The organism is Streptomyces lacrimifluminis (assembly GCF_014646095.1).
GTDB lineage: Bacteria > Actinomycetota > Actinomycetes > Streptomycetales > Streptomycetaceae > Streptomyces > Streptomyces lacrimifluminis.
In genome coordinates, this window is sequence record NZ_BMMU01000015.1 from 56,282 (window position 1) to 171,624 (window position 115,343).

At 70.7% G+C, this 115,343-nt stretch carries 84 protein-coding genes and 8 pseudogenes (1 of these 92 cut by a window edge); 40 read left to right on the forward strand and 52 right to left on the reverse strand.

Features of this window, described 5'->3' with window-relative positions:
- Nucleotides 1–65: 65 nt before the first annotated feature.
- The 5 genes from IEY89_RS22405 to IEY89_RS22425 form a co-directional block, all read right to left on the reverse strand.
- Nucleotides 66–1,397 (reverse strand): ABC transporter substrate-binding protein, encoded by a 1,332-nt coding sequence (locus IEY89_RS22405; protein ID WP_189149261.1) that lies wholly within the window; start codon nt 1,395–1,397, stop codon nt 66–68.
- Between the two features lie 129 nt (nt 1,398–1,526).
- The gene (locus tag IEY89_RS22410) at nt 1,527–1,826 is read right to left on the reverse strand and encodes a DUF6295 family protein (protein WP_189149262.1); all 300 of its coding nucleotides are present in this window, start codon (nt 1,824–1,826) and stop codon (nt 1,527–1,529) included.
- 24 nt (nt 1,827–1,850) lie between these two features.
- On the reverse strand, nt 1,851–2,606 hold the full coding sequence (locus IEY89_RS22415) for a dienelactone hydrolase family protein (protein ID WP_229695365.1): 756 nt from the start codon (nt 2,604–2,606) through the stop codon (nt 1,851–1,853).
- Nucleotides 2,607–2,637: 31 nt separating this feature from the next.
- The gene (locus tag IEY89_RS22420) at nt 2,638–3,096 is read right to left on the reverse strand and encodes a VOC family protein (RefSeq protein WP_189149263.1); all 459 of its coding nucleotides are present in this window, start codon (nt 3,094–3,096) and stop codon (nt 2,638–2,640) included.
- A 41-nt stretch (nt 3,097–3,137) separates the two neighbouring features.
- Nucleotides 3,138–4,793 (reverse strand): FAD-dependent monooxygenase, encoded by a 1,656-nt coding sequence (locus IEY89_RS22425; RefSeq protein WP_189149264.1) that lies wholly within the window; start codon nt 4,791–4,793, stop codon nt 3,138–3,140.
- A gap of 637 nt (nt 4,794–5,430) precedes the next feature.
- On the opposite strand from IEY89_RS22425, the gene IEY89_RS22430 reads away from it, so the two are divergent.
- The 5 genes from IEY89_RS22430 (at nt 5,431) to IEY89_RS22450 (ending at nt 11,453) form a co-directional block, all read left to right on the forward strand.
- Nucleotides 5,431–6,378 carry a helix-turn-helix domain-containing protein gene (locus tag IEY89_RS22430; RefSeq protein WP_189149265.1) on the forward strand — a complete coding sequence of 316 codons (948 nt, stop codon included), beginning with the start codon at nt 5,431–5,433 and terminating at the stop codon, nt 6,376–6,378.
- Nucleotides 6,379–6,506: 128 nt separating this feature from the next.
- Nucleotides 6,507–8,300, forward strand: coding sequence for an FAD-dependent oxidoreductase (locus IEY89_RS22435; protein WP_189149266.1), 1,794 nt, complete (start codon nt 6,507–6,509; stop codon nt 8,298–8,300).
- 5 nt (nt 8,301–8,305) lie between these two features.
- A complete protein-coding gene (locus IEY89_RS22440) occupies nt 8,306–9,361 on the forward strand; it encodes a maleylacetate reductase (RefSeq protein WP_189149267.1) in 1,056 nt (351 codons plus the stop codon).
- A complete protein-coding gene (locus IEY89_RS22445; RefSeq protein WP_189149268.1) occupies nt 9,358–10,245 on the forward strand; it encodes a hydroxyquinol 1,2-dioxygenase in 888 nt (295 codons plus the stop codon). The genes IEY89_RS22440 and IEY89_RS22445 overlap by 4 nt, the downstream gene beginning before the upstream one ends.
- A gap of 416 nt (nt 10,246–10,661) precedes the next feature.
- Nucleotides 10,662–11,453, forward strand: coding sequence for an MHYT domain-containing protein (locus IEY89_RS22450; RefSeq protein WP_189149269.1), 792 nt, complete (start codon nt 10,662–10,664; stop codon nt 11,451–11,453).
- Between the two features lie 426 nt (nt 11,454–11,879).
- Here IEY89_RS22450 and IEY89_RS22455 read toward each other — a convergent pair.
- The 3 genes and pseudogenes from IEY89_RS22455 to IEY89_RS22465 form a co-directional block, all read right to left on the reverse strand.
- Nucleotides 11,880–17,765: pseudogene (locus IEY89_RS22455) on the reverse strand (type I polyketide synthase); the annotation flags it as partial.
- Entirely contained in the window at nt 17,710–26,331 is an 8,622-nt protein-coding gene (locus tag IEY89_RS22460) for a type I polyketide synthase (protein ID WP_189149271.1), read from the reverse strand. The gene IEY89_RS22460 and the pseudogene IEY89_RS22455, both read right to left, overlap by 56 nt.
- A gap of 126 nt (nt 26,332–26,457) precedes the next feature.
- On the reverse strand, nt 26,458–33,087 hold the full coding sequence (locus IEY89_RS22465) for a type I polyketide synthase (protein ID WP_189149272.1): 6,630 nt from the start codon (nt 33,085–33,087) through the stop codon (nt 26,458–26,460).
- A 247-nt stretch (nt 33,088–33,334) separates the two neighbouring features.
- Here IEY89_RS22465 and IEY89_RS22470 point away from each other — a divergent pair, with 247 nt between their 5' ends.
- Nucleotides 33,335–34,108, forward strand: coding sequence for a thioesterase II family protein (locus tag IEY89_RS22470; RefSeq protein ID WP_308437460.1), 774 nt, complete (start codon nt 33,335–33,337; stop codon nt 34,106–34,108).
- Nucleotides 34,109–34,231: 123 nt separating this feature from the next.
- A pseudogene (locus IEY89_RS22475) lies at nt 34,232–34,377 on the forward strand (metallophosphoesterase); the annotation flags it as partial.
- 475 nt (nt 34,378–34,852) lie between these two features.
- On the opposite strand, the gene IEY89_RS22480 reads toward IEY89_RS22475, so the two are convergent.
- Entirely contained in the window at nt 34,853–35,833 is a 981-nt protein-coding gene (locus IEY89_RS22480) for a threonine ammonia-lyase (protein WP_189149273.1), read from the reverse strand.
- Between the two features lie 461 nt (nt 35,834–36,294).
- Here IEY89_RS22480 and IEY89_RS22485 point away from each other — a divergent pair, with 461 nt between their 5' ends.
- The 4 genes and pseudogenes from IEY89_RS22485 to IEY89_RS40835 form a co-directional block, all read left to right on the forward strand.
- Complete coding sequence (locus tag IEY89_RS22485) at nt 36,295–38,013, forward strand: SpoIIE family protein phosphatase (RefSeq protein WP_189149274.1); 1,719 nt, start codon at nt 36,295–36,297, stop codon at nt 38,011–38,013.
- 250 nt (nt 38,014–38,263) lie between these two features.
- Nucleotides 38,264–38,446, forward strand: coding sequence for a hypothetical protein (locus IEY89_RS22490; RefSeq protein WP_189149275.1), 183 nt, complete (start codon nt 38,264–38,266; stop codon nt 38,444–38,446).
- A gap of 275 nt (nt 38,447–38,721) precedes the next feature.
- The gene (locus IEY89_RS22495) at nt 38,722–39,378 is read left to right on the forward strand and encodes a hypothetical protein (protein ID WP_189149276.1); all 657 of its coding nucleotides are present in this window, start codon (nt 38,722–38,724) and stop codon (nt 39,376–39,378) included.
- Nucleotides 39,379–39,902: 524 nt separating this feature from the next.
- A pseudogene (locus IEY89_RS40835) lies at nt 39,903–40,073 on the forward strand (DUF899 domain-containing protein); the annotation flags it as partial.
- A 131-nt stretch (nt 40,074–40,204) separates the two neighbouring features.
- Here IEY89_RS40835 and IEY89_RS22500 read toward each other — a convergent pair.
- Complete coding sequence (locus IEY89_RS22500) at nt 40,205–40,891, reverse strand: type III effector protein (protein WP_189149277.1); 687 nt, start codon at nt 40,889–40,891, stop codon at nt 40,205–40,207.
- 130 nt (nt 40,892–41,021) lie between these two features.
- Between IEY89_RS22500 and IEY89_RS22505 the strand changes: the two genes are divergently transcribed.
- The 3 genes from IEY89_RS22505 (at nt 41,022) to IEY89_RS22515 (ending at nt 42,490) form a co-directional block, all read left to right on the forward strand.
- Complete coding sequence (locus IEY89_RS22505) at nt 41,022–41,456, forward strand: Hsp20/alpha crystallin family protein (RefSeq protein ID WP_189149278.1); 435 nt, start codon at nt 41,022–41,024, stop codon at nt 41,454–41,456.
- 91 nt (nt 41,457–41,547) lie between these two features.
- Nucleotides 41,548–41,943, forward strand: coding sequence for a DUF2267 domain-containing protein (locus IEY89_RS22510; RefSeq protein WP_189149279.1), 396 nt, complete (start codon nt 41,548–41,550; stop codon nt 41,941–41,943).
- Between the two features lie 112 nt (nt 41,944–42,055).
- A complete protein-coding gene (locus tag IEY89_RS22515; protein WP_189149280.1) occupies nt 42,056–42,490 on the forward strand; it encodes a DUF2267 domain-containing protein in 435 nt (144 codons plus the stop codon).
- Between the two features lie 216 nt (nt 42,491–42,706).
- On the opposite strand, the gene IEY89_RS22520 is transcribed toward IEY89_RS22515, so the two are convergent.
- A complete protein-coding gene (locus IEY89_RS22520; RefSeq protein WP_189149281.1) occupies nt 42,707–44,884 on the reverse strand; it encodes a TerD family protein in 2,178 nt (725 codons plus the stop codon).
- A 192-nt stretch (nt 44,885–45,076) separates the two neighbouring features.
- On the opposite strand from IEY89_RS22520, the gene IEY89_RS22525 reads away from it, so the two are divergent.
- Both IEY89_RS22525 and IEY89_RS22530 read left to right on the forward strand, forming a co-directional pair.
- On the forward strand, nt 45,077–45,517 hold the full coding sequence (locus tag IEY89_RS22525) for a hypothetical protein (protein WP_189149282.1): 441 nt from the start codon (nt 45,077–45,079) through the stop codon (nt 45,515–45,517).
- A gap of 596 nt (nt 45,518–46,113) precedes the next feature.
- On the forward strand, nt 46,114–49,323 hold the full coding sequence (locus IEY89_RS22530) for a family 78 glycoside hydrolase catalytic domain (RefSeq protein WP_189149283.1): 3,210 nt from the start codon (nt 46,114–46,116) through the stop codon (nt 49,321–49,323).
- 181 nt (nt 49,324–49,504) lie between these two features.
- Here IEY89_RS22530 and IEY89_RS22535 read toward each other — a convergent pair whose 3' ends face one another.
- Nucleotides 49,505–52,198, reverse strand: coding sequence for an RICIN domain-containing protein (locus tag IEY89_RS22535; protein WP_189149284.1), 2,694 nt, complete (start codon nt 52,196–52,198; stop codon nt 49,505–49,507).
- A gap of 308 nt (nt 52,199–52,506) precedes the next feature.
- Complete coding sequence (locus IEY89_RS22540) at nt 52,507–52,665, reverse strand: hypothetical protein (protein ID WP_189149285.1); 159 nt, start codon at nt 52,663–52,665, stop codon at nt 52,507–52,509.
- Between the two features lie 24 nt (nt 52,666–52,689).
- Here IEY89_RS22540 and IEY89_RS22545 point away from each other — a divergent pair.
- Nucleotides 52,690–52,824 (forward strand): annotated as a pseudogene (locus tag IEY89_RS22545) (IS481 family transposase); the annotation flags it as partial.
- A gap of 113 nt (nt 52,825–52,937) precedes the next feature.
- Here the strand turns inward: IEY89_RS22545 and IEY89_RS22550 are convergent.
- Together IEY89_RS22550 and IEY89_RS22555 are read right to left on the reverse strand one after the other, a co-directional pair.
- Nucleotides 52,938–53,251 (reverse strand): annotated as a pseudogene (locus tag IEY89_RS22550) (alpha-xylosidase); the annotation flags it as partial.
- A gap of 197 nt (nt 53,252–53,448) precedes the next feature.
- Nucleotides 53,449–54,315, reverse strand: a complete 867-nt coding sequence (locus tag IEY89_RS22555; RefSeq protein WP_229695367.1) for a fibronectin type III-like domain-contianing protein — start codon at nt 54,313–54,315, stop codon at nt 53,449–53,451.
- A gap of 406 nt (nt 54,316–54,721) precedes the next feature.
- On the opposite strand from IEY89_RS22555, the gene IEY89_RS22560 reads away from it, so the two are divergent.
- Complete coding sequence (locus IEY89_RS22560) at nt 54,722–56,230, forward strand: glycoside hydrolase family 43 protein (RefSeq protein ID WP_189149286.1); 1,509 nt, start codon at nt 54,722–54,724, stop codon at nt 56,228–56,230.
- A gap of 128 nt (nt 56,231–56,358) precedes the next feature.
- Nucleotides 56,359–58,119, forward strand: coding sequence for a cellulase family glycosylhydrolase (locus tag IEY89_RS22565; RefSeq protein ID WP_189149287.1), 1,761 nt, complete (start codon nt 56,359–56,361; stop codon nt 58,117–58,119).
- A 57-nt stretch (nt 58,120–58,176) separates the two neighbouring features.
- Here IEY89_RS22565 and IEY89_RS22570 read toward each other — a convergent pair whose 3' ends face one another.
- Nucleotides 58,177–59,232 carry a LacI family DNA-binding transcriptional regulator gene (locus tag IEY89_RS22570; protein ID WP_189149288.1) on the reverse strand — a complete coding sequence of 352 codons (1,056 nt, stop codon included), beginning with the start codon at nt 59,230–59,232 and terminating at the stop codon, nt 58,177–58,179.
- A 266-nt stretch (nt 59,233–59,498) separates the two neighbouring features.
- Between IEY89_RS22570 and IEY89_RS22575 the strand changes: the two genes are divergently transcribed.
- Nucleotides 59,499–60,230: a DUF6250 domain-containing protein gene (locus IEY89_RS22575; RefSeq protein ID WP_189149289.1), complete on the forward strand. Its 732-nt coding sequence runs from the start codon at nt 59,499–59,501 to the stop codon at nt 60,228–60,230.
- 85 nt (nt 60,231–60,315) lie between these two features.
- Here IEY89_RS22575 and IEY89_RS22580 read toward each other — a convergent pair whose 3' ends face one another.
- The 7 genes from IEY89_RS22580 to IEY89_RS22610 all read right to left on the reverse strand — a co-directional run bounded on the left by IEY89_RS22580 (nt 60,316) and on the right by IEY89_RS22610 (nt 69,734).
- Nucleotides 60,316–62,538, reverse strand: a complete 2,223-nt coding sequence (locus IEY89_RS22580) for a prolyl oligopeptidase family serine peptidase (RefSeq protein WP_189149290.1) — start codon at nt 62,536–62,538, stop codon at nt 60,316–60,318.
- Complete coding sequence (locus IEY89_RS22585; RefSeq protein WP_189149291.1) at nt 62,511–64,295, reverse strand: N-acetylglutaminylglutamine amidotransferase; 1,785 nt, start codon at nt 64,293–64,295, stop codon at nt 62,511–62,513. Before IEY89_RS22585 ends, IEY89_RS22580 begins: the two co-directional genes overlap by 28 nt.
- A 127-nt stretch (nt 64,296–64,422) precedes the next feature.
- A complete protein-coding gene (locus IEY89_RS22590; protein ID WP_189149362.1) occupies nt 64,423–65,610 on the reverse strand; it encodes a carboxylate-amine ligase in 1,188 nt (395 codons plus the stop codon).
- A gap of 201 nt (nt 65,611–65,811) precedes the next feature.
- Nucleotides 65,812–66,966, reverse strand: a complete 1,155-nt coding sequence (locus tag IEY89_RS22595; RefSeq protein ID WP_229695368.1) for a zinc-dependent alcohol dehydrogenase — start codon at nt 66,964–66,966, stop codon at nt 65,812–65,814.
- 20 nt (nt 66,967–66,986) lie between these two features.
- Nucleotides 66,987–67,451 (reverse strand): hypothetical protein, encoded by a 465-nt coding sequence (locus IEY89_RS22600; RefSeq protein WP_189149293.1) that lies wholly within the window; start codon nt 67,449–67,451, stop codon nt 66,987–66,989.
- 5 nt (nt 67,452–67,456) lie between these two features.
- Nucleotides 67,457–67,909, reverse strand: a complete 453-nt coding sequence (locus tag IEY89_RS22605) for a DUF4383 domain-containing protein (RefSeq protein WP_189149294.1) — start codon at nt 67,907–67,909, stop codon at nt 67,457–67,459.
- 166 nt (nt 67,910–68,075) lie between these two features.
- The gene (locus IEY89_RS22610) at nt 68,076–69,734 is read right to left on the reverse strand and encodes a catalase (RefSeq protein WP_189149295.1); all 1,659 of its coding nucleotides are present in this window, start codon (nt 69,732–69,734) and stop codon (nt 68,076–68,078) included.
- 332 nt (nt 69,735–70,066) lie between these two features.
- On the opposite strand from IEY89_RS22610, the gene IEY89_RS22615 reads away from it, so the two are divergent.
- The 3 genes from IEY89_RS22615 to IEY89_RS22625 are packed head-to-tail and all read left to right on the forward strand — an operon-like array spanning nt 70,067 to nt 71,848.
- Nucleotides 70,067–70,789 carry a hypothetical protein gene (locus IEY89_RS22615; RefSeq protein WP_189149296.1) on the forward strand — a complete coding sequence of 241 codons (723 nt, stop codon included), beginning with the start codon at nt 70,067–70,069 and terminating at the stop codon, nt 70,787–70,789.
- Between the two features lies 1 nt (nt 70,790).
- The gene (locus tag IEY89_RS22620; protein WP_189149297.1) at nt 70,791–71,204 is read left to right on the forward strand and encodes a phage holin family protein; all 414 of its coding nucleotides are present in this window, start codon (nt 70,791–70,793) and stop codon (nt 71,202–71,204) included.
- Complete coding sequence (locus tag IEY89_RS22625; protein WP_189149298.1) at nt 71,180–71,848, forward strand: DUF3618 domain-containing protein; 669 nt, start codon at nt 71,180–71,182, stop codon at nt 71,846–71,848. The genes IEY89_RS22620 and IEY89_RS22625 overlap by 25 nt, the downstream gene beginning before the upstream one ends.
- Before the next feature lie 237 nt (nt 71,849–72,085).
- On the opposite strand, the gene IEY89_RS22630 is transcribed toward IEY89_RS22625, so the two are convergent.
- The 5 genes from IEY89_RS22630 to IEY89_RS22650 all read right to left on the reverse strand — a co-directional run bounded on the left by IEY89_RS22630 (nt 72,086) and on the right by IEY89_RS22650 (nt 75,580).
- On the reverse strand, nt 72,086–73,231 hold the full coding sequence (locus tag IEY89_RS22630; RefSeq protein ID WP_189149363.1) for an RNA polymerase sigma factor: 1,146 nt from the start codon (nt 73,229–73,231) through the stop codon (nt 72,086–72,088).
- 8 nt (nt 73,232–73,239) lie between these two features.
- Nucleotides 73,240–73,647: a YciI family protein gene (locus tag IEY89_RS22635; protein ID WP_189149364.1), complete on the reverse strand. Its 408-nt coding sequence runs from the start codon at nt 73,645–73,647 to the stop codon at nt 73,240–73,242.
- Nucleotides 73,648–73,801: 154 nt separating this feature from the next.
- On the reverse strand, nt 73,802–74,656 hold the full coding sequence (locus IEY89_RS22640; protein WP_229695369.1) for a DUF3592 domain-containing protein: 855 nt from the start codon (nt 74,654–74,656) through the stop codon (nt 73,802–73,804).
- The gene (locus IEY89_RS22645; protein ID WP_189149299.1) at nt 74,657–75,118 is read right to left on the reverse strand and encodes a hypothetical protein; all 462 of its coding nucleotides are present in this window, start codon (nt 75,116–75,118) and stop codon (nt 74,657–74,659) included.
- A 39-nt stretch (nt 75,119–75,157) separates the two neighbouring features.
- Nucleotides 75,158–75,580, reverse strand: a complete 423-nt coding sequence (locus tag IEY89_RS22650; RefSeq protein ID WP_189149300.1) for a hypothetical protein — start codon at nt 75,578–75,580, stop codon at nt 75,158–75,160.
- 128 nt (nt 75,581–75,708) lie between these two features.
- Here IEY89_RS22650 and IEY89_RS22655 point away from each other — a divergent pair, with 128 nt between their 5' ends.
- Genes IEY89_RS22655 through IEY89_RS22665 form a run of 3 tightly spaced genes read left to right on the forward strand, consistent with a single transcriptional unit; the run spans nt 75,709 to nt 81,332 of the window.
- Nucleotides 75,709–77,082 (forward strand): hypothetical protein, encoded by a 1,374-nt coding sequence (locus IEY89_RS22655; protein WP_189149301.1) that lies wholly within the window; start codon nt 75,709–75,711, stop codon nt 77,080–77,082.
- Nucleotides 77,082–78,377, forward strand: coding sequence for a hypothetical protein (locus IEY89_RS22660; RefSeq protein ID WP_189149302.1), 1,296 nt, complete (start codon nt 77,082–77,084; stop codon nt 78,375–78,377). The genes IEY89_RS22655 and IEY89_RS22660 overlap by 1 nt, the downstream gene beginning before the upstream one ends.
- A 3-nt stretch (nt 78,378–78,380) precedes the next feature.
- On the forward strand, nt 78,381–81,332 hold the full coding sequence (locus IEY89_RS22665; RefSeq protein ID WP_189149303.1) for a CHAT domain-containing protein: 2,952 nt from the start codon (nt 78,381–78,383) through the stop codon (nt 81,330–81,332).
- A gap of 81 nt (nt 81,333–81,413) precedes the next feature.
- On the opposite strand, the gene IEY89_RS22670 is transcribed toward IEY89_RS22665, so the two are convergent.
- Nucleotides 81,414–82,439 (reverse strand): LacI family DNA-binding transcriptional regulator, encoded by a 1,026-nt coding sequence (locus tag IEY89_RS22670; RefSeq protein WP_189149304.1) that lies wholly within the window; start codon nt 82,437–82,439, stop codon nt 81,414–81,416.
- 202 nt (nt 82,440–82,641) lie between these two features.
- Between IEY89_RS22670 and IEY89_RS22675 the strand changes: the two genes are divergently transcribed.
- The 3 genes from IEY89_RS22675 to IEY89_RS22685 all read left to right on the forward strand — a co-directional run bounded on the left by IEY89_RS22675 (nt 82,642) and on the right by IEY89_RS22685 (nt 86,780).
- Nucleotides 82,642–85,341 carry a carbohydrate-binding protein gene (locus tag IEY89_RS22675; protein WP_189149305.1) on the forward strand — a complete coding sequence of 900 codons (2,700 nt, stop codon included), beginning with the start codon at nt 82,642–82,644 and terminating at the stop codon, nt 85,339–85,341.
- Between the two features lie 178 nt (nt 85,342–85,519).
- Entirely contained in the window at nt 85,520–86,176 is a 657-nt protein-coding gene (locus IEY89_RS22680; RefSeq protein ID WP_189149306.1) for an ATP-dependent Clp protease proteolytic subunit, read from the forward strand.
- A 1-nt stretch (nt 86,177) separates the two neighbouring features.
- On the forward strand, nt 86,178–86,780 hold the full coding sequence (locus tag IEY89_RS22685) for a ClpP family protease (RefSeq protein WP_189149307.1): 603 nt from the start codon (nt 86,178–86,180) through the stop codon (nt 86,778–86,780).
- 38 nt (nt 86,781–86,818) lie between these two features.
- Here IEY89_RS22685 and IEY89_RS22690 read toward each other — a convergent pair whose 3' ends face one another.
- The gene (locus IEY89_RS22690) at nt 86,819–87,226 is read right to left on the reverse strand and encodes a helix-turn-helix domain-containing protein (RefSeq protein ID WP_189149308.1); all 408 of its coding nucleotides are present in this window, start codon (nt 87,224–87,226) and stop codon (nt 86,819–86,821) included.
- A gap of 96 nt (nt 87,227–87,322) precedes the next feature.
- Here IEY89_RS22690 and IEY89_RS22695 point away from each other — a divergent pair, with 96 nt between their 5' ends.
- Nucleotides 87,323–88,099, forward strand: a complete 777-nt coding sequence (locus IEY89_RS22695) for a class I SAM-dependent methyltransferase (protein ID WP_189149309.1) — start codon at nt 87,323–87,325, stop codon at nt 88,097–88,099.
- Nucleotides 88,100–88,400: 301 nt separating this feature from the next.
- Nucleotides 88,401–89,288, forward strand: coding sequence for an RNA polymerase sigma factor SigF (locus IEY89_RS22700; RefSeq protein WP_189149310.1), 888 nt, complete (start codon nt 88,401–88,403; stop codon nt 89,286–89,288).
- A 111-nt stretch (nt 89,289–89,399) separates the two neighbouring features.
- Here IEY89_RS22700 and IEY89_RS22705 read toward each other — a convergent pair whose 3' ends face one another.
- Together IEY89_RS22705 and IEY89_RS22710 are read right to left on the reverse strand one after the other, a co-directional pair.
- Entirely contained in the window at nt 89,400–89,858 is a 459-nt protein-coding gene (locus tag IEY89_RS22705) for an ATP-binding protein (RefSeq protein WP_189149311.1), read from the reverse strand.
- A 104-nt stretch (nt 89,859–89,962) separates the two neighbouring features.
- Nucleotides 89,963–91,267 (reverse strand): DUF6777 domain-containing protein, encoded by a 1,305-nt coding sequence (locus IEY89_RS22710; RefSeq protein WP_229695370.1) that lies wholly within the window; start codon nt 91,265–91,267, stop codon nt 89,963–89,965.
- 161 nt (nt 91,268–91,428) lie between these two features.
- Here IEY89_RS22710 and IEY89_RS22715 point away from each other — a divergent pair, with 161 nt between their 5' ends.
- Nucleotides 91,429–92,718: a streptophobe family protein gene (locus IEY89_RS22715; RefSeq protein WP_189149313.1), complete on the forward strand. Its 1,290-nt coding sequence runs from the start codon at nt 91,429–91,431 to the stop codon at nt 92,716–92,718.
- Between the two features lie 90 nt (nt 92,719–92,808).
- On the opposite strand, the gene IEY89_RS22720 is transcribed toward IEY89_RS22715, so the two are convergent.
- From IEY89_RS22720 to IEY89_RS22740, 5 genes are all read right to left on the reverse strand, one after another.
- Nucleotides 92,809–93,051, reverse strand: coding sequence for a hypothetical protein (locus IEY89_RS22720; RefSeq protein ID WP_189149314.1), 243 nt, complete (start codon nt 93,049–93,051; stop codon nt 92,809–92,811).
- A gap of 71 nt (nt 93,052–93,122) precedes the next feature.
- Nucleotides 93,123–94,139 (reverse strand): serine/threonine-protein kinase, encoded by a 1,017-nt coding sequence (locus IEY89_RS22725; RefSeq protein WP_189149315.1) that lies wholly within the window; start codon nt 94,137–94,139, stop codon nt 93,123–93,125.
- Nucleotides 94,139–94,735 (reverse strand): SH3 domain-containing protein, encoded by a 597-nt coding sequence (locus tag IEY89_RS22730; protein ID WP_189149316.1) that lies wholly within the window; start codon nt 94,733–94,735, stop codon nt 94,139–94,141. Before IEY89_RS22730 ends, IEY89_RS22725 begins: the two co-directional genes overlap by 1 nt.
- Before the next feature lie 14 nt (nt 94,736–94,749).
- On the reverse strand, nt 94,750–97,092 hold the full coding sequence (locus tag IEY89_RS22735; protein ID WP_189149317.1) for an ABC transporter ATP-binding protein/permease: 2,343 nt from the start codon (nt 97,090–97,092) through the stop codon (nt 94,750–94,752).
- Nucleotides 97,093–97,161: 69 nt separating this feature from the next.
- The gene (locus tag IEY89_RS22740; RefSeq protein ID WP_189149318.1) at nt 97,162–97,572 is read right to left on the reverse strand and encodes a hypothetical protein; all 411 of its coding nucleotides are present in this window, start codon (nt 97,570–97,572) and stop codon (nt 97,162–97,164) included.
- 332 nt (nt 97,573–97,904) lie between these two features.
- Here IEY89_RS22740 and IEY89_RS22745 point away from each other — a divergent pair, with 332 nt between their 5' ends.
- Nucleotides 97,905–98,201, forward strand: coding sequence for a DUF1905 domain-containing protein (locus IEY89_RS22745; protein ID WP_189149319.1), 297 nt, complete (start codon nt 97,905–97,907; stop codon nt 98,199–98,201).
- A 26-nt stretch (nt 98,202–98,227) separates the two neighbouring features.
- On the opposite strand, the gene mgrA is transcribed toward IEY89_RS22745, so the two are convergent.
- Entirely contained in the window at nt 98,228–99,220 is a 993-nt protein-coding gene (mgrA, locus tag IEY89_RS22750) for an L-glyceraldehyde 3-phosphate reductase (protein ID WP_189149320.1), read from the reverse strand.
- A gap of 118 nt (nt 99,221–99,338) precedes the next feature.
- On the opposite strand from mgrA, the gene IEY89_RS22755 reads away from it, so the two are divergent.
- Together IEY89_RS22755 and IEY89_RS22760 are read left to right on the forward strand one after the other, a co-directional pair.
- Nucleotides 99,339–100,226: a LysR family transcriptional regulator gene (locus tag IEY89_RS22755; RefSeq protein ID WP_189149321.1), complete on the forward strand. Its 888-nt coding sequence runs from the start codon at nt 99,339–99,341 to the stop codon at nt 100,224–100,226.
- 54 nt (nt 100,227–100,280) lie between these two features.
- Nucleotides 100,281–100,796 (forward strand): mycothiol transferase, encoded by a 516-nt coding sequence (locus IEY89_RS22760; protein WP_189149322.1) that lies wholly within the window; start codon nt 100,281–100,283, stop codon nt 100,794–100,796.
- Here the strand turns inward: IEY89_RS22760 and IEY89_RS22765 are convergent.
- Both IEY89_RS22765 and IEY89_RS22770 read right to left on the reverse strand, forming a co-directional pair.
- Complete coding sequence (locus tag IEY89_RS22765; protein WP_189149323.1) at nt 100,778–101,848, reverse strand: adenosine deaminase; 1,071 nt, start codon at nt 101,846–101,848, stop codon at nt 100,778–100,780. The two genes, IEY89_RS22760 and IEY89_RS22765, sit on opposite strands and share 19 nt — an antisense overlap.
- A 40-nt stretch (nt 101,849–101,888) precedes the next feature.
- Nucleotides 101,889–102,284 carry a VOC family protein gene (locus tag IEY89_RS22770; RefSeq protein ID WP_189149324.1) on the reverse strand — a complete coding sequence of 132 codons (396 nt, stop codon included), beginning with the start codon at nt 102,282–102,284 and terminating at the stop codon, nt 101,889–101,891.
- Nucleotides 102,285–102,470: 186 nt separating this feature from the next.
- Between IEY89_RS22770 and IEY89_RS22775 the strand changes: the two genes are divergently transcribed.
- Nucleotides 102,471–103,355, forward strand: a complete 885-nt coding sequence (locus IEY89_RS22775) for a phosphatase PAP2 family protein (protein ID WP_189149325.1) — start codon at nt 102,471–102,473, stop codon at nt 103,353–103,355.
- Nucleotides 103,291–103,998 carry a dienelactone hydrolase family protein gene (locus IEY89_RS22780; protein ID WP_189149326.1) on the forward strand — a complete coding sequence of 236 codons (708 nt, stop codon included), beginning with the start codon at nt 103,291–103,293 and terminating at the stop codon, nt 103,996–103,998. The genes IEY89_RS22775 and IEY89_RS22780 overlap by 65 nt, the downstream gene beginning before the upstream one ends.
- A 211-nt stretch (nt 103,999–104,209) precedes the next feature.
- On the opposite strand, the gene IEY89_RS22785 is transcribed toward IEY89_RS22780, so the two are convergent.
- The 7 genes from IEY89_RS22785 to IEY89_RS22810 all read right to left on the reverse strand — a co-directional run bounded on the left by IEY89_RS22785 (nt 104,210) and on the right by IEY89_RS22810 (nt 109,282).
- Nucleotides 104,210–105,580 carry a PI-PLC domain-containing protein gene (locus tag IEY89_RS22785; protein ID WP_189149327.1) on the reverse strand — a complete coding sequence of 457 codons (1,371 nt, stop codon included), beginning with the start codon at nt 105,578–105,580 and terminating at the stop codon, nt 104,210–104,212.
- 420 nt (nt 105,581–106,000) lie between these two features.
- The gene (locus IEY89_RS22790; RefSeq protein WP_189149328.1) at nt 106,001–106,312 is read right to left on the reverse strand and encodes a DUF1330 domain-containing protein; all 312 of its coding nucleotides are present in this window, start codon (nt 106,310–106,312) and stop codon (nt 106,001–106,003) included.
- 35 nt (nt 106,313–106,347) lie between these two features.
- A complete protein-coding gene (locus IEY89_RS41525) occupies nt 106,348–106,473 on the reverse strand; it encodes a hypothetical protein (RefSeq protein WP_268240753.1) in 126 nt (41 codons plus the stop codon).
- A gap of 41 nt (nt 106,474–106,514) precedes the next feature.
- A complete protein-coding gene (locus IEY89_RS22795) occupies nt 106,515–107,075 on the reverse strand; it encodes a DoxX family protein (protein WP_229695371.1) in 561 nt (186 codons plus the stop codon).
- Nucleotides 107,076–107,524: 449 nt separating this feature from the next.
- Complete coding sequence (locus IEY89_RS22800) at nt 107,525–107,713, reverse strand: hypothetical protein (protein ID WP_189149329.1); 189 nt, start codon at nt 107,711–107,713, stop codon at nt 107,525–107,527.
- A complete protein-coding gene (locus IEY89_RS22805) occupies nt 107,710–107,868 on the reverse strand; it encodes a hypothetical protein (protein WP_189149330.1) in 159 nt (52 codons plus the stop codon). The genes IEY89_RS22800 and IEY89_RS22805 overlap by 4 nt, the downstream gene beginning before the upstream one ends.
- Nucleotides 107,869–107,956: 88 nt before the next feature.
- A complete protein-coding gene (locus IEY89_RS22810) occupies nt 107,957–109,282 on the reverse strand; it encodes an aldehyde dehydrogenase family protein (protein WP_189149331.1) in 1,326 nt (441 codons plus the stop codon).
- Between the two features lie 305 nt (nt 109,283–109,587).
- On the opposite strand from IEY89_RS22810, the gene IEY89_RS22815 reads away from it, so the two are divergent.
- Nucleotides 109,588–110,637 (forward strand): acyl-CoA dehydrogenase family protein, encoded by a 1,050-nt coding sequence (locus IEY89_RS22815; protein ID WP_189149332.1) that lies wholly within the window; start codon nt 109,588–109,590, stop codon nt 110,635–110,637.
- Here the strand turns inward: IEY89_RS22815 and IEY89_RS22820 are convergent.
- Nucleotides 110,634–111,473 (reverse strand): helix-turn-helix transcriptional regulator, encoded by an 840-nt coding sequence (locus IEY89_RS22820; RefSeq protein ID WP_189149333.1) that lies wholly within the window; start codon nt 111,471–111,473, stop codon nt 110,634–110,636. The genes IEY89_RS22815 and IEY89_RS22820 overlap by 4 nt on opposite strands.
- A 149-nt stretch (nt 111,474–111,622) precedes the next feature.
- Here IEY89_RS22820 and IEY89_RS40840 point away from each other — a divergent pair.
- Nucleotides 111,623–111,904: pseudogene (locus IEY89_RS40840) on the forward strand (SDR family oxidoreductase); the annotation flags it as partial.
- On the opposite strand, the pseudogene IEY89_RS22830 reads toward IEY89_RS40840, so the two are convergent.
- The 4 genes and pseudogenes from IEY89_RS22830 to IEY89_RS41955 all read right to left on the reverse strand — a co-directional run.
- A pseudogene (locus IEY89_RS22830) lies at nt 111,905–112,739 on the reverse strand (acyl-CoA dehydrogenase family protein); the annotation flags it as partial. It lies immediately after the preceding pseudogene.
- 5 nt (nt 112,740–112,744) lie between these two features.
- The gene (ssuE, locus tag IEY89_RS22835; RefSeq protein ID WP_189149334.1) at nt 112,745–113,299 is read right to left on the reverse strand and encodes an NADPH-dependent FMN reductase; all 555 of its coding nucleotides are present in this window, start codon (nt 113,297–113,299) and stop codon (nt 112,745–112,747) included.
- A gap of 159 nt (nt 113,300–113,458) precedes the next feature.
- Nucleotides 113,459–114,580 (reverse strand): dimethylsulfone monooxygenase SfnG, encoded by a 1,122-nt coding sequence (sfnG, locus tag IEY89_RS22840; RefSeq protein WP_189149335.1) that lies wholly within the window; start codon nt 114,578–114,580, stop codon nt 113,459–113,461.
- A gap of 117 nt (nt 114,581–114,697) precedes the next feature.
- Nucleotides 114,698–114,781, reverse strand: coding sequence for a putative leader peptide (locus IEY89_RS41955; RefSeq protein WP_373287277.1), 84 nt, complete (start codon nt 114,779–114,781; stop codon nt 114,698–114,700).
- A 137-nt stretch (nt 114,782–114,918) separates the two neighbouring features.
- On the opposite strand from IEY89_RS41955, the pseudogene IEY89_RS22845 reads away from it, so the two are divergent.
- Nucleotides 114,919–115,343, forward strand: a pseudogene (locus tag IEY89_RS22845) (LysR family transcriptional regulator); its annotated part runs 112 nt beyond the window's last position; the annotation flags it as partial.

Sequence of the window (115,343 nt, forward strand, 5' to 3'; positions counted from 1 at the left end):
TTGATCGTGAGGTTGTGGCTGGTCTGTACGACGTGCCGTCAGGCGTTGCTACGTGTCTTCGGCCGTCAGAGCCCGGACGGGGTGATCCAGTCGGTGACCGCGGAGAAGGTGTTGCCGCCGGTGTGCTCGAAGACCCGGCTCTGGGCGCCGCAGAGTCCCGGCCGGCCGCTGTAGGCACCGCACTTCACCGTCTCGCTGCCCAGGAGCATCGGGCCCGAGAACGATGTGGCGGCCTTCGCCACGGTCTTCGTGGTCGCGTCCGCGCCACCGGCCGCGTTGAGGAACTTCGTCGCTGTCATGACCAGGCTCCAGGCGAGCGTCGCGTCGGAGTCGGTCTGGGCGTCCGCCGTCAGCGAAGCGGCCTCCGACTGCTCGCGGTAGGCCCGCACATCGGTGAGGGAGGTGTCGGCGACGTTGGTCTGCGTCGACAGTTGCAGCCACTTCGGCGCCTCACCACCCAGTCCCTGGGCGACCGCGCCGGAGAAGCAGAAGGAGCCGGTGGACACGATCGGAGCCTTGACCGCCAGGGAGTCCAGCGCCTTCGCGGCCGAGACGCAGTTCGGCGGCGACGACACCAGCGGTACCACCGCGTCGGCCGTCTGGACGCCGGCGGCGACCGCGGCTGCGGTGAGATTGGTCGTCGACGGGTCGAACCCGACCGCCTTGAGCTTGATGCCGAGCTTCTCCAGGTCCTCCCGGAGCACTTCCACCCCGCCGATGCTCTGTGCGTCCTGCGGGTAGAAGGCGGCCACGCTCTTGGCCTTGACCTCGTCGTCGAGGTAGGTCGCCAGTCCTCCGAAGATCGAGTCGGGGTTGCCGTTGAAGATGAAGACGTTCTTTCCCTGGGCGTCCGGCGTGCTGATCGAGTTCGACATCATGATGGGCTTGCTGCCCTGGACGACTGCCTGCATGGACTGTCCGCCGTTGATCAGCGTGCCGACGAGGACTGCCTCGATGTCGTTGTCGTTGGCCATCTTCAGTCCGCAGGAGTTGCCCTCCTGCTCGCTGTCCACCACGTAACAGGTGCTCAGCTGAAGCGGATGACCGTCGATCCCGCCGAGTTTCTCGTTGATGTACTTCACCGCCGCCTGAGCACCGAGTGTGGCGCTCGGGTACTCCAGCGACCCGCCCTGTTGATTGACCCATCCGATCTTGACGGGCGAGAGGCTGGTGTCGGCCGCCCCCGACGTGCCACCGGTGTAGTCGACCAGATCCGTCACCGCCCAGGGGTCGGCGGAGCTGGAACTTCGGGGAGAGGTGCTCCCAGCGGTGGTGGCTGTGGTGGTGTCCGCGTCGGCGCACCCTCCGGCGACCAGACCGAGCACCACGCTCAGTCCGGCGACAGCGGTCCTGGCGCGCCGGCCGGCCGGGATGTCTGCAATCACGTTCTTGGACATATGCGACTCCTTGCTTCCCGCACATCCGTCCGGGGGCGGCCGTCGGACCCTCAAAGGGTCCAGTGCGGAATTTGATTCCGCTAGATGGAATGCGGGGAACGTAACAGCGTGACCGGCACCACACAAGGGTTACGACACGGTTTCGTGTTCCGGCCCCGGGAGGACGTGCCGTTCGGCCGCGAGGTCCGCCTGTGCCTCCGGGCTTTCCAGGGCTGCCGTGATGGCTCGCACCAGTTCCCACGCCGAGGCGGCGCTGAGTTCGATCCCGACCCGAGCGCCCACGCCGGCGTCGGGGTTGACGAAATCGATGATCAACGCGTGGTCGAACGGAGCACTGACGGGGTGGTCGTAGAAGACGTTGGCCCGCGTCACCTTCAGCCAGTCCGGCACCCCCCGCGCCGCTCCGGCAATGCCGATCTGCTCGGTCATCCATGTGCACATGCCGTCCCCCTTTCAGCGCAGGTGCTCGTTGTAGAACTCGAAGACCCGCTCCCACCCGTCCACAGCCTGCTCCTGCCGGTAGTTGGGCTTGTCCGAGGCGAAGAACGCGTGGCCGGCACCGTCGTAGCGGAAGAACTCGAACGACTTCCCGTGCTTCGTCAGCACACGTTCGATCTCGTCGACCTGCTCCGGGGCGGGGTTGAGATCGTCGTTGCCGAAGATCCCCAGCAGTGGCATCGCCATGTCCGGCGCCCGGTGGATGACGCCCTTCGGCGCCGGACCCGGGCGGCCTGGATCGGGCGGTTGCGGAAGAACGCTCCCGCCCCAGCAGTCCACCGCCGCATCGAGTGAGGGCACGTCGCAGGCCGCCAGGAACGCCTGCCGGCCGCCGGAGCAGAAGCCGATCACCCCGACCCTGCCGTTGGCGCCCGGTTGCGCCCGCACGTACGCCGCGGCGCCGGCGATGTCACCCATCACCTGGTCGTTCGGCATCGCCTTGGCGAGCCCTTCCGCACGTGCCGCGGCGGCGACGTCCGCCCAGTGCCCGGGACCGCGCCGGTGATAGAGGTGCGGAGCGACCGCCGTGTAGCCCCGGGACGCGAAGCGCCGCACCACCTCCTTGCACCACGGGTCGAGTCCCGGTGCGTGGTGGAGCACCACGACTCCTGGCGTGGGTCCGGCGGTCACGGGCCGGGCGAGATAGCCCTCGATGACGGTGTCCTCGTAGCCCTCGAAACCGACGACCTCGACGATCATGCCTTCTTTCAAGGCTGTACTCCTCCCGGGAGGCCCCGCCCGGTCACGCCGACGCCTTCATGTCGTCCAGCACGCCGAGGAGTTCCGCTTCGGTCAGGAACAGGTCGATCGGCTGACTGAAGGGCTGCGGCCAGTCGATGCCCGTGTGCCAGTAGACCTCGACCCGGTTGTCCTCGGGGTCGCGGAAGTAGCAGCCGATCGCGTTGCCGTGGTTGTTGACGTGGTCGATCGAGTACTTCCGCTCGACGATCTGCGCGTAGAACTCCCGCAGGTCCGACAGCGACTCGACGACGAAGGAAAGCTGTTGCGGGTCGGTGTGCCGCTCCTCGTTCTTCGCCAGGAGCAACTCGTGGTGCTCCTCGCCGGGACGCGAGCTCAGGAAGACGCGCCGCTCGTCACGGTCGGTCACGGTCATACCGAGGAAGCCCGAGTAGAACTCGAGCATGACCTCGGGATCGGTGACGAACAGACCGACGTGGCCGAGACGGGTGACCTTGGGCATGGTGAGACTCCTTCGTGTGGTGGGGCGCCGAGTGGCACGGTTCACGGGGTGACGGTCGTCGGCCAGGCCGACGACCCGGTGACGACGTCGAACAGACGGTTGACGTCGTCGAGCGCATGGCCTCGCCAGGCGACGTGGTGGTCCGAGCGGAGCAACGCCGCGGGTGCCAGGTAGAGGTCGTGCAGGGCGGCCCGGTCGGGCTCGCCGGGCGTGACCACGTCGAGCGGTATGCCGCGCGCGGCGGCTGCCCGGCGCAGCGGCGCGGTGTCGATCTCGTCCAGTACCAGGAGGGTGAACCCCTGTCCGACGTGGTCGTAGAGCGAAGAACCGTCCTTGAGCCAGTGGTGGGGAGCCCGGTTGCCGGGCGCGGCCGAGGGGACGTAGTCCTCGAAGTCGGCCGGCGGCTCCTCCACGCCGTCGCGCAGGATGATCGGTGAGCTGGAGTACCGGTAGCCCAGTTGGCCACCCATGCGCTTGAACTGCCGCGCCTTCTGCACCTGGATGTCCTCGGCGACCTGGGCACGTACGGCATCGCCCTGCGGACCCGGTTCCTCTATGCCGTCGCGCACCAACTGCGACGCACCCACGGCCTGGTTGCGCTCGCAGCCGTCGAGGATGAACCGGGCCGCTTCGCCCCGCTCGATGCTGTAGCTCGCCAGGAGGAGGGGGCCGCCCCATCCCTGGACGAGTGCCGCGAGCTTCCATCCGAGGTCGGCGGCGTCCCCGATGCCGATGTTCATACCGAACCCGCCCATCGGGGAGACCAGGTGGGCGGCGTCTCCCGCCAGCAGCACCCGGCCGAAGTCGTAGCGCGGTGCCTGCATCGAGTGGGTGATGAACGTCCCGCCCTCCAGCGGCTCGACCTCGAACTCGGCGCCGACCGCCCGGAAGAGCATGTCGCGGCACGCCTCCCAGTCGTCACCGTCGATGTGGTCGGGAACCGGCGAGCAGAAGTACGCCCACTGGTCCTCACCGGACTGCGGGACCAGGCTGTCGCAGTGGCGGTCCTCGTTGTAGAAGAGCGTCATGGACACCATGGGCGAGGCTTTCCAGTGCTCGGCGAGCCCGGGGGCACGCAGATGCCAGAGGAAGCTCCGCGCCAGGTTGGCCCTGCCTTCCAGGCGCACATTGAGAATCCGGCTGCGCAGCCTCGAACGGCTGCCGTCCGCGGCCACGAGGTAGCCGCTGCGGAACGCCCGCGGCCCGTCGGGCCCGGTCACGTGCACGGTGACGCCGTCGTCGTCCTGCTCGAACGACCCGACTTCGTGCCCGAAGCGCACGTCGATCAGCGGGAGTTGCGCAGCCCGGGCCCGCAGGGTCTTCTCGATCGCCTCGTTGGGCGCCCACTCGGCGACCTCCGACGCGATCGACAGCCGCTCGGACCACTCGTAGGCCCGGGGGAAGTGCTGGATCAGATGCCCGTTCAGCCGGGTCACGAAGGCCACGTCCCGCTGGATCCGCGGGCTCACGGGGTCGTTCTCCCGCAGCGCGTCGGCGATCCCCCAACGACGGAAGTGCTCCATCGAGCGGACGTTCGTCATGTTGGTGCGCGCCGAGAAGCGGTCTCCCTCGGCACGGCTCTCGAAGACCACGCTGGCCACGCCACGCTGCGCCAGGTCGATGGCGAGCGCCATCCCGACAGGCCCGCCTCCGGCGATCGCCACCGAGGTCGGCTCCTCAATAGGTGCCGTGCTCACACTTGACCTCCATTCCGTCAGGTGAAATCTAATTCCAAAGTAAACCTCAGGTCGTGTCGTGTCGAGCGTCCGGCAGACAGTTCTTTCGTCCACGTCTCGCGCTGGTTACGTCGCCGGGCGGACCGCGTGGACACCCGTGAGGACCGGTGACTCCGGGTTGGCGACCACCCGTCCGCCTGGCCGGTGGACGACTCACCACGAGCGAGGCGGCGGTGCGGTCGGGCGGCATGCCTACGCGTTCACCGACCTCGCCCCTGTCACCCACCCGCGGGGCGGTACCGGATCAGGAAACGCGGGGCCGTGGAAAGCCGCCGGCCTGCCGACCGACCACGGGGTCAGCCCTCACAGGCACGCGTTCGAGCCATGGGCCGTTGCGTCCCCGCAGGCGGGCGCCTCTCCCGTGCCCCGCGCCCGCTCGTGGACGAACGGTCCTCAGCCTTCTGGGCGCAGAGCCTTCGGCGTCGTTCCGGGACGGGAGTCCGGAGCAGCCCGCACTCCCCGGTCTGTCGCAGCCCCTCCCACGCCCGCAACGCACCCGGACCCGGACCCGGACCCGGAGTACCGTTTCGACCCTTGGCCTACACGTGTCCTGGACGCACACTGTGGTGGTATCGGTATGGAGCAGGCAGGTGCAAGCATGACCGGCGCCGTCAGGATTCCCAGAGCGCGTCGCTTCGCCACCGCGCAGATCGAGCCGGATCGTCAGGTGGAGCTCTGGGAGCGGCACAACGCGGAGTCCTTGATCGCCCTCGACTGCCGGCCGCCGGTGGCCCGGTCGTTCGCGGCGGTGGAGGTGAACCTCCAGCTCGACCGTGTCCATCTCGCCCGGGTACGGGGGACCCGACACGTGGTCGAGCGCTCTGCCGAGCTGGTCGAGGCCAGGCCCACCGAGGCGATCGCCGTCTATCTGGCCCTTTCGGGAGAGGCGGTCTTCGAGCAGGGCGGATACCGTCGGGTGCTCCGGCCCGGGCAGCTCCTCGTCTGCGATGCCGACCGTCCCTTCCTCCGTGGGTTCGGCCGGGGACTGGAGGAACTGGCCGTCAAGGTTCCCCGTGCGGAGTTCTCCGCGCTCACCGGCCTGGCGACCGTGCCCGCGCCCGTCGTCGTCGACGTCGGCCCCGGCGAGAACCCGCACGGCCGGGCGCTGGCCCGGCTCGCGGGACGGGCGGTCCGCCGGGACCGCCCCGTGCCGGCGGACGAGCAGGCTGTCGTCGAACTCGTATCGGTGCTCGCCGCCTCCGGCCACGTCGGCCTGCCGGTGGCACACAGAGCGGCGGCCCGGACGTTCATCGAGGAGCACTTCACCGATCCGAAGCTCCGCGCGGCCGACATCGCGTCCGCCACGGGCATCAGCGAGCGACATCTGTCGCGTCTGTTCGCGACCGCCGGAACCAGCGTGCCCGGACACATCCTCTCGCGCCGGCTGGACGCGGCGTACAGCATGCTGACCTCCGCTGCGGCCAGAGGCCTGCGCACATCGGACGTGGCGGCACGCTGCGGCTTCACGTCGGTCGCCTACTTCTCCCGCACCTTCCGCGAGCGGTTCGGCGTCACCGCCGGCGAGGTTCGAGCCGGGTCCGCCTGACCGGTCGCGTCCCGCGATCCTCATTTCCGCCATGTCGGTCCGGATCGATGGGCCGGACCGGGTGTGATCACCGACACTCGTACGCACCAGCCCGGTGCCCCTGCCCGGGACGAGGAAAGGTGTGGCACATGCCCGTGTTCGACGATGGTCAGCCCGAGACCCGTACGCCCGCGTCGTCGGTGGTCGAGACCGACGTCCTCATCGTCGGCTCCGGACCGGCCGGCGCGTCGGCGGCGTTGTTCCTGTCGACGCTGGGCGTCGACAACATGGTGATCACCAAGTACCGGTGGACGGCGAACACACCCAGGGCCCACATCACCAACCAGCGGGCGATGGAGATCTTCCGGGACATGGGCATCGAGGACCAGGTCCTCGCCGATGCCACGCCGCACCACCTGGTCGGCGACACGGTCTTCTGTACGTCGATCGCCGGTGAGGAGATCGGGCGCATCCACACCTGGGGGACCCATCCGGCGCGTGAAGCCGACTACCAACTGGCGTCGCCGTGCCTCGTGGTGGACATCCCTCAGACCTATCTCGAACCGATTTTGGTCAAGAACGCGACCGTGCGGGGCACGCAGACGCGGTTCTCCACGGAGTACGTCTCGCACGTGCAGGACGCGGACGGCGTCGACGTCCTGGCCCGGGACCGGCTGACCGGGGCGGAGTACACCATCCGGGCCAAGTACCTGATCGGCGCCGACGGTGCCCGGTCCAAGGTCGCCGCGGACATCGGCCTGCCGTACGAAGGCGCGATGGACATCGCCGGGTCGATGAACATCACGTTCAAGGCCGACATCGAGGCCTACGTCGGTCACCGGCCCTCGGTCCTCTACTGGGTGATCCAGCCGGGGGCGAACGTCGGAGGCATCGGGGCGGGCCTGGTGCGCATGGTGCGTCCGTGGAACGAGTGGCTGATCGTCTGGGGCTACGACATCAACGACGAGCCCCCTGCCGTCGACGAGGCGTCCGCGACCCAGATCGTGCGCGACCTCCTCGGCATGCCCGACATCGACGTCGAGATCACCGGCACCAGCCTGTGGGGCAACAACGAGATGTACGCCACGCACCTCCAGAAGGGCCGCGTCTTCTGTGCCGGGGACGCGATCCACCGGCATCCGCCGAGCAACGGGCTGGGCTCCAACACCTCGATCCAGGACTCCTACAACCTGGCCTGGAAGCTCGCCCTCGTGCTGCGCGGTCAGGCCGACCGGAGTCTGCTCGACACCTACTCGGCCGAGCGGGCGCCGGTCGCCGAGCGCATCGTCCGGCGGGCGAACCGGTCCAGCCGTGAGTTCGTGCAGTTCTTCGAGGTGCTCGGACTGCTCGACGCCACGACGGAGGAGGAGATGGTCGCGGCGATCGAGGAGCGGAAGGCCAACACGCCCGAGGGCGCGGCCAAGCGGGCCGCCCTGGTCGCCGCGATGGACCTGAAGAACTACGAGTTCAACGCCCACGGAGTGGACCTCGGGCAGTACTACCGGTCGGCCGCGGTCGTCTCCGACGGATCTTCCCTGCCTGCGCCCGGCCGCGATCCCGACCTGTACTACGAGATGTCCACCGTGCCCGGCTCGCATCTGCCGCACGCCTGGGTCGGCGACACCATGCGCAGGAAGGCGATGATGGACCTCGCCCCCTACGACCGTTTCACCCTCGTCACCGGCATCGCCGGCGAGGAGTGGGCCCCGGTGGCCGACAAGGTCGCGCACGAGTTCGGGATTCCGCTCGGAACCGTCGTCATCGGGCCGGGCCAGGAGGTGACCGACCTGTACTACGACTGGGCGAAGCTGCGCGAGGTCGACGAGGGCGGCGCCGTACTGGTGCGACCCGACAAGCACGTCGCCTGGCGCTCGATGACCCTGCCCGACGACCCGGAATGCGCTCTGCGTACGGCGATGCGCCAGATCCTGGGGAAGGCGTGAACCCCATGCGCTTCGACCACGACACTCTCGCGCAGCGCGTACGGTTCGCCTCGGCCTCGGCAGCGCAGAACCTGGTGGCCGAGATCAAGGAACTCGGCGCGGGGCGGGTCATGGTGATCGCCGGGGAGGCCGAGCGCGAACTCTCCCACCGGGTCGCCGCCCAACTCCCCGTGGTGCACTGGCATCACGAGGTGGCCATGCATGTGCCGGTCGAGGTCGCCGAGCGGGCCAGAGAACAGGCCGCGGCCCATCGCGTCGACGCGCTCGTCTGCATCGGCGGCGGCTCGACGACCGGCCTGGCCAAGGCCGTGGCGCTCACCACCGGTCTGCCCATCGTCGCGGTGCCGACCACCTACGCGGGCTCGGAGGCCACCAACGTCTGGGGACTCACCGAGCACGCCCGGAAGACCACCGGCACCGACCCCCGGGTCCTCCCGCGCGCGATCGTGTACGACGCGACACTCATGCTCACCCTGCCGGTCGACCTGAGCGTGGCGTCCGGCCTCAACGCCCTGGCACACTGTGTCGATTCGATGTGGGCCCCACGGGCCGACCCGATCGACCGGGCACTGGCCGGCGAGGGCATCCGGGCCCTGCGCATCGGACTGCCGCTGGTCGCCGCCGAGCCGGGCGGCCTCGACGGGCGTGAACACGCCCTGTACGGCGCCTACCTCTCCGCGGTCGTGTTCGCCTCGGCGGGATCGGGGCTCCACCACAAGGTCTGTCACGTCCTCGGCGGCATGTTCGACCTCCCGCACGCCCAGACCCATGCCGTCGTCCTTCCTCACGTGCTCGCCTTCAACGCACCGGCGGCGCCGGACGCCGAGCGACGTATCGCCGCCGCCCTCGACGCCGACTCCGCGACCGGCGGGCTCGCCCGACTGCGCACGGAACTCGACGCGCCCCGGGCTCTTCGCGACCACGGCATGCCGGAGTCCGGCATCGTGCCCGCCGCGGAAGCGATCCTCGCCGTCGTGCCGCCGGGCAATCCGGCTCCCGTGACCCTCGACAACATCACCGGGCTGCTGCACGCGGCCTGGGAAGGAGCAGAGCCCCGATGACCGACACCGTCTCCGCCGAACAGGAGCGTCGCGAGGCGGACCTGGTCGAGCGCGTCACCCGTTCGTTCGACGACTGCTCCGACCCGCGGCTCAAGCAGTTGATGACCTCGCTCGTGCACCATCTGCACGCCTTCGCCCGCGAGGTCCGCCTGACCGAGGACGAGTGGGCCAAGGGCATCGAGTTCCTCACCGCCGCCGGGCACATCACGGACGACAGACGCCAGGAGTTCATTCTGCTCTCGGACGTACTCGGCCTCTCCATGCAGACCATCGGCATCAACAACGAGGCCTACGGCGACGCGACCGAGGCGACCGTCTTCGGTCCGTTCTTCGTCGAGAACAGCCCCGAGATCCCCCTCGGCGGCTCCATCTCCGGCGGCGCGGCCGGCGAACCGTGCTGGGTCGAGGGCACCGTCTCCGACAGCGACGGACACCCGGTCGCCGGTGCTCGCGTCGAGGTCTGGGAGGCCGACGCGGAAGGCCTCTACGACGTCCAGCACGACGACGGCCGCACCGCCGCCCGTGGCCATCTGTTCACCGATACCGAGGGACGCTACTCGTTCTGGGGCATCACACCGACGCCGTACCCCATCCCCCACGACGGTCCCGTGGGCAAGATGCTGGCAGCCGTGGGCCGATCCCCCATGCGGGCCTCGCATCTGCACTTCATGGTGAGCGCAGCGGGACAGCGCACGCTGGTCACCCACATCTTCGTCCGCGGCGACGAACTGATCGACGCGGACACGGTGTTCGGGGTCAAGGCGTCCCTGGTGAAGGGGTTCGAACGCCAGGCCCCCGGCTCCTCGACGCCGGACGGTCACACGGTGGACGGTTCATGGTCACGGGTCTCCTTCGACATCGTCCTGGCCCCGGCCGGTACCTGACCGTTCGGCGCGGTCCCCACCGGCCGACCCACGTGCGCGGGAGGCTGGTGGGGCGGCCGAATGGGCTTGGCCACCAGACCAAGTGGCGGGCGGGCCCGGCCCCCTGGACACCGCTCCCCTCCACCACGACGAGTACCGGGCCCCGGAACGAGCGCGGCCGGGTTCGCGACCTGCGGCGTCCGGCCATCGCGGACCTGCCCGCTGGGCCGAGCCAACACACATGCGGCACAGGCGGGAACCGACACACCCCGCAGCGGCATGATCGCCTGCACCCCTGTCCCCGACTCCAGCGGGACGCAGCCGGCCGCTCCCCCGGGCGCAAGCCCGTCGACGTCCAGCCGGGTGAGTGCGCCGTACCACCGCATCGGCACGCCGCGCCCCGGCGCGGCCCGCCGTCCCGAACGAAGGGAACCTCGATGAACGCCACGCTCTCGAACTTCAGCTACGGCGCCGTGACCCCGATCGCCGCCTACCTGATGGCCACCACCGGAGCTGCACTCGGCTTGCGATGTACGACACGGTCGCTGCGACGCCCGCACCGAAGAGCCAGATGGCTGGCGCTGGGCTCCGTATCGTTCGGCTGCGGCATATGGGCCATGCACTTCATCGCCATGATCGGCTTCGACATCGATGGAGCGGCGATCTCCTACGATCGCGACCAGACACTCCTCAGCCTCGCGGTCGTCATCGCCTGCGTCGCCGCCGGCATGTTCCTCGTCGGCTACCGGGGCCGCTCCCCGTTGACTCTCGTCACGGCCGGGATCATCACCGGGAACGGGGTGGTGACCATGCACGGCCTCGGTATGAACGCCATCCAGGTCGACGGCAGCCTCGACTACGACGGTCGCACCGTCATCTTCTCCTTCGCCTTCGCCATCGTGATCGCCACGGCGGCCCTGTGGGCGGCGGTCTCCATCCACGCCCTGTGGGCCAGCATGGGCGCGAGCCTGATCATGGGTGTGGCGACGACCGGCATGCACTACATCGGCATGACCGCCCTCTCCGTCCAACTCAACGGCCAGGCGGCGGCCGGGGAGGCGACCAGCAATCTGGGGTTCCTCATCGTCATGCTCGCCGGCCCGCTCGGCGTCCTCCTGATCGCCACCGCCATCGTCATGTTCGACCCCGACATGCTGATCGGTGACGGCGACCGGGACCGGACGGCACTCGCACCGCGCGGGACCGACTCCGCCTACCCCGTGCGGTAGGCGGAGTCGGTCGCCGATCGGACGGTTCCACCCATTCTTCGGAGATGGACGTACGGCGTTCGCAGCAGCCTTCGAGCGGTGCGGGGCTGTCGGGGCTCATGAACCACATCCGTGAGCCGACTGCGGGCGGCGGACCTGGCCGCCACGGGACACCGCAGGGAGCAGGATGTGCAGGACCGTGTTGGCGTGGGAGTGGCTGGTGATCAGGCCGGCGTCGCGCAGTACGGCGGTGTGATCGCTCGCCGCCGTAGGTGTCGCACCGCCCCGGCGGGCGGCCTCGGTGGTGGTGGAGCCGGTCGTTCTGCCTGCTCATGACCGGACAGCCGGACGGCCGGATGCGGGGCGGCGGGCCCCGGAGTGCCGGGGCCCGCCGATGCGTGCTGTTCGCCGCCGTGGGGCCGAACCCAGGGCGGGTGTCTCAGTTCATCAGGCACGCCCTGTCCGGTTCTTGAGCCAGTCGTGCAGGGTTCGCGCGGTTGTCTCGCCGTGTTGTTCGATCATGGAGTGGTGGTCGCCTGGGACGTCCACCACGTCCAGCGGTACCGGCCACACGGTCTGCCAGTCGTCGGGGACGGTGCGCGGACGGCCCGAGTCGGCAGGGATCAGTTCGGAGGCGCGGAGGAGGAGTACGGGGGTGTCGACAGGCCGTGGACGCCAGGGCTCGAAGAGGGCGAAGTACGAGGCCATCGCGGTGAGTCGCATGCCGGTCATGCGTCCGAACTCTGCCTCTCGTTCGAGGGAACGCTCCTCCATGACGTGGACGATGTAGTCGGTCTGCGGGGTGCCGGCCAGGTAGGTGTCCAGCATGACCACTCCGGTGGCGGGGGTTCCGAGTTCCTCCAGGCGGCTGGCGACCGCGTAGGCGAGCGACCCTCCGGAGGACCGGCCGGCCAGAGCGAACGGGGCACCGTCCAGGTCCCGGAGGATCGTGCGGGCCGCGTGCTCGACGACCGCTTCGACGCTGCCCGCGACGAGTTCGTCGGCGGTGAATCCCGGCATCATCAGGGAGTAGGTGCTGCGCAGGCCGCGCAACGGCCGGGCGAGGCTGACGAACTCCTGGTCGCTTGCCCACACGGAGGTCGACGGCAGGCCGACGAGGGCCGGGTACTGGTCCCCGTCGCCGAGTTTGACCAGCCCCGGGGCGTTGCCGACCTGGTCGGCCGAGGTGAACGCGGGGCGCAGGCCCGCCGAGTTCATCAGGACCCTGCCCGCCTGGTCGTAGCGGCCGACGGTGAGGGCATGCCGGTAGAGGGCCTCGACGGCGCCCGCGACGGCGGTGGCCGGGTCGGTCGGGGCCGTGGCGCGCGCGGGCTCGTCGGCGGGGGCGGTGAACTGCCGGTTGAGGGCCGTGACCAGGGCCGTGGGGGTCGGATGGTCGAAGACCAGGGTGGGCTGGAGCCGCAGTCCGGTGGCGGCGGCGAGCCGGTTGCGGAGTTCGACCGAGGTGAGGGAGTCGAAGCCCAGCTCGCCGAAGGCCCGGTCGGCGTCGATGCCGTCGGGGCCGCTGTGCCCCAGCACCCGGGCGGCCTCGGCGCGCACGAGCTCCAGCAGTGCCACCTCTCGAGTGGCGGAGTCGAGACCGGAGAGTCCCGTGGCACTCGTCCGGTCAGCCCTGGGGTTGCCGTCGCGGACGGAGGCCCTGCGGGGGGCGGCGGCGCGGGCAAGGCCGCGCAGGACGGCCGGAATCCGTTCCGCGGGCATCGCTTCGGCGGACCTGAGCGCGAGGCGGAGAGGAACGAGCAGCGGCTCGTCCGGTTCCGCCATGGCCCGGTCGAGGATTTCAAGTCCGTACTCGGCGGTGAAGGGCAGCAGTCCGCTGCCGCCGAGCCGGACGCGCGCGGACGCGTCGAGTGCGTCGGCCATGCCGCCGGTGCCCTGCCAGGGGCCCCAGGCGAGGGAGAGCGCGGGCAGCCCCGCGGCCCGGCGGTGCTGGGCCAGGGCGTCGAGGAAGGCGTTGGCCGCCGCGTAGTTGGCCTGGCCCGGGCTGCCCAGCACTCCCGCGGCGGAGGAGAACAGCACGAAGGCGGTCAGTGCGTGTCCGGCGGTGGCGTCGTGCAGGTGCCAGGCCGCGTCGGCCTTGGGACGCAGGACGCTGTCGAGTCGGGCGGGAGTCAGGTCGGTGACGAGACCGTCGTCCACCACTCCGGCGAGATGGACGACTCCGGTGAGGGGATGACCGGCGGGGATCCCGGCGAGCAGCCGGTCGAGCGCCTCGCGGTCGGCGACGTCGCACGCGGCAAACGTGACCTGGGCGCCGGCGTCGGTGAGTTCGGTGGTCAGGGTGTCGGCTCCGGGCGCGTCCGACCCGCGCCTGCCGGCCAGCAGCAGGTGCCGTACACCGTGCCGGGTGACGAGGTGCCGGGCCACGAGGGCGCCGAGGCCTCCGGTCGCGCCGGTGATCAGGACGGTGCCGTGCTCGTCGAACCGTGTCGGCTGCCCGCCCGGGGGGACGGCCGTCTCCGTGGGCTTCGCGGGCAGTCGGGTCAGCCGCGGCAGGTGCGCGGTGCCGGCGCGCAGGGCCAGTTGCGGTTCGCCCGTCGCGAGTGCGCCCGGCAGGGCGGCGAGCGAGGTGTCGTCCTCGTCCAGGTCGACGAGCACGAGCCGGCCCGGATGCTCGGCCTGGGCCGCTCGGGCCAGGCCCCACACGGCGGCGGAGGACGGCCGTGGCCCCCGGTCGTGCGGGCCGACGGCGACGGCGCCGTGGGTGACGAGCACCAGGCGGACGCCGGCCAGCCGGTCGTCGGCCAGCCACGCGCCAAGGGTGTCGAGCGCCTCGCGGGTGGCGGCGCGGGCTGCGGTGGCCGCGTCGTCGTTCTCCGGCGCGTCGCAGAAGACGACGACGGCGGTGGGGGTCGGCGCACCGCCGTCGAGCGATTCGGTGAGGGACTGACGGTCGAGGTAGGGAACGACGTCCAGGCCGGTGGCGGCGGCCAGTCGAGGCCGCAGTTCCCGCGGATCGAGTCCGAGCATGCCCCACGCACCGGACGCCTGCCCGGACCCGGGGGCGGGGAGCGCGGTCGGCCACTCCAGCCGGTACAGCGGCTCGTTCTCCCGGGCGGTGGCGCGTTCCGGGACGGCCGAGGGGGTGCGCAGGGTCAGGGAATCGACGGTCAGGACCGGCCGGCCGTCGGGGGTGGTCAGGTGGACGCGGACCGCGCCGTCCCCGGTGGGTGAGAGCCGGACGTACAGCTCGTCCGCGCCGGTCGCGTACAGCCGTACGCCCGACCAGGCGAAGGGCAGTCCCGCGGGGACCGCGGTGCCCTCGGGGCCGTCCGCGCCCAGGATGCCGAGAGCCAGGGGCTGGAGTGCCGCGTCCAGGAGCGCCGGGTGGACGCCGTACCCGACGGCGGTGTCCGTGCCGTCGTCGGGATCCGTACGGGAGGCGGACTCGGCATCGTCGGGCAGGACCACCCGGGCGTGGAGTGCGCCCGCCGTCTGCCAGAGATCGGTGAGGCCGTGGAAGGCCGGGCCGTATGCGAGGCCCGCTTCCGCCGTCCTGTCGTAGAAGTCGTCCAGCGGCACCCGGCGGGCGTCGGCCGGCGGGTGTGCGGCGGCGCCCGTGTCCGGGGCGCCTGTCAGGTCGTCCTGTGCGAGGAGGCCGGTGGCGTGCCTGGTCCACGGCAGGTCGGGGGTCTCCTCCGGCCTGGCGTGGACGGTGAAGGGCCGTCGGCCGCTGTCGTCCGCGGCCTCGACCGTCAGTTGGAGGGCGATTCCGGCGCGTTCGGCCGACGGAAGCGGCAGGGGCGCGTGGATGACGAGTTCGTCGAGCCGGTCGCAGCCCACGTGTTCGCCGGCGTGCAGGGCCAGTTCGACGAAGGCCGTGCCGGGCAGCAGCGGGGTACCGGCCAGCGCGTGGTCGGCCAGCCAGGGGTGGCCGGCGAGGTCGAGCCGTCCGGTGAGCAGCACTCCACCGGACGCGGGCAGCGCGGTGACGGCACCGAGCATCGGGTGGTCCGCCACGGCCATGCCGACGGCCGACGCGTCCCGGCCGACGCCACCGCCGCCCAGGACGCGCAGCCAGAACCGACGGTGCTGGAAGGCGTACGTCGGCAGCGGGACCGTACGGGCGCCCGTGCCCGCGAAGTACGCGTCCCAGTCGACCGGCGTGCCCTCGACAGCGAGCCGTGCGACCGCCGTGACCAGGGCGTCTGCCTCCCCGAGGTCACCTCCGCGCAGGGCGGCCAGGCAGGTCACGGCGGCTGGGGTGTGGTCGGCTGCGGTCTCCTCGGTCATCGCGGTCAGGGCGCCGCCCGGGCCCACCTCCAGGAAGGTGCGCACCCCTCGGTCGAGCAGAGTGTGCAGCCCGCCGACGAAGCGGACCGTGTCGCGCACATGCCTGACCCAGTAGCCGGGTGCGCACAGCTCGGCCGCGGATGCCGCGGTTCCGGTGATGTTGGAGATGACGGTCAGTTCGGGCTCGTGGAAGGTGACCTGCGCCAGTTCCGCGGCGAAGTCCGCGAGCATGGGTTCCATGAGCGAGGAGTGGAAGGCATGGCTCACCGCGAGCGTCTTGGTCCGGTAGCCACGCCCGACGAACTCGGCCGCGACTCCCAGGATCTCGCTCTGCGGGCCGGAGACGACCACCGACGAGGGGCCGTTGACCGCGGCGATGCCGACACTGCGGTCCGAGTGGGAGGCCAGCACCCCGACCACCTCGGTCTCGGGTGCCTGGACGGCCAGCATGACTCCACCGGGCGGCAGCGCCTGCATCAGCCGGCCGCGCGCCGCGACCACACGGCAGGCGTCGGCGAGCGACCAGACTCCGGCGACATGCGCCGCGGCGAGTTCTCCGACGGAGTGGCCGATCAGCACGTCGGGGCGGATGCCCCAGCTCTCCAGGAGCCGGTACAGCGCCACTTCCACGGCGAAGAGGGCGGGCTGGGTGAACTCGGTCCGGTCCAGTTCCCCGGTCCGTCCGGGGTCGGTGGCGAGGACGACGTCGCGCAGCGGGCGGGGCAGCAGCCCGTCGAACCCCGCGCAGATCGCGTCGAAGGCCGCGGCGAAGACGGGGTGACGCTCGTACAACTCACGTCCCATGCCAGCCCGTTGGGATCCCTGACCGGGGAAGACCACGGCGAGCGGGGTCTCGCGCACGACGCCCCGGATCACCTCGGCGGTGGCGTCCGGCGTGCCGACGGCGAGCGATTCCAGCCCCGCGACCAGCGCGGGGAGGTCGTCGGCGACGACGGCGGCCCGGTGGGCGAGAGCGCTGCGCGTGGTGGCGAGCGAGCAGGCGATGTCCAGGGGGGTGACGCCGGGGCGTGCCCTCAGATCGGCGAGGAGACGTGCTGCCTGATCGCGCAGGGCTGCTTCGGTGTGGCCCGAGACGAGCCAGGGCAGGACGCCCGCGGGGCGAGTCGCTTCCGGCGTCGCTGCCGGCCCTGTCTCCTGTCCCTCCCCGTGTTCCGGCCCCTGTTCCTGCCCGTGTTCCTGCACGGGTGTATGTTCCTGTTCCTGCTCAGGTGCCTGTTCGAGGACGAGATGGGCGTTGGTGCCGCTGATACCGAACGACGACACGGCGGCCCGGCGCGGTCGCCCGGTCTCCGGCCATGGCTGTTGTTCCGTCAGCAGCCGTACCGTACCGGCCGACCAGTCCACCTGCCGCGTCGGCTCGTCCACATGCAGCGTGCGCGGCAGCACACCCTCCCGCAACGCCAGCACCGTCTTGATGACCCCGGCGACACCCGCGGCGTACTGGGTGTGGCCGATGTTGGACTTGATGGAGCCGAGCCACAGCGGCCGGTCCTCGGGGCGATCGCGGCCGTAGGTCGCCAGCAGGGCCTGCGCCTCGATCGGGTCTCCCAGCCGGGTCCCCGTGCCGTGCGCCTCGACGACGTCGACGTCCGTCGCGGCGAGCCCGGCGCCGGCCAGGGCCGCCCTGATCACCCGTTGCTGGGAGGGCCCGTTGGGCGCGGTCAGCCCGTTCGACGCGCCGTCCTGGTTCACCGCCGAACCGCGCATCACCGCCAGCACCGGGTGGCCGTTGCGGCGCGCGTCCGAGAGCCGCTCCACCACCAGCATCCCCACGCCCTCGCCCCACCCGGTGCCGTCGGCCGTGTCCGAGAACGCCTTGCACCGACCGTCGGAGGAAAGCCCGCCCTGGTTGGCGAACTCGGCGAAGGCCCCGGGCGTCGCCATGACGGTGACGCCGCCGGCGAGCGCGAGGTCGCACTCCCCCGCCCGCAACGCCTGCCCCGCCAGATGCAACGCCACCAACGACGACGAACACGCCGTGTCCACCGTCACCGCCGGACCCTCAAGACCCAGCACATACGACACCCGACCGGACATGACGCTGCCGGACGAGCTGGTCAGCGACGGCGAGGGGGTCGTCGTCCACGGTCAGGTGGGCGGGCGGCAGCGCGGGGCTCGCCGCTTCCGCGCCGCCGAGCAGTTCCTGGTGCAGGAGGCCGACGAGGGCGTTGGGAGTGGGATGGTCGAAGACGAGGGTGGCGGGCAGCCGCAGACCGGTCGCGGCGTTGAGGCGGTTGCGCAGCTCGGTCGCCGTCAGCGAGTCGAACCCCAAGTCCTTGAACGGCCGTCCGGCCGCGATATCCGCCACGCCGGAGTGGCCCAGTACCGCCGCCGCCCGGGTACGCACCAGATCAAGCAGCGCCGCACGCCGCTCCGGCTCGGCGAGTCCTGCGAGGCGGTCGCGCAGTCGGCCGGCGGCGGTGTCGTCGTCGGCGGAGGCCCGGTCGGCGCCGGACTCGCCGCGCAGCGCGCGTGCCGCCTCGGGGATCTCCTCGATCAGCGGGCGGCGTCGGGCCAGGGCGTAGACGGGGGCGAAGCGCGCCCAGTCCATGTCGCTGACCGTCAGCGCGGTCTCGGCGTGTTCGACCGCCTCCCGCATCACCTCGATCGCCGACTCGGGCCGCATCTGCCGTACGCCCATGCGGTCCAGCTGGCCGGCGAGCGCTCCGAAGCCTTCCAGCATGCCTCCGCCGGCCCAGCCGCCCCACGCGAGCGAGGTAGCCGTCAGTCCGCGTGCCCGTCGCTCGTACGCGAGCCCGTCGAGGTAGGCGTTGGCGGCGGCGTAGGTCGCGTTGCCCGCGCTGCCCCAGACCGCGGCGCCGGACGAGAAGAGCACGAACGCGTCGAGGTCGAGCCCGGAGGTGAGTTCGTCCAGGTGACGGGCGCCCTCCGCCTTGGCGGCCATGCCGTCCGTCAGGTCCTGCGGTTCGACGGCGAGGGCCGGACCGTAGCTCGTGGAACTGGCGGCGTGGATGACGGCACTCAGGGGCCATGCCTGCGGTATGTCGTCCGCCAGTACGGTCGCGAGAGCGTCCCGGTCGGCCACGTCGCAGGCCGCGAACGTCACCTCGGCCCCGAGGGCCCGCAGTTCCTGGGCGAGTTCATCGGCCCCTGGCGCCGTGTCGCCCCGGCGACTGAGGAGCAGCAGGTGTTCCGCGCCCTCGGCGGCCAGCCAGCGGGCCAGGTGGGCGGCGATGCCGCCGGTCCCGCCCGTGATCAGTACCGTGCCGCGCGGTTTCCACGGCCGTACCGGCCCGCGGTCGGCCAGCGGCGCCCGGACCAGCCGCCGCGCGTAGGCGGCGGGGCCGCGGATCGCCAGCTGGTCCTCACCCGCGGCGGCGCCCGACAGCAGGGCCGGCAGGAGGGTGGCGACGCTCTCGCTCCAGTCGCGCGGCAGGTCGAGGAGACCACCCCACCAGTCGGGATGCTCAAGGCCCAGCACCTGGCCGAGCCCCCACAGCCGGGTCGCCTCCGACCGTACGGCGTCGCTGGTGGCCACGGCCGCGGCCCCCCGGGTCAGCCACCACAGCGGGGCGTTCACGTCCGCCGCGCGCAGGGCGCGGGTCAGGGCGAGGGCGTCGCCGGCCGTCTCCAGAAGGGAGACGACACCGGCGTAGGGAGCGGCATGGCCCGCGATGTCCGTACCGAGGGTCGCGTGGGTGGAGACGTCCAGGTCGGCGCCTGCCGCACGCAGTGCTTCCGCGACCTCTCCCCCGGCGCTGCCCTGGGGGACGACCAGCAGCCAGCGCCCCGACAGCGGCGCACCCTCCGCGGCACGGGTCGAGGTGCTGATGCGCCGCCAGACCACGCGATAGCGCCAGTCGTCGATCGCCCGGCCGGCCGCGGCGCGTGCTCCGGGGCCGTCCGGCATCTCCATCCAGAAGCGGCGGTGCTGGAACGCGTAGGTGGGCAGGTCGACCGGCCTGGCGCCACTCCCCGCGAACCACTCCTGCCAGAGCACGCCCGCACCCCGGACGTACGCCTCGCCCAACGACAGCAGCAGCCGCTCAGAACCACCCTCGCCGCGGCGGAGCGTTCCGGTGACGGCCACGTCCCGCCCGGCCGATTCGGCCGTCTCCTGCACAGCGGCCGTGAGTACGGGGTGAGGGCTCGCCTCGACGAATACATCGTGTCCCTGCTCCAGGAGCAGCCGCGTCACCCGCTCGAACTCCACCGGCTGCCGCAGGTTCCGGAACCAGTACTCACCGTCCAGGGTCTCCGTGTCGACCCGCTCTCCGGTCACCGCCGAGTAGAAGGCCACCTGCGAGGACACCGGCGTCACATCGGCCAGCAGTTGCGCCAACTCGGCCCGCAGGCCGTCCACTTGGAAGGAGTGCGAGGCGTAGTCGACGGCGATCCGGCGTGCCCGTACGCCCTGTTCCTTCGCCCACGCGAGCAGTTCGTCCAGTGCCCCGGTCTCGCCCGCGACCACGACCGAGGCCGGGCCGTTGACCGCCGCCAGATCGATCCGGCCGTCCCAACGGGCCAGTTCCTCCCGTACGTTGTCGGCGGGAAGCTGAACGGAGACCATCCCGCCCTGGCCCGACAGCGCGAGGATCGCCTGCGAGCGCAGCGCCACCACCCGGGCACCGTCCTCCAACGACAACGCACCCGCCACCACAGCCGCAGCGATCTCACCCTGCGAATGACCCACGACGGCCGCCGGCTCCACCCCGTTTGCCCGCCACACCTCCGCCAGGCTGACCATCACCGCCCACAACACCGGCTGAATGACGTCCACCCGGCCCAACTCGGCCTCATCCGACAGCACATCCGTCAGCGACCAGTCGACAAACTCCGAAAGTGCCTGCTCGCACTCCCCCATCCGCGCCGCGAACACCGGTGAGGAGCCCAGCAGTTCCACCGCCATCCCCACCCACTGCGCCCCCTGGCCCGGAAACACGAACACCGTCTTGGCCTTGGTGCCCGTTCCCGTGACCAGGCCCGGTGTCTCCGTGTCCTCTGCCAGGGCGCGCAGCCTGTTCAGGAAGCCGTCCCGGTCGTCGGCGATGAGTACCGCCCGGTGTTCGAGGGCGGCACGGGTGGTGACGAGGGAGTGTCCGACGTCGATGGTGGTGAGGTCCGGGTGCTCGTTCAGGTGATCGAGCAGGCGGCTCGCCTGCGCACGCAGTCCCGCCTCGGTGGCCGCGGAGACCGTCCAGGGGACAGGGCCACTGATGGGCCGTCCTCCCTCATCCCTCGGCTCAGCCTCGGGCTCTCCGGCCTCTTCGACCTCTGCGGTTTCTTCGGGTTCTGCGGCTTCTTCGAGGATCACGTGCGCGTTCGTCCCACTGATCCCGAACGACGACACACCCGCACGCCGCGGACGCCCCGTCACCGGCCACACCCGCTCCTCCCGCAACACCTCCACCGCACCCGACGACCAGTCCACCTCCGACGACACCTCACCCACATGCAACGTCCGAGCCAACACCCCCGCCCGCAACGCCATCACCGTCTTCACCACACCAGCCACACCAGACACCGCCTGCGTATGACCAATATTCGACTTCAACGACCCCACGAACAAAGGCCGCTCACGCCCACCCCCAAACACCCCCAACAACGCCTGCGCCTCAATCGGATCCCCCAACCGCGTCCCCGTCCCATGCGCCTCCACCACATCCACATCCGACGCCGACAACCCCCCACTCACCAACGCCTGCCGAATCACCCGCTGCTGCGCCCGACCACTCGGCGCACTCAACCCGTTCGACGCACCATCCTGATTCACCGCCGAACCCCGCACCACCGCCAACACCCGCCGCCCATGACGCCGCGCATCCGACAACCGCTCCAGCAGGACGACAGCGGCACCCTCGCCCCAGCCGATGCCGTCGGCGGCGTCCGAGAACGCCTTGCACCGCCCGTCGACCGCCAGCCCGCGCTGCCGGGCGAAGACGACGAAACCAGCCGGAGTCGCGAGGATGCCCGCACCCCCCGCCAGCGCCAGGGAACAGTCACCCTGCCGCAATGACTGGGCGGCGAGGTGCAGCGAGACGAGCGACGACGAGCAGGCGGTGTCGACAGTGACCGCCGGGCCCTGGAGCCCGAGGGCGTACGAGATGCGGCCGGACATGACACTGCCCGTGCCACCGGTCAGCGCGTACCCCTGGTCCTCGGCGGAATCGAGGAGCATGGCCCCGTATCCGGTCGGCAGACCTCCGATGAAGACTCCGGTGCGGCTGCCGCGCAACGACAACGTCAGCAGCTCACCGCGCAGGAGGCCGGCGAGGGCGGTGGGAGTGGGATGGTCGAAGACGAGGGTTGCGGGCAGCCGCAGACCGGTCGCGGCGTTGAGGCGGTTGCGCAGCTCGGTCGCCGTCAGCGAGTCGAACCCCAAATCCTTGAACGGCCGGTCCGGGGTGAGAGTGTCCGGCGTCGCGTGCCCGAGAACCGCGGCGGCGTGCTCCCGTACGAGGTCCACCAAGGCGTCCTGTCGTTCGACGTCGGTGAGCCGGCCGAGGCTGTCCCTCAGCCGTGTGACGGTCGCGTCGGCCTCCGCCCCGTCCACGGCCCGGTCCTGGCTGCCGTCCCGTAGGGCGCCGGCGACCTCGGGGATCTCCTCGATCAGCGGGCGGCGCCGGGCCAGGGCGTAGACGGGCGCGAACCGCTGCCAGTCCATGTCGGTGACGGCGAGGGTGGTCTCGTCGTGCCCGACCGCGTCCCGCATGACCTCGATGGCCAGCTCGGGCTGCATCTGGCGTACCCCCATCCGCTCCAGCCGGCCCGCGACGGCGTCGGAACCCTCCAGCATGCCTCCGCCTGCCCAGCCGCCCCAGGCGAGCGAGGTGGCGGGCAGTCCGCGGGCGCGGCGCTGGTGGGCCAAGGCGTCGAGGTAGGCGTTGGCGGCGGCGTAGGTGCCGTTGCCCGCGCTGCCCCAGACCGCGGCGCCGGACGAGAAGAGCACGAACGCGTCGAGGTCGAGCCCGGAGGTGAGTTCGTCCAGGTGACGGGCGCCGTCCACCTTCCCCGTGGTGCCGCCCGTGAGTTCCTCCGGCTCGATGGACAGTACGTCGGAGAAGGTCGCGAGCCCGGCGGCGTGGACGACTGCGGTCAGCGGGGTCTCCTCCGGTATGTCCGCCAGTACGGCGGCCAGCGCGTCCCGGTCCGCGACGTCGCAGGCCGCCAACGTCACGCGCGCCCCCAACGCCTCCAGTTCCCGGCCCAGTTCGGCGGCGCCCGGAGCAGTGGCGCCGCGACGGCCGGCCAGCACCAGATGCTGCGCCCCTTCGGCGGCAAGCCACCGGGCGACATGCGCACCGACACCACCGGTCCCACCCGTCACCAGAACCGTCCCCCGGGGCTGCCACGCACGGACCGGTTCACGTCCCGTCGGCACGGCTCGCACCAACCGTCGTACGAAGACGCCCGACTCACGCACGGCGACCTGGTCCTCACCACCGGCCGCGGCCCCGAGAACCGTGGCGAGCAACTCGCCAGTACCGTGGCTCCATTCGGCGGGCAGATCGACGAGGCCGCCCCACCAGTTCGGCTCCTCAAGGCCCACCACCTGCCCGAGCGCCCACAGCTGCGCGGCTTCCGCGCGTACCGCGTCGTCAGGGGTCACCGCGGCGGCGCCCCGGGTCAGCCACCACAGGGGTGCCTTCACGTCGGCCTCGTGCAGATCCTTCAGGAGGGCGACGGCCTCGTCGAGGGAGGCGGGAGCGGCGATCACACCCGCGTAGTCGCCGGGAACGGCTCCTGCGGCGACCTCGGTCTCCGCCCCGGCATTGCGCAGGGCCACGGCGACCTTGTCCGGGGTGGAGATCAGCAACCAGCGTCCGGACAAAGGCTGGTTGTCGGCAAGGGCACTCCGGCGCCAGACGACGCGATAGCGCCAGCTGTCCGAGGCCCGTCCTGCGGTGCCTGCGGCCACGGTGAACTCGGGCCAGTAGCGCTGGTGTTGGAAGGCGTAGGTCGGCAAGTCGACCCGCCTGGCACCACTCCCAGCGAACCACTCCACCCAGTCCACCCGCGCTCCATGCACATACGCCTCACCCAACGACAGCAACAGCCGCTCCAGACCACCCTCACCACGCCGCAACGTCCCCGTGACCGCAACCTCCCCACCCACCGCCTCCGCCGTCTCCTGCACCGCCCCCGTCAACACCGGATGAGGACTGATCTCGACAAACAACCGATGCCCCCCCTCCACAAGACCGGTGACGGTGTCTTCGAGACGAACGGTCGAACGGAGGTTGCGAAACCAGTACTCGGCGTCCAGACCAGCCGTGTCGAGACGTTCGCCAACGACCGTCGAATAGAACGGCACATGACCGGAAACGGGCGACAACCCGCCCAGCACGCCGTGGAGTTCCTCACGGACACCCTCCACCTGCACGGAATGCGACGCATAGTCCACATCAACCCGCCTGGCACCAACACCCCGGCCCGTCGCCTCCGCGATCACCTCATCCAGATCCCGCGGCGCGCCGGCCACCACCACCGACGAAGGACCATTCACCGCAGCCACCTCGACCCGGCCGTCCAGCACCGCCGCCAGACCTCGCACCTCATCGACGGGAAGCTGAACCGAAACCATCCCGCCCCTGCCCGACAACGCGAGAATCGCCCGAGAACGCAGCGCCACCACCCGCGCACCATCCTCCAACGACAACCCACCCGCCACCACAGCCGCAGCGATCTCACCCTGCGAATGACCCACCACAGCCACCGGCACCACACCGAACGACCGCCACACCTCCGCCAGAGACACCATCACTGCCCACAACACCGGCTGAACCACATCCACCCGGCCCAACGCCACCTCATCGCCCAGCACATCCGTCAACGACCAGTCCACAAACCCCGCAAGCGCCCGCTCGCACTCCCCCATCCGCCCCGCGAACACCGGTGAAGAGCCCAGCAGCTCCACCGCCATCCCCACCCACTGCGACCCCTGCCCCGGAAACACGAACACAGGACCACCCTCACCCGCACGACCCCGCACCACACCCGCGTCCGGCCGACCCTCCGCCAACGCCGACACACCCCGCAACAACTCCTCACGCCCACCCCCCACCACCACCGCCCGATACCCCAACACCGCCCGCGACGACGCCAAGGAATAGCCGATGTCGGTCAGCGAGACATCCGGGTGCTGGGTGAGATGAGTGAGGAGCTTCGCCGCCTGGGCGGGCAGGGCTGTCGCGTCGCGTGCCGAGAGCACCCAGGGAGCCGGGCCCTCGTCCTCGCCTCCGGTCGGGGAGTCGTAGTCACCCTGCTCCAGAATGATGTGGGCGTTCGTTCCGCTGATCCCGAACGACGACACACCCGCACGCCGCGGACGCCCCGTCACCGGCCATGCCCGCTCCTCGGTCAACAGCTCCACCGCACCCGCGGTCCAGTCGACCTGCCGTGTCGGCTCGTCCACGTGCAGTGTCCGCGGCAGGACGCCGTGCCGTAGGGCCATGACCGTCTTGATCACACCGCCCACGCCCGCCGCGGCGACCGTATGGCCGATGTTGGACTTGATGGAGCCGACCCACAACGGCCGCCCCGGCGGCCTCCCTTGGCCATACGTCGCCAGCAGTGCCTGCGCCTCGATCGGGTCGCCCAGCCGGGTCCCCGTGCCGTGTGCCTCCACCGCGTCCACATCAGCGGCGGTCAGCCCCGCACTCGCCAGCGCCGCCCGGATCACCCGCTGTTGGGAGGGCCCGTTGGGGGCCGTCATACCGTTGGAAGCGCCGTCCTGGTTCACGGCGGAGGCGCGGACGACGGCCAGGACGGGATGTCCGTTGCGGCGCGCGTCCGAGAGCCGCTCCACCATCAGCACACCGACGCCCTCACCCCAGCCGGTGCCGTCGGCAGTGTCCGCGAACGCCTTGCACCGCCCGTCCGAGGCCAGTCCGCCCTGCCGGGCGAACTCGGGGAAGATGCCCGGCGTCGACATCACCGTCACACCTCCCGCCAGCGCGAGGTCGCACTCTCCGGCCCGCAGCGCCTGCACGGCGAGATGGAGGGTGACGAGAGAGGAGGAGCAGGCAGTGTCGACCGTCAGCGCCGGGCCCTCCAGACCGAGGGTGTACGCCACTCGGCCGGACATGACACTGCTGGTCATGCCGGTGAGCGACGGGCTCTCCTCGGAGTCGTGGCCCATGGCGAGGAGTCCGACGAAATCCTCCGATCCGCCGCCGAAGTAGACACCGGTGCGGCTGCCGCGCAACGACAACGGATCCACACCCGCCCGCTCCACCGCCTCCCACGACACCTCAAGCAGTAGCCGCTGCTGCGGATCCATCGCCAACGCCTCACGCGGCGAAATACCGAAGAACTCCGCGTCGAACCCGGCGGCGTCACGGAGGAACCCGCCTTCCAGCGTGGCCGAGGAGGCGATGCCTCCGGCCTCCTCGTACAGTTCCTCGATGGGCCAGCCCCGGTCCTCGGGGAATCCGGAGATCGCGTCCGCCCCGTCGGCCACCATGCGCCACAGATCTTCGGGTGACTCGACCCCACCGGGAAAACGGCACGCCATGCCGGTGATGGCGATCGGCTCGCGAGCCCGCTCCTCCGTCTCCCGCAACCGCTCACGCAGATCGCGGGCGTCGGCGACGGCGCGCCTGAGGTAGTCGCGGAGTTTGCTCTCCATGGCCGAACCGGACGTGGCGGATGAGCTCGACATGCGTGCGTCACTTCCTCGGGGGGTCGTACCGGCTCTCCGGCCGGCTCGGCAGGGCCGGGACACGAGAGCCGGTCAGGAAGGCCGGGGTGGAAAGAAAAGAGAAGAAAAGACAGGGATCTGGAGGGATCAGGAGGGGCGGAATCCGTCGTCGACCATGGCGAAGAGGTCGTCGTCACTGGCCCGCGCGAGATCGTCGACGGCACCCTCGTACTGCGGCGTGCGCCAGGCGTCCAGCAGCGACCGCAGCCGGTCGTCGAGGTGGCGGCGGTCGGGATCGTCCGCCGGGACGTCGGCGAGCGAGCGGGCCAGTCCGTCGACGATGGCCAGCGCCTCCTGGGCCGGCGATGCCTCGGGCGGGGCGAGCTCCGCGCGCAGCAGCGCCGCCACCGCCTGGGGTGTGGGGTGGTCGAAGACGAGGGTGGCGGGCAGCCGCAGACCGGTGACGGCGCCGAGGGCATTGCGCAGTTCCACGGCGGTGAGGGAGTCGAAGCCCAGTTCGCGGAAGGTGCGTTGGGCGCCGAGGGAGTCCGGTGAGCCATGCCCGAGGACGGTCGCGGTGTGGCTGTGCACAAGGTCCAGCAGCAGGCGGTCGCGCTCCGTGCCGGTGAGGGCGGCCAGCCGTTCGGCGAGTCCGGGGGCGCCGGCGGTGCCCGGGGTGGCCGGAGCGGCGCGCCGCAGGACGGGCGCCTGCACCAAGCCCCGGAAGACGGGCGGCAGGGTGCCCGCCTCGGCCTGTTCGCGCAGTACACCGGTGTCCAGGGCGATGGGTGCCACGGCGTGGGTGTCCGCACCGATGGCGCTGTCGAACAGGGCGAGTCCCTGTTCCGGGCTCAGGGCGAGCAGTCCGGAGCGGGCCATCCGGCGCTGGTCGGTGTCACTGAGTCCGGCCGTCATGCCGGCGGACTGCTCCCACGCTCCCCAGAGCAGTGAGGTGCCCGCCAGTCCGGACGCCCTGCGGTGGGCGGCGAGTGCGTCCAAGTAGGTGTTGGCGGCGGCGTAGTTGGCCTGGCCGGGGTTTCCGGTGAAGCCGGAGGCGGAGGAGAAGAGGACGAACAGGGCCGGGTCGTGGCCGAGTTCGCGGGTGAGCGCGTCCAGGTGGGCGGCGCTGTCGGTCTTGGGCCGCAGCACGCGGTGCAGTTGCTCGTCGGTGAGGCGTGCGGCCAGCCCGTCGTCGAGGACTCCCGCAGCGTGCACGATCACGGTCGGCGGCCGGTCGAGCCCGTCGAGTACGGCGCGCAGGGCAGCACGGTCCGCGGTGTCGCAGGCGATGGTGTCGACGCCGTGGGCACCCAACGTCCTCAGTTCGGCGGCGAGTTCGGCGGCCCCCGGTGCCGCGGGACCGCGTCGGCCGAGGAGCAGCAGGTGCCGGGCCCCGTACCGGGTGACGAGGTGCCGGGCGACGAGTCCGCCGAGGTTGCCGCCGGCGCCGGTGACGACGAAGGTGGCTTCGGGGTCGGGGCGCCGGGGGACGGTGAGAACCGCCTTGCCGATGAGTTTGGCCTGGCTGAGCGTACGGAAGGCGTCGCGGGCCCTTCGTACGTCCCATACGGCGGGCGGCGGCGGAGTCAGGGCCCCCCGGTCGAAGAGGTCGAGCAGCGCGGTGAGCATGTCGCGCATCCGGTCGGGCGAGGCCTCCTGGAGGTCGTACGCCTGGTAGGCGACGCCGGGGCGGTCGGCGGCGACGGCGGCCGGGTCGCGGATGTCGGTCTTGCCCATCTCCAGGAACTGCCCGCCACGGGGCAGCAGTCGCAGGCCCGCGTCGACGAACTCCCCTGCCAGACAGTCGAGTACGACGTCCATTCCCTGTCCGCCGGTGGTCCCGAGGAAGTGGTCCGCGAAGTCGAGGGTGCGGGAGTCTGCGGTGTGAGCGTCGTCGAGGCCTGCGTCGCGCAGCACGTGCCGTTTGGCGGTACTGGCGGTGGCGTACACCTCGGCGCCGAGGTGCTGGGCGAGTTGGACGGCGGCGGTGCCGACTCCGCCCGCGCCCGCGTGGATGAGCACCTTCTGTCCGGGACGCACTGCGGCGAGGTCCACCAGGCCGTAGTAGGCGGTGAGATAGGCGAGGGGAACGGCGGCGGCCTGCTCGAAGCTCCAGCCTTCTGGTATCGGCGCCAGCCAGCGGTGGTCGGTGTCGGCGACCGGACCGAACGCGGCGGGCGCGAGCCCGAACACCCGGTCCCCTGCCCGCAGACCGGGCACGTCCGGCCCCACAGCACTCACCACACCGGCGAGTTCGCCGCCGAGGCCGCGCAGCCCGGGCACCAGGCCGAGGGCGACGACGACGTCGCGGAAGTTCACTCCGGCGGCGCGCACGTCGACCCGTACCTGGCCCGCGCCGAGCGGTTCGGTGAGGCTGTCGGGTGCCGGTACGAGCGCCAGGTCGTCGATGGTTCCGCTCTCCCCGACCCGGTCCAGCACCCATGGGGCGGGCCCCGGCGGCGGAAGCAGCGAGGGGTGGCCGGCCAGGGGTGTCAGGCGCGGCGCGTGGGCGGTCCCGGCGCGCAGTGCGAGCCGGGGTTCGGGGCCCGCCACTGCCGCCGGGAGGGCGGTGCCGGACCGGTCGTCGCCGTCCCAGTCCAGCACGGTGACGCGGTCGGGGTTCTCGTGTGCGGCGGAGCCGAGGAGCCCCCACACGGCGGCGGCGACCGGGTCCGGCAGCGGATCCTCGCCGGTGACCCGGACCGCTCCGCGCAACAGGACGACCAGCCGGACGGCGGCGAAGGTGTCGTCGGTGAGCCAGCGGCGTACGGTACCGAGCGCCCGTTCGGTGGCGGCGTGCACCTCGGCGACGGCGGCGGGGTCACCGGGTCCGGCCCCCCGCGGCAGGGCGGCGTCCAGGTGTACGACGACGAAGTCGGTGTCCGTGGCGTCGACTTCGGCCGGATCCGGTCGGCGTGAGGCCCCGGGGAGGGTGGGCAGCGACTTGGGGTCTCCCGCCAGGACCCAGCGCTCCGGAGTGTCGGCGGGCTCGGCCGACAGGGGGACGGTCTCCCAGCCGGGCAGGTGGAGCCCGTCGGCCGGCCCTGTGTCCGCGCCGGTGGCGGGGAGCACGGCGGGGGCGGCGCGGACGGTCAGTGAGCGGATGGTGGCCACCGGCGTGCCGGTGGGGTCGGCGAGGGTGAGGGTGAGGCTGTCGGGTCCGGTGGGTGTGAGCCGCACGCGGAGTGCGGTGGCGCCGGTGGCCCGGAGAGTCACCCCGTCCCAGACGAAGGGCAGTCGGCCCTCGCCGGGCGCAGCCGAGAAGGGGCCGCCTGCGAAGACTGCGGCGTGGAGGGCCGCGTCGGCGAGCGCCGGGTGCAGGGCGAAGGCGGCGGCGTCGGAGGCGATCGCCTCCGGGAGGGCGACCTCGGCGTACACCTCGTCGCCGTGCCGCCACGCCCGGCGGACGCCTTGGAAGGCGGGGCCGTAGGAGAACCCCGCGGTCGCGAACTCGTCGTAGAGGGAGCCCGTTTCGAGCGGTGTGGCGTCCGTCGGCGGCCATGGGCCCGGCTCCGGGCGGTCCGCTGCCGGTTCGCCGCCGAGGACTCCGTCGGCGTGTGCGGTCCACTCGTCGTCGGCGTCGGCGGTCTCCGGCTGGGAGGCGACGGCGACGGTCCGCCGGCCGTCCGCGTCGGCCTCACCGACGACGACCTGGATCCGTACGCCGCCCGTGGCGGGCAGGATCAGCGGGGCTCGCAGGACGAGTTCGCCGATCGTCAGCGTGGTGCGGTCCGCGGTACGGAGCCGGGCGGCGGCATGCAGGGCGAGTTCCACGAAGGCTGTGCCCGGGACGAGGACGGTGCCGCCCACCGCGTGGTCGGCCAGCCAGGGATGGGTGTCGACGCCGAGGCGCCCGGTCAGCAGCAGTGTCCCGGTGCCGGCCACCGTGAGGGCGGTCGCCAGCAGCGGGTGCCCGGCGACGGGCAGTCCGGCCGTCCCCGTGGCCGCCGTGCCCGGCTTGGGACGCAGCCAGTAGCGCCGCCGCTGGAAGGCGTACGTCGGCAGCGGCACCGGCCGGGTGCCCCGGTCGGCGTAGAAGGCCTCCCAGTCCACCCGGACGCCATGGGCGTGCAGGCGGCCGAGGGCGGTGATCAGCGCCCTCGGTTCTGGCTGGTCACGGCGTTGTGCGGCCACGCGGAGCGGATCGGCGGGGGTCGCCGCACCGTCCGGGCCGCCGGTCGAACCGCTGTCCGCCATCGCGGTCAGGGCAGCGTCCGGTCCCAGTTCGAGCAGGACGGTGGCACCCGCCTCGCACAGGGTGGCGGTCACGTCGTGGAAGCGGACGGTGTCGCGGACCTGGCGGGCCCAGTAGTCGGGTGAGGCCCACTGGTCGTCGGGCTGGACGGCGCCGGTCACGCTGGAGACGACCGGAATGGCCGGCGGGTGGAACTCCAGTTTCCGTACGACGTCTCGGAACTCGTCCAGCATGGGGTCCATCAGTGGCGAGTGGAAGGCGTGCGAGACCCGCAGGTGGCGGGTGCGGCGGCCGAGACCGGCGAAGTGCGCCGCGACCGAGGCGACCGCTGCGGCGGTGCCCGAGGCGACGACGGACCTCTCCGCGTTGACGGCGGCCAGGGCGATGGCGTCCTCCTGCCCCGCGAGCAGCGGGGTCACCTCCGCCTCGGCGGCCTCCAGGGCGACCATCGCACCGCCGGCCGGCAGTTCCTGCATGAGCCGGCCTCGGGCGGCCACCAGCGCACAGGCGTCCGGCAGTGTCAGCATGCCGGAGACATGGGCGGCGGCGAGTTCGCCGATCGAGTGGCCGGCGAGGTGGCGGGGCCGCACTCCCCAGCTCTCGACCAGGCGGAACAGCGCGACCTCCACCGCGAAGGTCGCCGCCTGGGTGTAGCGGGTCTCGTCCAGCAGCTCGGCGGTGGCGGTGCCGGGTGCGGCGGACAGCAGATCGTGCAGCGGCTGGTCGAGGTGGCCGTCGAGTTCCGCGCACACGGAGTCCAGGGCTCGCGCGTAGACGGGAAACGCCGCGTACAACTCCATCCCCATGCCTGGGCGTTGTGCCCCCTGGCCGGTGAACAGGAAGGCGCAGGCCTGGTCCCCCGCCGGGCCGGTCAACAGTCCCGGCGCGGGCTCGGCCGAGGCCAGTGCCTTGAGAGCACGGGCCAGTTCGTCGTGGTCGGCGGCGACGACCACCGCCCGCTGTTCGAGGGCGGCACGGGTGGTGGCGGTGGCGTGGCCGAGGTCGGGCAGGCGGGGGGCGTCGGGCCCGGTGACGTGCTCGTGCAGTCGGGCCGCCTGCGCGCGCAACGCCTCGTCGTCGCGGGCGGAGAGGAGAACCGGCACGGTCGGCAGGGGTACGAACTCCGCGGCCCGCGCGTCCTCGGTGCGCTGCCCCTCGCCCGGAGCGGGCTCGGCAGCCTGCTCGAACTCCCCTTCCACCGAGGCCTGTTCGAGGATCACGTGGGCGTTGGTGCCACTCACGCCGAACGACGAGACGGCGGCCCGGCGGGGCCTGCCGAGGTCGGGCCAGTCGCGGGGCTCGGCGAGGAGTCGGACCGCTCCCGCACCCCAGTCCACCTCTGGTGTCGCTTCGTCGACATGGAGGGTGCGGGGCAGCCGCCCGTGCCGTATCGCCATGACCATCTTGATGACCCCGGCGGCGCCCGCGGCGGCCTGGGTGTGGGCCAGGTTGGACTTGACCGAGCCCAGCCACAGCGGCAGGCCTTCGGTCCGCTCCTTGCCGTAGGTGGCCAGCAGGGCCTGCGCCTCGACGGGATCGCCGAGCCTGGTCCCGGTGCCGTGTGCCTCGACCGCGTCCACATCGGCCGCGGTCAGCCGGGCGTTGGCAAGCGCCCGTCGGATGACCCGTTGCTGGGAGGGGCCGTTGGGCGCGGTCAGGCCGTTGCTGGCACCGTCCTGGTTCACGGCGGTACCCCGGATCACGGCGAGCACCTGATGTCCGTGGCGCCGGGCGTCGGAGAGCCTCTCCACGACCAGCAGGGCCGCGCCCTCGCCCCAGCCGGTGCCGTCGGCGGCGCCCGCGAAGGACTTGCACCGGCCGTCGGCCGCCAGTCCGCCCTGCCGGGAGTTCTCGACGAACGTGGACGGGGTGGCCATGACCGTGACCCCGCCGGCCAGCGCCAGATCGCACTCGCCCGCCCGCAGCGCCTGCGCCGCGAGATGGAGTGTCACGAGCGAGGACGAACAGGCGGTGTCCACGGTGACCGCCGGGCCCTCGAAGCCGAAGGCGTAGGCGACGCGGCCGGACACCACACTGCCCGCGACACCGGTGCTGAGGAAGCCCTGGACCTCGTCGGGCATGGTCGACAACTCGCCCGCGTAGTCGTGGTACATGAGCCCGGCGTAGACGCCGGTGGGACTGCCGGTCAGCGTGCCCGGGTCGATGCCGGCGTGTTCCAGCGCCTCCCATGCCACTTCCAGCAGCAGTCGCTGCTGGGGGTCCATGGCGAGTGCCTCGCGGGGGGAAATTCCGAAGAAGCCGGCGTCGAAGTCCGCGGCGTCGTGCAGAAAGGCGCCTTCGCGGGCGTGGCTGGTCCCCAACTGGTCCTGATCGGGGGCGAAGAGGGCATCGAAGTCCCAGCCCCGGTCGTCGGGCATGGCGCCCACCGCGTCCCGGGCCTCGGCCACCAGCCGCCACAGCTCGTCGGGCCCGGTGACTCCGCCGGGGAAACGGCAGCCGATGCCGACTATCGCGACGGGTTCACTGCCCGCGTCCTCCAACTGTTTGAGCCGTCGGTGAGCCTTGCGCAGATCGCTCGTCATACGGCGGATGTAATCGACGAGCCGTGCTTCGTCCGTCACTGAAACCCCCGGGGGTCGGAGCCGTGCGGATACCGCCGGGGAACGGCGACAACCGCCTGGGGCAGTCGCGCCAAGCAGCCCTGGGTATTGAGGACTTCAAGTAGACGAGGTTCCCGCCGCGTCGCGACACCCCTGACCTGGACCCGTGCTCATAGGGGTCGGTTCAGGGGCCCGCACGGGCGCGGACCGAACCCGCCGCCTGTTAGCTTCCGGAAACGGACGGCCCTCGACAGACCCGGAGAATGATGTGACCGCGCACCGCGCAGACGCGGATCTGTGGATCCGCCGCTACCACCCCGCCCCGGACAGCGAGGTACGCCTGCTGTGCCTCCCGCACGCCGGAGGTTCGGCCAGTTTCTACTTTCCGGTCTCGCAGGCCCTCGCACCGCGCGTCGAGGTCCTCGCGGTGCAGTATCCGGGGCGCCAGGACCGGCGGCTGGAACCGTGTGTCGAGAGCATCCCCGAACTGGCCGACCACTTGCTGCCGTTGCTCGTCGACGAGTGGACAGACCGGCCACTGGCCCTGTTCGGGCACAGCATGGGCGCGTCGCTGGCCTTCGAGTTGGCCGGTCAGCTGGAGCAGCGGGCCGGGGTGGTACCGGTGATGCTGTTCGCGTCGGGCAGACGGGCGCCGTCCCGGTTCCGGGTGGAGGAGGATGTGCACGGGCGCGGTGACGAGGCCCTGCTCGACGAGATCAGGCGGCTGGCCGGCACCGACAGCCGGATCCTCGGCGACGACGAGGTGCTGCGCATGGTGCTGCCCGCGATCCGCAGCGACTACCGGGCCGCCGAGCTGTACCGTCCCCAGCGGGTGCACCAGGTGACCTGCCCGGTGACGGCCCTGGTGGGCGACGAGGACCCGAAGGCCCCGCTGGACGACGTACAGGCCTGGCAGGAGCACACCACCGGCGGCTTCGCCATGGAGGTGTACCCGGGCGGCCACTTCTACCTCACCGAGCAGGCGCCCGGGCTGATCCGGCGGATCGCGGACACCCTGAGCGGTGCGGCGGCGGACCACTGACATGGGGGCCGGCGCCGAGACTGCTGGCCGTCAGCGACCTGCACATCTCCTACGAGGAGAACCGGCGGTTCCTGGACCAGCTCCGCCCCACCACCGACCAGGACTGGCTCATCGTCGCCGGCGCACATTCCCCGGACGACGGTGCACGACGGTGTGCGCTTCGAGGAGGTCTCCATCGGCTACCCCCGCGAATGGCGGCGGCGCGGCTTCCGCGAGGCATCCTGCGCGACGTGCTTCCGGCCGCGAAGCCCGCACCGGCCGTGCCGTGAGTGGGCGGCGGTGACGTTCATCCCGGGTTGGGCCACGCAAGAGGCCCGTCCGTATACGGACGGGCCTCTTGATCGAGCGCCGGGCAGGCCTTGCACCTGCATTTCCCCACAGGAAGCGGGGCGTCTTTCCTTGGACCACCAACGCGCAACCAGCCAACCGGAGTTGCGGCGACCAGCTCAAGATCAAGCTTAGCGCAACTGTCCGCCCCGGGTCCCCAGCCCTGTTTCGTACGCCACCACCACGGCCTGTGCCCGGCCGTCCGGGCCCGGCTTGGTCATCATGCGGTCGAGGCGGGTCTTGACGGTCGCTCACTGGTGCGAGGACGGTCGGCGATCTCCAGGTCGGACATCCCGCGGGCGATCAGTTCAGAGCCTCCACCTCACGGGTGAGCCAACGCCTGCGGATCGAGGGCTGTTCGCAGGCGGTGGCCTGCTGCCGGGAGTACGCAGCGCGCAAGGCCCGCGCCGCTCCTCGTTACGACCTGGGGCCGGGAGTCGCGCCGACCCAGCGGTGATAGGCGTCCACGTCGACATTGCTGCCGCACACGATGGTGACCACGTGCCGGCCGGCGAAGCGGTCACGGTCCTCGAGGATCGCCGCGATGCCGAGCGCGGCGGACGGTTCGACGACAAGGCCGGCGTGGTCGAGAAGCATGCGCATACCGGCGATGATCGACGCCTCCTGGACCAGGACGGCATCGTCGGCAACCTGGAGGAGGTCGGCCAGCACGGCCGGGATCGGACGCCTGCCGGCCACGCCGTCGGCGATGGTGTCGGCCGATTCGGTGGTGACGACACGTTGCTCGCGCCACGAGTGTGTCATCGCCGGTGCACCCAGCGGCTGGACGCAGATCACTTCGACCTCGGGTGCCAAGGCCTTGAGGACATGGCCCACACCAGTGGCCAGCGCCCCGCCGCCGAGTGCGATCAGGACGGCGTCGTAGGACGGTCCCGCGTCCACCAGTTCCAGGCCGATGGTGGCCGCGCCCTCGCAGGTCTCGATGTCCAGGCTGTCCTCGACCAGTCTGCTGCCTTCGTACCGTGCGATGGCCGCCGCCCGCTCGCGGGCCAGCTCATGGTCCCCGTCCACCAGCTCCAGCCGGGCGTCCAACGCGCGGATGCGATCGAGCTTGGCCACAGTCGCAAAGCGGGATGCCACGACGGTCACGTCGAGCCCTCGGCCTCGACCTGACCAGGCGAGGGCCTGGCCCAGATTGCCCGCACTGGCACACACCGCGGCTCGCGCGCCGTTGTCGGCGAGCAGGCCGGCGACCACCTCGGTACCTCGGGCCTTGAAGCTGCGGACCGGGTTGGCCGTTTCGAGCTTGACGCTCACCGTGCACCCGAGAGCGGGCTCCAGCGCCTCACAGCGGTAGAGCGGAGTACCGAGGAATACCGGGTCGATCACCCGGCGAGCCGCCCGGATCCGCTCGGTGTCGAGGCGTGTCTCCAGCATGACATCGCAGCGTAGCGTCACCGGTGCAGTTCTCTTTGGTCGCTTACCCGGCACCCGGCGCCCGCACTGGCAGACACGACCAACTCGGTGTCCGAGGCCCGAGGAGGCGTCACGGGGATTGAACTGGAGCTGTCTGTCCAACGAGCAGGAAGCCCGGGTAGCGCGTCAGGAAGTCGACGCCCTGACACAGTGGCGGGCTGATGAGGAGGAGAAGTCGGCCCTGCTCGACTTGCCGAGCTTCTTGAAGTCTGCGCCGCGACACCGGGCAGCCACCTGTGATTGATGGGTGACTGACCGTGCACGGCCGCCGGTGCGGCAGGTCGACCGCCAGGGCTCCGGCCGTGGGCGTCGGTTTGCCGTTCGTGAGCGGGGGCGGGGCTGAATTCGTCGGCGCCGGGGCAGTCGGAATGGTAGGTACCGTCGAGCGGGCGTGCTGCAATTCCAGCTAGGGAGATCAGGGCATGGCAGAACCAGACCATACGGAGAACGACGGGAAACGGCCCGTGGCGACGCATACCGCCGGGCTCACCAAGACGCTGGAAGCCATCGGGACCGGGGCCTACCTCGTGGACGACGAGGGCCGCATCCTCGCCGCGAACTCCCGCGCCGAGCAGTTTCTGGACCGGCCGGCCGGAGATCTCTTCGGCCATGACGCGCATGACCTACTCCACCGGGACTCACACGGCCATCCCTTGCCCCGGACCCAGTGCCGCATGCGACAGGCTTTCCACGCCGGACGCACCGCTCAGGCCGACGAGGACTACTTCGTACGCGGGGACGGCTCTCTGCTGCAGATCTCGTGGCTGATAACTCCCTTCGGCCTCGGTAACCAGGAGCACCGCACGCTCGTCCTCTTCCAACCCCGGTACCTGGGGGAACCGGACTCACTCCCGCAACCGGGGACCACCCTGCTGCCGGAACTCGAACGTCTCGCCCTGCTGGCCGCGACCACCACACAACTGACCTCCACACTCGATGCCGACGAGGCCCTGCGACGACTCGTGACCCTGGTGGTGCCCCGGCTGGCCGACTGGGCCATCATCGACTTGATCACGGAACGCGACGAGGTGTGGCGCACTGTCGTCGCCGAGATGGACGGTGGGGTACTCGTGCACCACGAGGAGTTGCAGGGACCGATGCCACCCATCCCCGAGGAGTCCCCGATGCCGTTGTCCCGGGCCCTGCGCGGAGTCGCCTCGACTCTGGCCGGCCCGCAGACCTACCAGGGGGCACCGGATTCCGGCATCGCGGTCGAACAACGCCGCCTGTTCGACGCCACCGGCATTCACTCCGCGGCCATCGCGCCCATCCGCAGCACCCGCGCCGTACTCGGAGCCCTGACTCTGGGCCGCGCGAAGCAGGCGGGCGACTTCAGCAACCCTGATCTCCCCCTGATCGAGGACATCGCCCGCCGTGCCGGCCTCGCGCTGGACAACGCGCGCCTCTACCAGCGCCAGCGCAAGGTCGCCGAGACCATGCAGAACCATCTGCTGCCACAGATGCCACGCGTGCCCGGGTTGCAGATGACGGTCCGCTACCTGCCCGCACCCGACGCCTCCCAGGTCGGGGGTGACTGGTACGACGCCTTCTCCCTGGCCGACGGTGCCACCGCGCTGGCCATCGGCGACGTCGTCGGTCACGACCTGGAGGCCGCCGCCGGCATGGCACAGGTGCGCAACATGCTCCGCGCCTACGCCTGGGCCCTGCGCGAGCCCCCCAGCCAGATCGTCGAACGTCTCGACGAGGCGGTTCTGCACATCACCGACGTCGACATGGCCACCATGATCCTCGCCCGGATCGAAGAGACCCACGACGGTCAGTGGAAGCTGTCCTGGACCAACGCCGGCCACCCGCCACCGCTGTTGATCAGCCATGACGGCCTGGCCGACTACCTCACCGACGGCCACGGCATTCTCCTGGGCACCGGATCCCAGAAACCCCGCACCGACGCCACCGCCCTGCTGCCGCCCGGCTCCACTCTCCTGCTGTACACCGACGGTCTGATCGAAGAACCCGGCCACACCCTCGACGAAGGCCTCCAGCGACTGCGCCGACACGCCGCCGCCCTGGCCCACCGTCCTCTGACCTCCTTCACCGACGAACTGCTGGGCCGGGTCCGCCCCCTCGCCAACGACGACGATGTCGCCCTGCTCGCCTTGCGGGTACCTGCCCGGGCCTGACCTCCGTACTCCGGGCGGCCACGTCGGCTGCTGCGAACGACTGCCTCCGGCCGGAGGCGTTGTCGCCGGCCCTGGCTGCAGAGCGGGGCACAGGTGTCCGCCGGAACCGATGAGTTCTGGCCGCCCCGGTGGCCGGCGGGGACCGCATCGAGGTTGCGACCGTCGGTTGTGCCGAGGCCGGCGGTGCCCCGACGACCAGGGATTCGCTCTCTCGTATCGCCTCGATCACCAGACCCCTCACCGCCGTGGCGTGATGCTGTTCGTCGAGGACGTCCGGATCGCCCTCGACGACCCGATCGACCCGTGGTCGCCGGAAGCCGGCGAACCCGAACGTGGTCCGCTCGCCCGTGGGTGCGGTCGACGACGTGGTATCGACAACTCGGTCCCGCCCCAGCGGATGCGGGACTTCTGGCGGGACGCCGCCGACGCCTGACCGAGCGTTTGACCGTCGGTTCGTGAGAGGCCCGGGGCAGGTTCCGGATCGAGCTCCGTGCCGTTTCGACTTCACGATCCCCGGACCCAACCAGAACTCCCCCGAACAACCAGCTCCGACCGCCCGTACTATCTCTCTACACCGGGGGTGGCCTGCAGCCAGGTACGACCCGCACAAGACGCAATCAAGCCCTTCGGAATCACCGCCCAGCCCATGCGCCCGCTCTGCGGGTCACTGCACAGCCCGCGGACTCGCCCCGAGGAAAGGCCGGCACCATGCCCGACGGCAAGACACCCACCACCGAACTGACATCGCAGTACATGGCCCAGGTGGGCAACGACCTTGAGCGCAACGCCAAGGAACAGGACCGTATCGTCGCGGAGATCGACGCGCTGCAGGAGCAACTGCGCGCCCTGCAACACGACCACACTGTGCTGACGAACATGCGCAACGCGCTCGGCGCCACTGACGCCGTCACTCGGCCTGCCCCCGACGCGGATGCGGCGGCCTCAGTGGCTCGGCGGAAGAGCACCCCGAAGGCCGGTGGGGGCAAGCGGGTTGGGGCGAAGAAGAGCGGCGCTACGCAAGACGGCGAGGCGGTCAGGAAGTCGGCTGCCAATAAGCCCGAGGCCGCGGCCAAGGGGACGGCCGCGAAGACGGCACAGCCCACTCTCGTCGAACTGATCCGCCGTCACCTCACCGATCAGAACGAACCCCGCTCCGCAGCGGAAATCGCCACGGCACTCGGCCAGGCCCACCCCGACCGCACCATCAAGACCACCGTCGTACGCACCACGGTCGAAGGACTCGTCGCCAAGAGCCATGCCCAGCGCACCAAGCAGGGCAACTCCGTCTACTACACCACCCCCGACACCCAGGATCCGACCCCGCCCGCAGCGGCCCCGACCGACGACCAGACCGACGTGAACTGATCACCGAGGCAGCGTCGCTGGGCGCGCCGTGACCCTGCCGCCGGTCAACGGCGTATCCAGCCTGGTGAGTTCTGGCGTGCACGTGCGTGTGGTGCCGTCCGTCGTGGCTGACGGCGCAGCTTGCCTGGCACTGACCAGGCCGTGCCCGCACCTCCATCGAGGTTCAGCAGCACGCTGTGAACGAAGGCCGCGTCGTCAGAGAGGTTACGCAGGCGACGGCTTCGGCGATCTCATGCGTCTCTCGGGGGGCCGAAACCATGCGCGGGGAATCGGACCACGGCGGCAACAGCCCGGGGATCTCCGGCGGCCCGGCGGCACCAAGGCCGCCGCCCGTTGACTCAGCCCGCCCGGCGGGCGGTCGCCCCGGCGCTCGCTGCGTGAAGCGCTGTTCCATGCGTGCGTGCACCTCGGCCGGGGGTCCACCGCGATGAGGTCCGGTCGGGTCGGGAGTCTGTTCCGGTGACCGTCGCAGGACGTCGAACGCCGTCCGCCCGTGGCGACCTGGCCACTGGCAGGCCGCCGGTGACGAACTGCTGGTCCGCGAGGGCGCCCCTCACCAGGGGCAGCGCGAGGGCTGCACCCCCACCGGCCTGGCATCTCGAGGACGCTGTCTACCTCAACGCCCCCGGCGGCTCGTTCGCCGTCCTGACCACGGGCCGGTGGAGGAGGTTGCCTCCTGCACCGAGGTCCGAGGTCCGAGGTCCGGCCCGTGCCGCAGAGGACCCGCCCGGGCGCGAGCCTCGTCGAGACCCTCGGTCGGCGGGACTACCGGCACCCCTGACGCCCCGCAGGGCGTGGTGGGGGCCAGATCCGGAAGAAGCGCGGGTCACGTGCCGTTCTGGCGACGGCTGCCGCTGTGTCGGCGGAGGCGGTCGGTCTGGCGGGCGATGTCATCGACGCGCGCCGCGAGGGCGGGGTGGCCGGACGCCAGATATGCCTGCGTGACCGACAGAGGAGCGACCAGGGCGGCAGCGTCGTTGTCGGCGAGGGCGGCCGTGAGTTCGGCGAGAGGGGTGCGAGCGGCGGCGGGGAGGTCGGTGAGCGCGGTGATCTGGCCGGCGAGCTGGCGCAGGTCGGCGGCGTTGGCGCGGGCCCAGGTGGTGACGGTGCGGTCGGCGGCGCGGCGGTCACGGGTGGCGCGTACCCGCTGCTCGCCCGTGGAGCCCGGGTTTCCGGGGCGCACCCGCAGGTAACGGCGCTCGGCGGCCTGGCGGCTGGAGACACCGAGAGGCTGGGCAAGGTCGGCCCAGCTGGCGCCCGCCTCCCGGGCCTCCTCGATCAGCCCCGGCTCCCACTCGGCAAGCTGGTCGCGCACTTCGCGGAGCATCAGGAGCGCGGCGAGCGCCTGCTGCGAGCCGGCCGGACCGGGCTCGGAGCGCTCTCCGTCGCGCGCTGTCCGGGCGGTGCGCAGGGCCTCGTGGATCGTGTTCAGCGCTGCCGCGGCGGCGAGGAACGAGGTGGGGGTTGGGGTGGGGCCGGGCGCCCGGGGGGCGGGCTGGTCGTCGATGGTCACGGAGCCTCCAAGGTGCGATGTCGTCGCATCAATGACGTTCTGCTTGTCATCACTTGGATGACATGTTACAACGTAGGTGGGTGAACGCATTGGCAGCTATTGCCTGACCTGAACTTGGAGGTGTTCCACAGTGTTGATGCGCACTGACCCGTTCCGTGAGCTCGATCGGCTCACCCAGCAACTCCTGAACACGACCGGCACCTGGTCGCGGCCGTCAGCGATGCCGATGGACGCCTACCGTGAGGGCGAGGAGTACGTGATCGCCCTCGACCTGCCCGGTGTCTCGACGGACGCGATCGACATCGACGTCGAGCGGAACATGCTGACCGTCAAGGCCGAGCGGCGGCCTGTCACCAAGGCGGACGACGTGCAGGTGGAACTCTCCGAGCGGCCTCTGGGCGTCTTCTCCCGCCAGCTCGTGCTGGCCGACACCCTGGACACCGAGCACATCAAGGCGCACTACGACGCGGGTGTACTGACCCTGCGCATCCCCATCGCCGAGCGGGCCAAGCCCCGCAAGGTCGCCATCGGTGGCGGTTCCGCACACCAGGAGATCAGGGGCTGAGCCCTCTCCCAGCCACGGCGGAGACGGGGAGGCGGCCTCCTTATGGGCCGCTCCCCGTCCTCCGCTCGCCGCCGCACACAAGGGAGCAGCAATGACCATGCGATGGGACGCGTTCCTGGGCCAGGTCAAGGAACGCGGCGCGTACGACACCACCGAGGAGGCCGAGCGGGCGGCCCGCACGGTTCTGGCGCTACTGGGCGCGCACCTGGTGGGCGAGGTACGTGCAGAACTGGCGGCCCGGCTGCCGGAGGAGTTGGCCCTCGTCCTGCTCAATCCGCTCCAGGCGCACGAGCCCCTCTCGCCCGAGCGGTTCGTGCGGGCCACCGCGGCATGGATCGAGGGGGCCACTGAACAGACCGCGGCCTGGGACGTGGGCGCCGTGTTCAGCGTGGCCGCGGACGCCGCGGGCGAAGAGGTCACCGGCCGCATCCTGTTCCAGCTCCCGGCGGGCTACGACCTGTTGTTCGGCCGCACCCACGTCATATAGGCCCGCGGTCAGCGACGCCCCTTCCTGACCGGGCGAATGCGGTGGCCGGGAGGCGAGCCCTCAGCCACCGACGCACCATCGGCTTCGGACGAGAAAGGCAACCGCTTCACCGATGTTTTCCCAGCAGGAACTGCGCCGGCCCACTGCGGCCATGACGTTCGACCAGATGCTGGAAAGAGTGCGCTACGAAGGCGCGTACCCCACCCGCGCACACGCCGAGGACGCCGTGCGCGCCGTACTGGCCGCCCTTGGGCGCCAGCTCACAGGCGCCGAGCGCGCGGAACTCGCGGGCAGAATGCCGTACGAGGCCGCTGTCGCCTTGGCATCCGGGATTCCCAGCGCCGAACCCCTCACCGGCTGGGGCTTCGTCAAGGACCTGGCTGGCCGCACCGGCGGCACGGCGGCCACCACCCGCTGGGACACCGGCACCGTCTTTCGCGTCGTGGGCCGGCTCGCCGGCGAGGAACTCCTCGGCCGCGTCCTCGCCCAACTCCCCGCCGGTTACGCCCTGCTGTTCGGGCGCGCCGAACTCGTCCAGGCGGCCTGACGCGGGCGGAGGCGTTGCACGTCCGTTCCTTCCCGGGCCACGACCACGGTCGCGGCGCGACGTCTCCCCGTGCGAGGTGTGCACACAAACCTGGGAGGCGCCACGTGGGCGCCTCCCAGGCGAGTTCGAGGGCGAGGAAAGCGAAAGAACTGAGGTTCATTTCCAGAGAATGAGAAGGAAGCTCCTTCATGGCCTCGCCCCGAACAACGCTAGCACTCAGTCCGGGATCAGGTCGCGCAGATTTTCGAGGGTGATGACCCGGGAGTCCGGGTGCAGCCCTTCGGGACGTTCGAGACCGATGTACGTCACCGGCTCGTCCGGAAGCTGCTCGCCGTCCCACACGTCCACGTCCACTGCCGTGGTGTCGTCGGACATCAGGTCGATGAGATCCCCCACCGTCAACTGCTCGCGCTCGACGACGGCGCGCACCACCTTGGCCACCGACACCTGGTTCTCCTCGACCTGGTTGGCCGAGGAGATGCCCTTGAGATACAGGTGCAGCCACTTCGCACGCCACCGGCCGTCGGCCTCGCGCCGGAAGACCAGCGGCAGCGCGACCCGTCCCACGCCGCGCAGCTCCGACTTCATCCGCACCGTGCGCGGCTCGAACGGCCTGCCCCTTTGCTCGCCGTCGCGCAGCATGAAGCCGAAGAACGACTCGTCGACCTCCTCGAAGCCCTCGCCGGCGTAGATGTTGACCTGTGGAACGATGAAGGCGCCGCGCACCTGGTCCAGGGACAGGTCGATGAACTCCGAGGCCCCGTCGGGAGCCTCGGTGACATCACCCGAGTGCCGGCCACCGACCGCCGTCAGGGACGTGTAGGAAAGCCAGGAGTCGGTGCTGTAGTCGGCGTGGAGAAGCAACACCGAGAGGTCGTAGTCGGTCCGCGCCGCGGACTCCTTCCAGTACACGAAGAAACGAAGTCGTTCGCCGTCGACCGGAGAGACCGAGCCTCGCGGCAGTACTCCGAGCCCGGACGCGGTCGCCCTGCCGCTGAGCGGGAGCGCCACGTCGAGGACGTCGGGGTCGACCAGCAGTCGGCCCGGTCTCGGGAGCCGACCGCGTATCTCGGCGTCGAGAGCGGCCATCAGCCGGGCGCGGTCCGGGGCCGGCACGGGCGGCCGACGGTCGGCCAGGACCCAGGCGCGACCTCGGCGGTTGACGAAGATACGGGGTTGGCCGGTCTCCCGGTCACGGTTGTGGAAGTGCTCGCGGACCGAGAGGACGACCCGGCCGGAGACCTCGGGAGCGACCTGGACCGCGGCGGCCAGCACCGCGTCCCGCTCCTCCTGGTCGGCGGCGGTACGCAGCAGGAGGTCCAGGGCGCGGAACAGCTTGCCGGGAGCTGCCTTGAGCAGCTGCGCCGCACCGAGTACGTCGAACTCGTCGAGCAGCTTCGCCACCCGGCTGTCGAAGGACCGCGCCTCCTTCTCGCCCCGCGCCACGGCGAACACGTCTGCGGCGTGCGGCCAGCGCGGGTATTCGTGCGGGTGAAGACGCTCACCGAGTCGTTTGAAGGGCTCGCGGTGCGCGTGTACGTCGGCCAGCTTCGCGGGGTTCGCCGCCACCACGGCGTCGAGGCCCGCGAGCAGCGCACGGCGGGCCGGCCGCGAGAGAGCCCGGAACCGGGTCGGCTCCTGCAGGGTCACGTCGCCGCCCGACAGTGCGCAAGCAAGTCGCAGCACATCGGTGACGGTGTCCAGCAGGAGGTCCGCGCCGACGGCGAGACGGGCCTCGTTGACGACCGCCCGGTTCTCCCGGACCGGGATCGACTCCGGCTGGGGACCGAGCACGCACTGCTCGGCGAGGGTCCTGAGGTCGCGCAGGTGATCCTCGCCCAGGGGCGTCACGCTGCCCGCCAAGGCCAGGTAGAGGTCCGTGAGTTCGTCCTCCAGGTCCCGGCCGAGGTGCAGGACGGTCACCCGGTCGCCCGCCGAGGTGATCAGTTCGTCCTGCGCCGCGAGCATCTCCTCGTAGGTGTGCTGGTAGCGGCCGTACGCCGGGAGGCTGAGCAGGTTCAGCACCCCGTGTGTCAGCTGGGTCAGGACCTTCCCCCGCGACTTGTCGTCGCCGAGCGCCTTCGCCACACACCGCATCCAGAACTCTTCGGTGTCCGGCACGTTCGCCGGGAAGTCGATGAAGTACGAGTTGTGCCGGACGTGGTCGCCCACCATCTCACCCACGGTGCGCAGCGTTCGCCTGGCGGTGTGCACGACTGCGGCCTCGGACAACCCCGACAGCCGTTCGAGCAGCTCCGCCGAGAGTTTGAAGCCCACGGATGTCAGCGCCGCGTCGAACTGCCGCGCGGCGGTGGCTCCTTCACCGGCGGAGCCCTTGGGAGAGGAAAGGCGGTGGGTGTGCCGGATGACCAGCGATTCGAGGTTGTGCGCCATGCGGGGATGATCGCAGAGGTGTGCGAACCGGCGCATGGGAGTTGTTTGCGCGTACCGCCTTCCCCCTGGGGATGACCCGCAAGCCGAAATGGGGGGAGATCCCGATGGTGGGTACGGCTGGCGGCTTGCAGCATTGGCTGACATGACGGAGGAACAGTCGATCAAGCAACGAAGCAACCGGCGCCGCGGCCTGTGGCAGCGGTCGGCTGCGCGGTCATCGCGATCAGCGCTTTGGCCGCCGTTCCGCCCGCCGAGGCCGCCGGGCCGGCCGCGAACCCGGCCCCGTTGAGTCTGCCCGTCCCCACGGGCAGGTACGCGGTCGGGGAAGTGTTCGTACATCTGGTGGACCACTCCCGGCCCGATCCCTGGCAGAGCGGTCAGAACCGCCGCGAGCTGATGGTCAGCGTGTACTACCCCACCACGCGTGCGGCAGGCCATCCGGCCGCGCCGTACATGCTTCCCCAAGCGGCAGCGCACTTCGACTCGGTAACCGCCAACGTCTGCCTCGGGATGAATGTGCCGACCGGGCAGGTCGAGTGGGCGGCCACCACCACACACGTGGTGCAGGGCGCTCCGGTTGCCGACGGCGGCGGGAAACGGCCTGCCCTGAATCTATTCACCGGGACTGGGTGAGCCCCAGACCTGGGGAACCACACTGGTAGCGGATCTCGCCGGCCGGGGCTATGTCGTGGTCACCATCGACAACCCTTACGAATCACCGGAAGTGCAGTTCCCCGACGGTTCGCTTGCCACCATGGTCACACCGACGGACCCCGATGCGTTCATCAAGAAGTCCCTCGCCGTCCGGACGGCTGACACCGGTTTCGTCCTGGACCAGTTGGGCCTGCTGAACGCCGGCCACAACCCTGACGTGGACGGCCGGCGACTGCCGAAGGGCCTCGCTGGAGCGCTCGATCCAACGAAGCCTATGTGTCCGCCTTCTTCGACCACTGGTTGCGCGGGCGGTGCGGCCGGTTGTTGGACGGGCCGTCAGATCAGTACCCGGCAGTGGAGTTCGTCGACCGACCGGGGCGGTTGGGGGCGCCGGAGACAGGCATCCGCGCGCGACACGAGTGCCGCCCTCTGGCCAATCCTGTCGCGAGCACCTTCGGCTAAAACGTTTCAATTCACAGCGAAACCATAAGTGACGAAGGCATTGACTGGCCGGATGTGGAACCTTAACCTCCGGGCAATCACATTGAAACCTTTCACCAGCCAAGGGTGCACCAATGTCCTGGGACCTGTCGCGTCGAAGACTTCTCCACCTCGGTGGCACCACGGCCGCCGCGGTCGTGCTGACCGGGCCCCCGGCGCTCGCGGCCGGCGGGCAGGGCGCCGCATCCCCAGCCCCGGGCAGACCGCCCGTGCCCACCGGGACGCTGGCGGATCTGCTCCCCCAGGCACTCGGTACGAGCGCCGGGCAGAGCCCTCGGTTCAGCTGGCAGGTGCCCGACTTCTGCGCAGGCACCCTCCAGCGCGCCTATCGGCTGCAACTCGCGGTCGCCCCGGACGGTTTCGCCGACGAGCGGCTCGTCTGGGACTCGGGCAGATGCAAGTCCGGCGACTCGGCCGCCGTTCCGTACGGCGGGCCGCCGCTGCAACCCCGTACCGCCTACTGGTGGCGGGTCGCCAGCTGGGGCGACAGGCGCTCGGCGTGGTCGGAGCCCGCTCTGCTCGCCACCTCGGTCGAGGACAAGTGGGAGGCCGAGCCGATCTGGGCGCCGGCCGGGCCGGTCATCACCGACGGCACCTTCGCCGCCCGGCTGAAGATCACCACCGTGGCCGCCGGGGTGTGGTTCCGGGCCGCGAACACCTCCAACAACTACCTGTGGCAACTGCGCACCGGCAACCCCGGCGTCCTGCGCAAGCACGTCTGTGTGAACGGCACGTACACCGTCCTCGGTGAGGTCCGGCTGCCGTACGCCGTGACCGCCGGGGAGTGGACCGACCTCGCTGTCACCATGGTGGGCTCCACCTTCACCACGACTGTGAACGGCACCGTCGTCGACACGACCACCGACACCCGCTACAGCTCCGGCAACATCGGTCTGCGCAACGGCCTGACGGAGTCCCAGGTCTACGACCGGATCACCTTCACCGCCGCCGACGGAACCCTTCTCCTCGACGACGACTTCGCCTCCGACAAGGGCACCTTCTCCGCCGGCACCGTTTCCGGCGGCACGCTGGCCTTCCCCACCGGGGCCACCTCCCTCTCCTCCTACGGCGCCGACGACACCTGGGCGCTGCTGCGCCACGAGTACGCCACCGCCGCGGGCAAGGAGACGGCCGCCGCCGTCCTCTACGTCGCGGCCACCTCCCCCGACCCGGCCCGGCAGTACGTGGCCAAGGTGTGGAGCAACGGCACCGTGGTCGGACACGCCTCCGTGCGCTCCGGCACCGGGACCGCGTACCAGGCGTTCGACATCACCTCGACCCTGCGGGGCGACGGAGGGCCGAACGCGCTGGCCGCCCTCTGCTGGACCACCTCGCAGCAGAGGTTCCTGGCCCAGCTGGAGATCACGTACACCGACGGCAGCCGGACCACCGTCGCCTCGGGTGACCACTGGAAGGCGCGCCGCCAGGCCGGGCTGCTGCCGGCGAAGGGCAGTGCGGGCAGCAGCTACTTCACCGTCCCCCAGGAGTTCTGGGACCTGCGGCGGGAACCCGTCGGCTGGACCGGGCCCGGCTTCGACGACAGCGGCTGGGACGCTCCCGTCGTCCGCACCGCGATCAGCGGTCTCGTCCCGGCCCCGATCGAGCCGCCGCGGCTGCACGATGTCACTCCTGCCTCCGTCACCAAGGTCGCCGACGGCCGCTGGCTGGTGGACCTCGGCCGGGAGATCGTCGGCGGGCTGGCCCTGAAGGTCACCGGGAGCGCGGGCGACACCGTCGAGGTGCGCCTCGGCGAGGAACTCAACTCCGACGGCACCGTCAAGTACCAGCTGCGCGCCACCAATACGTACCGCGAGGTGTGGACCCTGCGCGACGGGCCGCAGGGCTTCGAGCACTGGGGCTATCGCGGCTTCCGCTGGGCAGAACTGCGCACGACGCTCGACCTGTCCGGAGCCGTCGTCACCGGGCGGGCCTGGCGCCTCGACTGGGACGACAACGACTCCTCCTTCAGCAGCTCCGACCCCGGCCTCGACCGGGTCTGGGAGCTGTGCCGGTACTCGATCGAGGCCACCCGCGGCGATCTCTACACCGACACCCCGACCCGGGAGCGCGGCCCCTACGAGGGCGACGCCCTGATCAACCAGCTCTCCGAGTACGGCGTCCAGCGCTCCTACGCCCTGGCCCGCTGGTCGAACGACTATCTGGTCCGCAAGGGCACCTGGCCCACCGAGTACCGGCTGATGTGCGCCCTGTCCGCCTGGGAGGACTACCTCGCCACCGGCGACGACCGGCAGCTCGCCAAGGACTACGACCTGCTCGCCGCGAAGAACCTCACCGCCCATCTGGACTCCCGGGGCCTGGTCCGCAAGGCGCCCGGCAGCAGCAGCCAGAACCTGGGCGACCTCGTCGACTGGCCGACCGCCAGTCGCGACGGGTACGTCTTCACGAACGTCAACACCGTCGTCAACGCCTTCCAGTACGCGGCTTTCGACGCCCTGGCCAGCTGCGCCGCGGTACTCGGCAAGGACGACGACGCGACGGCCCTGCGCGCACGCGCCGACACCCTCGCCACCGCCATGCGCGCCACCCTGTTCGACAGCGCGGCCGGCCGGTTCCTCGACGGCGAGGGCACCACGCACAGCTCCCAGCACGCCACCGCCTTCCCGGTCGCGTTCGGCGTCGCGGACGCCCTCGACGCAGAGACCCGCACCCGGCTCGGGGACACTCTCGCAGCGGGCGGCATGCGGATGAGTGTGTACGGGGCTCAGTTCCTCCTCGACGCCCTCTTCCGGCTCGGCCGCGCAGACGCCGCACTCTCGCTGCTCACCTCGACCGCCACCAACTCGTGGCTGCACATGCTCGACGAGCTGAAGGCCACCATCGTCACCGAGGCCTGGGATCCCGCACTGAAGTCCAACATGACGTTCTCCCACGCCTGGGCCTCGGCTCCGGCCAACGCGATCCCCCGGCACGTGCTCGGCGTCCGCGTCACCGCTCCCGGAGCGGCGGAGTTCCTGATCCGCCCCCGGACCGGCGCCCTGACCGAGGTGACGGGAACCGTGCCGTCCGTGCGCGGCCCGGTCGAGGTCGCCGTGCACCGCTCGACCGACGCCCATACGACCCGGGTGACGGTCCCGCCCAACGCCCGCGCGGTGCTGGAGGTGGAGATCGGCGACGCCCACCCGGCGCGGTACCGGGTGACGGCGACGACACCCGGCGGACAGGGCCGGGTGCCTGTCAGGTACCTCACCGACCCCACCGGAACGGTGCTGCGGATCGGGCCTGTCGGATCCGGCACGACGAAGGTCGAGCGCAGGGATTCCTGACGGCGGGGCCCTTGAGCCCGGCCCCTCAGCCGACCCGGGCGCCCGCCCTTCGCCCGGCTCGCCCAACTCACCTGTACGCCACGGCAGTCGGTGCCTTGGCGATTGCCAAGGCATTCCCCCGGCAGGACACAGTGCGGCCGGGAAGCGATTGCTTCCCGGCCCTGGAGCCGGAGTCACTCCGTCACTGGATCGTCCACGTCTGGTTGGGCTGGTTCAGTGCCATCCACTGGTCGACGGCGGCACCGTTGGCCGTCGAGTCGTTGCCGACTTCCAGCACCTGCTTGGACTCGAAGTTGCGGATGACGTACCCGCCACTGACCTGCTCGAAGTACCACAGCTGGTTGCTGCCGCCGTTGTAGGTGTTCTGCTTCAGCGCCGTCCCTCGGGAATGGCTCCCGTTCGGCATCTCCAGGACCTTTCCGCTGTTCCTGTTGACAATCCTGTACAGCTGTCCGCTCACCGGCACGATGTTCCACTGCTGGTTGGTGCCGCCGGTGCTCGGCCACTGGACGACACTCGCGCCGTCGCCGGTGGAGTTGTCGTAGACGTCTAGCATCTGCCCGCTGTTGACGTTCTTGATCGTGTAGTAAGTCGACGGGTTGACGTTCGGCGCCCCGGCCGCGTCCTCCAGCGCGCCACCGGTCTGCTGCACGCCGAAGTCGGCGATGAAGAAATAGGCGCCGTCCGTTTTCGCGACCCGTACGTAGCGGAACTGCTGGCGGGCGTTGATGTCACCCGTGAATGTCGAGGCCATAGGCAGGACGTCGGCGCCCAGGCGCGCCAGCACGGTGTAGGAGGCGAACGTGGGGTCGTTGGAGCCCCTGATCTCGAACCCGCTTCGTGTCTCGGGCTGATCGATGTCCTGGCGGGTCGTCAGAGAGAACTGCCCGAGCTGGTACGCCTGTCCCAGGTCGACCTGCCACCACGCGGAGGAGTCGCTCCCGGTGGGAGACCAGCCGGTCACGGCGTCGTTGTCGTCGGCACGGGACGCCTGCCAGCCGGAGCCGTAGACCGAGGAGGCGGATGCCGGCCTGTTGTACGCGAGGTTGAGCTTGGCCGCCAGGCCCTGGTGGGCGGGCTCCAGTCCCGAGGCCTTGATCACTGAGGCGCCGGACGTCGCGTTGCCGACCTTGGTCACGTTGGAGCCGTTGCGGTTCTGGTTGATGAAGCCGTCGGTACGCGACAGCACGTTGTTCGAGAGGGTCATGTTGTTGGACCCCTCGTCCATGTAGAGACCGGACACCGCCGACCCGCATGCTGTCGGCGTACGCACCACGTCGTGTATGTAGTTGTCGCCGATCACTGTGCCCGGGTCGTTCGACAGGTGGTAGATGCCGGCGGTGTCGCAGAGCCGGTTCACCACGTTGCCCATCCGGTTGTACCGGACCGTGTTGGCGCCCAGCGCGTTGGCCGCGGACTGCCAGCCCCAGCCGAGAGAGATACCGGCCCAGGGGGTGTCGGTGATGTCGTTGTGGTTGATCGTGGTGCTGTTGACGAAGCCGGCGTTGATGCCCGCCGTCCCCAGATAGTCCAGACCGATGCGGGTGATCAGGTTGTTGTTGACCGTGACGTTCCTGACGACCTCGCGGGGGTCTTCACCGGCCGGGGAGGCCGGAGGGTTGTAGACGGTGTGGTACTCCACGGTCGGGTCCGAGAACTTCCCCACCATGATCCCGTTGCCCGCGACGTCGTGGACGATGTTGCCGGTCACGGTGCTGTCGTGGACGCCGTGGTGCAGGTCGAGAGCGCTCGACCCCATCTGCTTGAAGGTGTTGCCCGTGATGGACACCCTGTCGGCGTCCGAGACCTGGACCCCGGCCGGGGGGCGGTCGACGTACTGGTTGTTGGAAGGGTCGGCCGAGAGGTTGTAGAGCCCGCCCTGCCCGTTGAGGAGGCCGTTGGCGGACGCCTCCATCCAGGTGGTCTGGGCGAAGGTGAGACCGGAGAAGCGCAGGTCATGAGCCGGGGCGTCGAGGCTGCCGCCCTTGACGTCGAAGAGTGTCTCCAGCGTGGGTGCCTGGATGGTGGCCGTGGACATGTTCTCACCGGGACGCGGCTTGTAGTAGACGGTCTGCGCGTCCTTGTCGACATAGAACTCGCCCGGTTCGTTGAGGAACTCGTGGGCGTTCTCGAAGTGCAGGGCGGAGCCGTCGGACAGCAGGGGGTAGGGGCGCGGGAAGAGTATGCCCGCCTCGTGGTCCTGGATCGACACGTTGGCCGTGCCGCCGCTGGAGGTGAACGACTTGAGCCGCAGATAGCTCTCGGCCCACTGCGTCTCCAGCACCATCTCGACCCGGCTGAAGTTGTTCCAGTTGGAGATCTGCGAACTACGGACCTTGAGCAGCTTGTTCGTCTTGTCGCTGCCCTGCAGCTGGAAGTCCGAGCCGGTGTCGGGGAAGCGCGCCCGGGTGGCACGAGTCCCGTTGACGTACAGCTGGCGGAAGTCGAGGCTGCCGACCGACGCCTTGTACTCCCCGTTGGCGGCGGCGGTCCAGCCGCTGATCGCCTTGCCGCCGCTGATCACGGGCGTCTCACCGTTGTACGCCTGATAGACCACCGTGCGGCCGTTCGTTCCCGAGTCGGCCGCGCCGAACGTGATCGGGCCGGGGAGGGAGTAGGTGCCGCCGCGCAGGTTCACGACGATGTCGTCGGACATGTTCGTGTTGGCGCCGCGGACCGCGGCCTGGGCCGCCTGGATGGTCTTGAAGGCGCTGGCGGTGCTGGTTCCCGAGTTGCCGTCACTGCCGTTGACGGGGTCGACGTAGAAGTTCGTCGTGGCCGCGTGAGCGGTCTGGGCGGGCAGCACCGTCGCACAGACGACGACCGCCGCCGCAAGCGCCTTGTTCAGCCCCGCACCGATGCGTAGGGGTCTCATCCGCGGTGTCCTTCCTGCAGCCTCATGGGGTTATGAGTTGCATTTATCGGTCCAGAACACCGAGTACGTCAAGATGATAGGCATGAATCTTTTTCACTGGCGTAACATCCGTGACGCATGGAACGATGAACATGCACACCTTTTATGTCTATTTACACCCTCTTTCACTGAGGTGTGAGCACTGACCGCACAGACGATTACCGATGACCGGTGCCCCACAGGGCACAAATGAGTAGTACTCATTCTGAGGTTCGGCTTCAGAGGGGGCCGAGATGTGGTGCCGGTCGGTCACCGCGGGCCCCGACGCCTTAGACGGAGACCGGGCGCTGGTCGTCGGCCGCCAGGGGGATGACGGAGTCCGGACGGGTCGGCAGTGACAGGGTGTGGAAGTCGTGCTGTTCCTGCGCCCAGCGCGGACCGGTGATCTGGGTGCCGGTCAGGATGTTTGTCCAGGTGCCCTCGGGCACGTAGTACTCAACGACGCCGTCGTCACCGAGTACGGAATCACGGTCGAACGGGTGCTGACCGACAGCGGCTCCTGCTACCGCTCACGCGACTGGCGCGATCTGCCGGCAGCGGCCGGGATCACCCACAAGCGCAGCCGGCCCTACCGGCCGCAGACCAACTGCGAGGGTCTGCAAGCGCTCCTCCGGCCGGTCCGACCCACAGACCAACCGGCCGCTCGTGCTTTGTTGCCGATGCGTCGGCCGCCCGGGAGGGCGCATGCGGCTGCACCGGCGGAGGTGAGTTTCAGGAGCGGGCCGTCCCGGTGGACCTTGCCCGCGCCCTCCTCGGCGCCGGGCAGCGCGAACTCCGGGCCCGGGCGCACGATCCGGCGTGGTGGGTGGTGCGCACCCCGATCACGCCTTCGGCCGGCGACCAGCACTCCACCGCCAGCAGCGGGCTGTTGAGGGTTCCGCCGCGACGGGTGACGTCCTCGACCGGGGCATGGAGGGTCATCCGGTGCTCGTCGGCGCGGACGTCCGCCACGTCGGTGGCAAAGCGCGCGGTGCACCCCGGACGCATGAGCCAGTAGCCGTCGGTGAACTTCATCGGGCGTCCTTCGCCGGGGCGCGGTGCGCGGTGATCAGGTCACGGTGCCAGCGGTAGCTGTCGGTGCCGAGGGCGACCGGCAGAGCGATGTCCTCGCGGTAGGGGTAGCGGTGGACGCGTGGTCGGCGGCCGTGTCGCCGTCAAGTGTGCGTCCGGGGAGGTGGCAGGCGGAAGCTGTGCGGGGAAGGCGGGGCTGCTCATGCGGTTTCGATACCGGACGCGCCGAAGAGGAAGGAGGAGAGGCGGAAGTCGCCGTGCAGGGTCAGCCGTAGGTCGTGGGAGCCGTCGCCGGGCGCAGCGGTGTCGGCGGTCACCGTTGTCCACGTGTAGCGGCTGCCGGTGACCGGTGGAGCGAGCTCCGCCAGGAGCCGTTCGCCGGCCCGGACTTCGAGGCGTGCCGCACCCGGCCCGGGGCCCTCGCACGCGACCTCCGCCTCGAAGCGGGCGGCGCCGGAGAGGTCGACGGAACGGAACAGCAGAGTCGCCGGGCGCGCGGGATCGGCCGGGGTGACCGCGTCGCCGGCGACGCGGGTGGCGTCGACGAGGGTGACGTCCGCGTAGTCGTCGAAGTCGGCGGCCCGAATCCGCCGGCCGACCACCTCGCGGGGTGCGGGAGCCGGCCCGGTCACCGTCAACGGCGCGGTCCGCACGACGTGTTCCGCGGAGCGGGCGACGAGGACCTCGTAGGCGCCGGGGTCCACGGTGAAAGCGCCGGTGGCCACGTCCCAGTGGGCGAGCTGCTCGGCGGCGAGCCGGAAAGCCACTTCGCGGCTCGCCCCGGGCTCCAGGCGCACCTTGCGGAAGTCGGCGAGCCTCAGCCGGGGCGCCTCGTACCGGGCGTCCAGGGCGCGGACGTAGAGCTGGACCACCTCGCTGCCGGACCTCGTCCCGGTGTTGGACAGCGTCACATGGACGTGGAGGGCGCCGTCCTGCGCCACTGTCGGCCTGGACAGCACCAGGTCGCCGTAGGTGAAGTCGGTGTAGGACAGTCCGTGGCCGAAGGCGTACAGGGGTGCGGGGCGGAACGGAAGGCGGTGGGCGGCGGACCGGGACGGAGAACCCACGAGGCAAACCCCTCAGCAGACCGGGTGCGGTTTGTTGAAGCGCTTCGACGCTGCCACCGGCCCCGCAGGCTGTCAATGACACGGGAACAAGAAAGTTTCCCCGCTTTCGCTCCCTTGTTTCGCGAGAAATATGTCATTAACCTTCGCCGCCAAGTGAAGCGCTTCGACACTCGGAAGGAGAAGGGCCGCCGCCATGACCAATGAGCTGTAGCGCAGAAGCTTCGTCGGCGGAGCCGCGGCCTGGCCGGGGTCACCGCGATGGCCCCCTGCTGTCCGCCTGCGGAGACGGCGGCCGGCAACAGACTGGTGGAAACCGTGCGGCGGGCCTGAAGCAGGCGCTGCCCGCCTACGTGCCCTGCACGTCCCTGAACCCGGACATCCCGCACCCCCGAAAGGACTTGACCGAGTGTCAGATACGCAGCAGAAGGACGCCGCCTTTCCCAACCCCGTGATCCCCGGTTTCCACCCCGACCCCAGCATCTGCCGCGTGGGCGACGACTACTACGTCATCTGCTCCAGCTTCGAGTACTTCCCCGGCATCCCCGTCTTCCACAGCCGCGACCTGCTGCACTGGACACAGATCGGCAACGCCCTCGACCGGCCGAACCAGCTCCGCCTGACGAACACACCCTCGTCCGGCGGCATCTACGCCCCCACCCTGCGCCACCACGACGGCCGCTTCTGGCTGATCGTCACCAACTGCAGCGAGGGCGGCGGCAACATGCTGTTCACCGCCACCGACCCCGCCGGACCCTGGTCCGACCCGATCCACCTGCCCGACGTCCCCGGCATCGACCCCGACCTCGTCTGGGACGAGGACGGCACCTGCTGGTGCACCATCGCCGGCGTCTCGCAGGTCCGCATCGACCCGTACACCGGGCAGACCTCCGGACCGCGGCGCCAGCTGTGGTCCGGCGCCCCCGGCGCCAAGGCCCCGGAAGCACCGCACCTGTACCGGATTGGCGACCACTGGTACCTGCTCATCGCCGAGGGCGGCACCGAACGCTGCCACGGCGTCTCCATCGCCCGCGGCCACACACCCACGGGCCCCTTCGAGCCCTGCCCCGACAACCCGATCCTCACCCACCGCGGCACCGACCACCCCATCCAGAACACCGGCCACGCCGACCTCGTCCAACGCCCCGACGGCTCCTGGTGGATGGTGTTCCTCGGCGTCCGGCCGGGCGGTGGAAGCCCGGGCTGGCACGTGCTGGGCCGCGAGACCTTCCTGGCGCCGGTCGAGTGGGTGGACGGCTGGCCCGTCGTCGGTGAGGTGACATCCGAACTGCCCGCGCCCTCCTGGCCGCTCGTCCCCGGCCCCGTCGAGGCGGTCCGGGACGACTTCGACCTCAGCGAACTCCGGCCGCAGTGGATCTCCGTACGCGACCGTCCGGCGCAGCACTGCACCACCAAGGAACGGTCCGGCTGGCTGACGCTCCGCGCCCGGGGCGGCTCCCTGGACGAGCCGGACGTCGTGTTCGTCGGCCGTCGCCAGCAGCACCTGACATGCGAGGTGCGTACGCGGGTCGACCCGGCGGAAGGGCGCGGCGGCCTCGCCGTGCGCCTGGACGAGGAGCACCACTACGAGATCGAGGCGTCCGAGGGAGAGGTGCGCGTCCTCAGCCGTATCGGACCGCTGCGCAGCGTCGTGGAGTCCCGGTCCGTGCCCGCCGGGCCCGTGGTCCTCGGCGTGCGCGTCCGCGCCACCCCGCCCCGGGACGCCCGCACCGGGCCCGACACCCTCACGCTCGGCGTCGAGGAGCCGGGCGGCACCTTCACCGAACTGGCCGACCTCGACGGCCGCTACCTGTCGACCGAGGTCGCCGGCGGCTTCACCGGCCGGGTGATCGGCATGTACGCAACGACCGGCACCGTCCACTTCGACTGGTTCGACTACGAGCCCCTCACCCCCTGAGCCTTCACCGCGCGCCACGGCACCACTTCGCCTGCCGGAGACGTCCGGCCGGTCCCTCCATCGACCATCTGCCGCTCCATCCCCCCACGGGCGGAACCCCCCGCTCGGCCAACAGAGAAGGATCAAAGATGAAGGGAACGCAACACCCCACCCGGCGCCGCGGTCACGGCCCCGGCCGTCTGCTCGGCCTCCTCCTCGCGCTGCTCGCCGCGATCGGGCTGACCAGCACCACCGCGTTCGCCCTACCGAGCCACAAGGACACGTCCCTCACACGGCTGGCGCTCCCCAAGCTCGCCGCCGCTCCGAAGGACACAGTCGCCGCGATGCAGCCCAGCTGGAACCTGGGCAACACTCTCGACGCCATCCCGGACGAGACCTCGTGGGGCAACCCCCTGACCACCAAGGCCCTGTTCGACAAGATCAAGGCCGAGGGCTTCCGTAGTGTCCGGATCCCCGTCACCTGGAGCGGCCATCAGTCCGCCACCGCCCCCTACACGATCGACGCGACGTGGATGAACCGCGTCAAGCAGGTCGTCGACTGGGCGCTGGCCGACGGTCTCTACGTCGTCCTCAACGTCCATCACGACTCGTGGCAGTGGATCGCCACCATGCCCACCGACCACGACAACGTCCTGGCCCGCTTCAAGGCCACCTGGACCCAGATCGCGGCCAAGTTCCGCGACTCCCCGCAGTCGCTGCTCTTCGAGAGCAACAACGAGCCCCAGTTCAACAACACCACCGACGCCCAGGGAATCCAGTACAACAGCGAACTCAACAGCGCCTTCCACACCCTGGTCCGCGCGTCGGGCGGCAACAACGCGACCCGGCTGCTCGTGCTGCCCACCCTGCACACGAATGCCGGCCAGGAATTCCTCGACGCCCTGGTCGGCGAGATGAAGACGCTGAACGACCCCAACCTCGTGGCCACCGTGCACTTCTACGGCTGGTACCCGTTCAGCGTGAACGTCGCCGGCGGCACGAAGTTCGACGCCACCGCGCAGAAGGACATGAGCGACACCTTCACCCGGATCCGCAACACCCTCACCTCCAAGGGCATCCCCGTCTACCTGGGCGAGTACGGCCTGCTGAACTACCCCGACCACCACCACCCCGACCGCGTCGAACCGGGCGAAGGGCTCAAGTACTTCGAGCAGTTCGGCTACGAAGCCCGCACGGCCGGTGTGACCACGGCCCTGTGGGACGCCTTCAACTTCCTGAACCGCACCACGTTCCAGTGGCGGGACCCCGCCATCATCAACCAGATCAAGTCGAGCTGGACCACCCGCTCGGGAACCGCCTCCTCGGACCGGATCTTCCTGGCGAAGTCGAGCGCGATCACCGCCAGGACGCTCACCCTGAACCCCAACGGCGGTAACTTCCTGGGGCTCTGGCAGGGCAACACCATGCTCGCCCCGGGCCGGGACTACACCGTCTCCGGCAACCAGCTCACGCTCACGGCCACCGCGCTCACCCGGCTGGCCGGCAACCGCGTCTACGGGGTCAACTCGACCATCGAGGCCCGGTTCAACCGGGGCCTGCCCTGGAAGATCCACGTGACCACGTACGACAGGCCGGTGCTCTCGAACGCGACCGGAACCACCAACGGAGTCACCATCCCCACCCAGTTCCGCGGTGACCTGCTGGCGACCATGGAGGCCACCTACGCCGACGGCAGCAACGCAGGCCCGACGAACTGGACTCCCTACCAGGAGTTCAACGAAGCCTTCTCCCCCGACTACCCGGGCAACGCACTCCAGCTCACCTCGAAGTTCGTCAACTCCCTGCGGGACAACGCGCAGGCGACGCTCGTCTTCCACTTCTGGAGCGGTGCCACCGTGACGTACCGCGTGACGAAGTCCGGAGGTTCGGTGACCGGCACCGTCGGCTGACGGACGGTCCCTCCCCCGGGTGCCCGACCCGGCACCCGGGGTTCTCCCCGGGTCCGCTCAGCTCTTCGGTGGAGCCGTGCTCTCGCGGATGGTGAGAGTGGTGGCGATCTCCACCCCCACCTGGGACACGTCCTCGCCGCGGCCCAGGGCCAGTGCCAGTTCGGTGGCGGCCACCGCCATCTCCGCCAGGGGCTGATGGACGGTGGTCAGGGGCGGGTCCACCCAGGCGACAGCCGGTACGTCGTCGTAGCCCACCACGCTCAGGTCCTGCGGGATGCGCAACCTGAGCTCGCGCGCTGCCTGGTAGACGCCCATGGCCTGCATGTCGTTGGCGGTGAAGACTGCGGTGGGACGCTCGGGCCGGGAGAGCAGGTCGAGTGCCGCCGTGCAGCCGTCCTCGCGGGTGAGGAGGGTCTTGACCACCAGGTCAGGATCCACCGGCAGGCCGGCTTCCGTGAGTGCGGAGGTGTAGCCCGCCAACCGCGCGAGACAGAAAGGATGATCAGGACCGCTGATCATGGCGATGCGCCGGTGCCCCAGCCCGACGAGGTGCCGGGTCGCGGCCTGGCCGCCCCGCCAGTTGGTGGCACCCACGAACGGCACGTCGTCGGGGAGCTCCTCGTTCGGGTCGAAGACGACGAACGGGATGCCCTTCGCCTTCAGTTGGGCCCGCTCCTCCTCCGACAGCCGGGCCACCGACAGGACGCACTGCGGACGCCGTTCCACGGTGTCGTCGATGGTCCTGGTCGGAGTGTCCTGGAGACCGAACTCCGACACCAGGACACCGACCCTGTTCCTCCTGGCCACCCGTTCGACGCCGCGGATGATCTCCACGGCCCACATGCTCTCCATCTCACGGAAGACCAGCTCCACGAGCTTGCTGCGGTTCTTCGGGGGCTTGCGGTAGCCGTACCGGTGGATCAACTCCTCGACGCGGGCCCGTGTCCCGTCCGACACCCCCGACCGGCCGTTGAGCACCTTCGACACGGTGGGCACCGAGACGCCGGCGGACTCGGCGATGTACGCGATGGTGACCGCCGCCGGTCCTTCACCGCTCGTGCTCCGCTCTTCCGTCTCGTCCCTGGAAGGTGTGTCTGATCGGCTGTCCGGCACGATGGTCGGTCCCCATCCCCTAGCCCAGTGAAGCGGTCATTCTGACATCCCTCACTGTCGAGGCCGCGTCCTCCGCCGCCTCCGGGAGTCACGACCTTCTGAGCAGGCGATGGAGATCCTGTCCGCTTCCCGAACGACACTTCCCACGCGGGATGCAATGGCACATCGGCTTGATCGTGAACGCTTCTTTTCTCCTTTGTGGCATCTACTGATTCGAAGACTTGGTTTTCGTACGCTTCTGGCCGTCCACAGAATGGGATCCTCCGATGCGCCACACCTGGGCCACCGTCGTCGTGAGTCTCGCAGCCGCGCTCACCAGCGCCCTGTCCACCGGTGCCGCCGCCACACCGCATGGTCAAGGCCCCTACCCCCACCGCCAGTTGCTGGCTCGCGACGACTTCCGGCACGGCACCGGCCAGTGGTCGGCCGAATTGGAGAACGGCGGCAGCGTCACGGCGAAGCACGGAGTGCTGGACGTCGACGTGCCCGCCGGTGCCTCGGTGTGGTTCAAGCGGCCGTTCGCGGGCCGGTACGAGATCCACTTCACGGCGACCCCGGTCTCGGCGGGCGGCGCCAACGACCGGGTCAGCGACCTCAACTCCTTCTGGAACGCCAAGGATCCGCGAAACCCGGGGAACCTGTTCGCCACGAGCCGCAGCGGCGCCCTGGCCGACTACGACCAGCTCACCACGTACTACGCGGGCCTCGGCGCCAACTCCAACACCACCACCCGGCTTCGCCGTTACGTCGGCGTGCCGGGCTCCCGGCCGCTGATCCACGACTACACCTCGCCGCTGCTCACCGCGAACGAGCCGAACCGTATCCGGCTGGTCTCCGACGGCACACACATCCAGTACTGGGACAACGGCGAGCTCGTCTTCGACTACACCGACGAGGACCCGTACACCAGCGGCTGGTTCGCCTTCCGCACCACCTGGAGTCACTTCCACATCAGCGACTTCCGCGTCTGGCGACTCCAAGGCGGTCACCGTGGCTGAGTTGTCGCGCGGAGACGCCCTGTCGAGCCGGTGCGCCTGGCCCGGTTGACCCAACGGTGGCCCGAATGAGGGGAGGCGGAGCCGATCAGCCGCCGAGGTGTCGTTCGAGCCAGTCGGCGGCGGCCCGGCGGAACAGTCGCCGGTTGTCCGCGCGCAGGAAGTCGTGGCCCTCGTCGCGCAGGGTGAGGAGTTCGGCGGGGATGCCGCGTTCCCGGGCCGCCCGTACGAACTGCTCCGACTCCTCCGGCGGCACATTCGTGTCGTGTTCGCCGTGGACGGCGAGCAGCGGGACCCGCAGCGCGTCGATGCGGCTCATCGGGGAAAGGGCGTGCAGCAGTGCGCGGTCGAGCTCGGGATGGCCGTACTTGTGTACCGCGGACTCCGCGATCCATGGCTCCGTACCGGCGAAGAAGGTCAGGAGGTCGGACATGCCGCAGACGGCGACCCCGGTGCGGAACAGGTCCGCATGCCGCACGAGGGAGGCGAAGGTCAGATAGCCACCGTACGAGCGCCCCATGACGGCCAGTCGGGTCGGATCGGCGGGCCCCGCCGCCACCGCGTGGGCGGCGCAGTCCGCGACGTCGTCCAGGGCGGCGAAGCGGCCGGTGCCCAGGTCCGCGTCGACGAAGGACCTGCCGTGTCCCGAGGAGCCGCGGACGTCGGGGGCGAAGACGTCCAGCCCGCGTCCGAGCAGTTCGTGGTACAGCGGGTTGAAGACGGGGCGTTCCTGTTCCTCGGGGCCGCCGTGCAGGTGGATCACACAGGGGGCCGGTTGGCCCAGGGCGCGTCCCGGCGCCCTGTAGTACCAGCCGCTCAAGGGCAGCCCGTCCCGTGCCGCGAGGCGCAGGGGGACGGGGCGCACGGGAGGGCGGCCCGGCAGAACGGCGTCCTCGTCACGGGAGGACCACGGGGTGCGCAGCAGGGAGACCCCCTCGTGGGCCCACCACACGCCCGGGCGGCGTCGTGAGCCGGACAGCGCGAGCAGCATGCGGCCCGGGCCGGCGGCCACCACCCGCGTGACCACCTCGTGCGGCACGGAGACGGGCCTCGCCGGCCCCGCGCTGTCCGGGGCGCAGGGCTCCGGGGAGGTCTCGACGAGTTCGAGTTCCCCGGCGCCCTGCGCGTTCCACACCAGCACGGCCGTGCTGCCGTCGTGGGCCATCGCCAGCAGTTCCAGTTCCTGGTCCTCGCGCTGTGCCACGACCGACCTCTCGCGCGGCTTGCCGTCGGTGTCGAGAGCCACCGAGAACAGTGCCGCGTACTCGCGGTCGACGTCACTGCGCAGCCAGAGGGTCAGCCTGTCCGGGGAGAACCGGCCGATCCACGGATCACCGTCGGCGACCGGCACCGTGCACGTGGTCGCCGAGTCGACCGTGCGCCGTACGACCGCCTCGCGTCGTCCGCGCGGCCCCCGGCGCAGCAGGGCGAGCGTTCCGTCGCGGCTGAGGTCGCACACGCGCAGGGTGGCGGCCTGCGTCTCCGTGGCGAGAAGCACCGGAGAGGCCAGACCGTCGGGGTCGATCAGGTACGCCGACAGCCCGCCGCCTGGCCGGACAGCCGGCGCCTCCGGTGCCCTGAGGTCGACCGGCGCCGGTGCCGTCCGTTGCCCGGAGGCGTACCAGGATCCGCCCAGGAGTGTCGCGCGGCCGTCCCGGTCGGCCCAGTCGGGTGAGAGCGGGGCACCGGTGGGCTCCAGGTCCGTCGAACCGTGTCTCATGCCCTCCAGGTGCGGGTGGGCGGTCGCGGTGACGGCGACGGCCCTCCCGTCGTGCGTCCAGCACCCCAGATAGGCGGAGCTTCCGGCGTCGGCTCCGGCCAGGATGCGGCGGCCGGTGCCGTCGGGCCGTACACAGAGCACACGCGTGTGCTCGCCGCCGCCGGGTGCGGTGGTGTACGCGATCCAGCGGCCGTCCGGTGACCAGGCCACCTCCTTGACGGGATCCGGGGAGGAGTCGAGCAGCCGCACCTCGTCACCGTCCACCGGCCCGGCCCACAACTGCGGGACACCGCCGCGGTCGCAGATGAAGGCCGCCTCGGTGCCGTCGGCGGTGGCGGAGGGATACCAGCAGCCGTGCGCGTGCAGCCGGGTCACGGCGTCCCGCGGGCCTCCCGCCCCGGGCAACGACACCGGGACGGGGGCGGCGGCGCAGACAGGGTCGGACGCGTCCGGCGACTGCGGAGCCGGTGCTGCGAGGCCGGGTGCTCCGGGGCGGGTCGGAGCCGACGGCCGGACGGTCGCCGCCACCACCGCCTCCGGCGTCCGCGTGCCCGCCTCGTCGGTCACTTGATCCCGTGCGTCTGCAGCCATGTCTCCAGCAGAGCCACCTGCCACAGGGCGTTGGCTCCGCGCTTGGTCCGGTGCTCGTCGGGCGCCGCCAGGAGTTCGGCCACGTACGACTCCTGGAACACGCCGCGCTTCCTCGCCTCGGGTGCTTCGAGCGCCTCCCGCACCCGGTCCAGGACGGGGCCCGCCATGTGCTTGATGGCCGGGACGGGGAAGTAGCCCTTGGGCCGGTCGACGATCTCCCGGGGCAGCAGCTTCCGGCCGGCCTCCTTCAGTACGCCCTTGCCTCCGTCGGCCAGTTTGAGCTCCGGCGGGCAGGCAGCGGCCAGTTCCACCAGTTCGTGGTCGAGGAACGGCACCCTGGCCTCCAGGCCCCAGGCCATGGTCATGTTGTCGACGCGCTTGACGGGGTCGTCGACGAGCATGACGTGGGTGTCCAGCCGGAGGGCCGCGTCCAGGGCCGTCTCCGCCCCGGGTACGGCCATGTGGTCCTCGACGAAACCGCCCGAGACGTCGTCGTCGGGCAGCATGTGGGGCTGCAGGATGCGGGTGAGGTCGGCATGGGACCGGTCGAAGTACGTCTGCGCATACCGGGCCGGCTCCTCCTCACGGGTGACCTCGGCCAGCTCCGGGTACCAGTGGTAGCCGGCGAACACCTCGTCCGCGCCCTGGCCGCTCTGCACCACCTTCACCTCCTTCGCCACCTGCTCGGACAGCAGGTAGAAGGCGACCGCGTCATGGCTGGTCATGGGCTCGCTCATCGCCGCGACGGCCCCGTCCAGGGCCGCCGACACACGACCGGAGGGGATCATCATCCGGTGGTGGTCGGTGCGGAACTCCCGGGCAACCCGGTCCGAGTACCCGAACTCGTCCCCCTCCTCTCCCCCTTCCGCCTCGAACCCCACGCTGAACGTCCGCAGGTCACGCTGGCCCTCGTCGGCCAGCAGCGCGACGACCAGGCTCGAGTCCAGTCCGCCGGAGAGCAGGACACCCACCGGTACGTCGGCGACCATCCGACGGCGTACGCCGGTACGCAGCGCCTCCAGCACCGCGTCGCGCCATTCGGCCGGGGCCATGGCGGCGTACTCGGGCCGGCGTGTGTAGGACGGCTGCCAGTAGCAGTGGTCGCGCTGGGTGCCGTCCGGCTCGACCACGCGCACGGTGGCCGGCGGGAGCTTGCGAACGCCGTTGAGGACCGTGCGCGGCGCCGCCACTGTGGCGTGCCAGCTCAGGTACTGGTGGACGGCCGCCGGATCGAGGGAGGTGTCGACGTCCCCGGCGGCGAGAAGGGCCGGCAGCGTGGAGGCGAACCGCAGCCGGCCGGGCGTCCGCGCCAGATACAGGGGCTTGATCCCGAGTCGGTCACGGCCCAGTACCACCCGCCCGGTGCGGTGCTCGACCAGGGCGAAGGCGAACATGCCGTAGAAGCGCTCGACGCAGGCGGTTCCCCACTGCTGGTAGCCCTTCAGTACCACCTCGGTGTCGGACGTCGACTCGAAGTGATGGCCCAGCTCCTGAAGCTCTTCGCGCAGTTCCCGGTAGTTGTACACGCAGCCGTTGAAGACACCGGTGAGCCGGCCCCGGGCATCGGTCATCGGCTGTGCCCCGAACTCCGACAGATCGATGATCTTCAGCCGTCGATGCCCCAGCGCGACCGCGCCCCGGGTCCACGTGCCCTGTCCGTCGGGGCCACGGGCCGCAAGGCGGTCACTCATGCGCTCGACGGCGGCGAGGTCGGGTCGCAGGCCGTCGAAGCGGATCTCCCCGCTCAGACCGCACATGGCCTGCCTCCCCGGTTCCGCGCACCGTCACGGACGAGGGCGTGTCTTCGGAGCATGACGAAACATCTCCTGAACAGGTGGGTGGGGGACGGAACGTCGTACAGCCGCGCTGCCGCACCCGGTCACGTCAGCGGCCGATGGCCTCCGGCGCGCCGGAGCCGAACGGCGGGCCTGTCGCGTCCGCGTCGGCGTACGGCAGGTTGACGCGGCCGAGCGAGGTCGACCTGCGGTTCCTGCGTTCGCCACGGGTCTCGGCGATCAGCAGGTCGACACAGGCCAGCAGGTCCTCTTCCCGCGCCGTACGGCGGATGCGCTCGGCGGCACTGCCCTCGGCGAGGGCCTCGTCCGTCAGCGCCCTGACGGTACGCCAGTCGCCGTGGGTCTCGAGCGCGGGGCGCAGTCGGGCGAGCAGCTTGCGGACGACCTGCGGCGCGGGCGCGTCCTTGTGCGTCCCGGGGTCCACGAGGGTGCCCTCCAGGCCGGATCGGGCGGCCCGCCAGGCGGCGCCGCGCAGCCACTCGTGCCGGCCCTGGCAGGGCGGCGCGTCGTCCTGCCCCAGCCGGTCGAGGGCCTCGGTCACCAGGGCGCGGAACAGTCCGGCGATGAGCACGACGGTCTCCGTGCGCGGGCAGGCGTCGCAGATCCGCAGTTCCAGGGTCGGCAGATGGTCGGAGGGACGAATGTCGTAGTAGATCATCCCGGCGTCGGTGATGATCCCGGCCCGGACCAGATCGCGCACTGCGGCGTCGTACTCGGTCGCGCTCGGGAAGCAGCCGATCGGGCCGGCGGTGGGCCAGCGCTGCCAGAGCATGGTGCGCCAGCTGGCGTAGCCGGTGTCGGAGCCCTGCCAGAACGGTGAGCTGGCGGACAGCGCCAGGAGCACGGGCAGCCAGGGCGAGACCTCGCACATCACCCGTACCGCCGTGTCGCGGTCGGGGACGTCCACGTGGACCTGGGCGCCGCAGATCAGCTGTTCATCGGCGACCTGGCGGTATTCCTCGACCATGTGGTGGTAGCGCGCGTCCTCGGTGGGAGGCCCGGAGACGGCGGGGGCGAGCGGCGCCGTACCCGCGGCCACTGCGGCGAGCCCCAGCGAGGCGGCAGCCGCGTCGAGCCGCCGCCTCGTGCCGGCGAGATCGGTGTACAGGTCGTGCAGCGATGCGTGCACTCCGCTGTTCGACTCCACGATCGACTGGTGCAGTTCGCTGGTGAAGGTCCGCTCAGGGAGCCGGCGCAGGACCTGATGGGCGCGCGGCACGAGCAGACCGCTCTCCACCTCCAGCACGTGGAACTCTTCTTCCACTCCGATGCACATGCTCACGGTCACTCCTTGAGGGCATCAATGCCTTCCGTCCCGGGAGTGCTGTCACTCATCAGGAGGATGCGACGGGTGTGACAAGCACCGAGTTCCCCGGACACCGGTATGTAAGCTCGGATTGCACCTTCGGCCTGCCATCCTCGCAGATGAGAGCACGAGCGCATCTCGTACAGCGAACGGAGGGAGCGGGGTCCCGGCTCAGCCGTTCGGGCGGATGACCGCGCGGACGCAGCCGTCCGTCTTCTGTTTGAACATGTCGTAGGCGCGCGGTGCCTCGTCCAGCGACACGCTGTGGGTCGCCAGGTGCGCGGTGCTCAGGTCCCCGGCGGCCAGGCGGTCGAGCAGCATCGGGATGTAGCGCTGTCCGTGCTGCTGTGCTCCCCGGACGGTCAGCCCCTTGTTGATCACCGCGCCCAGCGGGAACTTGTCGACGGCGCCGGCGAACACGCCCAGGACGAACACCGTGCCGCCCTTGCGGCAGGCGTGAATGGCCTGCCGGACGGCGGTGGGCCGGTCCGTCTGCAACCGCAGTCGCTGCTTCACCTGGTCGTAGGCGTGCACCAGCGTGTTGTCGCTGTGCGCCTCCATCCCGACCGCCTCGATGCACACGTCCGGTCCCCGGCCACCGGTGCGTTCCCGCAGTTCCGCACCGACGTCGGTCGCTGTGTAGTCGATGACCTCGCTGCCGATGTGACGCTCGGTCATCTCCAGCCGTTCCGGGATCCGGTCGATGGAGATCACCCGTTCCGCACCCAGCAGGATCGCGGCGCGGGCCGCCATCTGGCCGACGGCTCCGCAGCCCCAGACCGCGACGACGTCCCCCGGCTTCACGCCCGCCAGGTCGGCGCCCATCCAGCCGGTCGGCACCGAGTCCGACACGAACAGCGCGCTCGTGTCGTCGACGCCCTCCGGCACCTTGAAGGCCCCGTAGTCCGCGTACGGGACGCGCACGTACTCGGCGTGGCTGCCACGCAGTCCGCCCATGGCGTGCGAGTAGCCGAAGATGCCCGCGGTGTCGGCCCCGAAGAGGGCCTGCCCGATCCCGGGATTGGTGTTGGTGTTGTCGCACAGCGACCACATGTCGTGGGTGCAGTACCAGCAGCGTCCGCAGCCGACGAACGAGGAGACGACCACCCGGTCCCCCACGGCGTGCCTGCGCACACCGGTACCCACTTCCACCACTTCGCCGATGAACTCGTGGCCGATGACGTCCCCCGACCTCATGAAGGGGATGTAGCCGCCGATGAGATGGAGATCGGAGCCGCAGGTGGTGCCCGCGATCACCCGTACGATCACGTCCTGGTCGTTGTGCAGGACGGGGTCCGGCACCTCTTCGACCGCGAGCTTGTTCACGCCTTCCCAGCACAGCGCCTTCACAGCACTCCCTCCCCACCCGCTCGTCGGCTCAGCAGCCCGACGAGCCTGCCGCCGGGCGTGTTGTGTGTGGTGGGCGCGTCGGGCCTCATGACCTCGCCCGTCTCCAGCAGGGCCTTGGCCTCACGCAGAGCGAGGCGCAGGTCCTGGCGCGGGTCCGCACCCGCGAGCCGAGCGGCCATGGACTCCGTGGCAACCGGCTGCGGCTCCGTGAGACGTACGGCCAGTTCCGTGCCCCGGTCTCCGGGCGCCGCACTGATGCGGGTCTCGATCCGATCTCCGTAGTCGTGCAGGGGTGACGGCAGTTTGTCGGCCTGTACGTCGCTGGGATCACGGTTGACCGTCACCGTCAGCCAGCGGTCCGGGCTCGTCGGCGCCGACGCGTGTGTCCGCGACCGGTGTACGACGGCGGCTGCTCCGGCGAGTCCCGCGGCGGCCACCCAGACGGACTTCCTGGAAGCCATGGCGGTCACCTTCCGGCAGTTTTGGTGCTGGAGCGGGTGAACAGCGCGCCCAGGGCGATCATGCCGATACCGAGGACGAAGTGCAGCCTGTTGTCAGCCGTGTTCAGCGGTACGAAGTTGGCTGCGCTGTCGTGGCCGACGAACAGGCCGTACAGCCAGAGCACCAGATAGACGGCACCGCCGGCCAGCAGGAACGTGCGCGCCCCGGACGCGGTGCGGGCCATGGCCACCCCTGCCACGCCGAAGGCCAGGTGGACCAGGTTGTGCAGGACGGATACCTGGAAGATCCCGAGCAGATGGGCGCCGGATTCGTGCGACGCGAACTTCATCGTGTCGTAGTCCGTGGTGACCCCTGGGACGAATCCCAGGATCCCCACCAGCAAGAACACCACTCCCACCAGCAACGAGGCCTGCTGTACGGGAGAACGAGAAGTGCTCGCACGGGTATGCGTGGTCATGGGAGACCGGTCCTTCCCTCGGGGCACCCCGGTGGACGCCGTTGCGCGCCGAGTACCCCGGCACCGGCAGGCAACCCTGACGGTGTCGGACAACTCCGGGCAGGTGTCCGGAAGTTGTCCGACACCGTCTGCTCCATCGCGGCGAGCGTGACCGACCCCCTGGGATCTACCTGGTCACGACGTGCCGCTCGTTGGGTACGCAGTGGGTCATGGTGAGGCCCTCGACGTCACGCGGCGGGTTCTCGCCCAGGGTGGCGAGCCGCTTGCGGTCCTCGTCGGTCAGGTCCTGGCTCGCCAGCGGCTCCAGGCCCGCCACATCCTTCGCGCTGATGCCCAGGCCCTCGCCGATCCGGTTGCCGAGGTCGTTCTCGGCGAGCAGGAAGTGCCACACCATGCGCTCCTGTACCGGCCGGTCACACTGCGTGAGCGCGGCGGTGAGGTTCCTGACCAGGTCGTCGCGCTCCCACTGTTGCATCAGCAGATAGCGCTGGCCTGCCTGGACGTAGTCGTTGGTGCGGGGGATGCGCTTGCGCGTCAGCCTGCCGTGGATCTCGGGGCCCTGCTCGTCGTGCGTGGGGTATTGCCCCTCGCGCAGCCCGCCGGTGATCGACGGTTCGTAGTTGACGCTCGGGTTCTCGCCTCCGCCGTCCTGGTGGTATGCCATGAGGCCGTCGCGCTGATTGGTGTGCACTTCGGCGTTCTTGGCCTGGTTGACGGGCAGTTGGAGGTAGTTGGGTCCGACCCGGTAGCGCTGGGTGTCGCTGTAGGAGAAGGTGCGGCCGACCAGCATCTTGTCGTCGGAGAAGTCCAGTCCGTCGACGAGCACACCGGTTCCGAAGGAGATCTGCTCGTTCTCCGCGAAGAAGTTCTCCGGCATACGGTCGAGCACCATCCGGCCGACCGGTCGCGGCGGGAACTGCTGCTCCGGCCAGGTCTTGGTGTCGTCCAGCGGGTCGAAGTCCAGCTCCGGGTGATCGGAGTCGTCCATCATCTGCACCAGGAGTTCCCACTCCGGGTAGTCGCCCCGCGCCACCGACTCGTAGAGGTCCTTGGTCGCGTGGCCGAGCGTCTCGGCCTGGACGTTCGCGGCATCCTCCTCGGTCATGCTGCGTACGCCCTGCTTGGGCATCCAGTGGTACTTCACCAGTACGGTGCGGCCCTCGTCGTTGACCCACTTGTAGGTGTTGACGCCGAAGCCCTGCATGTGGCGGTAGTCGGCGGGGATGCCGCGCGGGCTGAACAGGTTGACCAGCATGTGCATCGCCTCGGGCGTCTGCGACATGAAGTCGAAGATGCGCCGCGGCTGCTGCTCGAAGGTGACCGGGTCGGGCTTGAGGGCGTGGATGACGTCCGGGAACTTGATCGCGTCACGGATGAAGAAGACACCCAGGTTGTTGCCGACCAGGTCCCAGTTGCCGTCCTCCGTGTAGAACTTCACCGCGAAGCCCCGCGGGTCACGTGCGGCCTCGGAGGAGTCGCGGCCCCCGATCACGGTGGAGAAGCGGACGGCCAGATCGGTACGCCTGCCGTGCTCCTGGAAGAGCTTGGCGCGGGTGTAACGGCTGATCGGTTCGTCGCCCCAGCTGCCGTACGCCTCGAAGTAGCCGTACGCCAGGACACCGCGCGCGTGCACCACACGCTCCGGGATGCGCTCCCGGTCGAAGTGGCTGATCTTCTCCAGGAACTGGTAGTTCTCCAGGGTGGCGGGGCCCCTGGCGCCGACCGTGCGCTGGTTCTGGTTGTCGTGGACCGGGTGGCCCTGCCGGTTGGTGAGCACCTTCCGGTCGTCACCGGGAACGGGGCCGGTGCTGGATACGTCCGTCATGATCCTGAGCTCCTTCGGGTCGTCCCCACCGCCGCGGCAGGCGGTGGGGTTGTCGGGTACCCGAGAGCACCGCGGAGTCACCTCGATCGCTGATCTCATGCAGAACGTCGTCCGGCAGCGAGTCTCCGCGCTGCCGGGGTCCTCGACGCGACCAGTGGCACACCAATGCCGTGACTCAAAGTAATGACCGGATTCATGTGTCAGCGCCGGACGAACAGTTACTCGGAGGTGGAGCGAACGCATGACCGAGGGGTCCGGGACACCATGGCGGTTCGCCGCCGAGCGGTCTCACGGAACTCATTCGACAACGATCTAGTCCGGTGAGGGTGGCAATGACTGAGTACGAGGAAGACCGGGCCGGGAGGCTCAGGCAAACCGGCGAGACGGCCAAGTCCGAGGCCACGACCACGGCCGACCAGGCCAGGCAGGCCGCCGGCCAGGTCACGGGAACCGTCGCGGAGCAAACCAGGGCCGTGGCCGGGGAGGCACGGCAGCAAGCCGGCGCGGCCTTCGGCGAACTGCGCAGCCGAGCGGTGAACGAGGTCGAGGAACAGGCCAGGCGCGCGACGGGAATGCTGCGTCAGTGGTCCGACGACATAGGCGGCCTGGCTGACAACGCGCCGGGCGATTCACCCGCCCGCAGCCTCGCCTCCCAGATGTCCGACAGCGGACACCGGGCCGCCGACTATCTAGAGAAGCAGGGAGTCGACGGCGCGCTGTCCGACCTCCGGCACTTCGCCCGCAGGCGTCCCGGCGCGTTCCTGGGAGGCGCCCTGGTGGCCGGTGTGGTGGTCGGACGGCTGGCCAAGGCGTCAGGCAAGGCCGGACAGTCGTCGCAGCCGGGTCGACGTGGCTACGGGGACACCTCGCAGCTCGGTACGGGTGACGGGCCGGTCCGGTCGCCGCTCCCGGCGGGTTCCGTGCAGGAGGTTCCTCCGGTGCCGCCCGTTCCGACGGCAGCGCCGGGGGCTGAGCCCTTCGGGGCACCGCAGACTCCGCCCTCGCCCGTGGACCCGCCGGCCGAGACGCCGCACCGGCCCTATCCGGAGGTGTGAGGTGTCCTCGTTCCCCCCGAGCCCGGCGCAGCCCGGACAGGACCAGTCGGTGGGCGAGCTGCTGTCGGTGGTGACGTCCGACCTCCAGACCCTGTTCCGCCAGGAGATCGAGCTGGCCAAGGCCGAGGTGCGGCAGGAGGCCACCAAGGCCGGCAAGGCTGCCGGTATGTACGGCGGCGCGGGGTTGGCCGGCTGGATGGTGCTGCTGTTCCTGTCCTTGGCGGCCGTCCTCGGTCTGGCCAATGTCATGGACGGTGGCTGGGCCTCCCTGATCGTCACCGCGGTGTGGGGCGTCGTCGCAGCCGTGCTCTACCAGCGGGGCCGCACTCGGATGCGCACTGTCTCGCCCAAGCCCGAGCAGACCGTCGAATCGATGAAGGAGAATGCAGAATGGGCACGTCACCCGACCAAATAAGGGCAGAGATCGACGCCACCCGGGGCCGGCTGTCGGCGGACGTGGACCAGCTGACCGACCGGACCAGTCCTCGTCGCATGGTGCAGCGCCGTACCGAACGGGCCAAGGGCGCGGTCACGGGCCTGCGTGAGCGGGTCATGGGAACCGGTTCGCAGGCCGCCCACGGAGTCAGCGGCAAGGCCCAGTCAGCGGCCGGCTCACTGCGGGAGGGCGCCGCCCACACAACCGACACTGTGCGCGAAACAGCAGGTCAGGCGGGCGATGCCGTCAGGCGGGCACCCGAGCAGGCCGTGCGCCAGACCCAGGGAAGCCCGCTGACCGCAGGTCTGATCGCCTTCGGCGTGGGGGTTCTGGCGTCCTCGTTGCTGCCTGCCTCGCAGACGGAGGAAGAGGTGGCCTCCGGCCTCATGGAACACAGTGGCGAGGCGCTGGAGCCGGTCAAGAAGGCAGCCATGGAGTCCGCCGAGCACCTCAAGGAAGAGGCCAAGGAGATCGCGCAGAAGGCTACTGGGGAGGTCAAGGACACGGCCGCCGAGGCAGCCCGCACCACCCAGGAGGAGATCCGCGACCAGGGTGCGCGTACGGCCGAACAGGCACGTGAGTCGGGCCAGCACATCACCCACGAGGCCCGGCAGCAGCCCTGAGCGGGGCGGCCCTCCTACCGTCGGCACCTGAGAAGAACGGCCTTCGGCCCACCCCCCGGACGGGTGGTGGGCCGAAGCCCGCACCTCGCCGCGAGGCCGGAACAAGAACGAGCAGGGCGTACCGCTCAAGGCGCTGACCGCGGCGCCACGGACGAAGCCTGCTGGACCCACGGGATTCGCTCCATGGCCGCCGAAGCACCGACCACCGGGAGAAACGCGCGCGAGGGCACGCCCCCGTCAGCGGCTCCGGCGAACGTTGAGCCGGGCGGCCTGGCGTGTCAGGTGGTCGCGTTCGGCGAGGTTCGGGGCCTTTCGGGCCGCCTCGGTGTAGAGCCGTGCCGCTGTCGTCAGGTCACCGTCGCGCTCGTGGAGGTACGCCGCCACGGCGGTGTGGCGGGGCAGTGCGTCGTCCAGCGGCGCGAGTGCCGCCAGACCCGCGCGCGGTCCGTCTGCCTCGCCGACGGCCACCGCGCGGTTGAGGCGGACGACGGGACTGTCGGTCAGACGTGCGAGTTCGTCGTACCACTCGACGATCTGAACCCAGTCTGTCTCCTCGGCGGTGCGGGCGTCGGCGTGGAGGGCGGCGATGGCGGCCTGGGCCTGGAACTCGCCCAGCCGGTCGCGGGCGAGGGCCGCCTGAAGGATGGTGACGCCCTCGGCGATCGACCCGGTGTCCCATCGGCCACGGTCCTGCTCGGCCAGCGGAACCAGGCTGCCGTCGGGCGCGGTACGGGCCGTGCGGCGGGCGTGGTGGAGCAGCATGAGGGCGAGGAGCCCCGCCACCTCGGGGTGGTCGACCTGGGCGGCGAGCTGCCGGGTGAGCCGGATGGCCTCGGCGGCGAGGTCGACGTCGCCGGAGTAGCCCTCGTTGAAGACCAGGTAGAGGACGCGCAGGACGGTGGCGATGTCGCCGGGACGGTCGAACCGTATGCCGGAGACGGTGCGCTTGGCCCGGCTGATGCGCTGGGCCATGGTCGCCTCGGGCACCAGGTAGGCCTGGGCGATCTGCCGGGTGGTCAGCCCGCCGACGGCACGCAGGGTGAGCGCGACCGCGGACGAGGCTGTCAGTGAGGGGTGGGCGCACAGGAAGTAGAGCTGGAGCGTGTCGTCCGCCCCGGGAACGGGCCCGGGCGCCGGCTCCTCGTCGACGTGGTCCTCACGTCGGCGGCGGGCGGTGTCGGCGCGGGTCGCGTCGAGGAACCGGCGCCAGGCCACGGTGACCAGCCAGCCCTTCGCGTCCCGTGGCGGGTCCGCCGGCCAGACGCGGACCGCCTCGACCAGTGCGTCCTGTACGGCGTCCTCGGCCGCCGCGAAGTCGGCCCCGCGGCGGACGAGGACGGCGAGCACACTCGGCGTGAGGCGCCGGAGCAGTGCCTCGTTCATGTCGGAGGTCACTCCGTGATGGTGGGCGGTGCGGCCAGGAACGGGCGGAGCTCCAGCCACTCGTGGATCGGCTTCCCGCCCGCCCCCGGAGCGGCGGACAACTCCCCGGCCAGCTCGACGGCGCGCTCGTAGCTGTCGACGTCGATCACCATCCAGCCGGCGATCAGGTCCTTGGTCTCGGCGAACGGGCCGTCGGTGACCGGCGGGCGGCCCTCACCGGCGTACTGGACGAAGGTTCCCTCGGGGGCGAGGGCCTGGGCGTCGACGAACTCGCCGGTCTGCTCGAGCCGGGCGGCGAAGTCGTTCATGTACTGCACGTGATCCGAGATCTCCTGCGGCGTCCACTGGCCCATGGGGACGAAATTGGCCGGGGTCGGGGCGCCCCGGTAGTGCTTGAGCAGCAGGTACTTGGCCATCGTGGTCTCCTCGGTGCTGGTGCGACCCATTGTGGTCGCCTTCACTACGGGGACGGAGCCAGGCACGGGTTCTCGACATCGTCGGCCGAATTTTTCCGACATTCGGCGTCGGGCCTGGTCAGCCGCCTCTCGGTGACCCAACCGGCCCCGGGCGTCACAGGGAGAACACGCCGGTCACGACTGCCGCCAGTCCGGCGACCAGCAGGATGATGACCACTCCGATGTCCGTCTCGTGGTGACGGCGCTCGGCCGCCGGGTCGAGGGTGTGGACGGTCGGGTCGTCGGGCGCGTAGTGGATGGTGAGGTCGCGGCCGAGGGACCGGCCGGGCTGCGGGACACCGTCGCGGGACAGGACGGTGACATCGATGCCCTGGCGGGTGGTGAAGGTGATGACAGGGGCGTGGTTGACGATCTCGTCGCCCTCTCCGTCCTGGTGGACATCCTTGGTGACGGCCACGACACGCGCCGGGACGGCGACGGCCGAGGACAGCAGTTCGTCACGGCTGCGCACCCCGCGCAGGTCACCGCTCGCCGCCGCGAAGGCGGTGACCAGGGCACCGAAACCGATCAGCGCCCAGGGGTAGCCCCACAGGACGACCGCGTGGATGACCAGCCCGATGAGAAGCAGGACGACCGTGCAGTTCGGGAAGACCAGACCGTTCCTCTCTCCTGCCATGTCGAGCACGACGCGGAACCGGTCCGGCCGTCCGCGCGGATAGCGCACCGGGATCTCACGGCCCACCCAGGCCTCGTCGATGCCGTCGCCGTGCTTGCCCGCGTTCGGCAGGACGAACTCCCGCCCGCTGCCCGGATCCTGGAACGCGACCGTCACCGGAATCCCGGGGTGCTTGGAGGCGCCGTGCGCCGGCTGCTCCACCTCCACGATCCGTGCCGTCACCCAGACCGCTCGCTGGGCCGGGGTGAGTCCGGCCAGGGAGAGCACGTAGCCGAGCAGCGCCAGGCCCGTGGGCACCACCCACCACAGCGCCAACACCTCGTGCACGCTCACTCAGAACTCCAGACGGAACAGGTTGCGGGCCGGGTCGACCACGGCGGTCAACCGAAGATCCACACGCAGCGCCGGGTGCGACGAACGCTTCCAGGTCGTTTCGAACGTCCGCGCTCCCGGTCCGCTGATCCGCAGACCGACGGTGAGGCCGGCCGACTCGCCGTCGTCCCGGTCGGCCAGACTGGTGACCTCCGCCGTCGCCACCACGCCCACCGCGTCGAGCCGCCGGTTGCCCTCCCTCTCGAACTGGACGTGGAACCAGAGTCCGAGGCCCAGGGGGGTGCCGATCACGGTGCCCAGAACGCCCCCGGGCAGGAGGCCGGGACCGGCGAAGTAGGTGCAGGCCATCATGACCGGCCCGCACAGGCCCAGCACCACGGCGGAGAAGTACAGCAGCAGGGCGCCGGACGGACCGACCCTGTCCACCCGCGTCGGCTCGGCGCCGCCGACGTCGTCCGCCATCTCACGTCTCCGGTTTGTCGGGCACCCTTCCCCTCGGAGTCACGGGGTCACGCCGTCCCCGGCGTAGAGGTAGCCACCGGGGCGCGCGGGGTCGGCGATCAGCAGTACCTGGTCGCCGGGGCGGGGTATGCGCAGCTTGGAGACGATGGTCTGGAGGGTGAACCGGTCGGCGGCGCCCGGCGGTTGGACGACCAGGTCCACGACCGGATCGAAGTTGACCAGTTTGCCGGTGTCGACGATGGACACGACCGTGGCGGGTATGGTCGGCGCCCCCGCGGCGAGCAACTGCTGTACGTCCAGGCCCGAGTTGTACGCGCCGATCGACTGCTGGACCCTGGCGAAGTCCGACTGGCCGAGGAAGGCGCGCGTGGTCCGGCCGTAGAAACCCTTGCCGCTCGCCGCCTTGCCCGCGATCTCGGCGGCCCGCTCCTCGCGGCTCTTTCGGCGCCCGAAGATTCCCATGGCGTTCTTCCCTTCTGACGATGTCGGTCTCGCTGTCGTTCTGCCTGACGATGTGGACGCTAGGCGGCCCGGAACGCCTACCGATCCCAGGTTCGTACGCACGTTTGCCCTCGGCGTACGCTCCTGACATGCCGTCCTCCAGCCAGCCGACCGGCGAGCGCCGACCGCGTGTCCTGGTCATCGACCACGCCTGGCGCGGCCTCGGCCCGGGGCTCGAACCGCTGAGCGGCCCCGGCGGGGCGCCACTGACCCGGACGGTCAAACTGATCGTGCTGCCGCTGATCGCCAGGCCGGCGCTGCGTCCCGAGCTCGCGGCGGACTTCCTCGCACCGGCCGAGGCCGCACTCCTCACCGGGCTGATCCAGGAGTCCGCCGCACTGCTGACGGCGACGGCACAGTGGTTCACGCTGCTCAAGAAGGCCCGCCGGACGCTGGGCGTCGTGGCCGGAAACCCGCAGGACCTGTACTTCCAGCGCTGCTTCGAGCTGGCCACCGAACACGGGACGCCCCGGGCCGGCGCCGACATGATCGCCAGGGCCTTGGTCGAGGAGGTGGCGCACGCCCCCGGCGGACGCACCGTGGACGCGCTGAAGGACCATCTGGCCGACGCCGCCCGGCGCTCACGGCTCGATGCGGAGCTGGCCGACGCCTGGGCGAGCCGCCCCCCGCCCGCCGACGCGGCTGCCGCGACCGCGGCTCTGGCACGGGCCGCCGAGCTCCTCGACGCCTGTGGTGTGCCGGGCCCGGCACACACCTCACCGTCGTACAGCGGCATGATCGAGGCAGGTAACGGAGAGCTGTTCGGCCGGGCCTTGTGGGCGCACGCGAGCGGGGTCTGGGGCCGCGACGGCCTGCCCACGCATCTGGGGCTGACGGGACGGCAGACACCGCCGCGTCCGGAGGTCGGCCGGGGCGCCTCGACGGCCACGCTGCCCGCGCCGCTGGACCGGACGCTCTTCGAGCGGCTGTTCACCGTGCTTCAGTCGTCGGCCCACCGGGAGGAGCTGGCGCCGGTGGCGGAACTCGTCGCACGGGAGACCGGCCGCAGTTGCGCCCCTCTCGGCCTGTACGACGAGAGCCTGCGCGTCGCCGTGGTCCTCGGCGGCCGGCTCGCCGCGGGCCTCGACCCGCTGGGCACCGGGGAAGGCACGCCGGGGCGGACGGCCGCGCACCGGGCCGTCAACAGCCGCTGGCGACGGGAGGCGTCGGTCCTGCGCGCCCGCAGGCTGACCGTCTCTCCCCACCCCGACCCGGACGGCGGCGTCCTGGACGCCCTCGCCCAGGACCTCCGTACCCCGTGGGCCGCCTACATGCGCCGCCTGTGGGTGCGGCTGCACGGACGCGACGTCCGCGACGCACCCCTGGAGGACCTCGCGTCGGCCTGGGCGGTCCTCGACGGGGTCGCCCGCTCGGTCATGATGGACCACCGCGCCCGGGTCCGCTCGGCCCTGCGCACCCTGTCCGCGGACCACGCCCCGGCGGCCGAACCGAGGAGCGCGTGATGGCGCCGGGACACGTCGACGTCCACGTGGCACGCGGCCCGGACGGCACGATCCGGATCGCCGCCGGGCCCGGTCCCCGTCCCATCGAGGTGCACGACGGTGTCGTCCACGTGGGGCCGGACTTCACGCGGGCCGTGCTGGACGTCGCGGGCGCCGTGCTGACCTGGCCCGTTCTCGACGCCCCGGGGTTGCCGTGGGCGGAGGTCCATGACGTGGGGCGGGCCCAGCAGTGGGTGTGGGCGCTGTACGGCGAGCGCGTCGCCGCCGCCGTCCACGACTCCGCGGCGGGGCGGGGCGGCGTACGGGTGACCGCGGAGGCGACGGCACTCGCGGGCGCCGCCGCCCGGCTCGGCCTCGGTCACTGGGCGGCCCGGTGGTGGCCCGCCTCCTACCAGGACGGGATACCGGTGCTCGAACCCAGCCTGCTGGGCCTGGAGTTGGCCGCGCTCACGCACCGTTGCCAGCAACTGTTCGACGACGAGGGCGACCAGCCCGACGACTGCGCGGCCGAACTGATCGAGGAGCACCTGGCCGCCCTCGACCCGCTGATCCAGTGGTGGCGTGCGACAGCGGGCTCGGTGGACATGGCTCGCCGGCTGGAGACCGTGTTGCGGCTGATCGACGACGCCGCGGACAACGCGGGCCTGGACGGACCGGCGCTGCGTCACCTCCGCTCGTCCCTGGAGGGGCGCGGTCCGGCCGCCGCCTCGGCCGACCCCGGCGCCCTGTTCGCCCGGCGCGGCGGCTACGCCCTCGCCGCGGGCGAGCCGCTCGTCACGGGCGGCCGGGTGATCGCCCGGGGCTCGGGGATCAACGACTGGCGCCGCTACCCGCCCGGCCTCGTCGACGCCGCCGAGAGCGCGGTGTCCTGGACCGCTCGCGCGCTCGGCGCACGGCGGCGGATCGAGGTCGAGGCCCTCGCCGACCCCGCCGCACCCGCCACCGGCACACCCCTCGTCGCGGAGGTCCACGTGAACGGCGGCGCCCCGCACCGGGTGTCCCTCGCCAGGCGCGACGACCTGTGGACCGGCCACTCGGACCTGTCCCCGGATCCGCAGGCCGGAGTGTCGGCTCCGCGTATCGAGGTCGGCGTCCTCCTGCCCGGCTTCGACCCGGGTCCCGGCGCACCGGGCGACGCCGACGTCCGGGCCGGGCGGGACGCCGTTCGCGCCCTGGTCCGGCGGCGCCTCGCGGTCGCGAGGCGTCCTCCGGCGTACGACACGCCGCCGCACGACAACTGCTCGGCACCGTTCCTCGCCGAGACCGCCGCCACTGCCACCGACGAGGACTACTGACGGATGCGGGACGACAAGGCAGTACACGGCGGACAGGGCGAGGGCGCGGAAGTGTCGGCGCTGTACGGGGAGCCGTTCGACAGCGGCTTCGCCCTGGCCGAGGAGCACCAGCTCACCGCCGATCTCACGGCCGCGTGCGCCGTCTACGAGGAGTTGCTCGCCGTGGCGGAGTCCATCGAGGACTCGCCCGACGTACGGTTCCTGCGGGCGCACCTGCTGTCGAACCTCGCGAGTGTCCGGCTCACCGCCACGGACCTGGCCGGGGCCGAGGATGCCGTCGAGCGCTCCCGCGTCCTGCTCGACGGCATCGCGTCCGTGCCGATGGGGCCGCGCGGCCGACAGCTGTGGCTGGAGGTCCTGCTGAAGACACTGCTCGCCAGGGCCGATCTGCGGCGCAGGACGGGGCGCCTGGACGAGGCACTGGCCTGTCTCGACGAGGCGGGGGCCACGCTGCCCGAGTTCGACGATCCGGAGGGGCTGCGCAGCGCCGAACTCGGCACGAACCGGGTGCATCTGCTGATGGAGCGCGGCGAGTGGGGAGCGGCCGAGGAGCATGCGACGGCGTTGCTGTCCACCCTGGAGGCGACCGAGCTGGAGACCGTGCCGCGGCTGCTGACCGCCCTCGGCGTCATCTGCTCCTCGACCGGACGTTTCGACGAGGCCGAGGACCACCTCGCCCGCGCGGAGGAACGCTTCCTGGCCCTGGGGGACATCGGTGAGCAGCACTCGATGCTCGCGCACCGGGCGCACGTGGCGCTGGACCGGGGTGAACTCGACGTCGCGGAGCGGCTGTTCGCCGAGGCGTCCGCGTTCTTCGAGCAGCAAGGACGGTTCGGGGACCTGGCGGTCTGCGAACAGGCCCGCGCCTTCCTCGCCGGACGGCGCGGCGACAGCGCCGGCGCGGGCGACCTGATGGCGGCGAGCCTGGCCCGGTTCGAGGAACTCGGCGCCTCGATCGCCGCCGCCGACAGCATGCTGCTGGGCGCCCAACTCGCCTACGACCAGGGCGACATCGCAGAGATGAAACGGCTGGCCCAGGAGGCTCGCGACATCTACCAGGCCCGGGAGGTGTACGAACGGTGCGCGCAGGTCGACCTCATGCTCGCGAGGGCCCTTGAGGACAACCTGAACCGGACGGACCACGGCGAGCACGAGAGGCGTTCCCTCGACAACGCCCTCTCCCTCGCGCTCCCCGCGGCACTGACCCTTCAGGCGGCGCGCTTCGACTTCACCACAGCCCGCGCACGCCATCAGTGGCTCCAACTGGCGGACGAGGCGATGGAGTTGGCCTTCCGTCTCGCCGTACGCCGACAGGACCAGGGGCTGCTGTTCGAACTGGTGGAACACCGCAGCGCGGGCGCTCCGCTGGCCCTGGACCGCACGCCGCCTGCGGCGCCCCGCGCCTCACTTCCAGGGTCCGCCGAAGGTGCCGGGTCGGTCTTCCCCGGTGCGGCCATGAAGACGTACGCGCACACCGACGGCCCGATGGCCCTCGGCGGGGTGGCGGCCGAGGCCGCCGCCTCCGCGGGCCTGCGCGTCGCGCCACCGCCGAGGGTACGGATGACAGCGCAGGGGCCCGGCCGTGTGGCGCTCCAGGAGTACATCGCGGGGGCCGAGTTCCGCTATCACCGGCGGATCGTGAACGACGAGGAGGTCCCGTTCTGGTTCACCGACGACCTGACCAGCCGCCCGGTGGTCCAGATCCGACTGGCCGACGCCGGCGACCTGTTCATGACCTGGACGTGGGCCGGCGGCGCCCGGGGGTTCGGTACCGGCCAGGGTCCCGCCGAGGAAGTCGACCGGGCGGTGCGGGAGTTGTCCGCCGCGCTGCCGGGGACGGGCGAGGGAGCGGCGGGAGTGCGACGCGCGTTCGAATCGGGAGCGATGGCGGATCAGGGGGCCGAGCACCGGCTCGCGCGGACGCTGGCCGAGGCACTGTGGCCCGAGGGGCTGACGGCGCAGATACGCCAGGTGTCGGAGCGGTCGGGCCGTCCGCTGGTCCGGATCCAGCCCTCGCCGCGGGTCGCCCAGGTCCCCTGGGAACTGCTCGCCGTCGACGCCGCCACCGACGAGCGGCTCATCGAACTGGCGGACGTGGTGACCACCACGCCGATGTCGTCGCGACGCCGGGCCGACGCCGCACGCCCGGTGCCGGACCGGGACCCCGATGCGCACGCCGGCCCGGTCGTTCTCGTCCTCGACCCCCGGATCCCCGGATTCCGGGCCGACTCCCCGCTCGGTTCCGTCCTGGGACCGCCCGGATCCGACCCGGAGTTGCTGTCCTTCGTGCAGAGGCGTCTCGACGCGGGGGCCGTCGCGCCGTCCGTCGCCACCCCGGCGGAGGCCTTCCGCCGCACGGACCTGGACCGGGACTGGCTGAGCGGCGTGCTCCGCAAGGGCGCCCGCAGGCTCCTGTACGTCGGGCATGTGAGCGGTGCGCCGGTCGAGGGCGGGCAGAGCGAGGACGGCACGCTCCACCTGTGCTGCGGTACGGGAACCGCCGGCCTGGCCGAACCGGTCCGCGGTCATCGCCCGTTGTCGGCCAAGGACCTCCTGCTGGGCACACTGCCCCTGCATGCGGACGGCGAGCCGGGGGCCCGGCTGTGGCCCGCACCGCCGCGTGTCGCCCTCGTCGGGTGCGAGAGCGGCGGCGACCTCCGCTTCGCCGAGTCGTTCGGCCTCGCGACCGCGATGATCCACAACGGTGCCGAACTCGTCACCGCCACCCGCTGGGTGCTGCCGACCAGCTTCGCCTTCCACCAGGTGGCCGGCCTGTCCGGGTCGGTGCGCCCGCTGACGGAAGCGATCATCGCCGTCGACACCGCCCACGAACACCCCGACCCTGTGGGCCGTCTCGGACGCTGGCAGCGTGAGCGTCTCGACCTGTGGCGGGCCGGCGGCCGGATCGAGCATTCGCCCCTGCTGTGGGCGGCCCTCACCTCCATCACCGTTTGACCACGTCACCGCCGGCCGGAAGCCTCGCCCTGCCGAAGGACTCGACGCACGACGGCCGCGAAGGCGTGACGGGACGGAGTTTCAGCGGTTGACCGCGGGTGCCGGGGCGGGCCCCGTGCTGGCGCGCAGGGAGATCGGCGGTGCGAGGAGGTGGTGGCGTGGCACCGCGTCGGGGTGGTCGAGCCGCTCGACGAGCAGTTCGACGGCGAGCCGGCCCAACTCCTCGGCCGGCACGTCCGCCGCCGTGAGCTGTGGGGTCACGGTCTCCGCCCAGCGGCCCGCCACGACCCCGGTGAGGGAGAAGTCGCGCGGCACGTGCCGGCCTGCCACGGCCAGGCCCCGGTAGAGGCCGCCGAGCGCCGCCTCGTTCAGGGTGACCAGCGCCGTGGTGTCCGGGTCCTCGTGGAGGATCCGCTCCAGGCACTCCTGCCCGGAGGGGGCGTCGTCACCGCAGCAGTACGTCCGTACGGTGAGCCCGCGCTCGGCCGCGGCCTTGGTGAAGCCGTCGAGGCCGCGGTGCGCCGACTCGTAGCCGGCCCGCAGCAGGTGCTCGGGCCGGTTCACGAGAGCGATCCGGCGGTGTCCCAGGTCGGCGAGATGGTTGACGCAGGCCGCCGCCAGCGCGGTGTGGTCGAGACCGACCCACCAGTCCCGGTCCGAGCGGGCCGTGCGGCCGATGCAGACGGCGGGGAAGTTCTCCTCGCCCAGGTGGTCGACCCGGTCGTCCTGGAGCCTGATCTCCATCAGGATCGCGCCGTCGACCCGGCGCTCACCCAGCAGCCGCTGGAACGAGCGGTCGCTGTCCACACCGCTCGGGGACAGCAGCACGTCGTAGTCGTACGCCGCCGCGGCCTCCACCACACTGCCGATGAAGTCGAGCTGCATACCGGTGTAGTGGTTCCCGGCCGGCGGGAAGACCAGACCGATGGTGCTGGTCCGGCCGTTGGCCAGGGCGCGTGCGCTGGCGTTGGGCCGATAGCCCAGCTCGTCGATCACCTGCTGGATCCTGCGCCGGGTCTCCTCCGACACGGAGCGCTTGCCGCTCAGCGCGTAGGACACGGTGCTTCGCGAGACACCGGCCCGCTTGGCGATCTCACCGATGTTCACGCCACTCCTTCGTCGAACCGGTTCGCATCAAGGCAAGTTAGGAGTGGCGGCGACCGATGTCAATGACCGGCACAGAACTCCACATCCCTCTCGCCCAGTCCGCGTCGAAGGTATTGCTCACCGCTTTTCGGCGGTGCTAGCTTCCGGCACGCGTTCTTCGAACCGGTTCGACATCTCTGACGGAACACCCAACGGAGCCCCAGTGCGACGCACCCGCAGCAGAACCACCGCCGGCGCCACCGCCGTCACCGCCCTCGCCGCCCTGCTCGCCGTACCCGCCACCGGCGCCACGGCCCGCGCGGCGGAACCCGAACAGCTCACCATCGATCTCGCCACCGACACCGGCGCCTTCCACGGAGGCGCTTCCGGCTCGCTGTACGGCGTCTACGGCGACGGCGTGCCCAGCCGCAACGTCCTTGAGGGCATGCACGTCCGCACGGTCTCGACGAAGGCACAGGACGGGCCCCAGCATCCGGGAGCGGACGCCCTGGAGATGCTGCCGCCGTTCGTGGACTCGGGCGGCAAGGACGTCTACGTCTACATGACCGACATCTACCGCGGCTTCCCCTACCAGTGGCCGGGGGCGGACGGTCCGGCGCGGCTCGCCGACTTCAAGGAGAAGATCAGGAAGCAGGTCCAGCAGGTCCTGACCCTGGACGACGCGTACAAGGACCACGTCGTCTACGTCCCCTTCAACGAGCCCGAAGGGAACATGTTCGGCACTGGCGAGTGGAGCTACGACAAGGTCTCCTGGCTGAACGACCCGCAGCACTACTTCTCGGCCTGGAAGGAGGTCTACCACCTCATCAAGGGCCTCGACCCGGACGCCCGCATCGCGGGACCCAACACCAGCGTCCTCTACGACCAGGTCAAGGGCTTCCTGCGGTACGCCAAGGCCAATGACGTCGTGCCGGACGTGATGACCTGGCACGAGCTGTCGTCGCCCGCCGCGGTCCGCACCAACGTGGCGAAGTACCGGCAGATGGAGAAGGACGTCGGCGTCGGCCCGCTGCCGGTCAACGTGAACGAGTACGGCCACAACTACCACCTCTCCGTGCCCGGTCAGGTCGTCCAGTGGGTCTCCGCGATCGAGGAGTCGAAGATCGACGCGGACCTCGCCTACTGGAACATCGACGGCAACCTCAACGACTCGGCGGTCGAGGCCAACAAGGGCAACGGCCAGTGGTGGCTGTTCAACGCCTACGGGCAGATGTCCGGCCACACGGTCGAGGTGACCGCCCCGCATCCCAACCAGCAGTACACCCTCCAGGGCGTCGCCACGCTCGACGAGGACAAGAGGCAGTCGCGGACGATCTTCGGCGGCAAGAACGGGGACGCCGACGTCGTCTTCCGGAACATCGACCCCGAACTGTTCGGCGAGGCCGTGCACGCCACCGTGCAGGAGATCCCCTGGACCGGCCAGGTCGGCGACTCCGCCCAGCCCCTGCGACTGGCCGACCGGGAGCTGGCGGTCGGCGCGGACGGCACCGTCACCCTGCCCATGACCGGCATGAACGAGATGTCCGCCTACCAGGTCATCCTCTCCCCCGGCGGCCACGGCGCGGAGCCGGCCGAGCCGTCGGTGACCTGGCGCAGGACGTACGAGGCGGAGAACGCCACCTACACGGGCGGTGGTTACTCGAAGAACGGCCCCGAGGGCACGCCCTCCAACGTCGGCGGGTTCGCCACGTCCGGTACCTACAACGTCGGCGGCCTGCGCTCCGGTTCCGACGGGGTCCTCGGCTTCGACGTGGACGTCCCGCAGGACGGCACGTACGACCTGAGTGTGTTCGCCAACTCCTACAACCTGTACGACCTGGTGAAGGAGCAGGGGCCCACCAACGTCTTCCTGCGTGTCGACGGCGCCGATCCGCAGGAGCTCAGGCTGCCGCTCGGGTACAAGTGGGTGGTGTGGGGCCACACCGACACCACGGTGCGGCTCACCGCAGGCAAGCACCGCATCACACTCGCCGCCAAGGACCCCGACCTGGGCATCACCAAGGGCGACGCCATCATCGACAAGGTCGACCTGTCACTGCGGGACGCGCGGGTGACCGCACCGGCGGTCTACGAGGCCGAGTACGCCACCCTCGCCGGAACACTGCCCACCTACACCCGCCCCGGCGCCTCGGGCCCCGGCACGGTACCGCTGGCCAAGGACGACTCGGCGACCTTCTGGGTCCACTCCCCCACCGACGGCGAATCGACCGTGTACGTCGACCACTTGGGCGGCGGCAGAGCGAGTCTCTCCCTCAACGGCGAGAAACTCGACGTACCCAAGCTCGGGGGTGACAAGAAGGGCACCGACCGGATGCGGGTGTTCCTGTCCGGCGGCATCAACAAGATCACCGTCACCGGCGCCTCACGAACGCTGGTCCTCGACCGGCTGCGGGTCACCCCGTCCAGCGGCACCCTGACGACCAGGGTCTACCAGGCGGAGGACGGCCGGCTGACCGGCGCCGCCAAGGTGAGCGACGCCTACACCTTCGCCTCCGGCGGCAAGGCGGTGACCGACATCGGCGACGGCAGGGCCAACGCTCTCGCCCTCGACGTGGTCGCCGACAGGGCCGGTCGGCATGCCGTGACCATCCGTTACTCCAACGCCGAACAAGCGCCTGCCACGCACTACAACCCCGACCCGATCGCCCGGCACGCCGATCTCTCGGTCAACGGCGGACCGGCCCGCCGGGTGCTGTTCCCGACGACCTTCCACTTCAACAACTTCTGGGAACTGACCGTCCCCCTCACGCTGAAGAAGGGCACCAACCGGCTCGCCTTCACCGCCGAGGAGCTGCCCGACTTCAACGGCGACACCTACAACGAGTACGACCAGCGATCCCCGTACGCGCCGGTCATCGACCGCGTCGCCGTCACGCCCCTCGCGGAGAGGCGGCCCGCCTGACGGCCCGGCCCGGGCCTCCTCGGCCCGGGCCCTCTGCCGTCAGCGAATCTGCTGCGGGCCGAGAAACCGGCCGCCTGCGTCGAGTCGGGCCGAGAGTGGGAAGCGCGGAGACATCCGCCGCACGAAATCCGCGACCACGACCCACGACCCACGATCGACGACTCGACGAGGAGCCCCGATGTCCCCACTCACCACCGCCGGTCCCTGGCCGGCGCCGCTGCCCCGGGCCGAGGAGGGCGACACCCCTCCCTCCCGGTTCGACGACCATCTCGCCGCCCAACTGCTCGCCCAGCGCATCGTGTTCCTCGGTACGCAGGTCGACGAGGTCTCGGCGAACCGGATCTGCGTCCAGTTGCTCCTGCTGTCGGCGGAGGACCCGCGCACCGACATCGGTCTGTACATCAACAGCCCCGGCGGCTCGGTGACGGCGGGCCTCGCCATCTACGACACCATGCAGCTGATCCCCAACGACGTGTCCACGCTCGCCATGGGATTCGCGGCCAGCATGGGCCAGTTCCTGCTCAGCGTGGGCGCACCCGGCAAGCGGTACGCGCTGCCGAACGCGCGGATCATGATGCACCAGCCGTCGGCAGGCATCGGCGGGACCACCGCCGACATCGAGATCCAGGCGGAGAACCTGGAGTTCACGAAGGGGGCCGTCGAGCGGATCACCGCCCAGCACACCGGTCAGAGTGAGGAGACCATCTCACGGGACGGCGACCGCGACCGCTGGTTCACGGCCGAACAGGCCAGGGAGTACGGCATGGTGGACCGGGTGGTCGGCTCGCTGGCCGACGTACGCCCTGCCGCCTCACGACGACGGATGGGGCTCTGACATGGGGACGTACACGATTCCGAACGTCGTCGAGCGGACTCCGCAGGGCGAGCGGTCGTACGACGTGTTCAGTCGGCTGCTGTCCGAGCGGATCATCTTTCTCGGCACCGAGATCGACGACGGCGTCGCCAACGTCGTGATCGCGCAACTCCTGCATCTGGAGTCGTCGTCACCGGAGCAGGAGATCGCGATCTACATCAACTCGCCCGGCGGCTCGTTCACTTCGCTCATGGCGATCTACGACACCATGACCTACGTACAGGCGCCGATCTCGACGTTCTGTGTCGGGCAGGCCGCCTCGACGGCTGCGGTGCTGCTGGCCGGAGGCGATCCCGGGCGTCGGTTCGTCCTCGAACACGCGCGGGTGCTGCTGGGCCAGCCGGCGAGCAGCGGTCACCGGGGCACGGTGTCCGACCTCGCCGTCCAGGCCAGGGAGATGGTCCGCATCCGCGCGCAGGTCGAGGAGGTGCTCTCCCGGCACACGCGCCACGACGTGACGACACTGCGCGCGGACATGGACCGCGACAAGGTGTTCACGGCCGCGGAGGCGGTGGCGTACGGCCTGGCCGACGAGGTGGTGAGCCGACGCCTCGCCGGCGTCTGACGGAGGCGCGCAGAGTACGACGGGCGCGAGCCGACCTGTCAGGCGGCCAGGCAGAGCCCGTTGTACGGCGCCGAGGTCGTCGTACGTGCTCGGGTACTGCTCCGGGTGTGCCGTGTCAGCTCGCTCTGGGCCAGGGACAGCAGGTCTCCCAGACCCAGGCCGAGGGCCCCGGCGGCTGCCGCGAGGACCTCCGAGGAGGCTTCCTTGCGGCCCCTCTCCAGCTCCGACAGGTACGGCATGGAGATCCTGGCCGCGTCGGCGACGTCCTTGAGGGTGCGTTCCTGGGCGAGCCGCTCACGGCGCAGGACGTCGCCAACCAGGTCGCGGAAGAGCGGTTCCCTGGGCGCGGGCCGCGCCGGGGGCACCGGGGCGGCGGGAGCCGGTGCCGGCACGGTCTTCGGACGCAGCGGGATCACGCGGGCCTGGTTCGGCGCTTGATTGCTCACTCCCTCAGCCTAGAAGCGATCGCTTCTGAGGGAAGGCGTCGGCATTCTGCCCTGGGGGGAATCACCACGGCGGGGCGAACAGGCTGAGGGGCGAACATGCTGCGTGACACCTTCGACGAGGCGGCGGAACTCTACGACCGGGCACGCCCCCGGTATCCACGGGCACTCGTTGACGACCTGGCCCGCGCGGCCGGCCTCGGCCCGGGCAGCCGCGTCCTGGAGATCGCCCCCGGCACGGGTCAACTCACTGTCCCGCTGGCCGAGTCGGGCTACCGGATCACAGCCGTCGAGCTGGGCCCGTCCCTCGCCACCGTGGCCCGGCGCAACCTGCGGGACCTCCCGCTCGCGGAGGTCACGGTCGCCGACTTCGAGCAGTGGCCGCTGCCGCCCGAACCGTTCGACCTGGTCGTGTGCGCGACCGCGTTCCACTGGCTCGACCCGGCGGTACGCCTGCCCAGGGCGGCCCAGGCGCTTCGGCCGGGCGGGGTGTTCGCGGTCGTCACCACACAACATGTCAAAGGCGGCACCGTCGACTTCTTCGAGCGGGTACAGCGGTGCTACGAGCAGTGGGACCCGGCGACGCCACCCGACCTGCAACAGGTCGACGAGGCCGACACCGTGACGGACACCGAGGAGTGGGACCGCTCCGAGCACTTCGACCGGGTCAGCGTCCAGCGCCACGCCCGGGACATCGCGTACTCCGTCGACGAGTACATCGACGTCCTGCTCACCTATTCGGGCCACCGCGCGCTCGACGCACCCTCGCGCCACGGCCTGCTCGTCTGCATCCGGGACCTGATCCAGACGCGGTACGGCGGCCGGGTCACCAAGCGCTACCTCCATGAGCTGATCACGGCGAGACGAGTCTCCTGAGCGGACCACGAAGCTCTTCACACGGGGGCACCGGGCGCGCCAGGGCCGGGTGCCCTACGCCGATCCTCCGAGAGACACCGACCGCCATCGCCCCACGATGTCCACTTCGGCGCCACGACCGTGCCCGCAATCCTTACTGCCAGGTCAACACCAGTGGTTCTGCGGGCCTTTCGCACCGTGTGTCCACCGGTCTTTTGCAGTGCGCAATTTTTATGGCATGCCCTGCGCCCGACCGGGTACACGCAGTCCGGAACCGTTCCATCGTCCGCAGCTCGACGTTTTCGTGGGAGAGGTACAGGTAATGGACACCGCCATCATCCGGTCGAAGGCAGAGGTCGCCGTGGACACCGCCGGAGCCAGGACGGGTGACGCCCCACTGCCCGGGATCCCGGAACCGCGAAAGGTGGCTCCCCGTGACGCACGGGAGCTGTCCCGCCAGTTCTTCAAGCGCATGAACGAACTCGAAGAGGGCACGCACGAGCACCAGTACGCGCGCAACACCCTGATCGAGATGAACATGTCGCTCGTGCGGTTCGCCGCGGGGCGTTTCCGGGGCCGCGGCGACGACATGGAGGACATCGTCCAGGTCGGGATGATCGGCCTGATCAAGGCCATCGACCGGTTCGAGCTGTCCCGCGAGGTGGAGTTCACGTCGTTCGCGGTGCCGTACATCGTCGGCGAGATCAAGCGGTTCTTCCGTGACACGACCTGGGCGGTGCACGTGCCGCGCCGCCTCCAGGAGCTGCGCGTCGAGCTGGCCAAGGCGCGCGAGGAACTGTCGAGCAGGCTGGACCGTGATCCGACGGTCGCCGAACTCGCCACGCTGATGAACCTGTCCGAGGCGGAGGTCGTCGAGGGACAGATCGCCTCCAACGGATACAACTCCTCCTCCCTCGACGCCGCGTTGACCGGCGACGGGGCCGACGACGGCGAGGCGGTGCTCGCCGACTTCATCGGGGTCGAAGAACACGGGATGCGGCTGGTCGAGGACTTCCAGTCGCTCGCCCCGCTGCTCGCCGAACTCAGCGACCGGGACCGGCAGATCATCCATCTGCGGTTCGTCGAGGAGGCCACCCAGGCGGAGATCGGCGAGCTGCTCGGCTGCTCGCAGATGCACGTCTCCCGCCTGATCAAGCGCATCATCACGCAGCTGCGCGAGGGCATGCTCGGCGAGCTGGACTACGCCTGACCCGCATGCCGGCCTGACCGCTCCGCCAACCAGTGAGTCGAGACCCGTACGTCGGGTCTCGACTCACTGGACTCATTGGCCAATGGACTCACCGGGCTAATGGGGAACTGGCTAATGGAGAGGGTTGAGCGGCAGCACGGCCCTGACGCATTTGCCGACCGGCACCCTGCGGGCGGTCACCTCGGTGGCGATCGCGTGGACGATCTCCAGGCCGTGCCGGCCGATCCGTTCCGGGTCCCGGGGGTAGCGCAGGGGCAGTGCGGCGCTGCTGTCGTAGACGGACACCGCCACCGAGGTCTCCGTACCCTCCAGCTCCAGAACGTACGGGCCGTGACTGTGCCGGTCCGCGTTGGTGACCAACTCGCTGACCACCAGCACCAGTTCACCGTGGATACGCTCGTCCGTCGGGGCGCACCACTCCTTCCTCAGCTGCTCCAGGAAGTTCTCGGCGAAGGCGCGTGCCTCCGCGATGCAGCCCTGCTCGCCGGTGAAGTGCGTCGCCCTTCGTAGCGGTTCGACGGGGTCGCCGAAACCAGTCGGTATCACTGCTCCGCCCAGCTGTTCGATCATGTGCTGCTCTCTCGGTGGCCGGTCCCGGCCGGACCCGGTCGCACACTGCTCGTACCCGGAGCCGCGCTTCTCAGTCCCCCCGTCCCCTCGGCCTCCCCTGGATCTCAGGAGGACGGCGAGGTGGACTCCGACTGAGGCGTCAGCTCGGAGAGGCCGTCGTCGGGCGGGGACTGAGGCGACACGGGGGCCGAGGAGGGTGGCTCGACGGCCGGGGGCGAGGAGGGGGGCGCGCTCGATGTCGGCGGGCAGGGCTCGGCCGACGGGCTCGCGGTGCCCGGTGTGGCCGGTGAAGCGGGCGAGGCCGGCGGCCTGATGGAGGCGGTGGGTGAGGACACGCACGGCAGCGGTGACTGCGGCGGCAGCAGGCCGGGCGACGCGGACGTCGGCTCCGAGGACGCTGCCGAGGGTGCCGAGGGTGCCGAGGAACTGTCCGACGGGGTCGGCCGGCCGACCGGCGGATCGGTCTTCTTGTCGTGCCCGCCCGTGTCGCCGTGGTGACGGTGGAACCAGTCGCCACGCTCGGGGTCGTAGACGACGAAGATGTTGATGACCGTGGTGGCGGGCGCCACGACGACCACGTTCGAGGAGCGGTACGAGGGCCACGCGTCGCCCTTCGTGCGCGGGGCGCTCTGCTGTCGTACCGGGTCGGTGAGCGGGTTGCCGCAGGCGCAGCGCACGCGCGGCCGGCCGCGGTCGTCGACGAGGACGGCCGTGCCGGTCTGGAGGACGGCCTGGTAGCTGGTGGCGGCGGCATCGCGGTAGCCGTGGTTGGTGACACGGGTGTCCATACGCAGCTGTACGGGGGTGAGTGAGCGCAGGTACGCGGGGACCCCGGCGGGCTGGAGGCCGAGGACCGAGGCGAACGCCCCGTTCTTCGCGGGGGCCGCCCCGAGCACCCGGATCTGCTTCTCCACGTCGCAGCTGGCGACCTTGCGGGTCCCGCCGTAGAGGCCGGGCGCGCCGCCGTCCACGCCCCGTACGGCGTTCGAGGTGGCTGTCCCTGAGAGGGTGGCGGTGGGGGTCGTGGCCGGTGGGGCGGAGCTGTCCTTGGCCGTGGACTCGGTGAAGGGGTCGGGGCCCGACGTGTCCGCGGCCTGGAGGAAGACCTCGCCGCTCGCCTGGTCGGTGCTGCCGCCGGAACGGGTGAGAACGACGATCAGGGCCACGGCGGCCACGACCGAGGTGACGAGCACCGCGATGCGGGGCACCGACCTCCACCAGGGCCGGTCGGGCCCTGGCCCGGGCCCGTTGCGGGGCCCGCCGCCCGCGCCTCCGTCACCGCCGCCTCCCCCGCCTCCGCCGTCTGCGGGTGGCTGGGAAGGTGGTCCCGCGGGCGGCTGGGAAGGACCCGACAAGGGGCCGGAGGGCGGTCCTGTGGGGCGGCCGGAGGACGGCTGTTCGAGGCTCACGGGCTCTTCTTCCGACGTGGGCTTCTGCGGCACATGCACCAATATCTGCCGCTTTCTTCCACAACATTCCCATTGTGCGCCCTGGCCCCGGGTCACCCGCAAGCGGACGCTCTCGTTCCTCCCGACAGGCGCGCCGCCCGAGTGCTGTCTAGCGTGGCAGGGTGAGCACGCGAACGCCCGCTCCCGTGCCGATCCCCACCGAGGAGCGGACCGCCTCCCGGCACGGCTGGGTACAGGCCCTGGCCGCGGTGCTGGCCGGGCTGGGCGCCATGGTGCTGACCGCCGGGCTGGGACTGTGGGCCGCCGGTGCGGGCGATCTGCCGGACGGAGCGTTCCCCCGGGTCGTCGCGGCCACCGTCGTGACAGCGGTCGGCGGCACCGTGGAGCTCACGGGTGACGCCGGAGACCTCGCCGAGACGGCGGGCGGCCTGAGTGTGATGCCCCTGTCGGTGACGCTGGTCGGGGCGCTCGTGACCGGCGCTGGCTTCCTCCGGCCCCTGCGGCACCGGGCCGTCGCCGGGGCTCCCGAGCTGGCCGGCTGGGCCGCGCGCATCGCCGTCCTGTGGCTGCTGGGCCTGGGCGGTCTGGCGTTCGCGGCCCGTCAGACCTTCGCTGTCTCGCTGGGCGACGGAACACTCGGCGACATCGGGGACGTCTTCGGCGCCTCACCGCGAATCGGCTTCACGACCGACGTACCGCTGACGCTCCTCGCCGGTCTGCTGTGGCTGGCGGGCGTCCTGGCGCTGGCCCTGTTGGTATCGCGCGGGGCCCCGCTGCCGCCACGTCTGCTGCGCTTCCAGGAGTCGGTACGTCCGGCCGCGTACGCCATGGTCGTGCTGCTGCTCGCCTTCGTGGCCCTGGGGATCGTGACCGGGCTCGTCGTGGCGGTGACGCGCGGACAGCCCGCGCAGTCGCTCGCGCTGGTCCTGCTGGGCATGCCGAACCTGGTCTGGCTCGCCCTGACCACCGGCCTGGGCGCCACCTGGGAGGGACGCGTCGAGGGCCCCTTCGGGCTGCCGATGCCGCATGTCCTCGACGAGGTACTGCGCACCCCGGACAACGCCACGCTCAACCTGGACACCCTCTCCGGTTACGACGGCAGGGTGTGGTGGCTGGTGGCCGTCGACGCGGTGCTGCTGCTGGCCGCCGCGTTCCTGATGGCGGCGCGCTCACCGGCCCGGATGCGGGCCTGGCAGCACGCCGTGCACATGGCGGTCGCGCTCGCTGTGACAGTCCTGATGATCTGCCTGGGCGGAAGGATCTCCGCCCACTACGGCCTGTCCGTGCTCGGCGTCGGCGACCTCGGCGGCAACCTCTCCGGCAGCCTGTTCCTCCGCCCCCGGCTGTGGGGCGCGCTCGGTCTCGCACTGCTGTGGGGGCTGGTCACCGGGTTCCTGGGGGCACTGCTGGCCCGGCGGGTGCACCGACGGGGCGAGGTCGAAAGCCGTTAGGCGGGGTTTCACGGTGGTGGGAGCGTGACCCGCCATGACGTTGACTGCCGAAGGCCGGACGGCCGCAACGGAGTTGTTCGCGTTGCACGGTCACCCCGTCGACGACGGAGACCTCGGCCGCATGACGGAGGTCTTCATCACGGACGTGTGTACGACCTCTCCGACGTCGGTAGGAATCTCGTCACCGGCCTCGCCGCGCTCACGGACGCGGCGCTCGCCCTCGGCCCGGCGAACCCGGTCGCCCAGCACGGCGAACGTGGTCGTCTCCGAGGAACCCGCAGGCCGGGTCGACGCCCGCTCCAAGGAGCTGGGCGTACCGGAAGGTGTCCGCACGGCGGGTGCCGTCGGACGGGCTGGGGCCTGGATGACACGCCAACTTCCCGCAGCTGAGTGCCTGTTGCCGGTTACCCCGACCGCCGGTGGCCCTGCCGGGTGAACACCGGGCGAGCCCAGGCCGGCGGCCTCGGCGGCCGTTCCTCGCCGGGATCGGGCAGCCGGACCACCTGGGTGGGTGCGTGACCGGCGTGCACGGGTCGTGTCGAGGCCGCACGGAGGGCGGCGACGAAGTCGAGGCAGGAGTCGTAGCGGTCGTCGGGGCTCTTGGCGAGGGCCTTCGCGAACACCGGGTCGACGGCGGCGGGGAGTTCGGGGCGCTGCTCGGTCAGCGGTGGTGGCTGGTCGTACTGGTGGGCCCACAGCAGGGCCATGTCGTCGTCGCGTTGGAAGGGCGGGCGGCCCGCCAGGATCTCGTGGACGACGCACGCGAAGCCGTAGACGTCACAGCGGCCGTCGACCGGGCGCCCCGAGATCTGCTCGGGCGCCACGTAGTCGAGGGTGCCGACGAACTGGCCGACGGTCGTGAAGCCGGTGAGCGACAGCGACTTCTTCGTCAGGCCGAAGTCGGTGAGGTACACGTGCTCGGGGTGGTCGGTGTCGGTGCCCCGGGCGACCAGGATGTTGCCGGGTTTGACGTCCCGGTGGACCAGGCCGTGCTCATGGGCGGCGTCGAGCGCGGAGGCGACCTGAGCGGCGATGCGGATGGCGGCGGGGAGCGGCAACGGGCCCTTGCGGTCGAGGAGATGACGCAGGTCGCTGCCTTCGACGTACCGCATCGCTATGAAGAGGACGCCGTCCGTCTCGTCGGCCTCGAAGACGGGGACGATGTGCGGATGGTCGATCGCGGCGGCCACCCGGGACTCGTGGGTGAAGCGTCTGCGGAAGGTGTCGTTGCGGGCGAGTTCCGGGGCCAGGAGTTTCAGGGCGACGGTCCGGTCGAGCCGCAGGTCCTTGGCCCGGTAGACGACGGCCATGCCACCGCGACCGATCTCCTCCTCGACGCGGTAGCCGGCGATCTGCGTCCCGAGCAGGTCCGAGGAGCGCCCCGCGTGCGACCGCGTGTCGTGGTCCGGATCGCGCGCCATCAGCCGCTGCCGATTCCGCCGCCGTCGCCCCGGACGACCTGGGTGGGCGCGTGGCCCAGGTCGGGCACCACCTGGGTCGGCTCCCGCGCCGGGGCGGCGGGCTCCCGGTCGGCGGCGTACGTGCTCAGCCGGGTGCCGTCGGTGTACACCCAGCGCTCGTGCTCGGCGTCGTACAGCCACACGGACTCGCCGTCGACGACGATCCCGATCCGCTGCCCGCGGGTACGGACCCGGAACGACTCGCGGTCGAGCGCTCCCCCGGTCAGCTCCTCCACGGCGCCGCGGTAGCCGGCCAGCGCCTGTTCCGCGCGGGCCAGCAGGGGGCGTGGGTCGGCGGTGCGGGCGAGCGGGGCGCCGGCGGCGGGCGGGTCCTGCGGTACGGCGACCAGGAGCCGTCCGTCGACCCAGGCGGACCAGCCGTTCGCACACCGGACGTGCCCCCAGTCGCCGCGCCGTTCGACCAGCTCGACCGGCAGCAGCGCGTCGAGGGGCACGGTGGGCAGGGACGGGTCGGGCGCGTCCCAGGCGGCCAGCCCGTCCTGCGGAACGACGTGCGTGGGCCGGAATCCGGAGATCCGGTATCCGGGGGACGTCATCTCACCCACCCCCTCTACTTCCGCATGACAGCCGGTTCGTGCCGCCGCAGCAGCCGGAGGACCACGTACCCGAAGACCACCGACAGCGCGAGCAGCATCCCCGCGTTGAGCAGCCAGACCCCGGTCGAGTGTTCGAACAGGGGGTCGGCGGTCAGTTCGCCGGGGACGATCCGTGACAGTCCGATCGTGCCCGCCATCGCGCCGAGCGCCCACCGGGAGGGCACTAGCCAGGACAGTTGTTCGATGCCGGGGACACCGTCGAGTTTGAGCAGGGCCCCGCAGAACACCACCTGGACGATGGCCAGGAGCACGAGCAGCGGCATCGTCACCTCCTCCTTGCGGACGAGCGCCGAGACCAGCAGGCCGAGCATCATCGCAGTGAAGGAGAGCAGCGCGACGGCGACGGTGAGCTCCACGAGGGGTGGCATCAACACGCCCTTTCCGCCAGGTGTGTTGAGGTCGACGCCGAGCAGCGCGACGAGGGTCAGCACCACGGCCTGGGCGACGGTGATCGTCCCGAGGACCACGACCTTCGACATCAGGTACGCCGATCTGGACAGCCCGACGGCCCGCTCGCGCTGATAGATCACGCGTTCCTTCACCAGCTCGCGCACGGCGTTGGCCGCGCCGGTCAGGACGCCCCCGACGCACAGGATGAGCAGCGCGTTCATCGCCGTCTCCTGGGTCAGCCTGCTGCCCGCCAACGCCCGGGCCATCGCACCCATCACGAACGGCAGCGCGACCATGATGGCGAGGAAGGTGCGGTCGGCGCTCAGCGCGGCCGTGTAACGGCGGACCAGGGTGCTCAGCTGTGCGCCCCAGCTCTGCGGCTTGGGCGGGGGCGGGGCGGCGTCGACCGGGCCCGACCTCGGCAGCCGGGGCTGGGCGGACGAGTTGACGATGTACTGCCCGTGGAACGGTGAGGCGCGGTACTCCCCCGCCCAGTCCCGTTCCTGGTCGCGCTCGAAGGCCTCGAACGCCTCGGGCCACTGCTCGTACCCGAAGTAGGCGAGGGTGTCCTCGGGCGGCCCGTAGTAGGCGACCTTGCCGCCCGGCGCGAGAACGAGCAGCCGGTCGCAGACGTCGAGGCTGAGCACGCTGTGGGTGACGACGATGACGGTCCGGCCGTCGTCGGCGAGGCCGCGCAGCATGTGCATCACCGAGCGGTCCATCCCCGGATCGAGGCCCGAGGTCGGTTCGTCGAGGAAGAGCAGCGACGGCTTGGTGAGCAGCTCCAGGGCCACGCTGACCCGCTTGCGCTGTCCGCCGGAGAGGCTGTGCACGGGCTGGTGGACGCGCTGTTCCAGGCCGAGTTCGCGCACCACCTCGTCGACGCGGGCCCGTCGTTCCGCCTTCGCGGTGTCCTGCGGGAAGCGCAGTTCGGCGGCGTAGGTGAGGGCTCCGCGCACGGTCAGCTGGGCGTGCAGGATGTCGTCCTGCGGGACCAGGCCGATGCGCTGGCGCAGTTCGGCGTAGTCGCGGTAGAGGTCACGTCCGTCGTACAGGACAGTGCCGTGGTCGGCGGGGCGCAGGCCGGTCAGGGCGTTGAGGAGGGTGGACTTGCCGGCTCCGCTGGGCCCGACGACCGCGAGCAGGCACTTCTCGCCCACCGGGAAGGACACGCCTTCAAGGAGTGTCTTGCGGCCGTGGTCGACGGCGACGGTGAGGTCCTGGACGTCGAGAGACACCTCGCCGGTGTCGACGTACTCCTGGAGCTGGTCGCCGACCAGGCAGAACGCGGAGTGGCCGACACCGACGATGTCACCGGGCGTGACGATCGCCCGGGCGACGGGCGCGCCGTTGAGGAACGTGCCGTTGTGGCTGCCGAGGTCGACGATCTCGTACGTCCCGTCCGGGTGGGCGCGCAGTTCGGCGTGCCGACGGGAGACGACGAGGTCGTCGACGACGAGGTCGTTGTCGGCACCGCGGCCGATGCGGACGGTACGGGCGGACAGTGGCCGGACGGTGGTGGGCTGCCGGAAGGTGCCGGTCAGGGCGGGCATGGAGACCGCCGAGGGGCGTTCGCGGGCCGGCGGGGGCGGGCTGACGAGAACGGCTCGCGGCCCGTCGGCGGGGCTGCCGAAGCGCAGGACGCTGCCGGGTCCGATGTCCCGTTCATGGATGCGCAGGCCGTCGGCGTACGTGCCGTTGGTGCTGTTCTCGTCCTCCACCGTCCAGTGGTCGGCCCCGGGCCGCAGCACCGCGTGGTGCCACGAGACCCGGGCGTCGTCGAAGACGATCTCGCTGAGCGGGTCGCGTCCGACGTGATAGTCGCGTCCCGGACTCATCACCGTGGAGCCCGTCTCCGTCTCCAGGACGAGTTCGGGCGCCGTCGGCGCGACCGAGCGGTCTACCATGCCCAGAATTCTAGCGATTCGTCCGCATATACGCCTGGCCAGCCGCAGGGACTCGGGGGACCTCGGAGGCTAGGCGACCGGTACGACCAGTGCCGGGTTGGTCCGCTGCATCCGCAGCGCGTCCACGGACTCGGCGAGCAGTTCGTACTCGGTGGTCTCGTCGTACGTGGCGATCCGGACGAGCCTGCCGGCCGCCAACTCGTCGGCGACCAGCTCCTGTTGGTACGGGTCCATGGACCAGGCGCGCAGCAGGCCGGGCACGTCGGGCACGGTGGCGGTCACCGGGATGAGCGAGTTCGGGGGGAAGTACGGTTCGTCGGGTTGCGGATCGAGCCGCTCGGCGATCCAGTTCGCGCGGTCCCGTAACCACCACAGGGCCAGCGCCAGGGTGGGCGCGCGGTAGGTACCCAGCGGTACGCCGATACGCCGACCCGCACAGACGCCGTACGCCGTGACATGGCAAAGGAACTCGTCGTGCACGATCTTTCCCCCGATCGCCCGCCGGCCGTGCCTCGCCTTCCGTACGACTCACCCGCTGTACACGTTGGTGCTGGTCACTCGATGGTCACTCAGTGGTGCAGTGTTCTACCAGTTGAGTATCTTCACTATTGACACTCTGTCACCATGCCTTTCCAGCCAGTTTCCAGGCATTCTCCTGGCATATTCCTGACAGGTATGGACCGGAATCCGACGGGACGGCCTCTCCTCCCGTCGACGGATCCCAGGGGATTCCCGAAGATCCCGGGATTCGCGATGAGTTTTCCGCTTCCCAGTGGTCTCCTTTGTGAAGACCACTGGAAATGGAGGGCCCCATGGCCACCAGCGAAAAAGTCGACACCATCGACGAGGAATTCACAGCCGTACTGCGCAAAAGCCCGGCACCCGGGGGCTGGACCTACCTGGTCTGGCCGGAATCCGCCACGTTCTTCGGTACCCGGGGCCTGGTCAAGGTCGGCGGGACGATCGACGGGCACCCTTTCCGCAGCTCGTTCATGGCACTGGGCGACGGTACCCACAAACTTCCCGTGAAGGCCGAGATCCGGAAAGCCGTCGGAAAGGAAGAGGGTGACACCGTGACAGTACGGCTGACGGAGCGGCTCCGTTCATGACGGGGCGCGGAAAGATCGGGCAGAGGTCAGACCTTGACGACCGCGTCGATCCGGGCCAGCTCCTCGTCGGAGAACTCCAGGTTGTTGATGGCCGCGACGCTGTCCTCCAGCTGGCGCGGGCTGCTCGCACCGACGAGGGCCGAGGTCACCCGGCCGCCGCGCAGGACCCAGGCCAGGGCCAGCTGGGCCAGGCTCTGGCCGCGGGACTTGGCGATGTCGTCGAGGGCGCGCAGCTGCTGCACGAGGTCCTCGGTGATCCGGTCGGAGTTGAGGAAGGGGCTGTCGCTCGCCGCCCGCGAGTCCGCCGGGATGCCGTCGAGGTAGCGGCCGGTGAGCAGGCCCTGTTCCAGCGGCGAGAAGACGATGGAACCGACCTGGAGCTCGTCCAGCGCGTCCAGGAGACCCTCGTCCTCCGGACGGCGGTCGAGCATCGAGTAGCGGGGCTGGTGGATCAGGAGCGGGGTGCCCAGCCCGGCAAGGATGCGGGCGGCCTCCTGGGTCTGCTCCGCCGAGTAGTTGGAGATGCCGACGTAGAGCGCCTTGCCCTGCTGGACCGCCGTGTGCAGGGCGCCCATCGTCTCCTCCAGCGGAGTCTCCGGGTCGGGGCGGTGCGAGTAGAAGATGTCGACATAGTCCAGACCCATGCGCGTCAGGCTCTGGTCGAGGGAGGAGAGCAGGTACTTGCGCGAGCCCCATTCGCCGTACGGGCCCGGCCACATGAGGTAGCCCGCCTTGGTGGAGATCACCAGTTCGTCGCGGTACGGGGCGAAGTCGGCCTTGAGGGCCTCACCCAGCGCGGACTCGGCGGCACCGGGCGGCGGGCCGTAGTTGTTGGCCAGGTCGAAGTGGGTGACGCCCAGGTCGAAGGCGCGGCGCAGGATGGCCCGCTGGGTGTCGACGGGCCGGTCGGGTCCGAAGTTGTGCCACAGGCCGAGCGACAGCGCGGGGAGCTTCAGGCCGCTGCGTCCGGTGCGCCGGTAGGGCATGTCCGCGTAACGGTCGGTGTGTGCGGTGTACAACGCGACTCCAGAGGGGTTGGCACGGCGGAGTGATCAGTCTGCACCCACTCTTCCCCCGAAGACGGGCAGTGGTCCAACAGGAGAATCCGATGGAATTCAGCGGCTAGGCTTCTCAATCATGGAACTACGCCACCTCCAGCACTTCGTCGCGGTCGCGGAGGATCAGCACTTCACCAGGGCCGCCGAACGGCTGATGGTGTCCCAGTCGGGCCTGTCGGCCTCGATCCGCGCCCTGGAGCGGGAACTGCAGACCCCGCTGTTCGTACGCACCACCCGCCGGGTGACACTCACCGAGGCGGGGCGGGCGCTGCTCGGCGAGGCCGAGCGCATCCTGGCCGGGGTGCGGGCGGCGCACGACGCCGTGGCCGCCGTACAGGGCGTGCTGCGCGGGACGCTCTCGCTGGGCGCGGAGCAGTGCATCGGCGGGGTGGATGTCGCCGGGCTGCTCGCCGCGTTCCGGCGGTGTCATCCCGATGTGGAGATCCGGCTGCGCCAGGCGGGTTCCGAGGCGATCGCGGACGAGGTGGCCGCCGGGCGGCTCGACCTGGCCTTCGCCATCCGGACCCGCAGGGACTCCGACCAGCTGCGTTCCGTGCCCCTGAGCAGCGAGCCGATGACCGTGCTGTGCCATCCGAGCCATCCGCTCGCTCTCGCGGGCGCGGTGACCCCGGAGGAGCTGGGCGGGGAGGCGTTCGTCGACTTCCATCCGGACTGGGGGCCGCGCCGGATCACGGACGAGGTGTTCGCCGCCGCGTGCGTACGGCGGACCGTGGCACTGGAGGTCAACGACGTGCACAGCCTCCTGGACCTGGTCGGGGAAGGGCTCGGCGTCGCGGTGGTGCCCCGGCACTTCGCGCACAAGCGCGCGGCCCTGACCGCCCTGCCGGTGAAGGGCACCGGCGAGACGGTGTACGAGACGGTGGCGATGCTGCCGCCGCCCCAGGCCACGAGTCCTGCGGCCCGGGCGCTGATGGAGCTGCTGGAACGGCCGGACCAGCAGGGCTGATGCCCGTGTCCTGTTCCGGATGACACAGACACCGCAGTGCCTATGGTGGGTGGCATGGATGCGAAGGACGTTCTCATCGACGCGTACGGCCGGATCCAGGAAGAGGTCCACGCGGCCGTGGACGGCCTGTCACCGGACGGCCTCAACACCCGGCCCACCCCTGACGCCAACTCCATCTCCTGGCTGGTCTGGCATCTCACCCGGGTCCAGGACGACCATGTCGCCGGGGCGGCCGGGTTCGAGCAGGTCTGGCTGAGCGAGGGCTGGGAGAAGCGGTTCGGGCTGGGGCTCGAGGCCCGCGACATCGGCTACGGCCACAGCGCACGGCAGGTCGCCGGGGTGCGGGTGGAGTCGGGCGACCTGCTGCTCGGTTACTACGACGCGGTGCACGCGCAGAGCCTCACGTTCCTGCGCGGCCTGACCGCGAGCGACTTCGAGCGTGTCGTCGACGAGCACTGGGACCCGCCGGTCACCCTCGGCGTACGGCTGGTCAGTGTCCTGGCCGACGATCTGCAGCACGCCGGCCAGGCCGCCTATCTGCGGGGACTGCTTCAGAGCGCCGAGGCGTAACCCGGCAGGACGACGTCCTCGATGAGGGCGCCCCGCTCGTCGAACGGGATGAACGCGCTCTTGACCGCGTTCACGGTGACCGTGCGCAGGTCCTCGACCGTCCAGTCGGCCTCCTCGACCAGCAGGGACATCTCGCGGGTCATCGTCGTGCCGGAGACCAGGCGGTTGTCGGTGTTGAGGGTGACGCGGAAGCCAAGGTCGCGCAGGGCGGTGATGGGGTGCTCGGCGATCGACGTGGCGGCACCCGTCTGGAGATTGGAGGTCGGGCACATCTCCAGGGCGATGCGGCGGTCGCGCACCCAGCCCGCGAGGTGGCCGAGCTTGCCGTCCACGATGTCGTCGGTGATGCGGACGCCGTGGCCGATGCGCTGGGCGCCGCATACCTGGAGTGCCTGGTGGATGCTGGGCAGACCGTGCGCCTCGCCGGCGTGGATGGTGAACGGCACGCTCTCGCTGCGCAGGTGTTCGAAGGCGGCGAGGTGCTCGGCGGGCGGGAAGCCGTCCTCGGCGCCGGCGATGTCGAAGCCGACGACTCCGGCGTCCCGGAACGCCACGGCCAGGTCGGCGGCCTCACGGACCCGGTCGAACATGCGCATCCCGCACAGCAGCGTCCCGACCCGCACCGGGGTGCCCGCGGCGGCGGCCTTCGCCATGCCCGCCGCGAGGCCCTCCTGGACGGTCTCGACGACCTCGGAGAGGGTCAGGCCGGCGTTCACGTTCAGTTCGGGGGCGTAGCGCACCTCGGCGTAGACGACGCCGTCCTCCGCGAGGTCGAGGACGTACTCCTCGGCGGTGCGCAGCAGTCCCTCGCGGGTCTGCATCACGGCGAGGGTGTGCTCGAAGGTGGCTATGTAGCGCACCAGGTCACCGGAGTTGGCGGCCTCGTAGTACCAGGCGGCCAGCTCGTCCGGGTCGGTGGTGGGCAGGGTGTGGCCGACCTCGGCGGCGAGCTCGACCAGGGTGGCGGGGCGCAGGCCTCCGTCGAGGTGGTCGTGCAGCACGGCCTTGGGGAGGCGGCGGAGGGTGGCGGTGTCGACGGGGGACGCGGTCATGTGCGATGTTCCTCGGCAGGTGGTGGAGCGGTGGTATGGGTCAGTCGGTGGCGGGCTGGAGAAGGTCCCAGCGGTTGCCGTACAGGTCCTGGAAGACGGCCACCGAGCCGTACGGCTCATGGCGCGGCTCCTCCAGGAAGGTCACGCCGGCGGCGCTCATCCGGGCGTGGTCGCGGGCGAAGTCGTCGGTGTGCAGGAAGAAGCCGACACGTCCGCCGGTCTGGTCGCCGATCCGGGCGCGCTGTCCTTCGTCCTTGGCCCGGGCGAGCACCATGCCGGTGCCGGTTTCTCCGGTGCCCGGCTCGACGACGACCCAGCGGGAGCCGTCGGGGCGCGGGGTGTCCTCGACGAGCCGGAAGCCGAGGGCGTCGGTGTAGAAGCGGATCGCCTCGTCGTAGTCGTCGACGACGAGGGCGACCAGGGCGATGCGGCTCATGGGCACTCCTCGGCCTGTCGGGGTGGCGGCGCGTCGGCCTGTCCGGCCGATCTGCGCGTCACACGCGGTTGACGGGTGAGGTTATACGTAACACCCCGGGTGTGTCACCTCCGTGTCCGCACGTGTGATCTCCTCCGCATCCGCGGCTCCCGGGAACGATCGCCCACGCGTGATCGTCGAGCAGGTGTGAACCGTGAGCATGCCGTGGCGAAGGCCGGGTCCCCCGCGCTGGGGAGCCTGGTCGCCCTTGTGCTGCTGGCGCTGCTCGCCGTCGCGGTCGTGGCACGGGGCGGCGGCACTCTCTTCGGCGACCGGGATCTCCTGGAGTGGTCGCTGGCCCACCGCCCCGACCCGGCCGTCACTCTCGCCCGCGTGGTGACCCACACCGGCACGGGCTTCGTTCCGTACGTGCTGGTCGCCCTGGCCGGCTTCCTGCTCGGCCGGACCCCTCGGCAGCGGATCCAGGCAGCCGCCGCCTGTCTCGTGTGTCTGGTCGCCGCCCAGGCGGTGCGGTTCTCGGTGATGGCGCTGCTGTCCCGGCCCCGGCCGGCCACTGTGCACTGGGCGACGGACGCCGGCCACTGGTCGTTCCCCTCGGGCCACACCACCACGTCGGCCGTCACCGCCGGACTCCTCGTCCTGGCCGTCTGGACCCGGGCGCCGCGTGGCCGGCATCTGATCGCCGCCGCGGTCGGCTGCTGGGCCGTGCTGGTCGGGCTGACCAGGGTCTATCTGGGTGTCCACTGGTTCTCGGACGTCGTCGGCGGCTGGTTGTTCGCCCTGTGGTGGCTGGGCCTTGTGGCGTACGGGGTGACGCGCTTCGCACCGGACGCGTGGGCGGAGGTGCTGCGCGGCGAGGAGACGGTGCGGCCCAGGTCGCTGCTGTTGCCCGGCATACCCGGGCCGGGATCAGAGGTCCGATTCATCCGTGGCAAGGTGGGGATCGCGTCGGAGTCCGACTGCGGCGCACCCCCACCGAGCGCTGCCCTTCCAGGAGTTGAGTGTCATGTCCGAGCTGCCGAAGCCGACCGGATCCCCCTCCCACCAGAACGTGACGTTTCCCAGCGCTGACACCACCGCGCACGGCTATCTGGCGCTGCCGCCGTCCGGCAGTGGGCCCGCCGTCATCGTCATCCAGGAGTGGTGGGGACTGACGGACCACATCGCCCACGTCACCGACCGGCTCGCGCGGGAGGGCTTCGTCGCCCTCGCCCCCGACCTCTACGGCGGCAATGTGGCGCACGAGAGCGAGGAGGCGCTGCGCATGATGCAGGCCCTGCCGGTACCGAAGGGCGTCGAGCTGCTCTCCGGCGCGGTCGACTACCTGCTGGCCCGGCCGGAGGTCACCTCACAGACGGTCGGCTCGGTCGGCTTCTGCATGGGCGGCGGCTTCGTGCTCTACCAGGCAGCGGCCGACCCCCGCGTGAGCGCCGCCGTGCCGTTCTACGGCGTGATCCAGGGCGAACTGCCCGACTTCTCCGGCCTCAAGGCGGAGGTGCTGGGCCACTACGGCGAACTCGACGCGAGCATCCCGGTGGAGAGCCTGGACCCGCTGCGCGAGGCCATAAAGGAACAGTCCGGTATAACCCCGGACCTGCGCGTCTACCCGGCCAACCATGCCTTCTTCAACGACTCCCGCCCGGTGTACGACGCCGAGTCGGCGGCCCGCGCGTGGGAGAGCACGGTGCCGTTCCTCAAGGAGCAGGTGCGCTGAACGCCGGCGCGCTGAGCATGGGTGGCTGACGCGCGGGAGGGCGGGCCGGGAGTGGTTTTCCCCGGGCCCGCCCTGACCGTTTTGGTCTTGTACGTCAATTCGGTTCCGGTCCCCTGCGTCAGCCGCTCGCACCCGCGAGCCACGCCGTGGCGTTGAGGGCGAGGGACGCGCTGGTGGCACCGGTGTTGACCGAGTGGCCGGATGGAGTCCTTTACGGATACACGTAGGTGTTCAGCGTGGCCACCGCCGAGGCGGGATTGCCGAGGTCGTAGCGGTCCACGGCGAGGAAGTTGGGCTTCTTGCGGGCCGCCGGCTGACAGAACCGCTGGGCCCGGTCGGCGAGTTTGGTGTTGTCGTTCGTCGCCGTGGAGGCGATCGCCACGTCCCGGAAGTGGTTCATGACGTAGAGGGGTTTGAAGGCGCCTTCGGTGCGGGTCAGCGGGGTGTTGGAATCGGCGCCGTACCAGCGGCTGTAGCAGGACCAGTCGGAGGAGCCGATGCCGCCACCCATGGACCAGTGGTTCTCCACGGTCCACTCGCGCTGGTACATCACGCCGAAGGTGTCCCGGGTGAGTCCGGCGGTCTGGTCGGCGGAGCGGCTGTGGTCGGTGAAGATCAGCAGCCGGTCGTTGGCGGCGACCAGATCGGCGATCTTCGGCCAGCCGTTCTGGCGTACTCCGGTCCGGTCGGGCCGGTAGAGGACGTCCGACAGGCCGCTGACGCGGGCGAGTTCGCCGCGCAGGACGCTCGGGTCGACGTAGTCCTCCAGGAAGACGGTGACGACCTGGGTGGGGTTCTGCTTGAGGAAGTCGACCATCCGCTGGAGGTCGACCCAGAGGGCGACCGGGCTGCCGACGAGGGTGCAGCTGTTGTGGCAGAGGATCGCGCCGTCGGGGGTCTGGTGGATGTCCAGCATGAACCCCCGCACTCCATCGGTGAGTTGCTGATTGATGCCTCGCGACTGATTCGGGACGAAGTTCACGAAGGGCGGGGCGAAGCCGCCGTCGACGCCGTTGGCGTAGGCGTTGTGGGCGGTGAGGAACGTGACCTGGTCCAGGGTCCGCTGGTCGGCGGACGGCATCGGGGCGACGGTGGGGGCGACCGGGGTGAGGTACCAGGCGGCCAGGCCGCCCGAGCCCCCGATGGCCAGCTGGTCGGGGTAGTTGGCGCCGGACGGCTTGGCGGCGACCGTCAGGTAGCGGGTGGTTCCCGGGGCCTTGAGGGTGTACTGGTCGGTGCCGGAGGGGGTGATCTCCCAGGCCGCGTCGGCACTCGTACAGGCGACGGTCCTGGCCTGGTCTCCCAAGCGGCCGAGACAGGATTGCGCGGTGTCGGTGCTCTCCAGGAGGTACGAGGTGCCGTTCGCGCGCAGCGTCCACTGCTGACGGTCCTCGTTGCCCTTGGGTCTGTGCTGTTCGACGGCTCCGGCGTCGTCGGCGGCGTTGAGTCCGGTGGTGGCGCTCTGGACGTAGTAGGCGCCGGCGGCTGGAACGGGAGCAGCGACAGCGGGTGGTGCGGGGGCGGCAACTGCCGTCGCCAGTGCGGCTGTTGCGGTGAGCAGTGCGGTGCGGGGGGTTGGCATCTACGGGGGCCCTTCATGAACTCGACGCTCGACGACTCGGTCAGCAGGGGCATGACATCACGAAGCGCGGCACGAAGTCAGCACACCCGGCACACCCGCATCTCAACCATCAGCGCCCACCCGCCACTTCGTCTCACCTTGGATGGGTTCCGGCGCCGCCGAGGCTGCGGGCGGCGTTCGAACAACCTCCCTCCCCCCCCCTCCGCCGCATCGACACCGCGGAACACCCCCTCGATCTCGACCGGCTCGACCCAACGACGTTCCCGAAGCAGCTTCTTGGCCATGGCAACGCCCAACGGGCCGTACCGTGGGCTTCGTTCGGCAAGTGCTGGCGCCCGGCTCACCCACGGCATACCAATGCCCGCCGGGCAGGCGGGCGTTGGTCTGTTCTGAAGGCACGGGTGTGGTGTCGGACCGGTGTCAGTCGTTCCCGGCGAGCGGTTCGAACCCGGCGACGATCACCATGGTGGTGTCGGCCGCCGCGTGCCGCAGGGGCTTGGCCTTCTCGTACTCGGCGGATTCGTACCAGGCGCGAGCCGCCTCCACCGACTCGAACTCGAGGACGACGGTCCGGTCACCCTGCCAGTCGCCCTCCAACTGCTGCGGCCCGTCGTCGATGGCCAGGATCGACCCGCCGCTCGCGGCCAGCGTCGCCCCGGCGACGCGGGCGTAGGCCTCCAGGCCCACGGGGTCCTTGATGATCTCGGTGACGATGACGTATCCCTTGAGCATTCAGTCGTCCTCTCGATTCACTGTGCGAACAGGCCTCAGCTCGGCACGATGGCCCGCTCGGGGAAACCGCCTCCGGCGGTGCGCACCGCGTTTTCGTGCTCGGCGGGAGTCTCGGCCGCCAGCACCTCGGCGTACCCGGCATCGACGATCCGCCACGCCATGGGCCACCCTGACTCCGGATCCCGGCCGAACTCCACCCGCGTCAGCCGGTCTCCTGCCCTGCCACTCCGGTGACCGTCGGCTCTTCCGTCTTCGCGGCCCGTTCAGGACGCTCGGGCCGCCAGAATGTCGCCAGCAGACCCACCGTCGCCACCACGGCCACCCCGAGCGCGATACCGCCCCCGGCCCAGCCGGTGACCTCGATGCCGGCAGCGTGGTCCACGGAGACCTTGCCGGGCCCCAGCACCCCGAGCGCCAGGGAGATCGCAGCCAGCATCAGGACGTACTCGTAGCCGTCCTTGAACACGAAGAACCCGTGGGGCCGGTGGGCGAGGAGCCCCGCGACCAGCATCACCGAGACGACCGCCGCGCACGCCAGCGGGGTGAACAGGCCGAGGACCAACAGCGCGCCCGCGCCCACCTCGGTGACCACGCTCATCCACGCCTGCAGCCTCCCGTGCCGCAGCCCGAGCCCGCCGAACCAGCGGGCCGTGCCCTCGATCTTTCCGCCGCCCCGCCAGTGGTTGAGCCCATGCGCGATCATGATGATGCCCAGGACCACTCTGACGACCAGCACCGCGACTGCTTCCGCGTTCGTCAACACGCTCTCCCCTGCTGCCGTTCGGCGACTTCCGCCACCGCTGCCGCTACTGCTCCCTCGCGTGCGAGCACACACTCCTCAACGGAGGACAGCACCTTGAGGTGATAGGCCATAGACGTCAAGCCAATGCTCAAGTTGTTTCCGCCGCCCGCCTGTTCGCGGACGGCCACCCGGGACAGCGCGATGACCGGCAAGGTGATGCCGGCGAGGGTGGACGGTCCGGAGTTCCACACCCGCTCGTCCTGGCCGAGGGTGTAGTGGACGGAGACGCGGATCAGGGGGCGAGCTGCGAGAACGTGTCGATCCAGCTCCGGGCCACGACACCCCAGTAGCTGGTCAGGCGGTGCCGGCCGCCCACGCCGGAGGTCCAGAAGAAGCGCTCTCCTCCGCGGTCTCCGGCGCGGCCCGCCTCGACATGTCGGGTGTCTCGTCGGTCATTTGGTGATCTGCACCTACGCCCGGCGATCCGTCACCGGCTCGGCGAGCCGGGGCCTGAGGCAGGTGGTCGCCGGGAGATGGCGCATGCCCTGGATGGTGGCGATGGTCCCGTAGCTGCCAACCCCGGTGCCCAGCGCCCCCTGTTCAGCGCCTTCGCGCCGCATCTGCTGGTCAAGCGCCAGGTTCAGGCGGGCAGCGTTCACGCGGACAAGCCGCGCAGGCCGGCGGCGCTCCACATACGGACCGTGACGTTCTCGGCTCGGGCCGACGACGTCCCCTCCGACAGCCACGCCCACCCGGTGACCGCCGACGCGGTGTGGCAGTGCTGCCTCGGTGACATCTCGGGCGCCCGAGCCACACCACGCACACCTGACACAGATCGCCCGCACTACGGAGAACGTCGTTCTCGGCAGCACGGGCGATCGGCGTCCCGGCCCGACGGGTTCTCAGCTCAGCGGCTTCGCCAGCACCGCCTTGCGGTGGCTGAACGTCTCGATCGAGTAGCGGCCGTGGTAGCTGCCCATCCCGCTCTCCCCCACCCCTCCGAACGGCAGGTCGGACACGGTGAGATGGGCGAGCGGCAGGCCGTAGCCCACAGCCCCGGAGGACGTCTCGGCGGCGATCCGCTCCCGCGTCGTGCCGGACTCGGTGAACACGTACAGCGCGAGCGGCTTGTCGCGGTCGTTGATGAAGCCGATCGCGTCGTCCAGTCCGGGCACCGTGACGATCGGCAGGATCGGGCCGAAGATCTCCTCCTGCATCACGGGCGAAGCGGGGTCGACGTCGGCGAGGACGGTCGGCGCGATGTACTTCGTCGTACGGTCCTTGACGCCGCCGGTGACAACCCGGCCCGAGTCGAGCAGGCCGCCGAGCCGGTCGAAGTGACGCTCGTTGACGATCCGGCCGAACTCGGTGGAGGCGGCCGGGTCCACGCCGAACAGGTTCTCGACGGCCTTGGCCAGCGCGGGCTCCAGCGCGGCGGCGGTCCCCGGGTCGGTGAGGACGTAGTCGGGGGCGACACAGGTCTGGCCGGCGTTGAGGAACTTGCCCCGGACCAGCCGGTCGGCGACGACGTCCACATCGACGCCTGAGTCCACGAACGCCGGGGACTTGCCGCCGAGTTCGAGGGCGACCGGGGTGAGGTGCTCGGCGGCGGCGCGCATCACGATACGGCCGACGGTGCCGTTGCCGGTGTAGAAGATGTGGTCGAAGCGCTCGGCCAGCAGGGCCGTGGTCTCCGGGACACCGCCCTCGACTACGGCGACCGCGTCCGTGTCCAGGTACTGCGGCAGCAGCCGGGCCACGATCTCCGAGGTGGCGGGGGCCAGTTCGCTCGGCTTGACCACGACCGCGTTGCCGGCGGCCAGCGCGCCGACGACCGGGGTCAGCAGAAGCTGGACCGGATAGTTCCAGGGGGCGATGACCAGGACGACGCCCAACGGGTCGTACTGCGTCCAGGCCGTGGCGTCGGCGCCCAGGCGCTCGGGGACCGGTGCGGCCTCGGGGCGCAGCCAGCCGTCGAGATGGTCGAGGGTGTGGTCGATCTCCCGGATCGTGAAGTCGATCTCCGTGCGGTAGGCCTCGGTCGAGCTCTTGCCGAGGTCCGAGTGGAGCGCGGCGGCCACGTCCTTGCCGTGCTCCGTGAGCAGTTCACGCAGCCGGCCGAGTTGGCCCTTGCGCCACTCGACCGGCTTGGTGCGGCCCGTACGGAAGGTGACGCGCAGGCGCGCCACGATGTCGGCGGGCTGCTCGGGGGGCGTGGGGTGGTTCACGTTGCCTCGCTCACGGTGATCTCATGCGGTGGTCTCGGGCCCGAAAGGCCGGCTCGATGTCCTCGACTCCCATGCCAACCTTCCAGGCGGCAAAATATATTCCCCATACACGCAGATGACCGTGAGCAACTCTCTATCGCCATGTGTGCCGGGATCGGGGCCGCCACCCCTCGAGGAACTCCTTGTTCTCGGCATAGGTGGTACTTCATCGCCCTCCTGGGCATCACGGCCCTGCCCCCTCTCCTACACGAAGGGAACACCTCCGCGGAGGCACAACCCAGCACGACACCGGGAGAATCTTCTCCATGACCGCCATCGCGCACCCGCTCGTCACCGTCGCCCGCCGGCTCGCCGCCGACGTCCTGGCCCCACAGGCCGGCCGGGTCGACCAGGAAGGCGTGCCCGCGAGCAGCATCAAGGCCATCAAACAGTCGGGGCTGCTCGGGGTGAGCGCGCCGAAGGAGTACGGAGGTGCGGGCGCGCCCGCCTCGGTGGCCAGGGAGGTCGCCGAGGTCCTGGCCGGGGCCTGCTGCTCGACCTGGTTCGTGCAGACCCAGCACCACACGCCCGTGAAACTGCTGACGGAGTCTCAGTTTCCGGTCAGGGAACGTCTGTTGGGTCCGCTCTCGACGGGCGCTCTGATGTCCGGGATCGCGTACGCACACCTGCGTTCCTTCCCTCACGTCCCGGTGCGGGTCGGTTACGAGCGCGGTGGCTGGCGCTTCGACGGAACGGTCCCCTGGTACACGGGTTGGGGGCTGAACGACGTCATGCTGCTCGCGGGACTGTCCGACACGGACGAGGTGGTGTTCGCCTTCGCCGACGCCCGTGAACAGTCGGGGCTGCGCGCCTCGCCGCCCATGCGCCTGGCGGCACTCACTGCCGCCCGGACCGTCTCCCTGGAGCTCAAGGGCTTGCGCCTGCCGGAGGAGGCGGTGGTCCTGCGCACCCCGCGCGAGAAGTTCGCCCTCGTCGACCTGCCCCGGGCCGCCAACACGAGTCCGGCCGTGTTCGGGGTGGCGTACGCGGCCCTCGCTCTCCTCGCCGCCCACCCGGACGCCACGGCGACCGCGCGCTCGCTGCGTACCCGCCTCGACGCCGTGCGCCGCAACGCGTACGCCCTCACGGACCACCGACGACCGCAGGAACACATCGCCGACCGGCTGGCGCTCAAGACCCGTGCGTACGACCTGATGCGTTCCGCGACGACCGCGGCGATCGTCGCCGGCGGCGGCCGGTCCCTCGACCTCAACAGTCCCGCCCAACGCCTGGCCCGCGAGGGGCTGTTCCTCCTGGTTCAGGGCCAGACGTCCGACGTGCGCGGCGCACACCTGGGGTCCCTCTCCTCGCCCTAGCCTCTTGGGGCCTGCCCCGATTGCCACGTCGCCGTGAGGGAGCCGAGAAGCGACAGGGACTGCGCACTCGTCGAGCCCGGGACCGCGTGGTGGACCACCAGTTCCTGGCCCGGGGCGCCTTTCACGCCGAACACGTGCACCCGCAGTTCGAGGAGGCCGACTTCGGGGTGTGCGAACCGCTTCGGCTGGAGACGTTTGCCCCGGGCGTTGTTCTGCTCCCACATCGTCACGAACTCGGGGCTCTTCACGCGGAGTTCGTCGACGATCGCACGGAATCTGCGGCTGCCCGGTGTGAGCCCGTCCGCGAGGCGGACCCCTGCCACCGTGCTCTCGGCCACGGCGTGCCAGTCCGGGTAGAAGGTGCGCGCCCCCGGGTCGAGGAAGAGCGAGCGCGTCAGGTTCCCGGAGAACGGGAATCCGAGGAAGAGCGCCTCCGCGAGGCGGTTGCTCGCCAGGACGTCGTACGCCCGGCCGAGCACGAGCGCCGGGCTGTCGGGCCAGGAGTGGAGGAGTTCGAGCAACGAGACGTCGGCCTCCTCCACGGGCGCCGCCTCCGGTCGCGGGCTGATCCCGGCCAGCCGGTACAGGTGCTGGCGGCCGTCGTGGTCCAGGCGCAGGACTTCGCCGAGCGAATCGAGTACCCGGGGAGACGGGTCGACCTCCCGCCCCTGTTCGAGACGCCCGTAGTAGTCGACGCTGACGCCGGTGAGCATGGCCACCTCCTCGCGCCGCAGGCCGACGACCCGGCGCCGTCCGTGGACGGGAAGACCGAGCGCCTCCGGGGTGAGCTGCGAACGCCTGCTGCGCACATAGTCGCCGGGCGCTGATGGGGCCATGCGCCCAAGGCTGGGCGCGGCCGATCCGCGTATCCAGGGTGTGCCGCACCCAGGTGGACGGCGCCCCTCCTCACCGTCCGAAGGCGGCCGAGTCTGGGGCCAGGACCACAAGCACTTCAGCGTTCCCCGAATCCACCGCCTCCTCCCGGGTGGTCCTCGTGACCGGTGCCGGCAGCGGCATCGGTGCGGCCACCGCCCTCCGGCTCGCCGCCGAAGGCCACCGGATCGTCGTCGGCGCACGACGGACGGACCGCCTGGAGGCACTGACCGCCCGCATCCGTGCGGAGGGCGGCCGGGCAGGCCATCGTCGGCTCGACGTGACCGGTGCCGACGACGTGCGCGCGGCCGTCGACGACACCGTCGCCGAGTACGGACGGATCGACGCGTTCGTGAACAACGCCGGCGTGATGCCGCTGTCCAGGCTCGACGCGCAGCAACGGGTCGTCGGCGGCGGTCTCGGCGCCGCTCTCGAACCAGGGCCGGCTCTTGGTCCGGACGAACTCCGCGGCCTCGGCGAGCGCGCCTCAGGCGATGCCCACGTCGATCGCCGTGTGCAGCAACTGGGCCAGCGCACCGTGGAGTTGCGGCCCATGGAAGGTGAGGTGGTGCGGAAGGACGCGGTCGGCCGGGACGAGGACCGCGTCGAGCCGGACGGTGCCGCTGGCCGTCGTACGCTGGCCCATGCCGTCCCAGTCGTCCACGACCGTGAGTCCGGGCGCGTCGTGCGGGACGTACGCCACGTGCAGATTGTCGTCCTCCGCTCGGGCGAGGACCGGGATCCAGTGGGTGAACAGGGCGCCGGTGGAGTAGTGCTTGACGCCGGTCAGCGTGAACGAGCCGTCGGGCCGCCGCTCCAGGCGGGTGCGCATGTCCTGGACGTGTTTCGTCCCCGCCTCCGACTGGGCGTTGCCGAACCGTCGCCCCGCGAGGATCTCACCGAAGAAGAACTTCCGTTGCTCGGCCGTCCCCTGACGGCGGATCACATTGGCGTACACGAAGTGGCTCTGCGGAATCTGGGCGAGACTGGCGTCGGCCGAGGCGAGCAGCCGGAAGATCTCGGCCAGGGTCTCCTGGCGTACGTCCGCTCCCCCGTACTCGGCGGGCACGGTGACCGGCGAGCAGGCCCGAGGCCGAGAGACGGTCCGACTCCGCTCGCGGGAGCCGTCGTTCGGCGTCCCGCGCGGCGGCCCCGGTGCGGAACTCGTCCGCCAGGGCCGCCGCCACGGTCAGGGCCTCCACGTCGTCGGCGACGACGTTCGCGGTCATGGGAGTCAGACCGCCGCGGCGAGGAGCGGGGAGCGGCCGAGCGCCACCGAGAACTGGTCGAGGACCTGGATGAGGGCCTCGGCGGTGGCCGGGGCGATCGCGACGGTGCCGTCCTCGTGTGTGGTGATGTCCTTGTCGAGGGTGAACCAGCCCTGGACGATGTGGGCGGCGCCCATGGAGTTGAGGACCGGCCGCAGGGCGTAGTCGATGGCCAGGACGTGGGCGGTGGTGCCGCCGGTCGCCAGCGGCAGCACGGTCTTGCCGGTGAGGGCGTACTGCGGGAGCAGGTCGAGGAGCGCCTTGAGGACACCGGAGTAGGACGCCTTGTAGACCGGGGTGCCGACGACGACACCGTCGGCGCGCGCGAACAGTTCGGTGGCCTCGACGATCGCCGGGTGCCGGAAGTCGGCCCCGAGGAGGGCCTCGGCGGGGATGGTGCGTACGTCGAGCGGGATCACCTCGTGTCCCTGGGCGGCCAGGCGGGTGTCCAGGTGGCGCAGGAGCTTTCCGGTGCGGGAGGAGACGGAGGGGCTGCCGGAGACGGACAGGATGGTGGCCATGGGTCCTCTTTCGGGAGGCTTGCCGGGTGCCGGGGAGCCTGTGCGTGGCAGGCGCCCCGGCCGAGCGGGCGGTCGGAAGTGCCGGTCGGCGGGCGATGCGGTGATCGAGGTGAACCTCGCGCAGCGCAGCCAGGCAGTGCGAACGGGAGGGGACGGGCGTCAGGCGTGGACCGGCACGGACTCGGGCTCGTTCTCCGGGAGTTGGGCTTCGAGTTCACGGACGAGGGGCAGGACCCGACGGCCGAAGTACTCGACCTCCTCGTGGTATTGCAGGAAGCCGAGGAGGAGCAGGTCGACGCCCAGTCGCTTGTAGGCGACGATCCGCTCGGCGATGTGCTCCGGGGTACCGATGAGCCCCGTGCGGAAGCCGTCGTTGTACTGGACGAGGTCCTCGAAGGTGGAGTCCTGCCACATGCCCTTGCCGTCACCGGCGGACTGTCCCGCCTGCTTGACGGCTGCGCCGAACCCCTCGACGGCCTCCCGGTCGGCGTTGGCGACGATCTCGCGGAGCGTCTCGCGGGCCCCGGCCTCGGTGTCACGGGCGATCAAAAAGCCGTTGAGGCCGAACTTCGGTGCGCGGCGCCCGACTTGGGCCGCCGATGCCCGTACGTCGTTGATCTGCTCGACGACTCCCTCGAAGTCCTTGCCGTTGGAGAAGTACCAGTCGGAGACCCGGCCCGCCATGGCGCGGGCGGCGGTGGAGTCGCCGCCCTGGAAGATCTCGGGGTGCGGGCGCTCGGGGGTGTTGAGGGGCTCGGGCTTGAGGGAGAAGTCGCGCAACCGGTAGAAGTCACCGGCGAGTTCGGTGTGGTCCTCGGTCCAGATCTGGCGGAGGTCCCGGATGAACTCCTCGGAGCGGCGGTATCCCTCGTCGTGCTCCGGCCAGGGCTCGCCGAGAGCGGTGAACTCGCCCTTGAACCAGCCGCTGACGACGTTCACGGCGAAACGGCCGTTGGACAGGTGGTCGGCGGTGGCGCCGAGTTTGGCGAGGACACCGGGGTGCCAGAAGCCGGGGTGGACGGCGGCGATGACCTTCAGGCGCTGGGTGGCCAGGAGCAGGGCGAGGCTGAAGCTGGTCGACTCGTGCTGGAACTCGGCGCCGTAGCTGGCCATGCAGCGGACCTGGCTGAGCGCGTACTCGAAGCCGTTGTTCTCGGCGAGGACGGCGAGCTCACGGTTGTAGTCGTAACCCCAGTCGGTGCGCTGCTCGATCCGGCTGGTGACGAGTCCACCACTGACGTCGGGGACCCAGTAGGCGAATTTCAAGGGCTCTGCGGACATGCGGAACTCCTGTTGCGGAATACGGTTTCGGGCACGCCGATTCCCGTCCGGAGAGAAGTCCGGAGAAATTTCAGGCGGTCACGGAAACGGAAAGGGCGCGGCGGATCGGGACGGGGATCAGGCCGCGGAGCAACAGAAAGCGCTGGAGACACGCGCGAGGTCGACGTGCCGTCGCCGCGTGAGGTCCAGTCGCATCGTCATGTCGTCGATCGTGACAGTCCCCGAAGTCGGCAGTCAAGGAAAACCCGACCGGTCTCGCATCCCGGACCACCTGATTTCACGAAGGCGTGACAGGGAAACCCTTGAACCGCTCTCTCGCACGCCCGCATTCTGCTGCGGTGCGTATGGAACAGCTCGAATACATCGCGGCGGTCACCCGGCTCGGTTCGCTGCGCCGGGCGGCGGAGGAACTCCGCCTGTCGCAGCCCGCGTTGAGTGAGACCGTGCGCGATCTGGAGCGGGAACTCGGGGTCGGCCCGCTGGAGCGGAAGCGGTCCGGCGCGACGATGAGCGCGGAGGGCCGGGAGCTGCTGCCGCACATCATCGGCGTCCTCGACGCGGTGGACCGGTTGCGGGGCGCCGCGGGTGAGCAGCACCGCATCAGCCGCATGGTGCGTGTCGACACGGTGAACGCGGCGACCGTGCCGCTGCTCATCCCCGCCGTACGGGAGTTCCGCACGACGCACGAGCTGACGCAGGTGGAGGTGGTGGACGTCCGGCAGGCGGAGATCCACCGGGGGCTCACCGAGGGCGGTTTCGACCT

Bases quoted from the DNA above. Each gene is read 5' to 3' on its own strand.
- IEY89_RS22735 (WP_189149317.1), bottom strand. From the start codon at position 97,092: ATGGTAGACCGCTCGGTCGCGCCGACGGCGCCCGAACTCGTCCTGGAG.
- IEY89_RS22785 (WP_189149327.1), bottom strand. From the start codon at position 105,580: ATGCCAACCCCCCGCACCGCACTGCTCACCGCAACAGCCGCACTGGCG.
- IEY89_RS22755 (WP_189149321.1), top strand. From the start codon at position 99,339: ATGGAACTACGCCACCTCCAGCACTTCGTCGCGGTCGCGGAGGATCAG.
- IEY89_RS22625 (WP_189149298.1), top strand. From the start codon at position 71,180: ATGGGCACGTCACCCGACCAAATAAGGGCAGAGATCGACGCCACCCGG.
- IEY89_RS22680 (WP_189149306.1), top strand. From the start codon at position 85,520: ATGTCCCCACTCACCACCGCCGGTCCCTGGCCGGCGCCGCTGCCCCGG.
- IEY89_RS22450 (WP_189149269.1), top strand. From the start codon at position 10,662: ATGAACGCCACGCTCTCGAACTTCAGCTACGGCGCCGTGACCCCGATC.
- IEY89_RS22430 (WP_189149265.1), top strand. From the start codon at position 5,431: ATGACCGGCGCCGTCAGGATTCCCAGAGCGCGTCGCTTCGCCACCGCG.
- IEY89_RS22495 (WP_189149276.1), top strand. From the start codon at position 38,722: ATGCCCGACGGCAAGACACCCACCACCGAACTGACATCGCAGTACATG.
- IEY89_RS22770 (WP_189149324.1), bottom strand. From the start codon at position 102,284: ATGAGCCGCATCGCCCTGGTCGCCCTCGTCGTCGACGACTACGACGAG.
- IEY89_RS22585 (WP_189149291.1), bottom strand. From the start codon at position 64,295: ATGTGCGGTCTGAGCGGGGAGATCCGCTTCGACGGCCTGCGACCCGAC.
- IEY89_RS22760 (WP_189149322.1), top strand. From the start codon at position 100,281: ATGGATGCGAAGGACGTTCTCATCGACGCGTACGGCCGGATCCAGGAA.
- IEY89_RS22695 (WP_189149309.1), top strand. From the start codon at position 87,323: ATGCTGCGTGACACCTTCGACGAGGCGGCGGAACTCTACGACCGGGCA.
- IEY89_RS41955 (WP_373287277.1), bottom strand. From the start codon at position 114,781: ATGACGATGCGACTGGACCTCACGCGGCGACGGCACGTCGACCTCGCG.
- ssuE (WP_189149334.1), bottom strand. From the start codon at position 113,299: ATGGCCACCATCCTGTCCGTCTCCGGCAGCCCCTCCGTCTCCTCCCGC.
- IEY89_RS22410 (WP_189149262.1), bottom strand. From the start codon at position 1,826: ATGACCGAGCAGATCGGCATTGCCGGAGCGGCGCGGGGGGTGCCGGAC.
- IEY89_RS22705 (WP_189149311.1), bottom strand. From the start codon at position 89,858: ATGATCGAACAGCTGGGCGGAGCAGTGATACCGACTGGTTTCGGCGAC.
- IEY89_RS22485 (WP_189149274.1), top strand. From the start codon at position 36,295: ATGGCAGAACCAGACCATACGGAGAACGACGGGAAACGGCCCGTGGCG.
- IEY89_RS22445 (WP_189149268.1), top strand. From the start codon at position 9,358: ATGACCGACACCGTCTCCGCCGAACAGGAGCGTCGCGAGGCGGACCTG.
- IEY89_RS22725 (WP_189149315.1), bottom strand. From the start codon at position 94,139: ATGGCGCGCGATCCGGACCACGACACGCGGTCGCACGCGGGGCGCTCC.
- sfnG (WP_189149335.1), bottom strand. From the start codon at position 114,580: ATGTCCGCAGAGCCCTTGAAATTCGCCTACTGGGTCCCCGACGTCAGT.
- IEY89_RS22460 (WP_189149271.1), bottom strand. From the start codon at position 26,331: ATGTCGAGCTCATCCGCCACGTCCGGTTCGGCCATGGAGAGCAAACTC.
- IEY89_RS22610 (WP_189149295.1), bottom strand. From the start codon at position 69,734: ATGACGGACGTATCCAGCACCGGCCCCGTTCCCGGTGACGACCGGAAG.
- IEY89_RS22510 (WP_189149279.1), top strand. From the start codon at position 41,548: ATGACCATGCGATGGGACGCGTTCCTGGGCCAGGTCAAGGAACGCGGC.
- IEY89_RS22765 (WP_189149323.1), bottom strand. From the start codon at position 101,848: ATGACCGCGTCCCCCGTCGACACCGCCACCCTCCGCCGCCTCCCCAAG.
- IEY89_RS22600 (WP_189149293.1), bottom strand. From the start codon at position 67,451: ATGGCTTCCAGGAAGTCCGTCTGGGTGGCCGCCGCGGGACTCGCCGGA.
- IEY89_RS22790 (WP_189149328.1), bottom strand. From the start codon at position 106,312: ATGCTCAAGGGATACGTCATCGTCACCGAGATCATCAAGGACCCCGTG.
- IEY89_RS22700 (WP_189149310.1), top strand. From the start codon at position 88,401: ATGGACACCGCCATCATCCGGTCGAAGGCAGAGGTCGCCGTGGACACC.
- IEY89_RS22685 (WP_189149307.1), top strand. From the start codon at position 86,178: ATGGGGACGTACACGATTCCGAACGTCGTCGAGCGGACTCCGCAGGGC.
- IEY89_RS22645 (WP_189149299.1), bottom strand. From the start codon at position 75,118: ATGGCGGACGACGTCGGCGGCGCCGAGCCGACGCGGGTGGACAGGGTC.
- IEY89_RS22590 (WP_189149362.1), bottom strand. From the start codon at position 65,610: ATGTGCATCGGAGTGGAAGAAGAGTTCCACGTGCTGGAGGTGGAGAGC.
- IEY89_RS22440 (WP_189149267.1), top strand. From the start codon at position 8,306: ATGCGCTTCGACCACGACACTCTCGCGCAGCGCGTACGGTTCGCCTCG.
- IEY89_RS22820 (WP_189149333.1), bottom strand. From the start codon at position 111,473: ATGGCCCCATCAGCGCCCGGCGACTATGTGCGCAGCAGGCGTTCGCAG.
- IEY89_RS22530 (WP_189149283.1), top strand. From the start codon at position 46,114: ATGTCCTGGGACCTGTCGCGTCGAAGACTTCTCCACCTCGGTGGCACC.
- IEY89_RS22815 (WP_189149332.1), top strand. From the start codon at position 109,588: ATGACCGCCATCGCGCACCCGCTCGTCACCGTCGCCCGCCGGCTCGCC.
- IEY89_RS22630 (WP_189149363.1), bottom strand. From the start codon at position 73,231: ATGAACGAGGCACTGCTCCGGCGCCTCACGCCGAGTGTGCTCGCCGTC.
- IEY89_RS22650 (WP_189149300.1), bottom strand. From the start codon at position 75,580: ATGGGAATCTTCGGGCGCCGAAAGAGCCGCGAGGAGCGGGCCGCCGAG.
- IEY89_RS22580 (WP_189149290.1), bottom strand. From the start codon at position 62,538: ATGGCTGCAGACGCACGGGATCAAGTGACCGACGAGGCGGGCACGCGG.
- IEY89_RS22520 (WP_189149281.1), bottom strand. From the start codon at position 44,884: ATGGCGCACAACCTCGAATCGCTGGTCATCCGGCACACCCACCGCCTT.
- IEY89_RS22660 (WP_189149302.1), top strand. From the start codon at position 77,082: ATGGCGCCGGGACACGTCGACGTCCACGTGGCACGCGGCCCGGACGGC.
- IEY89_RS22635 (WP_189149364.1), bottom strand. From the start codon at position 73,647: ATGGCCAAGTACCTGCTGCTCAAGCACTACCGGGGCGCCCCGACCCCG.
- IEY89_RS22515 (WP_189149280.1), top strand. From the start codon at position 42,056: ATGTTTTCCCAGCAGGAACTGCGCCGGCCCACTGCGGCCATGACGTTC.
- IEY89_RS22565 (WP_189149287.1), top strand. From the start codon at position 56,359: ATGAAGGGAACGCAACACCCCACCCGGCGCCGCGGTCACGGCCCCGGC.
- IEY89_RS22405 (WP_189149261.1), bottom strand. From the start codon at position 1,397: ATGTCCAAGAACGTGATTGCAGACATCCCGGCCGGCCGGCGCGCCAGG.
- IEY89_RS22420 (WP_189149263.1), bottom strand. From the start codon at position 3,096: ATGCCCAAGGTCACCCGTCTCGGCCACGTCGGTCTGTTCGTCACCGAT.
- IEY89_RS22575 (WP_189149289.1), top strand. From the start codon at position 59,499: ATGCGCCACACCTGGGCCACCGTCGTCGTGAGTCTCGCAGCCGCGCTC.
- IEY89_RS22665 (WP_189149303.1), top strand. From the start codon at position 78,381: ATGCGGGACGACAAGGCAGTACACGGCGGACAGGGCGAGGGCGCGGAA.
- IEY89_RS22730 (WP_189149316.1), bottom strand. From the start codon at position 94,735: ATGACGTCCCCCGGATACCGGATCTCCGGATTCCGGCCCACGCACGTC.
- IEY89_RS22480 (WP_189149273.1), bottom strand. From the start codon at position 35,833: ATGCTGGAGACACGCCTCGACACCGAGCGGATCCGGGCGGCTCGCCGG.
- IEY89_RS22605 (WP_189149294.1), bottom strand. From the start codon at position 67,909: ATGACCACGCATACCCGTGCGAGCACTTCTCGTTCTCCCGTACAGCAG.
- IEY89_RS41525 (WP_268240753.1), bottom strand. From the start codon at position 106,473: ATGGCGTGGCGGATCGTCGATGCCGGGTACGCCGAGGTGCTGGCGGCC.
- IEY89_RS22615 (WP_189149296.1), top strand. From the start codon at position 70,067: ATGACTGAGTACGAGGAAGACCGGGCCGGGAGGCTCAGGCAAACCGGC.
- IEY89_RS22655 (WP_189149301.1), top strand. From the start codon at position 75,709: ATGCCGTCCTCCAGCCAGCCGACCGGCGAGCGCCGACCGCGTGTCCTG.
- IEY89_RS22535 (WP_189149284.1), bottom strand. From the start codon at position 52,198: ATGAGACCCCTACGCATCGGTGCGGGGCTGAACAAGGCGCTTGCGGCG.
- IEY89_RS22435 (WP_189149266.1), top strand. From the start codon at position 6,507: ATGCCCGTGTTCGACGATGGTCAGCCCGAGACCCGTACGCCCGCGTCG.
- IEY89_RS22780 (WP_189149326.1), top strand. From the start codon at position 103,291: ATGTCCGAGCTGCCGAAGCCGACCGGATCCCCCTCCCACCAGAACGTG.
- IEY89_RS22745 (WP_189149319.1), top strand. From the start codon at position 97,905: ATGGCCACCAGCGAAAAAGTCGACACCATCGACGAGGAATTCACAGCC.